Genomic DNA, 115,343 nt, shown 5'->3' on the forward strand with positions numbered 1-115,343 from the left:
TGTTGGCCGACCAAACGTTGGGAAATCAACATTTATGAATCGAATGATCGGTGAAAAAATCGCCATCATGTCATCAAAGGCACAAACAACTCGAAACAAGATTCAAGGAATTTATACAGATGACAACGCACAAATCGTGTTTGTTGATACACCGGGGATTCATAAACCACATAACGAATTAGACGAATACATGGATCAAGCAGCCCTTTCAACTTTTAATGAAGTGGATGCCATTTTATTCATGATTAGTGGCGTTGATAAGAAGGGCCCTGGTGATCAATACATCATGGACCAACTTAAGAACGTTAAGAAACCCGTTTATTTGGTTGTGAACAAAATTGATGCCATTCACCCAGATGATTTATTACCAATGATTGAACAATATCGTCATGAATTAGATTTTAAGGGTGTTTACCCAATTTCAGCATTAGAAGGCAATAACGTGCCAGAAATGTTGAAAGAACTTGAATTAACATTGCCAGAAGGCCCACAATACTATCCTGAAGATCAATTAACAGATCACCCAGAATATTTTGTTGTTGGTGAATTAATCCGTGAAAAAATTCTGGAATTAACCCACGAAGAAGTGCCACATTCAGTAGCCGTTGTGGTTGAACGAATGAAAGACCGTGTCAATGATAAACTTCAAATTGAAGCGAACATCATTGTTGAACGTGATGGTCAAAAACGGATTATCATCGGTCAAAAAGGCTCAATTATCAAAGAAATCGGGATTCGCTCACGTCGCGAAATCGAAGCCCTTTTAGGCGAAAAGGTTAACTTGAAGCTCTGGGTCAAGATTCAAAAGAACTGGCGTGATAATAACCAATATCTCCGTGAATTTGGTTACAATAAAAAGAGATTGTAGGCTTTAAAGATGGCGGAACATCGATTCGAAGACTTTAACGGTCTAGTGATGTATCGAAAGAATTACAAAGAAAAAGATATGTTGGTTAAGATTCTAACGGATCGTTTTGGCAAGAAAATGTTTTACTTGCGGGGGGCCAATAAACCTAAGTTTCGTCTGAGTGCGGCTATTTTGCCATTTACCCAGGCCGAATATGGTGGTGATATTCGCGATGAGGGCTTATCATTTTTGAATAATGTGAAGTCGGCCACGCAATTTAAAACGATCAGTCAGGATTTATTTTTAAATGCTTATGCGACTTATATCCTGAACTTAATTGATGTCGGCTTTCCAGACAGCGAACCATTAGGCATCTGGTATGATAAGGTTGAACAGGCGTTAAATCTGATTGATGAAGGCTTTGATGCCGCGATGATTACCCATATTATCGAAATTCAATTGCTACAGGTATTTGGTGTCCAGCCGCAATTGCAGGGGTGTGCCGTTTGTGGCCGAACCGATTTAGCGTTTGATTATTCTGAGAGTTATGGGGGACTGTTGTGTCAACGTCATTGGCATTTAGATCCCAATCGTTTCCACAGTAGTCAGCGGGCAATCTATTATCTCCGGTTGTTTTCCGTGATTGATCTGTTTAAGATTCAATCGGTGAACGTGAAGGAAGCCACGCAGGTCGAACTCAAAATGATTATTGACCGACTCTATCAAGATACCGTGGGCCTGTCATTGAAGAGTAAGCAATTCATCGACAAGATGTACAGTTTCGATAGTCAATTACCACAATTAAAAAAAGTGTCGTCAGAAATTGACAGCACACCAAAAGACGACTAAAATAGTAATCAACTTAATAGACGTTGAAGAAAAGGGTCTCTTAAAACGGTCAGACAGTGATTCTAGGTGAGTGAGAACTAGAACAAGTTTTAAGTGGATTGGCATTTCGGAGTCATACCAATGAAGCAGCAGCTCGCTTTGAGCTGAAGTAGGGTGGAACCGCGAGAAATCGTCCCTATGTGACTAACTGTCGCATAGGCTTTTTTTATGCGCAAATAACGGAAAAGAGGAATTGAAATGGTTAAAAAGTTGAATGTTCAAGAAATGATTTTAACCTTACAGCGTTTTTGGTCTGAAAAAGGCTGTATGTTGATGCAAGCTTATGATACAGAAAAAGGGGCCGGTACAATGAGCCCTTACACGTTCTTACGGGCAATTGGACCAGAACCATGGAACGCCGCTTACGTGGAACCTTCACGGCGTCCAGCAGATGGCCGGTATGGTGAAAATCCTAACCGTTTATTCCAACATCACCAATTCCAAGTGATTATGAAACCAGCGCCTTTAAACATCCAAGAATTTTATTTAGATAGTTTACGGGCCTTAGGAATCGATCCTTTAGAACATGATATTCGTTTTGTTGAAGATAACTGGGAAAACCCATCAATGGGCTGTGCCGGTGTTGGTTGGGAAGTTTGGTTAGACGGGATGGAAGTCACTCAATTCACATACTTCCAACAAGTTGGTGGTTTGCAATGTGACCCAGTCACAAGCGAAATCACATACGGTGTTGAACGCCTTGCTTCTTACATTCAAGATGTTGATAATGTTTTTGATCTTGAATGGGGTAACGGCGTTTTATATGGTGATATTTTCAAAGAACCAGAATATGAACACTCAAAATACGCCTTTGAAGATAGCAACCAAGAAATGCTTTTGAAATTCTTTGATGAATACGAAACAGAAGCCAAACGTTTAATCGATTTAGGCCTGGTTCATCCAGCTTACGATTACGTCTTGAAATGTAGCCATACCTTTAACTTATTGGATGCACACGGGGCGGTTTCCGTTACTGAACGGGCGGGTTACTTGTCACGCATTCGTCGAATGGCACATTCCATCGCGCAAGCATTCGTTGCTGAACGTGAAAAACGTGGATTCCCACTACTAAAACATGCACAAGAAGCAAAAACGGAGGTCGTAGATCATGACTAAACCATTCTTATTAGAAATTGGCTTGGAAGAAATGCCAGCCCACGTTGTGATGCCAAGTATCCAACAATTAGAAAAACGGGTGCGGGACTTCTTAGAAGAACAACATCTTGAATTTGGCCAATTAAAAACTTATGCCACACCACGGCGGCTTGCCATCTTGATTGAAGACCTAGCTGACAAGCAAGCCGACATTCACGAAGAAGCAAAGGGCCCTGCTAAAAAGATTGCCCTCGATGCTGAAGGTAACTGGAGTAAAGCAGCCCAAGGCTTCGTTCGGGGCCAAGGCTTAACAACCGACGACATTACTTTTAAAGCATTAAAAGGCGTGGAATACGTCTATGTTGAAAAATCAATTATCGGCAAACCCGTTGAAGCCATTTTACCCGAGTTAAAAGCCGTGATTATGGCGATGACCTTCCCAACCCGGATGCACTGGGCTGATTACGATTTCGAATACATTCGCCCAATTCACTGGATTATTGCGCTATTAGATGATGAAGTGATCGACTTTAGTATTCTAAACGTCACAACTGGCCGCACAACGCAAGGTCACCGTTTCTTAGGCCAAGAAGTGACTTTGGCCAAAGCAACTGACTATGAAGCTGCCCTTGAAGCACAATTCGTGATTGCTGATGAAGCTAAACGCCAAAACTTAATTCAAACGCAAATCGAAAAAATGGCCCAAGAAAACGACTGGCAAGTTGATTTAGACGCTAACTTGTTAGAAGAAGTGACGAACTTAGTTGAATGGCCAACCGCTTTTTACGGTCAATTTGATGCCAAATACCTTGAAATTCCAGAAGAAGTGCTCATCACGTCAATGAAGGATAACCAACGTTACTTCTACGCACGGAGCCAAGCTGGTGATTTATTACCAGTCTTTATCGGCGTTCGTAATGGGAATAATGATTTCATGGAAAACGTGATTGCTGGGAACGAAAAAGTCCTTACAGCACGTTTAGAAGATGCTGATTTCTTCTACCATGAAGATCAAAAAGTAACCATTGCTGAAAACGTCGCTAAGTTACAAAACGTTTCATTCCACGATAAAATTGGGAGTCTTGCTGAAAAGATGACCCGTGTTGGTTTAATCGCTCAATTCTTAGGCCAAAAATTCGGTTTATCTGAATCTGAACTAGTTGATTTACAACGTGCTAGCGACATCTATAAATTCGATTTAGTAACCGGCATGGTCGGCGAATTTGCTGAATTACAAGGTGTGATGGGTGAAAAATACGCGCTATTACAAGGCGAAACACCTGCTGTTGCGACTGCTGTTCGTGAACATTACATGCCAATCAGTGCAGAAGGCGCCTTACCTGCAACGAAAGTCGGTGCTGTTTTAGCAATTGCTGATAAGTTCGATAGTATGGCTGATTTCTTCGCTGTTGGGATGATTCCAAGTGGCTCAAATGATCCATACGCATTACGTCGTCAAGCTTACGGGATTGTCCGGATTCTAGAAAACCAAGACTGGCACTTCCCAATGGCTGATTTCCAAGCAGCTATGAGCGACATTGTTAAACAACAAGCTGACTTTGATCTTGATTGGTCAGCCAATGCAGCTGCCATCAGTGATTTCTTAACAGACCGTGTTCGTCAACGCTTTAACGGGATGCGTCCTAAGATTCGTCGGGATATCGTGGATGCTGTCTTGAAAAACCAAGGGCAAGACCCAGTTGTGATGTTTGAAGCCGCTCAAGTGCTCTCAGCACATCAGGATGATGCTGATTTCAAGGCGACAATTGAAGCTATCACACGTGTCTTACGTTTAGCTGAAAAAGTCGACTTTGAAACAACTGATTTAACGGTTGATCCAGCGTTATTTGAAAACGATGCTGAAAAAGCACTTTATACAGCAGTTGAAGATTTACGTGGGGCAACAGCGACAAATACGTTAGCTGAAAATTATGCTGCATTACAAACACTACGACCATTAATTGAAGCTTACTTCGATGCCACAATGGTAATGGCTGAAGATGAGGCTGTTCGTCGTAATCGTTTGACACAACTCATGATTATCGCTCAAATCGCGCTTAGCTTAGGTGATTTAAACGAATTGATTGTTAAATAAGCAATTCTAAAGGGGATAATAAACATGTTACAAATGAAACGGGTTTATGAATCCGCCGCTGATTCTGACGGTTATCGGATCTTGGTTGATCGGATTTGGCCACGGGGGATTTCAAAAGAACGCGCCGCGATTGAGACGTGGGCTAAAGAAATGACACCCACCACTGACTTGCGGAAGTGGTTTGGTCATGAACCAGCTAAGTTTCCCGTTTTTAAAGAAAAGTATCTCGCTGAAATTGCTACTAATCCGGCCTGGCCAGAATTCTGTCACTTAGTGCAGCATCAATTAGCGCTTGGTAATGTGACGCTCGTCTACGCGGCTAAAGATCCGCAATATAACCACGTTGTGATTTTAATGGCACTTTTAAAAAAGACGCTTGACAAGTAATAAAAATGTTTGTTATATTTATTTGCAACTACACCTAAATGGTGATATGATGTATAGTGTATTTTTGTGCTGATAATCCTAAGAGTCGCATTTCATTGTGAGGTGCGGCTTTTACAGTCTTAGTACAAATTGAAGTGAATTGTGAGGTGAGACCAATGGCGGGTAAGATTCCGAACGAAGTCATCGATGAGATTCGGAGCCAGACTAATATTGTTGATGTTGTTGGTCAATACGTTCAACTCAAGAAAGCCGGCAAGAACTTATTTGGTGTTTGTCCTTTTCATGATGAGAAGACACCATCGTTTTCCGTGAGTGAAGAGAAACAGATTTTTCATTGTTTTTCTTGCGGTCGCGGGGGGAACGTCTTCAAGTTCTTGATGGAATTGGAACAAATTAGTTTTCCAGAAGCACTGACGAAGGTCGCAGATTTTGCTGGAGTGACATTGGCGGATAGTTATAAGCCAACTGCTGTTCATCGCGAATCAAGCGAAGTTACGCAGTTTAAGCAACTCTATCAACAAGCCAACGAACTGTTTAAGCATATTTTAACTAGTACGGTGGCTGGGCAACCAGCACTTGATTATTTACACGAACGACAGATGACTGATGCGTTAATTGAGACCTTTAGTATTGGTTATTTACCGGATCAATCAGATCTATTGTTGACGTTTTTCCAGAATAAGGATATTCCTTATCAGGTATTGCGCCAATCTGGATTGTTTATTGAAACACAAACGGGTAAGTTACACGATCGTTTTTCTGGGCGGGTAATGTTCCCAATTCGAAATGCGCAAGGTGAGGTCATCGCCTTTTCCGGGCGGGTCTTAACCAAACAGCCGGATCAACCAAAATATTTAAATAGTCCTGAAACTGTGATTTTTAATAAGCGGAAGGTACTGTTTAACTATGATTTGGCTAAACAAACCATTCATCAATCCAAAAAAGTTTATCTTTTTGAAGGCTTTATGGATGTGATTGCGGCCTATTCGGCGGATGTCGTCAATGGTGTCGCGTCAATGGGGACGAGTTTGACCACCGAGCAGTTGAACCTATTGGCGCAACAAGCGCAGGAATTAGTGGTGTGTTATGATGGGGATCAACCCGGGATTGAAGCGATGAAACGGGCGATTAACCTATTGCAACAGCATACGACACTTGAATTGAGCGTCGTCGTCTTACCGGGCGGCGTCGATCCGGATGAGTATGTCCGCCAATATGGTGGCCCGCAATTTAAGGAAACCTTGCAAAATGGGACGGAAACACCGATTGCGTTTGAATTGCGTTACTTGAAACAAGGGTTAAACCTCGATAACGAGAAGGATCAGCTTGATTATGTTCAACAAGCATTAGAAGTTGTGGCACGTGTTGAGTCGCCTTTAGCAATCGAAGTTTACTTGAAACAGGTCGAAGCCGATAGCGGGATTACACTGGATACATTGAAGCGGCAGTTACAAACGGTGCGGGTTAAACATGCCACGCAAGTCCCCATCAATCAGGTGGGACAACCGGAAGCACCGCCATACTTTGATGATTTTCAGGCGCCACCGCTACCGCCAGAAGAAATGGCTGGGGCTTTTGGCGATCCACGGACGATTGCGCCCAAGCGACAACCTAAACGGTTAACGCGGATTGAGCATGCTGAGCAAGAAATTTTGCACATGCTGATTCATAACGAAGATGTGCGTTTACAACTCGAAAATAATGCCGATTTTAGCTTTGTGCATACCCCGTATCAACTCTTATATGAGTTATGGCGGTCCTTCATCGCAGAAGGGCAACCGGCTGATATAGCGGGTTTCACGAGTTATATTCCAGATGACTTGCAGGAACTAGTCGTTCAGATTGATCTTCTTGATTTACCTGAAGAGGCTAATCAAGAAGCGTTGAACGATTGTTTGGCGGTCATCGGGCAAAATTCGATTCAGGAACGTTTAAAAGAAGCAAAAATCGCCTTAAAAGAGGCAACTAAATTAGGCAATCATAGTGAGGAACTACGGTTAACTAATGAAGTGATACAACTTGTTTCGCAAATGAAATGAGATATTAACTAGGAGGTTTCTGAATGGCTGACAATAAAAAAGCTGATACGAAGAAATTAGACACTGCGGTTAAGGCCTTAATTAAGGAATACAAACCCAAAAAAGAAATCACCAATGATGAATTAGTGGCAAAAATCGTTAAACCATTTGCACTTGAAGCAGATGAAATCAATGAATTAATGCAACAAGTGGAAGATCACGGGATTGGGATCGTCGATGAAGATGGTAACCCAAGCGCTGCCACACTAAAAAAAGAAAAAGTTTCTGCTAAAGAATTAAAAGATATGTCTGCACCAACTGGGATCAAAATCAATGATCCTGTTCGGATGTATCTTAAGGAAATCGGCCGTGTTTCTCTTTTAAATGCGCAACAAGAAGTTGACTTAGCCTTGAGAATCGAACAAGGTGATCAAGAAGCTAAACAACGTCTTGCCGAAGCTAACTTACGTTTGGTGGTCTCAATCGCTAAACGGTATGTCGGCCGGGGCATGCAATTCTTGGATTTAATCCAAGAAGGGAACATGGGCTTGATGAAGGCTGTTGAAAAATTTGATCACCGTAAAGGGTTCAAGTTCTCAACTTACGCTACATGGTGGATTCGTCAAGCGATTACGCGTGCGATTGCCGATCAAGCTCGGACCATTCGGATTCCCGTTCACATGGTTGAAACGATTAACAAGTTAATCCGGATTCAACGTCAATTACTCCAAGATTTAGGGCGCGAACCAACGCCTGAAGAAATTGGGGCTGAAATGGATATGAACACGGATAAGGTTCGTGAAATCTTGAAGATTGCCCAAGAACCAGTTTCCCTTGAAACCCCAATCGGTGAAGAGGACGACTCACACTTAGGCGATTTTATCGAAGATCAAGATGCAACTAGTCCTGAAGAACATGCTTCTTATGAATTGTTGAAAGAACAATTAGAAAGTGTCCTAGACACCTTAACCGACCGGGAAGAAAACGTCTTACGTTTACGTTTTGGTCTTGACGATGGTCGGACACGGACGTTAGAAGAAGTGGGTAAGGTCTTTGGGGTTACGCGTGAACGGATTCGTCAAATCGAAGCCAAAGCATTGCGAAAACTACGCCATCCATCACGTTCAAAACAATTAAAAGACTTCTTAGAATAAATTCAAAAAAAGCGGCTATCTTTTTAGATGGCCGCTTTTTAATTCGGGAGATACTTCAAATAATAAATCTTATGTCAACTAGATGTATTTTTCACCATTAAAGACACCGATAGAGCGTTTGCTAAAGACTGAAAATGCCCCATAATCCAAAGCCAATCATTATGAGTGCCATTAAGCCGCCTGAGTACAGAGCAATCGGCATGAAGTATGAAACATTGCGATTGGCCTCTGTTTTTAAATACTTGAAAGTATTTAAAGTTGCGTAAACCTGATAGAGACCAAGCATTAAAAGGACAACACTTAAGAAGAGAGACATGGGATAACCTCCAAACTATTATTTAAAGCGCTTTCTTTTGCTTAACTAGAGTATAGAACGGATAGAATGATTATGCAACCGTTAACGACAATCAATATTTACAATGAGACGATGGACTGATGCAAGCTTAGTCTGCTTTGACGCTCAAAATTTGGTATACTAACTATAATAATCAAAGTTTCTAGAATGGAGTTTTATTTTTGTCACCAATTAATTTATCGAAACGTTTAGCGGCAGTTGCGCAGTTCGTCCCACAAGATAGTATCGTTGCTGATATCGGGTCAGATCATGCTTATTTACCAATCTGGCTGACGGAGCAAAAACGATTAAAGGGGGCCATCGCGGGTGAAGTGGTTGCTGGCCCTTTTGAATCAACCCAAACACATGTGAGCCAATGGCATTTAGAGGACCAAATTCAAGTCCGGTTAGGTGATGGCGTTGAAGTCCTTAACCCTGAAGAAGACCAAGTCACCTGTATTGTGATTGCGGGGATGGGTGGCTTATTGATTACTGAAATATTAGAACGTGGTTTAGCACATCTAAACGGGCACGAACGATTAGTTTTACAACCTAATATTATGGAACCGACCGTTCGGGAATGGTTAATGAAGCACCACTACGCCATTGTCGAAGAAGCAATCGTTGCCGAAGACGGGCACATTTACGAAGTCATCGTTGGTGAACCAAGTACTGAGGCTGTTGCACTCGATGAAGCTGACTTAGTATTCGGCCCAGTTTTACGACACCGTCAACCGGCGGACTTCCAATTGAAATGGTCAACTTTATTAAATAAGAAACGTCATTTATTGGTGCAACTTCAAGGGGCTCAAGTGACGCCAACTGAAAAAATTAATGCAGTGCAACATGAAATTCAATTAATTGAGGAGGTTCAAACATGGGACAATTAATCGCGAGTGACTTGATTGCGGCGATTGAAGCTTATGCGCCATTAGCGCTTAAAGAGGGTAATGATCCAACTGGCTTTCAAATTGGTCGCCGGGATAAGGTGGTTAAAAAAGTACTCGTCACATTAGATGTTCGGCCAGAAGTGGTGCAAGAAGCAATTGATAACGAGGTTGATTTTATTTTTGCCCACCACCCAGTGATGTTCCGACCAGCACGCAATCTTGATCTAAGTGATCCGCAAAATAAGATGTACGCTGATATACTGACGCATGATATGACGGTCTATGCAGCCCATACTAACCTTGATAAGGCCCAAGGTGGTATGAATGATTGGTTGGCAGCAGCGTTAGCACTTAAAAATGTGCAACCGTTCAATGTCACTGATTATGAGCCATTAATGAAACTAGCTGTTTTCGTCCCTGAAACACATGCGGATGTGGTACGCCAAGCTTTGGGACAAGCCGGGGCTGGTGAGCTTGGTGATTATCAAAACTGCAGTTTTAGTTCGACTGGTACCGGTCGTTTTGAACCACAGACTGGTGCTGATCCATTTATTGGACAAGCGGGCCAGGCAGAGGCGGTTACTGAGGTTAAGATCGAGGTTATTCTACCAGCCGCTAAAAAGAACCGCGTGTTAAAAGCGATGCTTGCGGTGCATCCTTATGAAGAACCAGCGTATGATTTAATCCCATTGGCTAATCAACAACAACCTATCGGCATCGGGCGCATTGGTCAAGTTGACCAACCAATGACAGTCCGGGACTACGCCCAATTTGTTTGCAAAACGTTTGATTTAACCGGTCTCCGCTTAATTTCAAATGAACCTGATAAATTAGTTAAAACAGTCGCAGTTGTTGGTGGTGATGGCGGTAAGTTCTTCCCAGCCGCTTTACAAGCCAAGGCTGATTTGTATATTACTGGTGACGTTTATTATCATACGGGCCATGACATGTTAGCGGCCGGATTATCCGTTATCGATCCTGGTCATCATATTGAAAGCATTGTGAAGACTAAGATGACCGTGTTATTTGAAGAATGGCGCCAAATAAACGATTGGCAGGTTACTTTTATTAAATCTCAGCAAAAAACTGATCCGTTTACATTTATTTTTAATGCGAAGTAGGTTAGAATAGAATTAGTATTAAATAATATCTAGGAGGCTTCACCATGGCTAAATATGAAAAATTAATTCCGCGTTTTCTAGAATATATCACAACAGAAACTCGTTCAGACGAAAATGCGACGACGATTCCATCAACACAAACGCAAGTTGATTTCTTGCACAAATTGATGGATGACTTGAAAGAAATCGGCTTAAGCGACGTTAAGTATAACGAAAAAAATGGCTATGTCACAGCGTTATTACCAAGTAATATTGATAAAAAAGTCCCAACAATGGGCTTCTTATCACACGTTGATACAGCAGATTTCAATGCCAAGGGTGTTAATCCCCAAACAATTGAAAATTATGATGGTGAATCAATTATCAAATTAGACGAAGCTGGTCAATTTGTTTTAGACCCTGAAGAATTCCCTAACATGAAAAACTACAAGGGCCAAACATTAATCACAACAGATGGCTCAACCTTATTAGGTTCAGATGATAAATCTGGGGTTGCTGAAATCATCACAGCGATGGATTACTTCATCCAACATCCTGAAATCAAACATGGCGACATTAAGATTGGTTTAGGACCAGATGAAGAAATCGGCACAGGTGCTGATCATTTCGATGCTGAAGATTTTGCAACAGACTTCGCTTATACAATGGATGGCGGTCCAATTGGACAACTTGAATATGAAACCTTTAATGCAGCTGCAATGAAAGTTGATATTCAAGGTAAAAATGTGCATCCTAGTGAAGCTAAAGACATCATGATCAACGCTTTACAAGTTGCTGTTGATTTCCAAGATGCTTTCCCACGCGATGAAGTGCCTGAAAAAACAGATGGTCGTCAAGGTTTCTATCACTTATTGAGCTTAGACGGTACTGTTGATGAAGCACACATGGCCTACATCATCCGTGATTTTGATCGCGATGGTTTAGAAGCACGTAAAGCATTCGCTGCTAAAGTGGCAGAAGACATGAACGCTAAATACGGCGAAGGTCGCGTTAAAGCAACGATTAAAGATCAATATTACAACATGGCTGAAGTTTTAAAAGATCACATGGATGTTGTTGATTTGGCTAAGGATGCGATGGAAGCAATCGATATCAAACCATTAATCGAACCCGTACGTGGTGGGACAGATGGTTCTAAGATTTCATTCATGGGAATTCCAACACCAAATATCTTTGCCGGTGCTGAAAATATGCACGGTCGCTACGAATTCGTTTCAGTTCAAACGATGGAAAAAGCGGTTGATACAATGATTAAGATGAACGAATTAAACGTTGAAAGAAACTAAAGTTATTAAAAAATAGCCCAACAATTCAATTTGTTGGGCTATTTTTGTGCTTGATTTAAGCTTGATTGGTGGTCAGTAAGCCTTTCAGTTGCTCGATTGGCAGTTGACCAGGCGCGCTAGGGGTTTCGAGATACCCAAAGCTGATTACTGAACCAAATTGGCCACCAAAGATTCGCGAGGCGACACCAAATTCAGACATTGCCATTGTCATCAATGGTTTATCGAATTGGTGTGTAAAACTTTGGGTAGCTGCTAACAAGCGGGTTGTATCTGCTGGTGATTGGGCCGTCGTTGCTAGTTTCAAGAGGTCTGCATCCGGATCGGCTTGCATGGTCAAGAGTTGCGTGCGTAAGGTGTCATTATCCGGTGTTTGGGCGGTGTCATGATGACTTAAAAGCACTTGATAATGCTGTTGATGCGCTAATTCGGCTAATTGATGGCGTTGCTCAGCTGCTAGTGACCACTCTAAATCAATTGCGTGACCAATATGCGCTTTGATCAAGGGGGCATAATAGGTGAGGTAATCTTCAGCTGATGCTAAGCCACCATCATTAGTAGTTCTAACCGTTAAAATTAGGGGTAAATCAAGCGCGGCAATTTTTTCAGCAGCTGTCAATAGTTGGTTAGGATCTTGCCAATAATCAAGGCGCCATTCGAGAATATCGATGGCGTCTTTTTTCTGGTTGATAAGGGTTAATTCGCGCAGGCAGTCATCTAAATGGCGTGGCATAAGCGAAACGGCCGTTTGAGGCTGCCCAGTAGTAAACTCGAGGTGCATTTCAAAAACTCACTTTCTTAAAGAGATTGATCGATGTGGTTGACAAGGTATTGCCCGTCAACTTGTTTAAATTCCCAGATTTCGCTGAAACGCTCGATATAAGTTGCTTCACGGCGTTTTTCATTATCTGCGTCTGATAAGCGGTCATTAGTAAAATAATCGCGCATTTGAGCCGTTACGAGGACTTTACGGACGTTGGGATTGTCCGACAAGATCAATTCCTCTGAAATGATGGTCAGACTTTCCAATTGATTGTGTTCATGTTGACGCTGATAGCGATTTAAAATGCGTTGTTGTTGTCGTTGGAAACGGGGCGTCATTAACGGTGCGACCAAACTGAGATCATTAGTCGTCCAAGCGGCTTCGATTTGGTAAAAGCACTCTTCAAAACGTTCGCGGGTTGCATCGTCAATGGTGACGGTTCGCGCTAGTGCCCGTTCATGACGCCGCGCCAGCCATTCACGTTTCTTGCGGATAATCATCAAGAATGCTGATACGATAAAAAAGATTGCAAAAACGAAGTTATTGAGAAAACTACGGGGCCCGTAGTAACCCCGACGACCATCATAATAGTTCGTCGTTCTGTCGGTGGTCGTGCTTGTACTGCTACCAAACGAACCACTAGCAGTTGAACCACCGCTACCCCCTGAGGCCCCACCAGCTCTTGCATAGGTAGTTGTTGGGGCTAGACAGATGAGACTTACTAATAAGAGATAACCAATAATCACTTTTTTCATATTTGACCTCGCTATTAAATAACATTAGTCACTATTTTAGAGGAATTGATGTGATTAGGCAATTTAAAGATTAATAAAGTTTAAGCTAACGTAAAAAAGAGTTGGGATAAAATCCCAACTCTTTTTTAATCGTCTAGTTTTTTAACGATGAGCAATATCAATTTCTGCAAGCCAAGTTAGCGCAAGTGGGAGCCACTGTGCGACTGGTTCGTTAATGTCTTGCGGTTTACCAGGGCGTTGCGTCACTTTATTGGCCAAAGATAAGCCGTGAACCCCATCGCTAAATAAATGGTACTCAGTTGTAATGTTTAAACGATTTAATTCAGTGACGTACAGCAATGAATTGATGGCTGGTACGAGTTCATCAGTTGCGGTTTGCCATACGAAACAAGGTTTGGCCCACTTGGTTAATGTATCCTGCGCGTGCCAGAGACGTTGATCGGTTGTAATCCGGTCTTTTTCACTTTCTTCTTTGGGAAAGCCAGCGTCTAAGTCAATCACTGGATAACTTAAAATAACAGCGGCATGGTGCCCGCGATAACAATCGAGTTGGTATTGTGCGTTGAGCTCAGGGTTAGTGGCGATACCGTTAAAAGTAGCCACTAGATGCCCACCAGCCGAGAATCCAACGAGTACGATCCGTTCGGGATCGACTTTTTGCACTTCTGATTGATCTGTAATCCACTCGATCGTTTTAGCGAGCTGTTGGAGCGCTGTGGGGTAAACCGTTTGGTTAGGTTCGATGAGTTGATAAGGTAAGACAACCGCGTGACAACTTTCAGCCAATGCCTTTAAGACAATTGGTTCTGTTTCGCGCGCTGAATGGTATCTGAAACCACCACCTGGACAGATGATCACGACCGGTTGATAGCGGGTGTTGTTAAAATCTTGATTAGAATCTAGCCAGTAGGCTGTAACTTGAAAGTCCTGGTGATTCGTTGAGAGTGTTTGATTCATAATTTGCATAGATGACAGCCTTTCCGTCTGAATAAGCGAAGCGCTTTCAGTTGATGCTTTTATTTTACTTTAAATAAATAACACCTGTCAATACGATAGCGTAAATATATTTCAGGCTATGAACAATATTACTGGTATGAATGTTCCTAAAAACGACTTTAAAAAGCCGATTATTTAAAGTATGATAGTTGCTAGAGGAAAAATGCAATGATATCAGGTTATACAGCACTTTATGGCTTGATTGCGCACCCAGCGCAACATAGCTTATCACCCTTTATTCATAATACCGGTTTTCACCAAATTCAAATGGACGCGCGTTATGCCGTTTTCGATAGTCAGGCGACACCAACAGCAATCGTCAGCGCAATTAAAACGCTTGGCATTCGGGGCGTCAACCTATCGATGCCTTATAAGCAATCGCTAGTGCCACTAGTGGACGATTTAACGCCCACGGCTAAATTAGTAGGGGCCATCAATACCATTAAAAACGAAGCTGGTCGCTTAACGGCTACCAATACTGATGGCGATGGTTTTTGGCGGGCGCTGCAAAAAGCACACCCCCAGCGCCGATATCGTTCTGTCGTTATGCTAGGTGCTGGTGGGGCGGCCCTAGCGGTAATTGAGGCAGCAGCACGATATGATGTGCAGCAGATGACCGTCTTTAAACGTACTAATGCGACTTATGATTCAGTTGCCCAACGACTGGCTCAAATCAGCATTGCCCATAGACTACAGATCACCGTTGAACCGTACGATGACCAGTTAGCCTTGGCAAACGCCTTGCAAAATGCTGATTGTTTAATTAATGCAACCAATATTGGCATGACCGCAACGCCGGGTAATCCCTTACCAATTAACTTACTGCAATATTTGCCCGAAGATAGCCTCGTCGCAGATCTAATTTACGCACCGCGAGAGACAGCCTTTTTAAAAGCAGCCAAAAAGGCGCATTTAAAAACGCAAAATGGTCTGGGCATGTTGATCGAACAGGCAGCCTTGAGTTTTGAATTTTGGACAAACCAACCAATGGCGACAACACCAATTTACCAACATCTAACTGGAGGCAATGATGCATCATGATTATTCAATTTAAGACAACAACGAGCGAAACACTGATCCAAGATTTTTGTGAACGACAACGCCAAGCTGGTGTCGTCGTTTATCAATCAGCACAACACGTCGCATTGATTGGACTTAAGAAAGTGACATTAAGCACCGGAGAACAAGCCGCTGTTGCGTCCATGACAACTGCTGAACCAAGTTATGTTTTAAGTAGTCGATTATTCCAACCTGAAAACACAGTGATTCAATTACCACACAGTACGATTGGTGGCGAGCAGTTCACGATGATGGCCGGGCCTTGTTCGGTGGAATCAGCTGACCATATCTTAGCGATGGCTAAAGTGGCCAAGGAAGGTGGCGCAACTTTACTGCGTGGGGGCGCCTATAAGCCACGGACTTCACCTTACTCATTCCAAGGAATGGGCGAAGCCGGGCTTAAAGCACTCCGCCAAGCAGCCGATGCAACGGGGATGGATGTCATTACAGAAGTCATGGACGAAACCCATGTCGCCCTAATTGCGCAGTACACGGACGTCTTTCAAATTGGGGCCCGGAATATGCAAAACTTTTCATTATTAAAAGCCGTTGGGCAGACGAATATTCCGGTCGCTTTAAAACGCGGTTTAGCAGCCACAGTTGATGATCTATTAAATGCTGCCGAGTATATCGCAGCCAACGGTAATCAACAGATTATGCTCTTAGAGCGTGGTATTCGGACTTTTGATAATCAATATACGCGTAACACATTTGATTTAAACGCAGTTCCAGTCCTTCAAAAATTATCCCACTATCCAGTGATCGTTGATCCAAGTCATGCGACGGGGGAATGGGACTTGGTGACACCAATGGCCAGAGCCGGCGTGGCAACTGGTGCCAGTGGGATGATGGTTGAAATTCATGATCATCCTGAAGTCGCCTTTTCCGATGGCCCACAAGCGTTGAAACCCGCGACCTATTTGGAAATGTGTCGCCAGGTCTGGGCAATTGATCAATTGATGCGGACGTGGTAAAAATGCCAACTATTTCGGTTAATTTAACGACGCAAGAATATCAAATTAAAATTGAAACTGGCTTAGCGACTGCAATCGGGCATGAGGTTCAACAAGTGTGGTCTGCACGTAAAATTGCATTGGTCACAGATACGAATGTCGGCCCATTGTATCAAACACAAATTACGGAGCAATTAACGCAAGCCGGTTTTCAGGTCACTGTTCTTACCGTCCCGGCCGGCGAATCCGCTAAGTCTCTCGAACAAGCGATGATTCTTTATCAGGCTTTGGTAACGGCCAACTTTAATCGCAGTGATGGTTTGATTGCCCTTGGTGGCGGAGTGGTTGGTGATTTGACGGGCTTTGTCGCCTCAACTTATATGCGCGGTTTACCATTTATTCAAATCCCCACTTCCTTATTGGCGCAAGTCGATAGTAGCGTCGGTGGCAAAACCGCGCTTGATTTACCGGCGGGAAAAAATTTAGTCGGGACTTTTTATCAACCGGGCCTCGTTTTAATTGATCCGCAAATGCTCGAGACATTACCGCAACGGCAGTTAGTCACTGGTTACGCTGAAGTGGTCAAAGTAGCGGCTTTAGTCGGTGCCGATTTTTGGAACCTCGTTCAACAAATCGCATCGCCGACTGCAATTTTGGATAAAGCACCAGAACTGATTACGCGTAGTATTGCCTATAAAGCACAGATTGTGATGGCGGATGTCCAAGAGAGTGGTCAACGACGGTTGTTGAATTTCGGTCATACAATTGGCCATGCTGTTGAGTCTTTGGCAAACGGTGAGCTAACGCATGGCGAAGCAGTTAGTATCGGGTTAGTTGCGATGAGCCGCCTTTTCGAACAACCGACTCAAATTGCGGCCCAACTACAAACCGTGCTGGAACGGGTTGGCTTACCGGTCACGCACCCGTTATTACAATCACCTGCATTATTTGAGAAAATTGCGCATGACAAGAAGAATCAAGGCGCTCTGATTAACATCGTTTATTTAAAAGCAATCGGACAGCCGACGATTTTACAACTACCATTAACCCAATTTAGTGCCCAATTAAAGATGAAACGGCGCTCGTTTTAGAAAATACTGGTAACCGGCAGGCAGATACTTTACAATTAGACTAGATTGAAACTGATTTACAGGGGTTGATTCACTAGATGCAGTTAATTTTAATTGGGTTTATGGGTTCTGGTAAAACAACCATTGCGCGTAAAGTCGCACATCATTTCAAGAGCGATTGGATTGATTTGGACAAATACATCATGCAGGAACAACAGATGACAATTAATGAAATTTTTGCCGTTAAAGGTCAATCCGCGTTTCGACAGATGGAATTTGAAGCACTTGCAAAATTGATTCAAGAAGATGTCGTCATTGCAACCGGTGGCGGGGTGGTTGATGACGCACAGACGCGCTATCTACTAGAACAAAGTGGCATCCCCATCTTTTACTTAAATGGGAGTTATGAGGCGCATTGGCGCCGCGTTTCGCGCAATGATCGCCGACCATTGGTCAATCAACTTGGCCACGATGGTTTACGCGAATTATATCACGAACGACGTCCTAAATATTATCGTTTGGCAGACTATACAATCTTCTTCCAACATAAAACACCAAACATGATGTTGACGGAAATTGAAGGTCAATTGCCGCGGATTCAAAAAAAACTGGCTAAGCGACATACTTAGCCAGTTTTTTGATGGGAAAAAGCATATCATTCGCTTTTTGAGAACGTTTACAGGTATGATGTAAGGAGAAAGAGGAGGGATACCCATGACTTTTAAATTACCAGCATTACCGTATGAGTATGTTGCTTTAGAACCATATATCGACTCCGAAACAATGCATCTGCATCATGATAAGCATCATAAGACTTATGTGACGAAGTTAAACGCGGCCTTGGCAAAACACCCCGATTTAGCTAGTAAATCGCTCCATGACTTATTAACACATATTGATGATCTTCCTGAGTCACTACAGACACCGGTCCGCAATAACGCAGGGGGCCACGCTAACCATAGCTTTTTCTGGCGGATTCTCACTGAAAATGCCCCACTGATGCCAACGGGTGAATTATTAGAAAAAATCGAAGCCCGGTTTGGTAAATTTAAAGACTTTCAAGCGGAATTCAATAAGGCCGCACTAGGCGTTTTTGGTTCTGGTTGGGCATGGTTAGTCGTTGATCATGATGGTGAACTGCAGATCATGACCACTCCTAACCAAGATTCACCAATTATGAGTGGTAATCGCCCATTGATCGGCCTCGATGTTTGGGAACATGCTTATTATTTGAAATATCAGAATAATCGCATTGACTATATCGAGAACTTTTGGAAAATAATTAATTGGCCGCTTGTGGCGGAATTAATCTAAGCAGTGGCCAATAGATGACAACAACCGGAGTGGTTTCGTGCGTTTCCGCTGGGCGGTTGTCATTTTTTTATAGATAATCAAAAAGAGCTGGGACAAAATTTTGTCCCAGCTCTTTTTTGAATATCCGATAACACACTTTTTTTATTTTAGAGATTACTATCCGTTGTAAAGTTCAATGGTGAGAGGTTCGCACTGTCCGTAATGAGCTTAGCGGTGAGGCGTTCCATTTCGTATTGGGCAAGTTGGGCGGCTTTAGCAGAACCTTTGGTCATCAACATCGTCCGTTGGTGTGCATCGGTTTCAGCTGCAACAAGCTTGTCAGTAGCAACGATATTTTGCACCATCAAACTGTTGATGTGTTTTTGGGTTTGTTCTAAGTCTTTAGCAAACTTAGCGTAGTGCGCATCGACTAGAATACCAGCTAATTTATAGGTCCAATAAATTGAGTCTTTCGAGTAATCTTTTGTCCCTTTTTGGTAGTTGACTGGGACATCATCAGCACCGGCGTAAAATGGCACGTAGACGCTCTGTGCAGTCACCCCCATCGCTAACCAGTGGATACCGCTGACATCAACAGGGCGGTTAGGGCGCATTTGAAGAATATGTGATTCTTGTGTCTTCGCTAAACTAATTGGGCGGAAAGCATGTTTTTCTTGTGGTGTGCCGTGACCAATTGGATCGTAGACGGTCCCTTCATAGTGCGAGCCTAGAATTTGCGCGACATCTTCAACTTGAATGGGGGCATCAGGTTGGCGTAAGAAGGGCAGGTTAAAGTCTTGTGGTTGTTGTTCAACAGACGGTGTTAACAATTTTTGGCCGTACCAAACCCGTGGTGTGTTGTAAACGAGGTCACTTTGATCTTGTGTCCCAAAGATGTTGCGGAAATTAAACGGTGTACCAGCTTGCCAGAGGTGGTTATCACGAGCAAAGTCTTGAAGTCCCTCAGAAGTCATGAAGGCCTCTGGTTGGTCAAAATCAACTTCTTGAATGGCGAGTTGGTTGGCCACGACAGCGTAACTATCATCAGGAATTCGTTGCGCGACCCAGTGATGACCACTACCGATTTCTAGGTACCACACTTCATCAACGTCTGAGAAAAGGATACCGTTACTTTCGGTGGTGCCGTATTCACTGACAATCGCACCTAATCGTGCCACCCCTTCGCGGGCCGTTTTCACGTATGGTAAAACCACAGTGATCATGGCTTCTTCAGCAATGCCGTTATCGATGTAGGGATCGAAGCCGAGCACGCGACTATTGCTATAGGCACTTTCGGTCCCACTCATAGCTACGCCATATTCATTGATACCATCTTCTTCGAATAAGCCGTATTCATCAGTCCATTCGGGGGTTGCGGTATATTTAGCGGCTTCTAGTGGTAGATCAAGCGTAAAGCCGGTGTCTTTTGAAACAAAGTGAGGAGCTTTCGTTAATTGTTGGTGGGGATGAATCACCATGTGTTTAGGCCAAGCAGCTTGGCTATCTTCGTTCCGGGCGATTAAGGTCGAGCCATCTGCGCTCGCTTTTTTACCAACCAGAACACTGGTACAGGCGGTTAATTGACGATAAAGGGGTTCACTCATAATAATGCCTCCAAATAAATTCGATATTAATGCTCATTATACAATCTTTTAGGGGAAAACACAGCAATTACCGTTGCCCAATTGCGCTAAAACAGGCATAATAATAGTATTCGAAAAAAGGAGGCTATTATTATGCCATTAGTACACATCGATCTGATTGCTGGTCGTAGTCAAGCACAATTAAAACAACTTTGTGCTGACGTGACCGAAGCAATCTCAAAAAACACAGGGGCCCCTGCAGAACACGTGCATGTTGTCTTAAATGAAATGCAACCAGACCGTTACTCAGTAGGCGGCGTTTTAAAAAGCGACGAAAAATAAAGTGCGACGTCAGATGGTCATACGCTGAGGATTAGTCTAATACCGTGAATGAGCGGCGTAGCCGATCGTTTGCGGTATGTAACTAACCGGAAGCGTATATCTGACGGAGCACGTTTAGAGTGCGTTTAAAGCGATTTGACTCTGAGCATTAGCACAGTGTTGCGAATGATCGACAAAGTCGATTGTTTGCAATACGAAACTAAGCACAAGAGTCAGCTTTAAAAAGCACGTTTCAGCCATCAAAAAAGCGATTCGACTAAACTGTCGAATCGCTTTTTGTTAGCCCATTTTAAAATATTGGCGTAAATAATTCGCCACACCATCTTGTGCGTTGGTTAGTGGGGTAATATCATCTGCGATTGCTTTGACTGGTGCGATCGCATTTTGCATCGCCACCCCAGTGCCGGCATAGGCCAACATGTCTAAGTCATTACTTTCATCACCAAAGGCGATAATGTCGGCTTGATCAATTTGGTAATGATTTGCTAAGCGTTCAAGACCCGTTGTCTTTTGGATGCCGTGGTGCACAATTTCTAAGACGCTGGCGGGGCCACCCCATGTATTAACGGAAACTTGGGGGAATTGGCGTAAAATTTCAGCCCGTAAAGCAGCTTGGTCCTCGCGTTCGACAAAGACCGTTACAGCTGCTGGATCTTGTTGCAGTGATTCCCGCGTTAGGATTTCATCTGATTTGAGCGTTGCTGGGAAAAATGAAAAAGTATTGCTGTAAGCTTGATCAGCTAAAAACATTGTTTTTCCTTCAGCAGCAATCATCTGAATTTTAAAACGTTCTTTTAATTGGAAGAGGCTAAAAACGACGTCCTTATTAATGGTATATTGATATTCGTCGGACCAATTTTGCCCAGGAATATGCATGAGGGCGCCGTTAAAATTGACCATCGGTGAAGTGAGTCCTAATTGATGATAGAAAGGTTCACTCAAGCGATTAGGCCGACCAGTCACAATGCTGACAATGTGGCCAGCTGATTGTAGTTGGGTGAGTGTTTCTTGTGTTTTAAGTGAAATTTTAGCTTCTGGATTTAAAGTCGTGCCATCCAGGTCTAGAGCGATTAATTTTTGGTGCATCATAGGGCCTCCTCTAAAGGGTACTTAAGCTATCATTCTAGGGATAAACGATTCAATTGTCAATCAACCTGTATTGTATCTAAAGCGGTTAAACAGTATAATAAAGCTATTGAAATAGCGTAGGAGGCAGTCAGATGGCAGATGAAGAAATGAACACGCAACAAGACGATTCAGCAATCGAAGATTTAAAAGAACGGATTTTAGCGGCGCTAGAAACCGTCATTGATCCTGAATTGGGGATTGATATTGTTAATCTAGGCCTTGTCTACGGTCTTAACCTAGATGAAAAGGGCCTATGTACAATCGATATGACGTTGACAACGATGGGCTGTCCTTTAACAGACGTCTTAACGGATTCAATTCATCAAGCACTTGCAAAGGTCCCAGAGGTCAAAGATGTGAAGGTTAATCTCGTTTGGTATCCGGCTTGGGACACCAGTAAGATGTCACGGTATGCACGAATTGCCTTAGGGATTCGTTAATCCGATTCGTATGAGCCGCCTCCTTTAACTTGAATGAGGCGGTTTTTTATGTTATTTAGTCTAAGAAATGAGTGGAATAATGACCCAAGAAACCTACCTAGCACAGTTAAAGCAAAGTGCCATCTTTTTTAAAAAGATACCGCAACTGACGGCACAGTTTCAAGCGATTGAAGCAAGTTTAGTACGCTTACAGCAAAAACAGTTACCACAACACAATCTCCCAGTGCTCGGGATTGACGAATCACTCTATCTAACGTTATTATTGGCAGCAGAGCAGGGCCAGTTCAAGGCGGTCTCTTCACAGCAATTACAAGCACAAATTCAAAAGACGGACCATTTACTTCGGAATTATCGCCAATATTTGCAAAATCAATTCGGTATGTGGGCTTATATTAGTCAGGATTTAACGGATAGTCTGGTGCAACAGTTTCCTAATTGGCGTTTTTTGGAAATCATGGCCGGTAACGGCTATCTGAGCGCCGGTTTAAAGGCGGCAGGTGCTCGGCAGGTTATTTGTACGGATAGTTTGGCCTGGACGAGCGAAAACCAAACAGGACGCCAATTATTGACGCAAGTAGCTCCCCTCGATGCACAAGCAGCGATTGAACAATATGGTAATCAAGTGGATGCCGTGTTAATGTCGTGGTCGCCCAATGGTGTGCCGATTGATTTGGCTGTCTTAAATCAACTGCGACAATTAGAAAAGGGACCCGTGCTTTTGTGTTTGGGTGAGCGCTATGGTGCCACGAATAGTACTGAGTTCTGGGATGCCGCTCATTTTCATAATGATCAACGCTTATCGCGAGTTAATCGCTATTTACGGCCATTTGATTTAATGCGTGATCGGTTTTATTGGATTCAATAACGTATCAAGGAGGAATCAGCGTTTGCGTTTAAAAAAATTAGTGCTTGATGTGCTATTTGTCGGGGTAGTCGTCTTAGGACTACTTGTCATTAGTCAGCGAGCCAAATCGATGTACAGTGAACGACTTAATCATAATAGTTTATCGCAAAAGGCGGTTATCTTTAAGACGAAAAGTCACCAATCGATTCAATCAACGATCCAAGCGATTGATCAGACAAAACTCAATAATTTTCAAGTGCAATTCAATGTTAATAATCATTTATCGTATGTTTATGCCAAGGGTAAACAAGCTAATGTGCCGCTTAAAGACGGCCGCTTCTTCTCAAATTATGATTTCAAATCACGAATTCCGGTAGTGGTCGTTGGCCAATCACGGGTCAACGAACTCTATCAACCAGCTAGTCAAGCGTATTATCAAACTAAGAATCGTTACTTGTCAGTAATTGGCGTTGTGGGTACCAATCAGACCACTTCGCTCGACCAACACGTCTTTATTTCGGCTTCACCAGAGTTCGTCTTGAACAACCGCGCCTTAAACCAGGTAACCGTGTTAGTCGATGATCAACAAATCGGGGCGCATCTTAAAGAATATCAAAAAATCTTTAAGACCAAATCAATTTCCAATTTAACGCCTAAGAACACGCCGATTATTGGGGTCAACTGGTTACGAGAAAATGGAACGGCGGCAATCATCTTGGTCTTATTAATCATGGTTGCTGGGGTGCTTAGTCATTTATTTGCACAATTAGTCAATGGCTATCACGCTCAAAAGAATTTAACCGCTAGTCTTTACCGTAAATATAGCGGAGGGCAAACGCAAATTTTCGCGGTGCATCTTTTAAGTATGACACTGATTGGTTTTATTATCGGCAGTTGGTTCTTCTACTTAACCCACTTGGGCCTTATCTTCAGTGGGTTAGTGGTAGTGGACTTGATTTTAATTGCTTATTTTTACTTTAGAATGACCCGCCTTAAATCAGCGCACTAAAAAAGCAAGTTAGTTGTGAGACAACTGACTTGCTTTTTTGTATTTAGAATGATAAATGCCGTTCGTTTAAATAATGTCGTAAATTAGGGCTTAAAATCATTGGAACTGATTGGAGTGCTGTTAAGTTTGCTGCACCCAACATCGCCATAATCGCTTGAATTTGAGCTTGCCAAGCTAATAATTGTTCGGCAGTTTCAGTAGGCCCCGTTTTGAGTAGCATGTGTAAAATCTGACCTGAAATCCCAACGGCCGAAGCGCCAAGCCGTAATGCTTTGACGATATCTAGTGGGTTACGAATCCCACCAGAGGCTAAAATCGTTAATTCATTTTGGAAGGCCTGTGATTCAAAAAGTGATTCAACCGTTGATTGACCCCAATCACTGAGATAATCATAAGCTTTGTCTCGGCGGCGTTCATTTTCGATTGTGACAAAGTTAGTGCCACCTTTTCCGGAAACATCGATATTGGTGACCCCAACACTTTGCAATTTAGCAATCGTTTCGGCACTCATTCCAAAGCCGACTTCCTTAATAATTACGGGGACATCTAAGTTGGCGACGATTTCGCCAATCTGGTCGAGCCAATAGAATTCACGATCGCCTTCTGGCATTACCACTTCTTGCGCGGTATTAACGTGGATCTCGAGGGCATTGGCTTGGGTCATGGCCACCGCTTTTTGCGCCACTGCTAAATCATTACCAGCACCGATATTAGCGAGGATGAAACCGGCTGGATTAAACTCACGGATGACACTAAATGTATCAACAAGTGTCGGGTCTTTAATGGCTACGGATTGTGATCCGGTCGCCATTGGTAACCCTGTAATCTGTGCCACTTGCGCTAATTGGGCATTTAGTTTTTTAGTTTGTTGGCTTCCGCCAGTCATCCCGTTAATGTAAAAGGGGCTTTGCCAAGTGGTCCCAGCAAATTGGGTACTGATATCAACGTCGGCAATGGCTATTTCAGGTAAACTTTGATGGATAAAACGAAGCCCGTCAAAATCATTTTGACGATCTTCTTGATGAAATTTTTCTGCTAAAAAGACATGTTCATCTTTACGATGCGATTGGATGGATTGTTTTGGTCTCACCATGTTGGTCAACTCCTAATCTACAAGGTGAACGGCAAGGTTTAACCGTTCGATTTGATTATCACGCCATTTTTCAAAGAGTGACGTTGTATCAATTGCCCGATCAATAATCACAATTCCACAATCACCGCCACCAGCACCAGATGTTTTAGCAGCACCGCCAGCTTCTTCAGCAAGGGCGCCCATTTTCTGGAGCACGGGGGTTTCAATTGCGACGTGACTAAAATCAGCCAATTCTTGTAATAGTGCGCGATTGTGGCGCAATTCAGTTTGGATTTGTTGTAAGTTGTTAGCTCGGAATCCAGCAACCATTTCTTCTAAGCAGGCTTTGCTAGCCTTTAAAAAGTTTTGGTAGTCGGCTTGGCGTTCCGTTTTTGCCAGGGCGATTTTATCAACCAAATGAGACGTTGAAGCAGGAGAGCCAGTCCAACCAATCAAGAGGGATAATTCAGCAGGCGGTGTCAATAACTCGATTGATAATGATGGCCAAGGAATCGCCAATAATTCGTTAAGCGTCATCGTTGGTCTAGTCTCTGCCAACCATTGCTTGTCAAAAGAGCGATAGGCAATCCAACCACCGTAAACGCTAGCTGCAATATCCCCTAAAGAACCGTTGCCTTGTACATCAAGATGGGCAATCGCCGCGAGTTTATAGAGTTGGTCGTTAGTTAATTCGAGTTCGTAAAAAGCACAGAGGGCTTTGACTGTCGCCACTGTGACGGCTGCCGAACTACCAAGACCGTATTTTTTACCATCAGCTGAGTCTAAATCGCTGTTAACCCGTAGATGATAGATGCTTAATTTTTTACCCGCTTGGCGGGCATATTGTTCCGTTAATTTAATGGCGGATAAAATATAATGAAAGGGATTATCACGGTTATCAAAAACCATTTCATCACCTTGTCGTTGCCAATATAAAGAATTTTCTTGGTATTGTTTTGAAACAATACTGCCGTATTCTTGACTCTCTTCAATTGAAACTGTTACAAATTGATTCAAAGCCACAATAATAGCCGGAAAACCAGTTTCTACTACTGCGTATTCGCCAGCAATATACAGCTTTCCGGGTGCTTTAGCCGTTATCAAACCATCAGAACCTTTCACATTTAACTTATTCATTATGCTCACAGATAGGTCACGCCCGGTCCTGGTTTAGCAACCAATAATTGTTCAGTTGTAAAGTAGGGCGCAAGAGCTGCCAAAATCTGTGGTGTTTCGCGACTCGTACAAATCACTTTCACGTTTGGACCTGCATCCATAGTATAATAGCAAGAAACCCCTTGTTGGCGCAAGCGCGCAACGACTTCTATTGCTTGAAGGGTTTCTGGTTCGAAATAGGTGAAAGGTGGGACGGCACTAAGGGTCGTTGCGTGCATCTGCATCGCACTCTTTTCCGCCAGTTGTCCTACTAAATTTATATCTTTCTTAACGATTGCATCTTTCATCTTAGGTAAATCCGCTTGGGCCGTTTCGACCCAACTGGGATAATAAGGTGAGGTTGCCACAACACTTGCCATGCCGGCCCGACTGGCAACCCGTTTTTGACGATCGTTTAAAACAATCGCAATCATTTGAATGTCCCAATCGATTTCTTCTTGGACAGGAATCGCGTATGAATCTTGATCGTTCGTACCCCGTTGCCATTCGACAAACCCGCCATAAATTGAACGCGTCGCAGAGCCTGAGCCCCGACGTGCAAGTCTTGATAAGTCACGGCGATTTAAATCCAAACCAGCCGCACGACTACCGGCTGCCGCTAAAGCCGCATAGCCAGAAGCTGAAGAGGCTAATCCAGCGGCATTTGGCACGTGATTAACGGTTTCAACATTGGCAAAAGTTGATCGGCCTGCTTGTTGGCGAATCAAGTCTAGAAATTGACTCATTTTAGCTTGGGTTTGTTCGTCGGCCTCTTGGCCATTAAAAATAATCTGATCACGCGTTAAGGTTTCTGAAAACGTGACAGTCGTATCGGTATAAAAATGATCTAACGTCAATGATAAACTGCTATTTTGCGGAATAATCAAGTTGGCGTCTTTTTTTCCCCAATATTTAATGAGCGCAATATTAGTGTGCGCTCTTGCTGTAGCTGATTGTCCCATAGTGATAACTCCCAATTGTTGTTTAATTAGTGTGTAGTGCATGTAATGGTTGAATCCAAGTCTTAATCGCACCAGCTTGGCGTAATTGTTGTGCAAGCCGTTTGGCATCTGTTTGTGTTTTAGCGAGGGCAATAATGCAACCACCACGTCCGCCACCGGTCAATTTAGTCCCCAAGCTACCGGCTTGGTTGGCGGTTTCGATTAAAGCATCAATGCGTGAATTGCTGACCCCTAAAGCGCGTAAATCATTTTGCGCTAAGCTGAGATTGCGGCCCAGTGCCACTAACTGATTTTGAGCGATATTGGTTGCGACAGCTTGACTCAATTCCCCAATGTGGGTAATGAGCGGCTGAGTACGTTCAGGATTGGACATCATTTGATTTTGAACGCTTTTAACGGCCGGGCCGGTTTGCCCCTTTTGTCCACTGTCAGCGATTACCAAGTACCCTTGGAGGTCAATCGGTAATGGCTGTAGTGGTTGGCCTTTAACAAACCAAAGGGGGGTCGTTGCACCCGTCGTGGCTGCATCAATGCCACTTGGATTACCATGAATCATATTTTCTGAAAGAGCTGCTAGTTTAAGTAAGTCGCGTTGGTTTAATTCTTGATGATAAAAAGTAAAGAGGGCGCGAATAATCGCAATGGCGGTGGCTGCAGAAGAGCCCATTCCCCGTTCAGCTGGTAATTCACTTTCAATTGTCAGTTCAAAAGCGGTTTGCTGGTCGTCTAATTGTTGCCAGAGCTGTTCGATTAATCGACGAATACCTTGCATCTGACCAATCGCTTGACTTAAAGGGCCACTGTAATAAGGGCTGTTAATCAAGGGTTCGCTCAGTGTTGGTTGTGCCGTGACATGAACCGTTGTCTGGACTGCAAAAATAGGAAGCGCAATCGCGGGTTGCCCGTACACGACAGCGTGCTCTCCAATCAAAATAATCTTAGCGTGACTGTTTCCCACACTCGTTTGCATCGTATCACCCTTAATCATCAATTTCTGAACTTAATCATACTGTTACTACTATACTGCAATTTAAAAGTGACTGCCACAAACAGTCCGCAAATAGTGAAAACTATTTAAAACACTAGTAGCTAGTGATGATTGACCTCGAAGCTATCATTTTACCAGAACGATGCTTGAAATAGCCATCTTAATTGTGAACTTTAAAGTTTTTTATAGGTTGCTGTCATAATAAGTCACAGCATAAAACCAGGTGATTTTATGGTAAAATTAGCCCAAAGGAGTGGTAATAATGAGCTTAAAATTTATTCTAGGAACCGCAAGTTATGATCACCACCAAGCACTCGTCACTAACCTGAAGGCTACTTTTCAAGAAAAGCCACAAGAACGCTTTTTTTATTTAGTACCAAACCACATTAAATTCGAATCAGAAGTCTCGATTTTAGAAGCACTCAAGTCAGATGAAAATGATTACGTCGCAGCTTCTCAAATTCAAGTTTTTTCATTGACGCGATTAGCTTGGTATTTTATGAAAAACACGCCGTATTACCAAATTCCACGTATCTCGACGGCCGGCTTAAATATGTTAGTTTTTCGGCTACTGCAAGAACATCAAGACCAACTGCAATTATTCCGTGGTGAAGTCAGACATACCGGCTTTGTGGCCCAATTAACGAAACAATTACTTGAACTTAAGATTGGTTGTATCACCCCAGAAGATTTAACCGTGATGGCGGAAAAGCTCGGTGGCCAACAAGTTGAACTTGCTAAAAAATTACATGATTTAACCATTATTGCGACCGCTTTTGAAGCGGCCATGCAAAAACGGTTTATTGAAAATACCGCGTTAATTGATGCCTTGACCATCTTTTTGCAGCAACAATCACTAACAGATTGTCATTTTTATGTGGAAGGCTTTGCACAATTTACAGCACAAGAACAGGCATTATTAACCACCTTGATGCAACAAGCAGAAGTGCAAATTGCGCTTATCTTAGATCGGGCTTACCCTAATCAGCAACCTGATGGTCTAAATTTCTTCTTTCAAGCTGGGCGGACCTACTATAATTTATATCAACAAGCACGCTTGAATGCTGTACCAGTCATGGTGGATCAAATGGCGGCCAAGCAGCGATTATCGCCAGCTTTAGCAGCGCTTGATCAATTTTGGATTAATTCTGAAAGCTCCGGTAATCGAAAACTAAGCCCCGTGCCGGTTACTGAGCATTTGCACGTTGTGGCTGCTGAAAATCGCTATGCAGAGTTGCGCTATGTGGCTCGTGAAATCCGGCGCTTAGTCCAAACTGGCCGTTATCGCTACCAGGATTTCTTAATTTTGACGCGTCACTTAGCACCATATCAAACGATGATAGCCCCGATTTTAACGGAATATGAGATTCCGTACTTCTGTGATTTACCACAAACAATGGCAGCCCATCCCTTAGTATCACTATTGGAGAAATTATTGGATGTTAACCTGCATTTTTACCGGTACGAAGACGTCATGGCCTTATTAAAAACCGAATTGTTAATTCCTAAAGGGATGTCGATCACCGATTTTAGGGCTGATTTAGATCTCTGTGAAAATTTAATTCTAAAAAATGGCTATGAAGGTAAAGATTGGTTAAGTGATTTAGATTGGCAATTTTATCGTTTCGGTTCTTATCAAGAAGGCACGCGCACGACTCAAGATGAAGCCTTAACGGAACGCATTAATGGTATTCGGCGCTATGTACAGACAATTTTGCCCCCGTTTTATCGTGCACTGAAAGCAGCCAAAACGGGGCGCCAAGTGGCCCAAGTACTCTATCAATTTTTGATTGACCAAGGCGTTGATCGCCAACTATTAAATTGGCGGGACCAAGCATTGGCTGCCAATCATGTGGCGCAAGCCGGGCAACCGGAGCAGACGTGGTCGACCTTTATACAAATGCTTGATGACTATGTCACCTTGTTAGGAGACGTTTCGTTTGAAGAAGAAGATACCGACCGGTTAAATGAATTTAAGCAACTTCTTTCGGCCGGTTTTGCGGCAGCTCAATATGCACAGATTCCCTCAACACTTGACCAAGTGGTTCTCTCAGAATCCGGAATGGTCCAGACCAAGCAACGTCAGATCACCTTTATGATTGGGTCGACTGATCAAGTTATGCCTGATCAAATTGAGAATACGGCATTACTAACTGATCAGGATCGTCAGCGATTGTTGGATAATGAAGGGCAAGCCACGCCGTTATTAAACGAATCTAGTGTCGGTAAAATGAACGCTGAACCTTACTTGAACTACCTCGCTTTTTTAAGTAGTCAAACCGCGGTTTATTTTACGTATCCATTAGGCAATGGTGAGGGAACAACTTTCAAAATGTCACCTTATGTTGAACGCATTAGAAATTATTTTAATTTGACCGTTCAAAAGGTCACGGCTGAACCAGCATTACAAACCACAGAAATCCCCCGAGGATCATGGCGTAGCTTGTTAAGTGATCTCATTCAAGTCAGTCGACAAGCGCAAGAAAATCAAGCATTGATTCCGAAACAGTGGTTAACGACCTATCGACTCTTGCAACAAGCACCGCAAAGTCAGTTCTTAACAACGCAATTATTCCAAAGTCTCAATTATCGTAATGAGCCAGAGCGCTTGACACCGGAAATTGTCACTGGTTTATACGGCAATGAAATCCACACATCGATTTCAAAACTAGAAGAGTTCTATCAAAATCAGTACGCTTACTTCTTGAAATACGGTTTGAAATTACAAGAACGGCCTGTTTTTGAATTAACACCGGCTAATACCGGGAACTTTTACCACGAAGTGATGGATCGCTTTATTAAGCTGATTCAAGGCCAACAAATTGCCCTGCCAGAATTGGATGATCAGCAAATTGATAAGCTTGTCAGTGAAGTCTTGGCTAAAACCTATGAGCAACCCGAGTTTAAGATTCTCAATAAAACGGCGCGGATGGGCTATATTCGTCAGCAATTAACGCAAACTGTTAAACGCGTCAGCCTAGCGCTTCGTAATCAGAGTCTTTCAACTAACTTACGGCCGTTAGCGACCGAAGTCTTATTTGGCCAAGTCGGTGCCGAAAAAGGGCTCCAAGGGTTAAACTTCATGTTAGACAATCATCGTGAAGTAAAGGTCCGAGGAAAGATTGACCGGATTGATCAATTGACGATTAATAACCAACCTTACTTAGGGATTGTTGATTATAAATCTAGTCAACATAGTTTTAATTTCCGGGATGCTTATTACGGGTTGGCCCTGCAGATGTTGACCTATCTTGAAACAGTTTTGCAAGATCAACAGGCTATTTTGCCGGCCAATAGTGCGGTAAAACCGGCCGGCGCTTTTTACTTACATTTGAAGAATCCAACATTGACCCTCAAGCAACTAACTAAGAAAAAAATGGGGCAATTACAAAAGGGCGAGTTCGATCAAATGTTATTAGATCAATTTAAATACAATGGGCTCATTGTCAATGATGAGGAATTACTCGAAAATCTCGATACGACGCTTGTTAACGGGCAATCACCGTTATTTGCCTTCAGTAAGTTAAAGAGCGGTAAATTTAGTTCTAAACAACTGGTGACGCTAGATCAACTCGATTTATTGATGGCGCACAACGAAGAATTAATCAAAGAAGCGGGCCGAGCGATTTTTGCTGGGGAAACAGCATTAAATCCGATTATGCGTCCAGATCGAACGAATGCCTTAACCTTGTCGCCTTTTAAGTCGATTTTCCAATTTGATGCGATGTTACCGGAAAATAACTATCGCCAACTAGAAGCACTAGACGAAAAAGCAGTTCTTGAACGCTTAATGAGTAAAAAAGGAGATGGCAATCTTGAGTAACCCGCAATTTACACCTTCACAGCAAGCGGCTGTCAATCATGACGGCCACGATATTTTAGTATCCGCATCAGCTGGTTCAGGGAAGACATCCGTCTTGGTTGCCCGGGTCATCCAGAAAATCTTAAAAGGCACCGATGTCGACACCTTGCTTGTTGTGACTTTTACGGAAGCCGCTGCTACTGAAATGCGCCAACGGATTCAAGCCGCACTACGCGATGCTAGCGAGAAAGCGACCGAGCCAGCTGTTAAACAACGTTTACGGCAACAACTGAGTCTCGTGCCAACCGCACAAATCAGTACGCTGCATGCTTTTTGTTTAAAAGTCATTAAACAATTTTATTACGTGATTGACCGTGATCCTGTTTTTCGCTTATTAAGTGATACCGCAGAACGCCTTCTATTAGCGGATCAAGTATGGCAACGGGTGAGAGAAGCATTCTACAGCCACGAGTATGTTGAAAAGGGCACCCAAGACACCTTATTTTACGAATTGGCCCAAAATTTCTCGAACGATCGTAACGATGACGGTCTAACCGACATTGTTTTTGAGTTGCTCGATTTTGCAAATGCCAATCCGAACCCGGTTAAATGGTTAAACGAACTACCCAAAAGCTATGCTGTTGATGAGACTGGTTTGACTGCCAGTCGCTATTTCCAAGAAAAAATATTACCGATATTACAGCAAACACTCACCGAATGCTTAGAAGCTTTACAAGAAGCTGAACAGCTCAGTCAAACTAGCGAAAATCTGATGGTTTATGCGCCTCAAATTACCACTACGCAAGCAGCCTTAACACAAATCAAAGCAGATGCCAAAACGTTAAATTGGCAAGCATGGCGCCAACAACTAACGGATGCCCAGCTGGGGCCTGCTAAACGCACTAAGAAATTGGAGCCTGATGAACAAATTAATAAAGACCGGCTGAAAGCCGATTTAGATGATGTCAAAAAGAAAATCCAAACGTTATTAGACACTTATTTTGTGTTTGATGAAGCAACCACCACTAATATTCAGCGCCAAGCTGGCCAGTTGGTTCAAAAATTGGTGCGCGTCACGTTAACTTTCAGAGAAGCCTTTCAAGCCGAAAAAGAACGACGCCATTTATTGGACTTTAGTGATTTAGAACAACTCTGTCTGACAATTTTATCGGCAGAAGATTCACCAGCAAGGGCCTTTTATCAACAAAAATTTAGCGAAGTATTAGTCGATGAATACCAAGATACGAATCCGCTTCAAGAAACGATTATCCAAAAAGTCACTTCTGATCATCCGCGCAATCTCTTCATGGTCGGAGATGTTAAGCAGTCAATTTATGCTTTCCGATTGGCCGATCCGAGCTTATTTAAGAATAAGTATAACGAATTTGGTGTCACGGAAACTGAACGTGATAGTGAACGGATCATTTTAGCTGAAAATTTCCGTTCACGCCGTAATATCGATGACTTTACCAATCTGATTTTTAAACAATTGATGGACGAAAATCTTGGTGAGTTAGACTACGACGACAATGCCGCCTTGCAATATGGTGCTCGCTACTATCCTGATCAGCAGCCAACCGCACCAACCGAACTCTTGCTTTATGAGACTAAGCCAGAAACCGCAGTCGCCAAACCGCAATTGGATAAGAGTGAGGGGCAAATTGTTGCAGTGGCTAAACGGATTCAAGCCATGATAACTAATGGAGAAACGATTTGGGATAAGAAACTCGAAAAAATGCGGCCGATTGAATATCGGGATATCGTTTTACTAGCCCCCACTCGTGGTAATAATTTGTTTATCTTAGATTATTTTAAACGGTTCGGGTTACCAGTTGTAATTAAAGATGCGCAAAATTATTTCCAAACAACCGAAGTCCAAATTATGTTATCCCTGCTCCAGGTGATTGATAATCCCAACCAAGATATTCCACTGGTCAGTGTTTTACGCTCGCCAATTGTCGGGTTAACCGAAAATGAATTGGCATTAATTCGAATTAATGATAAGACGGATGATTATTATCAAGCAGTCTTTAACTTCATTAATCAGTATAACGAACAAAAAGTCGGTCACTTAGGCCAACAAGTCATGCAGAAGTTGACGCACTTTATGCAATTATTGACGTCATTTAGAACCATTGCGCGTCAACAACCGATTGTTGACTTAATTTGGACGATCTACCAAGAGACCGGCTTTTTAGATTATGTCGGGGGGATGCCAGCTGGGCGCCAACGCCAAGCTAACTTACACGCGCTTTATGAACGCGCCACAGCATATGAAGAAAATGGATTTAAAGGGCTTTTCCAATTCATTCAATTTATTGAACGCCTCCAAAAACAAGATAAAGATTTAGCACAACCAACAAGCTTAGAAAATCAAGACGCCATTTCGGTCATGACTATTCACGGGAGTAAGGGACTTGAATTTCCCGTCGTTTTTTTAATTGATACGAGTCGCCGCTTTAATCAACAGGATTTACAACGCTCATACGTTTTGGATAATCATGGTGGTTTAGGGGTCGTTTATTTAGATGACCAAAAGCGGTTGAAAGTGCCAACGTTACCAGAATTGGCCATTACCGCCCAAAAGCGAAAAAAATTACGAGCAGAAGAAATGCGAAAACTGTACGTTGCTTTGACACGCGCAGAACAACGGTTAATCATCGTCGGACACTGTGATAATCAGGCCCAACTGATGAAGCAGTGGCAAAAGGGACAAAACAGTACCCATCAAATATTAGATGATAATGTCCGGAATGATGCCACTAGTTTATTGGATTGGATTGGTCTCAGTTTAATTCGCCACCCACAAGCTAAAGACTGGACTGATGATTATGAGCCACTACTGGCTTTAGGTGGTGATCAAACTGAGTTTAAGTTAATCATGACTAATGAAACCTTACTTGGTGAAATACCAGGTAGCCTGCATAATGATCAAGACTGGGGACAACAACAGCAACAGGCGCTTCAAGCGATTGATTTAAACAATGAAACAGCAACTGCAATTGCTGAACAATTAACCTTTAAGTATCCCGCCAATGTTGCCACCCAAACGACGGCTTATCAATCGGTATCGGAAGTCAAACGTCTTTTTGAAGATCCTGATAATATGGGCTTAGGGCAATTAGATTTAGCTGCTGATCAGCCGCGTCAAGCTAATCGTTACGTGACGGATAGTTTAGCACAACCGCAATTTTTACAAACTGTGCAACAACCAACGGCGGCAGAAGTGGGGACGGCAACACATCTGGTCTTGCAAGAAATTGATTTAACGCAACCAGTCACACTAGCGAGTTTGCAAGCCCTTGTCGATCGGCTTGTTTTACAGCATAGTTTAACGGCCAATGTTGCGGCTAAAATTAATCTCAATCATCTATTGACCTTCTTTGAAAGCGACTTAGGTCAGCAATTATTAGCGCATCCTGAAGCGGTTAAGCGAGAAGTACCATTTTCGTTGTTATTACCGGCAGAAACGATTTTTGAAGGGATTCGTCCCATAGATGACGATCATGTCTTAATTCATGGGATTATGGATGGTTACTTATTGATTGACGACGATTGTTATTTATTTGATTACAAAACCGACTTTATTGACCCGAGTGATCAAGAAGCGGCGATTGAACGCGTTAAGACCCGCTATGCTGGCCAGATTAACCTCTATAGCGCTGCTTTAAATCAGATTGTCCAAAAGCCAGTGACGCATAAATATCTCTATTTATTGTCAATTGGGAAGCTGGTTGAGATTAACTAGACTGGTTTATCAGCGCCATTCATAGTATGATTAACATTAATTATGAGTAAAGTATTGGTGACAGCATGAACCGAGAGACTATTTATGCCGTTGTTGATTTGGAGACAACGGGAACGAACATTAAAGATGGGGACCGCATCATTCAATTTGGTTGTGCCCTTGTTCAAAACGGCAAAATTATTCAAACCATTTCACAAGATGTGAATCCACTACGCGATGTACCAACTAAAATTCAACATTTGACGCACATTACGGCTGATCAGTTAGAGTTAGCCCCAATCTTTGAAGATTTAGCGCCCACATTAGTTGAAATTTTATCTGGCACTGTTTTTGTGGCCCATAATATTAATTTTGATTTACCATTTTTAAATGGCGAATTAAAGCGCGTTGGCCTACAACCATTAGACTTAGCTGGGATTGATACAGTTGAATTGGCCCAAATTATCTTACCCGAAGCGCCTAGTTATCGATTACAAGATTTAACGCAACTCTTAGAGATTGAACATGATAATCCCCACCAAGCGGACAGTGATGCACTTGTAACGGCTAAACTCTTCTTGAAGTTGAGCGCCCGCTTGCAGGCTTTGCCATCTGTGACCCTCAATCGTCTAAGTGAACTCGGTGAGGGCTTATTACGGCAAACCGGTGATTTCTTTACCGATACAGCCCAACAGATGCGTGAAAAATCGCAGCCACTGCCTAACGAATTGTTAATTCAAGAGGAGATTGCACTTCGTAAACCAGCACCGGTTGATTTCGAAATTTATCCAGGTTCGAGCTATGCGGCCCAGTATCCCGTAACTGAAGCTGACAAGAAACGGCTTTTAAAGCCCCATTTGAAATGGCGTAAAGCACAGGCAACGATGATGGATTTAATCCATGCTAATTTCGAGTCTGAAACGCCGGAGCCATTATTGATTGAAGCAGCCACTGGGTTAGGAAAAACAATTGGTTATCTATTACCTTATAGTTATCGAATGTCGCGGGACCATAAATTAGTAGTTGCGACCTCAACGACGCTATTGCAAGAGCAAATCCTAACTCAGGCTAAACCACTATTAGAACGCTTGGTCGGTCGGCAAATCAATGCGGCGGTAGTCAAAAGTGCGAGTCATTACATTGATTTACATCGCTTTGAATTATCATTGCGGTTACCCCATAAAAATCGGATGATTCGGTTATTGCAGATGAAAATTTTAGTTTGGCTAACGCAAACAACAACTGGTGATTTAGATGAACTTAATTTGACGAGTTATCGAACCCCATTTTTTGTCAGCATTCAACATCGAGGCCTAGCTAGTTTGAATCCCCAAGCACCGTTTTATCACGAAGACTTCCTGAGACGATTGACACATCGGCAGCAGCAAGCCGAATTATTGGTGACCAATCATGCTTATTTGGCAAGTCACGCGGATGAACAACAAATTTGGGGACCGAAACCTTACTTGGTTTTAGATGAAGCTCAAAACATGGTGTTTAATGTGCAGACCATTTCACAAGAGACATGGTCGTTGTCCAGTTGGCAATTTTGGGCCCAAAAAGGACTGCAGTATACGACAAGTGCGCAAACCAATAATTTAGTCCGACTATTTCCGGCGGAAACACCACAAAATCGTTCATTGAAGTTATTGCATAAAACATTGGGTAAGCTAACCCGGACTTTAACACATTTAGAAACTTATCTAACGGAACAGTTTAAACCGGATGAACCGACAGACGGGCAAACCTTTAGTGAACGGTATTTGAATCCAGACGAAGTCATTCAATTCGTTAATGCTAGCCAGCGTGAGTTTGGCCAGTTAAATCGGGAATTGTTGACGATCCAAGATCATTTTTTGGCGTTACGCTATGCTCTTGAAGAGCAATTGGCACGTTATACCGAATCTGATTTAGTAATTTGGCAATCTTTTGAAAATGAACTCAATCTCCTATTAGCAGATGTTGATCATTATCAACGCTTTGAACAACTATTCATTGCGACGAAACCGCAGGAACGCCATGCGTTGGCGATCCAGATTACACGTCCTAGTCAACCAAGCCAGTTACCACAATTTAAATTGCACTGGCAATTAGTATCCGCGGGGCCCCAAATGCAACAAGTGTTAAGCCATTTTGAACCTGTTACATTAACCGGCGCCACGTTAGCGGTTAATGGTCATTTCGACTATTTAAAGCGTGAATTTGGTTTCACTGAAGAACAAGCCTTACAAACTAAGAAGTTAAGAAGTCCGTTCCGCTTTAAACAACAAGCCCGTTTTTATATTGCAGAAGACGGTCCGGTTCAAAAAGAATTAACTCCTAGCGAATACCATCAACAAGTAGCAATGCAAGTGATGACTTTAATTGCCGATAATCCGCATCAAACCCTTATTTTGTTTAATGCTAACCAAACATTGGAGCAGGTTTATTACGCGTTAGGTCGCGCTGGGTTATCTCTCGATCGTGAAGTATTGGCCCAAGGGATTACCGGCAGTGCCGAAAAAATTACTAAGCGGTTCATGTTGGGACATGATTCGGTCTTACTGGCAACTAGTAGCTTTGTCTCGGGGGTTGATTTCCCAGAGGCCGCCCTGGAAATGGTTATTTTAGTCCAATTACCGTTTGATGCACCTAATGCATTGCAGACACGTGTCCGTTATGCACAGTTATCAGCCCAAGGGATTAATCCTTTTAAGGCAGAAGCATTGCCTAAAGCAACGATTCGCTTGCGGCAATCATTTGGCCGCTTGATTCGAACGCCCAATGATCGAGGCTTGTTTATTTGTTTAGATCCACGCTTGTTGACAACGCAATATGGGCAACAGATGCGCCGCGCTTTACCAGCAAGTTTGCCGCAAAAAGCGGCCCCTGTGCAGACAATTCGAGAGCTTAGTGATTTATTTTGGTTAAATTCTGACTAAGTTCTATGATTTAACCGTAGCAAAACTTGTTTTTTGCTATAATAAAGCTATTCAATGTAGCAAGGAGAGAATGCGCCGTGCGTAAATATAAAAGATGGATATGGGTATTTTTATTAGTAGTCTTGATGGGCGCAATGTTTTTTGTCTACCACCAAGCGCGCTCACCGGAGGTCACCGCAGAAGCGAAGGCAACCAAGATTGCTAAGAAATACGCTAAACTAGAAAATCCAGATGGCTTCTACACGTACCATCGCAATGGCACGTACTATACAGTCAGTGGCCAAGATAAAAATCAAAACGGCATTTATGTGTTAATTAACGAAAAAGGCAACCATGTGACCATATATCGTCAATCAAAAGGGATGACTAAAAATGAAGCCCTTAAAAAGACTTGGGCCACTAAGAACCCCCAAAAGGTCCTCAATATTAACTTTGGTTTTTATAAGGGTAAACCTGTTTGGGAAGTTGTTTACCGCAGCGACAATGGCCGTCTTTGTTATTTAACACTTGATTTCAAAACAGGTAATACCACCCAATTAATTGAAAATATCTAGGACTTTTGCTAATTGGGGCTGTTGTCGTCAGTGTTTTGTTATATAATGATAATTATCAGTTATTTTGAACTGTTTAAGTTAAATTAAGTCAGCATAAGGAGACAGAGTATATGGTTAAAAAAATCAGTATTATTGACGCTAAAGACCATGTCGATGAAGAAGTCAAAATCGGCGTTTGGTTAACCGATAAGCGTTCAAGCGGTAAGATTTCATTCTTACAATTGCGCGATGGCACAGCCTTCTTCCAAGGGGTAGTTGTCAAGAGCCAAGTGAGTGAAGAAGTCTTCCAATTGGCTAAAGAGGTTAAACAAGAATCAAGTATGTGGATTACAGGTGTGATTCATGAAGATACCCGTTCACATTTTGGTTATGAAATTGAAGTCTCAGACATTGAATTAATTGGTGACAGTAGTGAATACCCAATTACACCTAAGGAACATGGGATCGAATTCTTATTAGATCATCGTCACTTATGGTTACGTTCAAAACGCCCATTTGCGATCATGAAGATTAGAAATGAAATCATCCGCGCTTCTTATGAATTCTTCAACCAAGAAGGCTTCATCAAGATGGATCCACCAATCTTGACGGGTAGCGCCCCTGAAGGTACCACCGAATTATTCCACATCGAATACTTCGACAACGATGCTTATTTGACCCAAAGTGGTCAATTATACGCAGAAGCTGGTGCAATGGCCTTTGGTAAAGTCTTTACCTTCGGACCTGTTTTCCGTGCTGAAAAATCAAAAACACGTCGTCATTTGACTGAATTCTGGATGATTGAACCAGAAATGGCCTTCATGGAACAAGATGAAAGTCTTGAAGTCCAAGAAAAATACGTGGCTTACCTTGTTCAAAACGTTATCGATCACTGTGCCTATGAATTAAAATTATTGGACCGTGATATTGACCAATTGAAGAAGTACACACAAACACCATACCCACGTATTTCATACGATAAGGCTGTTGAAATGTTACAAGCAGCTGACTTCGATATTAAATGGGGCGATGATTTCGGTGCACCAGATGAAACTTACTTATCTGATCAATTCGAACAACCAGTCTTCATTTTAAACTACCCTAAAGCCATCAAACCTTTCTACATGAAGCCACATCCAACACGTGATGATGTCTACTTATGTGCTGATTTACTAGCACCAGAAGGTTACGGTGAAATTATCGGTGGTAGTGAACGTGAAACTGACTTCGATAAATTAGAAGCTGAAATCAAAGCAATGGGCTTAGATATTGAAGAATATCAATGGTACCTAGATTTACGTCGTTACGGCTCAGTGCCACATTCTGGTTTCGGTTTAGGACTTGAACGCGCCATCACATGGATTTGTGGTATCGATCATTTACGTGAAGCTATTCCATTCCCACGAATGATTAACAGAATTAAACCATAAATTAAATTTTGAAAGCATGTCGTCAATTATTGACTGACATGCTTTTTTATTGTCACCAAACCCGTTACAATAGAAGTAATCATTTTTCAAAAAGAAGGCTAGTATATGAACGAATTAACGGCATTTATAGAGGGCGGCCAGCTTAGCGTGTCGCGCTTACTATTACAACACTACCAAACGCTCAGAATGTCTTCTGACGAACTGGTTGTTTATTTACAACTGAGTGATTTTGCCAGCCAAGGGGATACTTTTCCAGACTTAGCGGTGATTGGTGAACGGATGGGATTGGCACCAACGCAAATTTATGAGTTAATCCATCAATTACTTAAAAAGAAAATTATCACGTTGAACTCAACGGTTAATGAACAAGGCCAGCCAGTTGATCATTATGATCTAACACCAGCATTGTCCAAGCTCAGTGTCCTAGCTGTCCAACAAAATCAGGCAGCATTAAATTCGCAAGAAACAAATCAACGCCTGTCCGTCTTTAACCAAATTGAGCAAACCTTTGGGCGCCCATTGTCGCCACTTGAATCTGAAATTATCTCAAATTGGTTGGATTTAGATCATTATTCAGCTGAACTAATTCAGCTCGCAGTCCGCGAAGCAGTCTTAAACCAAGTTTATTCACTTAAATATGTCGATAAAATTCTATTGAATTGGCAAAAACAAAATATTCAGACTAAGGAAGATTTACAAGCGTATCAAAAGGCGCATCCACGACGTTAATTTAACAAGGGAGGTAGTTGAACATGTTATCAAAAGCAAAAACCAGATGGGCCATGACACAACTGTACGACCTGATTCCCGATGCCAAAGGGGCCTTAATTGCGGACAGTCCGTTTCAATTATTAATTGCGGTGATGTTAAGTGCGCAAGCGACCGATGTCTCAGTCAATAAAGTAACACCCCAACTATTTGAACATTTCCCAACCCCAGCCAGTTTTGCGGCCGCAGATCTAACCGCAATCGAAGCCGATATTCGTTCAATTGGGTTATATCACAATAAAGCGAAACATATCCGCACTTGTTGTCAGCAGTTAATCACGGATTTTGGTGGCGAAGTCCCACAAACCCACGCAGAACTCGAGCAATTAGCCGGTGTTGGTCGGAAGACCGCTAATGTTGTTTTAGGCGATGCATTTAATGTGCCATCGTTTGCTGTCGATACGCATGTTAGTCGAATTGCCAAGCGCTTAACGATTAGTGCTGAAAACGCCTCTGTACGCCAAATTGAAACTGACTTTCAAACCAAGCTCCCCCAAAAAGAGTGGGTGCAAGCGCACCACACATTAATTTTATTTGGTCGGCAAGTCTGTACAGCACGGAACCCCAAGTGTAATCAGTGTCCGTTATTAAGTATCTGTCCGGCAGGGCAACGAATACTTCAAGAACGTGGTTAACGGCGTTAGTAATTTTAAGAAAAAAATAGCCTGATTGTCCGAACTCTTAAGAGAGCGACAATCAGGCTATTTGATTAGTGCGAGGTTGTTATTGATGGTTGGCTCGTCGACTGACTTGTTGTCGGTGCACTTGACGAACTAGCGGGGGCTTCAGAAGAAGAACTTACTGTTGAAGATGGTTCACTTGGTGTCGATGACACACTTGAACTAGATTCAACAGAGCTACTACTTACTGATTCACTGCTTTCAGAAGAGGGAACACTTTGACTTGAGCTTTGTACCGAAATCGATGGTGTTGGTGTTTCGATGACACTATGGGTTGATGAATATGAGGAGCTCGTTGAAGCATCTGAAATTGCGGCGGTCGTACCTTTAACAAAGAGTTCTTTAACACCAGCAATCGTTTTAGCTTGAACTGAGCTAGGCATCGTCCAATCCGTATTCGAAACATTTTGTGAGAGGTAAACCATCATTGCGCGGTAAATGTAAGCCGCAATGTTTCGTTCTTCCATGGTTAACCCATTTTCGAGCGGCTTATCGTAACCTGTCCAAACGGTAATGGAGTAATGTTTCGTGTAGCCGGCAAACCAACTATCTTTCGCGAGGTCTGAACTGAGTCCTGATTTAGCTAATTCTTCGCTTGAATAATCAGTTGTCCCAGTCTTACCAGCTTGGTGTAATCCAGGAATCTGTGCTAATGTCCCTGAGCCATTCTTGATAACGTCTTTCATCATATCAGTCATCATGTAGGCCGTTGAGTCTTTCATTGCGTCCGAGCCTTCAGAATTATAATTATGGGTAACACCGTCCGCAGTTTCAACTTTATTGATGTAAGTTGGTTTGTAGTATGTCCCACCATTGGCAAAAGCACTGTAGGCAGCTGATTCTTCTAAGGTTGAAACATTGCCACCAATCCCGTAGGCAAGCCCGGTATCTTCAGGAATCGTAATGCCTAAGCCCTTAACAAACTTACGTGCACGGTTCATGCCAACATCTTCTAATAAGCGAATTGCGGGGACGTTTCGAGAATTAGCTAATGCATTACGCGCCGTAATTGTGCCCAGGTAACGATTATCAAAATCATGAAGTTGAATGTTAGTGCCTGGATAAATATAAGGTGTATCTTGTAATTTTTGCGCGGTTGAATAGTTTAGATATTCAATCGCTGGTGCAAAGTCCATCATCGGTTTCATAGAAGACCCATTACTACGACCGGAAGAAACCGCTCGGTTATAACCTAATTGGACATCACCAGTTTTACGACCACCAATCATGGCGACAATCTTACCATTGTTAGGATTAGTAATCGTGACAGCTGTTTGCATTTTATCATCTGGAAATTGGACGGTGGTATCGTCATTGACAGTCTCGTATAACTTCTTTTGCGCGTCCATATCCATATTTGTATAAACCTTCAAGCCGTCTTTGTAAGGATCATAACCTTTTTTCTTGAGATCTGTAATCACTTCTTTAACATAGGCATCAGTTGCTTTAGCGTTCGTTGATTCATTGGTTTCAGATTTTTGTGCGACTAAACCAGTGTTAATCGGAACAGCCTTAGCTTCAGTTGCTTCTGCTTCGGAAATCTTATTGTTTCGTTGCAAGGCATCGAGTACTAAATCACGACGCGTCTTGGCCTGATCTGGATGTGCATAGGGGTCATAATTAGCAGGGGACTGTGGCATACCAGCAATCAATGCTAATTGGGGGAGGCTCAATTGTTTTAATGTCTTATCGTAATAGTATTTAGCGGCAGTTTGCATACCATAAACGCCATTATTCAAGTAAACCTTATTCATATAGTATTCCAAAATCTGGTCTTTAGAATACTGCCGTTCAACTTGAACCGCCAACCAAGCTTCTTGTGCTTTTCGTTTGAGCGTTTGATCACTATTTTTCGTTGAAAAGACCGATAATTTAATTAATTGTTGTGTTAAGGTACTCCCACCTTGTAGCCCTAGCGAAGAGTGCCCCGTAATATTAGAAAAGGCCGCCGATGCAATTCGGACGGGATCAATCCCAAACTTTTCCTTATAAAAGCGCCGATCTTCGATTGAAACAACAGCATCTTTTAACGTTTGTGGGATTTGATCGCTGCTAGCATAAGTCTGGTTAGCAGCCCCTAATCGTTTGAAGGCTTTGTTGTTAGTGTCATAAAGGACACTTGCATTGCCGTTTTGCAATTTATCCTGTGTAATCTCCGGGGCATCTTTGGCATAATATGCAAATAAGCCAATCCCCGCGATAATTAGTGCTAAGAGGGCTAATAAGCCCCATTTGATAATACGGCCCAATAGCGACTTAGTACGCTTTTGGGTTGGTTTTTGGTGCCTTGTGACACGCGTGTTACCTGTTTGATTGGCAGACATGTTAATTTAAACTCCTTTGTGGTGGCGTGCGATTAATTGATCGACGGCCTCTAAATAGGGAATACTTGGGTTTAATTGGTATTGAATTTCAAACCCATCGGCAATAATCGCCGCTAGTGGAATTGATTTTCGACCACCTGTTGCTTGATTGTCCCATTGTGTAATCAATAAACTTGCCGGATACACAAATAAACGTTGCAAGGGGACGAACTTCATAATCACAAAACAAACCCCACCTTGTTGTAAGCAAGCTCTGAAATGATCAATTTGATGTTGGTGAAAGTTTTGGAATGGAAATGACGTTTTATTCTTAGTTTCCTTCGCTTCAAAATCCACATAGTGTCCCTGATAGATACCGTTATAATCGGTGGTTGAAGCTTGCTTAAAATAGGCTTCTTTAATAACGGCTTGACTACGCGCTGGGTAATCAACCTTAACAATTTGAATAGGGGTGGGTTTCTTATAGATCACTGCAGCATCACGCAATCGATAGTACTGATTGCTATCGTTGATTTCTTCTTCTAATGACATACCACGTTTACCATATAAAGTGGTGGGACTAGTATGTCGCCCTTGCTTTTTAGGCTGTTTTGTTTCATGATTTGAATAGGGCTGTCCGTTTGGATAATGAAAGGCCATCAAGAATCACACTCCTGTGAAACTATTATAGCAATATTCATTCAAATTTAAAATCATTAGGTGGAGGACTGACAATTGAAACGACTATGGTTAACTGGCTATCGAAGCTATGAACTCGGTGTTTTTGGCGAATCTGATGAGAAACTTAAAGTTATTAAATATTCTTTAAAAAAACAACTTAATAATTACCTCGATGATGGCTTAGAATGGCTTATTACCGGGGGTCAGATGGGTATCGAACAGTGGGGAATTCAAGTTGCACAAGAACTTAAAATAGATTATCCTGAGTTGAAGGTTGCGATGATGCTACCGTTTAGTGATTTTGGTCAACAGTGGAACGAACAAAATCAGGGCACGTTGATGACGTTAAAAGCCCAGGTCGACTTTTGCGAACCCGTCATTAAAGCCCCGTATTCTGGGCCCCAACAGTTGCGCCAATATCAACAGTTTATGCTGACCCATACGGATGGGGCATTATTGTACTATGATCGTGAGGCACCTGGTAAACCAGAATACGATGCTAAAGCAATTGAGACCTATCAAGAACAACATGAGTATCCCAATAATCAGGTCGATTTTTTTGAACTGCAAGATTTAGCAAACGAGTTGGCGGAGTTAGAGAATCAAGCTTTTTAAGGCTTTTAATTCTTTAATAACTTTAATAACTTTGCTATAATGGGATTTATGGTATATTTATTATAAATGAGGTGTCAAAATGGATAATCAATTAGAAATCGAATTAAACCCAACTGAAATTTTGAAAAAAGAATTCAAGTCAAAAATGCGCGGCTATGATCCTGAAGAAGTCGACGGTTATTTAGATTTAGTGATTAAAGATTACCAAACTTATCAAGAAAATATCGATCGTTTAACGGCCGATAATACCCGCTTATTTAACAAGGTTGAAGAACTTAATCGTCAACTGAGCGCTTCTGACAGTGTTAAAGAAGTCAAGCCACAACAGGCTTCAGCAGCAACTAACTATGATATTTTGAAACGTTTATCAAATCTTGAACGTCACGTATTTGGGGCTAAGTTAAGCGACCAAAATGGTGCCGCTCAAACAAGAGTTCAAAATCATTCACAATTTGATTAGACAAATCGCTTAAGATGTACTATAATAATATACATTGATTAACATTTGTAAATCTTGAGTAATCGCGGTCTACATCAGTAGGCTGAGGAAGGTCCATGCCCGCACAGGCTGAGATGCTTGTAGTGTTCGTGCCTGGCCCAATAAGCCAGGGTACCTTAACGGTAACGGCGGAAAAAGCGCTAAAACTTCGGTCATGCGTTAATATCCTTAAATAGTGCCACAGTGACGGAGCGTTTGGGGAAACCCAAACGATGGAACGAGGTAAACCCCGCGAGCGAGTAACCCAAACTTTGGTAGGGGCGTCTCATTTATGGAAATGAACTAAAAATGAGAGTTCGTAAGAACAGATAGATGATTACTGAAGGAACTTTCTTCCTGGGGAAGTTCTGGAACAAAACATGGCCTATAGAGGTTTACAAACAGGTGGCTTGGGCTTTTGCCCAAGCTCTTTTTATTTAAAAAATAATTTCCTAAGGGGATCTTTAAAAAATGACTTACCAACTATACGCTACAATGGCAAGTGGTATCGAATCCATTACGGCTAAAGAACTACAGAATTTAGGCTACGAAACGCGTTCAGATAACGGTCGGGTTTATTTCGAAGGGGATTTGGCAGATATCGCCAAGACCAACCTTTGGTTACGCAGTGCCGATCGGGTGAAGATTGCCATCGGTCAATTCGAAGCAAAGACGTTCGATGACCTTTTTGAACAAGTGAAAGCTTTGCCATGGGACCAATATTTACCACTGGATGCTGCTTTCCCAGTAGCTGGTCGTTCTGTGCGTTCAACACTCCATAGTGAACCAGATGTCCAAGCCATCACTAAAAAAGCGATTGTTGATAAGTTAAGTACTGTTTATCACCGTCGGACGCGTTTGGCTGAAACGGGTTCTGTCTATCCGCTAGAAGTCAGCATCTTAAAAGACATGGTGACAATTAGCTTAGATACAACTGGTCCTAGTTTATTCAAACGTGGTTACCGTCTTGAAAAAGGGGAAGCGCCATTGAAGGAAAACTTCGCGGCTTCATTAATTCTCCTCAGTCGTTGGCAACCAGATATGCCGTTTGTTGATCCAACGACCGGTTCAGGAACCATTGCGATTGAAGCGGCCTTAATTGGTCATAATATCGCGCCTGGTATGCACCGTAAGTTTGCCTTTGAAGACTTTGACTGGATTGACACTACTGTTTTAGCTGATGCGAAGGCTGATGCTAAAGCACAAGAAAAACCAGATCAAGAACTTGAAATCTTCGGCTATGATATTGACCAAAATATGGTCGATATTGCTAAGTTGAATGCTAACGAAGCCGGCGTCTTACATGATATCCAGTTCAAACAACTGGCTGTTAAAGATTTTAAAACCGATTTAACAAATGGTGTCATTATCGCTAATCCACCATACGGTAAACGTTTGAGTGATCAAACCCAAGCGCGAGTATTGTATAAAGAAATGGGCGATACTTATCGTTCGTTGAAGACTTGGAGTAAATACATTTTAACCAGTGATTTACAATTCCAAGAATCTTACGGTCAACGTGCAACAAAACGGCGTAAACTTTATAATGGTCGGATTCAGACCGATTTATTCCAATATTGGGGTCGTCCAGTCTGGCCACGTGCTGAAAAAGCCGAAAAATAAGAAATTTAAAGCATTTTCCCATTATCTTAGGGTAAATGCTTTTTTATTTGTCCAAAATCCATTATAATTAAGATTACTTCAATAATAAGGTGAGGGATCGACTTGACAGTCATATTAGCAGCAGAACCAATTCCTGAACAACACGTAGAAGATTTACAGCAACAAGGGTTAACCATTATCAATTTGGCTGACGTACAACCCGAACAATTCGCAACCATTGATATCATGTTTGGGTGGAATAAAATGGTCGGGCCTAAAATCTTGGCTACTCCTAACCACCGCTTGAAATGGATTCAAGCCGCTAGTTCTGGTGTTGACTATTTACCATTAGCAACATTGAGCGAACAAGGCATTATCGTTTCAAACGCCAAGGGTATGCACGCTGTTCCAATTGCACAAACCGTGATGAGTTATATTTTATATTTTACTCGCGGTATTCGCCAAAGCTTGCGTTCTCAAGCTAATAAAGAATGGCGTCACCATGAAATTGGCCGCGCAACTGAAACGCTTGAACACCGAACGGTCATGATTTTTGGCACTGGCCAAATTGGGCATCAAATTGCTGTTTACGCTAAGGCGTTGGGGTTGAGAACCATTGGAATTAATCGGCATGGTGAAAAGCGCGATGCGTTTGACGAAATTTTAACGGATCAAGATTATCAAACGAAATTGGCTGATGCAGATTTCGTCGTGAACGTAATGCCGTTAACGCCGGCAACCAAAAATTTCTTTGATGTAACGTTCTTCAACACAATGGGTGAAGGACATTACTTCTTCAACCTAGGACGGGGCGCTTCAATTGATGAGACAGCGCTCATGGCACAGTTGAACAACGGCCATCTAGCGGGGGCCGCAATTGACGTTGCGCAAACTGAGCCGTTACCAGCAACGTCACCACTTTGGACCACAACCAACTTAGTGATCACGCCACATATCTCAGGTTACATTCCAGATATTCATGAACGACTCTTTAGAATCTTCGAACAGAATTTACCGGTCTTCTTAACGGACGGGCAACTCGTTGTTAACCAAGTTGATTTATCAGCAGGTTACTAAAAAATAAGGCTTAACACTGATCAGGTGTTAAGTCTTATTTTTTTGATTTAAATTCTTAGGGTTAAAAATTAGGGTTGCACTTAGACCATAAATTTATCACACAATAATAACTCATTTTTGACAAGTAAAACGCCTTTTTTGAAATCCGTAATTTAAGACGTTTTAACGACCACTTATCCGTTAATCAATCTGAAATGCGCTTAAAATGCGCCTCTCGCGATTGATGTGTTCTAAACGTGATTAGACCGGTCTTGGGACCACTTCTAGTATTCAGTGGTATGAGCGCACGCTTTTGGTAGAAAGAATGCGGTCGGAATCCCTTTAAATCAACGATAGTTAGGGGTGCAAAATACGACCGCATGGTTTATAATGATATAAGTAAAAAGAATGCGGTCAAAAGGACGGAATTTTAATGCGAAAATCACGAACTAAAAAAGGCAAAAAATTAAACGTACAGCCTTTAAGGACCAAAGACGAGATTGAGGACATGAAAGTGATCTTACGACACTCCCAAATGGGTAGTCGGAATTATTTACTTTTTTTATTAGGCATCAATACCGGTTTACGTTGTTCTGATATTGTCCAATTAAAAGTGAAAGACGTGATCGAAGACAACCCGGTCATCGTCGAACAAAAAACAGGTAAGTGGCGCCAAATTAGTTTAACCAGTTTGCGACCTTACATTAGTTTATATATTCAAAATAATGAACTGACTGGTAACGACTGGTTATTCAAAAGTCGCGTCGGTGATAGTCACATTACAGTCAATGGTGTTTATCGTATGTTGACCGAGGCCGGCAAAAAACTCGGCCGGAACGATATCGGTACACATACAATGCGCAAAACTTATGGGTATTGGTTCTATAAACAATTTGGCGATGTGCGGTCATTGATGATTGATTTTGGCCATTCAACACAAGAAACAACTTTACACTATATCGGGATTACGCAAGATGAAGTTTTAAGCAAGAAACAACAATTAGCAATCGGCCTTTAAAAAAGGCTTGCCTTAAAGTGGGCTTCAAGGTGTATAGTAGAGGTATCAATTATATAAGCTGTAATTGTATTTAGAAATTTCGCTATATAATAGGAAGAAACACGTTCAAAAAAATTTGGGAGATGTTTTTATGAAAGCAGCAACTTTTATTGAACCAGGAAAAATGGTGATTACCGCGGTACCAAAACCAACCATCGAAAAGGAGACAGATGCCGTTATTCGGATTATCCGGGCTTGCGTTTGTGGTTCTGATTTATGGTGGTATCGTGGCCTTTCAAAACGCGAATCGGGATCACTAGTTGGACATGAAGCAATTGGGGTTGTGGAATCCGTTGGTGAAGCAGTTACCGATATTAAAGCCGGGGATTTTGTGATTGTGCCATTTACCCATGGTTGCGGACATTGTGCTGCTTGTTTAGCTGGCTTCGACGGAGACTGTACGACTAAAGACTCTAATCCTAGTGGATATCAAGCTGAGTACCTTCGTTACCATAATGCTAATTGGGGCTTGGTTAAAATTCCTGGCCAACCAGCTGATTATTCAGACGAGATGTTAAACAATCTTTTAACCCTTTCAGACGTCATGGCAACCGGCTATCACGCTGCTGTTTCTGCTGAAGTTAAACCTGGTGACACAGTGGTCGTCATGGGAGATGGTGCGGTTGGCTTATGCGGTGTGATCGGTGCTAAATTATTAGGGGCAAAACGGATTATCGCCATGAGTCGGCATGAAGACCGGCAAAAATTAGCACTAGCATTCGGTGCAACCGATATTGTTGCTGAACGTGGTGACGAAGCCGTTGCAAAAGTGATGGCACTAACTGACAACGCTGGGGCTAACGCCGTCTTAGAATGCGTTGGGACGGAACAATCCGTTGCAACTGCTGTAGCCGTGGCTGGTGCGGGTGCTGTTATTGGGCGCGTTGGGATTCCACAAAAGGCAGAAATGAATACCAATGTCTTATTCCGGAAGAACATCGGCCTCCGTGGTGGGATTGCGGCCGTCACAACCCATGATAAGACACGGTTACTCGACGCTGTTTTAAAGGGTGAAATCAATCCTGGTAAGGTCTTTACACAACGCTTTACCTTAGATGATATTCAAGCCGCTTATGAAGCAATGGATCAACGCCAAGCCATCAAATCGTTATTAGTGATTAGCGATTAGTTATTTGAAAGGAATGGTCTCATGATTTTTCGGTTAATTAGTTTAATTTTTGTCATTTTATTACTACTTAGCTTCTGGATAAAAATGCCATTTTTCAATGATTACCGGCCAATTATGATTCTCGTATATGGTCTTACTTACTATTTCGTTAATCGACATCAACGACTAACACGCTAATATAGCTCAAAAAAGCCGTTCGGGTATTATTATCCGAACGGCTTTTTTATGTGTTTTTAAATGAGTTTAAGTAAATAACCACCTAAGCAACCAAAGATAAGACTTAATAAACTACCGATTAAATAGTATTCTGCAAAGTGATGTTCATTGGCTTCAATGGCGCGAAACCGCGTCAGGGCTTTGATTGCGACGACAACTGCGATACTCGCAACGTTATTGGTATAGCATAGTAACAGGATCGCCAAACGTTCTAGACGACCGATATGCCGACCTAATTGTGCCCGGTCTGGTAGTCGTTCCACATTTAAATCTAAACTTTTTAAAAATAGGCTGATGAAATAATCAGCAAAATATAATGTCGCAATTATCACACTTGCGGCTAACAACCACCGACTAATCGTGGTTGATTGCCAATTTGTCCCCCAAAATTGACTAACAATGACAATCACAACTAAATGCAAAACCTGATCCAAAACGTAACTGATTAGAGGGACTTGATTGGGCTTTAAGCGTAAAGCACGTTTCAAAATGGGCTGGCAATTCTGCTTAGTGACGTCGATTAGCCAATGCGTTAGCACGACGATGATTAAGCTAATCCCGAACATTTTAAGCGAAGGCCAGTTTGCGACACGCAGTAGCGTGCCGATTAACCAGATACCAACCACCATTGGCACTTGCGTCAACGCATGTCCCAATAATGGGTACCATTTAACGGCCAATTTCGTTGAGCGCTTGTAACTGGCCATTCGATCGGATTGGATTAAAAAATCCGTCCAGAAATGGGCCAATAGCAAAATCGCAAATAATGTCATAGATTCACCTCCGCTAAGCTCATTAATTGCGCTCGAACCGATGTTAATGTCTGTTCAATGAGGGGATAATCCATCTGATTGAGTAGTCGACTGATCTTACTAGAGGCGACGGCCCGCTCTTTTTGTTGCGTATAATCCACTTGGTAAGTCAGATTACCGTATGCTTCCCATAAAATTTGAGCTAGCTGATAGCGCTTCAAGTTCGGTTGCGCATAAAGTAGGGCAAACGCCTCTTTTCGCAGTTTCGTATTTAATAGCCGTTCATAAATTAGATACAGAAGGGCACTGACCCCATTGGCGGTTTCTGCAGCCTGGTCAGTAACTAATTGCCATTTAAAAAGAGAGGTCGAAAACGGATAGCCGAGGGGTAAAGTTGCCCCTTTCATTAAGCGTTTCGCCTGGTCAACGGCCGTCAAGGCATTAACAATTGCCGAACCATTTACACGGTTAACGTCTTGATAATCTGTCTTTTCGACTGTGACTAAATTTCCTAAGCCAACGCCAAAATAAAATTCCGGCAGGTCTGTTGACCCAAAAAGCGGTTGCCAGAATTGTCTAAACGCCACACTTCGTAAATAGGCATTACAAAATACAAATAGATCTGCCAATTGCGATTGGTCTGCGGCTTGAAAACCACCTAATAGCCCATCACCATCTTTTACCATAAAAGGGGTGAGTAAATCCGGAAAACGGTCATTCAGTTTTTCCTGCAGATGCTGTAATAAGATTAAAATCTGAGTCTGATCGGTAAAATTTGTCCGACTACCAACTAAATCGATAAAACAATAAGCAGCTTGCATCATGAACCTCCCTAAAAACATTTGATTATAAGTACATAATAGCTAAATATATCCTTAAAATCAAATGTTTAATGTGGTGACTTGCGTTTTTCGAGGTTAGTGTTATAGTTAACTACATGAGTAACTAACCAATCAACTAACGGAAGTAGGTGATCCTTTGTTTTTTGAATTTAATAACGAAACGCCTATCTATCGACAGATTGCCGATCAAATTGAAGCAGGCATTTTTACAGGCGTTTTTCCACCAGAAAGTCAGGTACCTTCAACAACCGAGATTTCACGACAATTTAATATTAATCCGGCCACTGTTTTAAAGGGCATGAATCAGCTTGTCGAAAAAGGGTTAATTGAAAAGAAAAGAGGGCGCGGTATGTTTGTCACGACAACAGCACAAAAACAAATTAATCAACAGCGACAAGATGAATTTTTTGATCACTACGTCGCAGCGTTTATTACCGAAGCACAACAACTAAAATTATCGAAGGACGACTTAATTGCACTGATTGAAAGGGGCTATCAAAATGACTGAATTAACAACGGAACATCTGATCAAACAATTCGGTAACCACATTGTATTAGACGATATCAATTTAACTTTAAAACCAAACACGATCTACGGCTTACTGGGTCGAAACGGTGCTGGCAAGAGTACCCTATTGAGTATTCTAGCGAATCAAATTTCTGCTTCAAGTGGCACAATCAATTGGGATAAAACACCTTTAACCGGGCGAGATCATCCTGTACAAGCCATTTACCTTATGTCTGAACAAAATTTATTCAATAAGGAAAATCGGCTTAAAAAGATTATGAAAGATACCGCCCTATTACAAGGAGACTTCGATCAAACACTAGCTGATAAAATGTTAGCTGATTTTGAACTCAATCCCAAACAGAAACTCAATCAACTTTCAACCGGGTATCGGACAATTTTCAAAACAATTGTTGCGTTATGTGTGCCCGCGGATTACGTTTTTCTAGATGAACCAATCCTCGGATTAGATGCTAATCACCGCGTTTTATTATATCGCTATATTTTGGAAGCTTATGAAAATCGACCACGGACATTTGTCTTATCAACTCATATTATCGAAGAGATTGCTAATCTAATCGAACACGTGTTAATCCTCGACCAATCTCGGATCATTATTGATGATGATTTAGAAACAGTCCTCGACCACAGCTACCAAATTAGTGGCCCTAAAGAAGATGTCTTGGCCTATTGCCAGGAATTGCCAATTTTAGCGAGCGAACAAATTGGGACACTCTACACCAACTATCTCTACACTGAGTTACCCGCAGACCGGGTGATTCCCGATCGAGTATCAATCAAACATATCGATTTGCAAACAATCTTCATCAAATTAACTGAAAAGGGGCGTGAACAGCATGTTTAAAGCAATGTTACGCTATCGATTAACGGCTATTTGGAAAACGTTGCTAATTGCGTTAGCGATTGGCGCTGTTGTAACAACTGCCAGTGAATTAATTTTAAGCACACAAGCATTTAGTATCGGATTACTAGGCGCTAGTTTAGCAATGACCGGTTTAATCGTCACTCAACTTTGCCTCATCATCCTTTCATTTACAATGACCCGTCCCTATTTTGAGTTTGGGATTCTAAATGGGATTTCCAGAAAAACGAATTATGCAACGCATCTGGTAAGTCTATTAGGTAGTCAACTTGTGACCTTTATGCTTTTTTATCCCGCAACAGCTGCCATTTTCCAATCACATATCAAAGACGATACGAATCTATTTGATCCGTATCTCATGTTCATCCTGATTATTGGTACTTGGATTTTGATTGCTAGTGGCATTGAAATTAGCAGTTTTATCACTTTATTCGAACGTAAGATTTGGTGGATTGTGATTACCTTATGGGTAGTACTGGATATTCTTTTTGAACATTATGTTCATCCCGTTATTAATTCAATCTTACCAACTTGGATTAAGCTCACAGCGCTCAACCTCAATAACGCCAACATTATGACAGCTGCTAAAGTGGTAGTGATGAGTCCGTATTTCTGGCTAACGATCTTCACCAGTTTTGTTTTCCCATTGTTAGTCGCGTGGGTCTGTCAATACTTCATGCAAACCAAAAAAATCGCACTTAAATGGCGTCGTTCAGCTTAATTAAAAAAGTCGGTCAATGATTATTGACCGACTTTTTTGCTGGACGAATAAAGAAGCATCCGGCCATTGACGAATGCTTCTCAGCGTCTATTGCGCTAATAATTCTACTAATTCGGTTTTAGGAATGCCTGTAAAGTAAGGTGTTGTGTCAATTGGTTCGAGGGTGCTTGCTAAGTGTTCACGGTCATAAATCGTGCCGACTAATTTTTCTGCTAAATCATTAGCATCACCTGAACCGAAGAAATCGCCGTAGAATTTAACGTTGGCAATCTTCCCATTTTCGATCAATAAGCGGGCATCAATCGTCCCAAAATCAAAGTGTTTCCGCTTTTGAATTGTTGATTTAGGTGACTTGCCATAAACCCAGTCCCAGTTACTATAGAGATCATTGAAAATCTTGTCGATGGCTTGTTCATCTACCGCCGTTAATTGATATTCACGATCGGCAATTTCTGGTAAGCTTTTGGCATTAAACAGGTTCAAGAGTAAGACATCTCTAAATTCTTCGGTCGACATATTTTGATATTCAGGGTTCACATGGTCTTTTAAGTTGGTTACCCGCTGGCGAATGGACTTGATGCCTTTAGAAGCAATCTTATCAGCAGGGACGTTTAACGCTTGTGTGAGGACATCTAAATCGACGTCCCATGAAAGCGTACCGTGCGAGAACGTTTTGCCGTTTTTGGTATACATCGCATTCCCAGAGAATTTCTTACCAGCGACTAACATATCATTACGGCCAGAGACTTCAGCTGATGTGGCGCCCATTTCGTGAAGTGCATCGACGATTGGTTGCGTAAAGGATTTGAAATCCCCAAATTGTTCTGAATCAGCATCGACAACAAAGCTAAAGCAAAGATTGCCGAGATCTTGATAAATACCACCACCGCCAGATAAGCGACGGGTCACCGTAATGTGATGATCTTCAACGTATTTTTGATTAATTTCTTCATACGTATTTTGATTCCGACCCACAATAATACATGGTTTTTCAATATAGAAGAGCAATAATGGTTCATCAAAGTTCTTTTGGTTCATTAAATATTGTTCGGTGGCCAGATTACGGCGGATATCATTTGACTTCATAACAACGTAATACATCAGCATAAAACCCCTTTCATTTTCACTACTTTTTCATTATACTACAGATTTAAAAAAAGGGACTAACAAAAAGAAAGTTACTAAAAAACCCGGATAAATGACCATTATCCGGGTTTTCTTAATCATCTACATATTCTAATAGGTCGCCTGGCTGACAATCAAGCACTTGGCAAAGACGCTCTAGTGTGGAAAAACGAATCGCTTTTGCCTTTTCCGTCTTTAAATTTGAAAGGTTGGCAATCGTGATTTCAACTTTTTGTGAAAGTTCAGTGACACTCATCTTTCGTTGGGCCAGAATGACGTCTAAATTAACCCGAATTGGCATTTTAAATCCTCCTTAGACTGTGAGGTCGTTTTCCGTCTGAAGCGCGATAGCACTCTTAAATAGATCTTCAACGATCTGCATCAAAATGGTCAAAGCAAACGGAATGAAGATGAGGGCAATCCCGAGTAACAACAAGCCCGGCGCATCTTCTAGTTGCGTAATCCGATAGAAAAAGGGCAGTGATAATAAACTAGCAAAACTTGCGATTAAGACCGCCTTTCTAATTGATGATACGTAGCGCAATGTTTGTGGCGCAAACACTTGGTGTTGTTCAATCGTATTGAGAATGCGATGCAGCGCATATAAGGCAACCAACACGCAAATCGTCACGCTATAAGCAGCCAGGGCCAACGTGATAATTTCAAAAGGATAGTCTAATTTAGACGCCGTCACAATCTGGACGGTCACTAAAAAACTAAAAAGGAAGAAGACTGCGCCGATTCCTAAAAGTGCTAAACGTAAAAGCCATTTTTTCAACATATCAAACACCTCATTGACTAAATTAATAGCTTGATTATACCATTTTAATATCGATAAACAATTAATTTTTATCGTTTTTCGATAAATTTTAAAATTTGTAACTGTTTAAAAAAGCGTTAACTGTTATAATCAAAGGGATAAACTAATCTATGAAGGATTGACTCACATGAAAATGAGATACTTATTGTTGCCAATCATATTAGCGATTGCATTACTAGGGCTAACGGCTTGCCAGCAATCTCCCCAAAAAACAACAAGTTCGCAGCACAATTCACAAGCAGAAAGTATTAGCCGACAAAACCAACAGACCTACACCAAAAAAACGGTCCAGACCTATTGGTTGTATTATCGACACAAGACGTTCTTCGTGATTGCGCATCAACCGAATGAACAACTGAATACGAAAGATAAGCTCAAAACGTTTTTGAGTCAAACCACTACGCAAACACTAGCACATTCTGCTTATCAGAAGCTAGACGAAGACGGCTTCATTTTCATTGCTGATAATCACTTTAAACCACATAAGCATTTTGGTTATGGGGCAGTCACAGTGGGAATCCCACGCGACTACACATTGTATGACATCGTTGCCACGGCCAATTTAAACGACCCGTCCTATAATCGCTACAAAATTTATCAAATTCAATGAACGATTCATTATACTGACTTGCGAGACGCCAATAGTTTAATACTAACGTTTGATAATAATATTTAATTTATAGGAGGCAAGCTCATGAAAAACATCAAATCAAATCTGATTTTTCTCGTCATTTTCGTTGGGAGCGGTATCTTGGCACTAATTGAAAGTTTATATTTTAACTTAAATATGATACTGTTATTCTCACTCCTAATAGGAGTCGCTTTGAGTTTTGCAACTTATTCGATTTTAACCCATCATACAAATAGATAGAAATAGCACGCTATACTAACTTACTGGTATAACGTGCTATTTTAGTACGAAAATTTTATTGGCGGTGTTGATAAGCCAGCAGCGTCAATGGCATAAATAATGCGATAATCAGCGCACCACTGATGAGGACCATTGTTGCTGTATTGTTCCAACTGCCAGTATTTAAGATTGTCCGAATCGCGGTAATTGTTGTGCTGACCGGATTAACTCTGACGATTGGTTGTAAAAAGTGGGGCAGCGTTTTGATGGGAATAAAGGCGTTCGATAAGAATGTCAATATGAGGATAATCATCATCGATAAACTACTAATCAGTTCGGCATTTTTGACTATTAAACCCACTAAGGCAAAAATCCAAGAAGTTGACCAGCCGATAAAGACCGCCAGTAGTAATGCTCCGGCCAGTGCCCCCAGATTGACGGTGGGGCGCCAACCCATTATTACCGCGGTGAGAATTGCCATTCCGCCAGAAAGCACTAATCGCAAAATATCACCTACTAATTGGCCAGCTAGGGGTGCTATTGGAGAAATCGGTAATGTTTTAAAGCGGTCGAAGATGCCATTATTAATATCTTCCCGTAATTGTTGGCCAGACCCAGAAGCCGCATTTAAGATGCTTTGAACTAAAATACCAGAAACCAGCATCGGTAAGTAGGCGCGGACACTACCGGCGATAACCCCGCCGAATAGATAGCCAAACAATAGGGTAAAGATAATTGGTTGAATGAGCACATCACTGACGTTATCGGGATTGTGGCGCGTTTTTAATAAGTTACGGTGGGTTAAAGTGAGAATATCACGTAAAGTATGACGCTTTATTATATTTGTATTCATTATCGGAGCTCCTTAGTTTTTACCAACCGTCATTTTTAGGAAAACATCATCTAACGAAGGTGTTTCAAGTTTTAAATGACTAATTGTAATTTTAGCAATTTGTAATTGATTTAATATTGCGGTCACCGCTGGCAGAGCGTCGCCACCAAGTGGACTGATTAATGTTTGTTCACTAACGCTAATTGGCTGCTTTAAAACGTCCTGGACAATCGCGCGTGCTTGGGGTAATTGTGCTAACTCCGTGACGGCTAAAGCCAGTTGTAAGCCACCTAATTTTTGCTTTAATTCATTAGGTGTACCACTGGCGATAAGTTGACCGTGATCAATGAGCGCAATGTGATCGGCAAATTGGTCGGCTTCCTCTAAATATTGGGTGGTTAAAAAGACAGTTGATCCTTGGGCCACCAATGATTGAATGGCTTGCCACATTTGAATTCTTGTTCTAGGATCTAAACCGGTAGTCGGTTCATCCAAAAATAAAATCTTCGGATGCCCCACTAAACTGACTGCCAAGTCTAAACGGCGTCGCATGCCCCCGGAAAAAGTGGCCAAGGCTTGATTAGCTGATTGCGTTAAATCAAAAGCCATCAGTAACTCGTCAGCACGAATCCGACTGGCGCGGCTGCTAAGCCCATTTAGCCGTCCAAATAAACGGAGATTCTCATGTGCACTTAAATCTTGATCAATCGCTGCCGTTTGGTTCGTCACACTAAATTGTTGGCGTGCTTGGCGACTTTGGCTTAGCGTATTAAAACCATTCACCGTGATCTGCCCCTCATCAGGACGTAACAAAGTCGTCATCATTTTTAACAGAGTTGTTTTACCAGCGCCATTCGGGCCTAAGAGGCCAAATATTTCGCCTTTTTTTACAGTGAAAGAAACGTTTTGAACGACTTTCTTTTGACCGAACCTTTTTTGAATGTTGCTGACTTCAATGACATTTTCTTCACGCATATTAGCGCCTCCTCATATTTAATCAGGTGACCTGATTAAATAATATAGTAAGGCCCCCTTACTAAAATGTCAAGGATTGCTATTTTCAAATTTTAGAATGGTGTATACTGGATGAAAGACGAAGGGGAAGATGACACATGACAAATAGCGTCAAAGCAGAAATAGTCGCTGGTAAATTAGCCGAATATGAACAACTCAGTAAAATCTATGATGATATCGTCAAACAGGCACGGCCCCATCTGATTGTTGAAGGGCAGGGGAAAATCTTATTGGCGCTAGCTGATGAAGATCACTTATCCCAACGAGAACTCGCCACACGTTTAGGCATGTCACCACAATCTACCAGTGAATTTGTGGCGAAACTCGTTAAACGTGAATTAGTCACTTTGACCAAGTTACCGAGTGATCGGCGGATTAATTTAGTAAATCTGACCGCTGCTGGTCGCCAGGAAATCGAATCCGCTAGTCAAGAAGTGCCACCGTTTGTGAACGCACTTTCTGAAGCGGAACTAGATCAACTCGTACCGTTACTGACAAAAATCACAACAGCGATGTATGCTGATATCGACGCGTCTAATCCCACATTAGGCGTTAAATTCCATAAGTTACTGGCTAGTCGCTACTTAAACCAATTCAAAAAATAAATTACAATCAAAAAAGCGAGACTCACTAATTGCTTAGTGAAGCTCGCTTTTTTAGTTGGATTTATTATTAATCAAAATCATAATCGCTGTCGTTCATGGCTTCAACGTTCCCCAAGCGGTAACCATTCCCAACTTGTGAGAAGAAATCATGGTTCGCTGTTGATGTTGACATTCCGTTTAAGACAACTGGGTTCACATCTTCAGCAGTATCTGGGAAGAGGGCGCCTTGTCCTAAGTTCATTAGGGCCTTATTGGCGTTATAACGGAGATAAGTTAAGACTTCTTCCGTCCAGCCAGTGCCATCGTAAACTTCGTGGGTATACTTTTCTTCATTGGCATAGAGATCATAGAGTAAATCGTACATCCAGTTTTGTAGTTCTTCTTGTTCAGCTTTTGTTAATTCGTTAAAGCCGAGTTGGAATTTATAACCGATGTAAGTGCCATGAACAGATTCATCACGGATGATCAACTTAATGATTTCAGCAACGTTGGCCAATTTGTTGTTCCCTAAGTAATAAAGAGGGGTGTAGAAACCAGAATAGAAGAGGAATGTTTCTAAGAAAACACTGGCAATCTTTTGTTGGAGCGGTGAGCCATTTTGATAGATACTGTTAATTTTATTGGCTTTATATTGTAGGTATTCGTTAGTATTCGTCCAGTCAAAAATTTCATCAATTTCATTAGGCGTATTTAGCGTTGAAAAGATTGATGAATAACTCTTGGCATGCACTGATTCCATAAATTGGATGTTATTCAAAACAGCTTCTTCATGCGGTGTTCTGATATTGGCTTTTAAGCTCGCCATACCGTCTTGTGATTGCAGCGTATCAAGTAGCGTTAAGCCCCCGAAAACGTGACCCACAATCCATTTTTCATTGTCTGGTAAACTCCGCCAGTCATCTAAATCATTTGAAAGGGGAATTCGTGTATCTAACCAAAATTGTTCGGTTAGTTTTTCCCAAGTCGCTTTATCGATTTGATCTTCAACTTGATTCCAATTAATTGCATGATAATTTTCTGTCATCGTCTATGAACTCCTTTAAGGTATGTAGACCAGCTGAAGAACAGCTGGGGGAACGTGCTTTTAATTGGCAGCTTCCTGTACCTAGCCACATCAGTTAAATCACCGACTTTGGCGGTAATCCGCCTGACTGAACTAGTGCTCGGAAGCTAACCACCAATTAACGCACTCTTATTTTGAAACGTGCTTTTTCCGACATATTCTTCCGGTTAGCTACGCCCTGTGAATAATCGCCTTTGGCGCTCATTCACAGGCCTATGCTAATCCTCAGAATATCCCCGTCGGAAACGCACTCTAGATAACACAGCTTTCACATGCATTTGCGCCGACTTCGTTTTCGTCGTCCGTGTATGTGCGGATATAGTAGATTGATTTAATACCTTTGTGGTGTGCGTAGTTTCTGAGGATGTTAAGATCTCGAGTCGTCATCTTATCGGTACGACCATCTTTCCAGTCATATAAGCCAGCTGGAATCGTTGAACGCATGAAGAGCGTCATACTCATCCCTTGATCAACGTGTTTTTGTGCGGCCGCATAGATGTCGATCACTTTACGCATGTCAATGTCGTAAGCTGATTCATAATAAGGCATTGTTTCATTTGATAGGCCTGGTGCTGGATAGTAAATTGTCCCAATTTTCTTTTCTTGGCGATCTTCAACGCGATTGACGATTGGTTGGAGACTAGCTGAAGTATCGTTGATATATGAAATTGAGCCATTAGGCGCAACCGCGAGTCTATTTTGATGATATAACCCGTCTTGCATAACGGCTTCTTTCAAGGCGGCCCAGTCTGCTTGGGTTGGGATGAAGACACCGTCGAATAGTCCTTTGACTTTAGCCGTCTTAGGGGCCCATTCAGTATTCAAGTATTGATCAAAGTAACTACCGTCAGCATACTTACTGTTTTCAAAGTTGTCAAAAGTAATCCCACGTTCTTTCGCAATCTTATTTGAAGCAACTAATGTCCAGTAGTTCAATAACATAAAGTAATTGCTAGTAAAGTCGATTGATTCTTCTGAACCGTACATCATTTGGTTCTTAGCGAAGTAGGTATGCAAGCCCATGCCGCCTAAGCCGATTGTGTGGGCTAATTGGTTACCATGTGCCACCGAAGGGACCACATCGATATCAGAATGATCGGTCACATAAGTTAATGAACGAACCATCGTTTCAATTGAATGCCCGAAATCAGGAGCGGCCATCATGTTCGGGATATTAGTTGAACCTAAGTTACAGCTAATATCAGTTCCTAACACGTCATATTCTTGGCGATTGTTAATTTGAGAAGGCGTTTGTACTTGTAAGACTTCAGAACAAAGGTTACTCATGATAATTTTACCGTCAATTGGGTTGGCTTTATTAGCCGTATCGATATTCACGATATAAGGGTAGCCTGATTCTTGTTGGAGCTTACTAATTTCATTTTCTAAATCACGGGCTTTGATTTTCGTTTTCTTAATCGCATCGTTAGCCACTAAGTTGTCATATTCAGCCGTAATATCGATATATGAGAAAGGTTGGCCGTACTCACGTTCAACACTATATGGACTAAAGAGATACATATCAGCGTCTTCTTTGACTAATTCATAGTACTTATCTGGCACTGTTAAGCCGAGTGAGAGGGTCTTTAACCGATATTTTTCATCCGCATTCTCTTTTTTAGCGCCCAAGAAAGCCACAACGTCTGGATGGAAAACGTTCAGATAAACGACACCAGCGCCTTGACGTTGCCCTAATTGGTTAGAATAAGAGAATGAATCCTCTAATAATTTCATAACAGGTAAAACGCCACTTGCCGCACCGTCGATACCTTTAATTGGATCACCAGCACCACGCAAGTTAGACAAGCTAATCCCGACGCCACCGCCAATTCGTGATAATTGGAGGGCCGAGTTGATGGTCCGGCCAATGGCATTCATATCGTCGGTTGTTTGCAATAAGAAACATGATACTAATTCACCACGGCGTGAACGACCGGCATTTAAGAAGGTCGGCGTCGCTGGTTGGTAACGTTGGTGGATCATTTCATCAGCAACACTCATTGCGAGCTCTTCGTCACCATCCGCAAAATAAAGTGCGTTGGTGAAGACCCGGTCTTTAAAGTCTTCTAAGTAAAAGCCGTTATCATTTGTTTTAAGGGCGTATTGCGCATAAAACTTATAAGCCGCCATAAAAGATTTAAAATGAAAGTCTTGATCGATTAAATATTGATTCAAGCGTTCCATAAAGTCGATTGAGTAGGCCTTTAGAAAATCCGCTTCGTAATAGTTTTCAGCCACCATGTAATCCAAGCGATCTTGTAGTGATTTAAAAGTCACCATGTTGGGTTGCACATTTTGTTCTAAAAAGGCTTCTAGTGCTTCTTGATCCTTTTGAAGGGGGATTTGACCGTTAACCGGAATGTTAATTTGGTTATTCAATTCATAATAAGTTACGTTTTCAGTTTTAATCTCTTTTAAAGACATTAGCGCACCACTTTCTTAAAAAAATTAATAAAATGCCCGATTTTGGGTGTAAAAAAAGTGAAGACCAACTCTTCACGGAGTTGGTCCCACTCGTAGATGCCTATTTTAAGGACAGCACTTAAACTTAAAAGGCCAATTTTTGTAATTCGGCTGGTCTAAAACCGGAGAAACTTTCAACACCGTCAGCTTCAAGCACCGGAACAGCTTGGAACCCTTTTTCTTTTAAGTAATCAATATATTGGGGTTCATCGTTAATATTATGTTCGCTAAAAGTGATGTTATGTGTTTCTAAAAAATGCTTTGTCATACGGCATTGGGGGCAGCCGTTCTTCGTATATAGTGTAATGTTAGCCATTGTGATTAACTCCTTGTAGAACTTAATTAGTAATTTCAGTATACCGTTTAAAAAAGAATCATGCAATGTTTAAATACCAGATATGGTAGTTAAAAGTAAAACAGCCACTATAATTAGTGGCTGTTTGCGAATAATTCTAAATTCGACTTGTGTAGTGTTCCTGTTTTAAAGTTACCATTATCCAGGATAATGTCAATCCCCAATTCGATTGCAAACAATTTGAAACCGACACCGTTTCAGTTGTAGCAACGTTCTCAAAAAATATTAAAATTTCTGAGCCACCCCTGAAAAATTGGAGGACATTTTTTTAACGAACGATTTATAAAATGGGTGATAAGAGGCGCGAAAATTTTTGTTTAAAATGTAGCCAAGTCGATTGTTGAGCAATCATCTCATCTGTTAATAATACCGCGTTTTTAATATCTTCTAAATAAATTTGCTCAAGCTGGCGCGCTAATTTAGGATCATAGATAAAGGCATTGGCTTCAAAATTCAATTTGAAACTCCGGATATCCATGTTGGCAGAACCAATGGTGCTGATATGACTATCCATGACAACTGTTTTAGCATGTAAGAAACCGTCTTGATAAGCGTAAATCTTAACACCAGCTTCATGTAATAATTGACTATAGTATTGTGTGGCCCGGTAGATGAAAGGATGATCTGGCATATTGGGCGTCATAATCCGGACATCAACACCAGACATCGCTGCCGTGGTGAGCGCATCGATAATACTATCATCGGGTACCAAATAAGGGGTTTGAATCCATAATTTTTTCTTAGCCGAACTAATCATCTTTAAATAACCCAACTTAATTTGTTCGTCTAATTTATCAGGCCCACTCGAAACAATTTGCATTGCTGCCGTCCCACGGTTAGCTTCGGCGGCGATTGGAAAATGACTCTCAGAATAGGTTAAGCGAATCGCTTCTTCAACACTGGCATTCCAATCCATTAAAAAGCGTACTTGGAGCGCCAAAACGGCATTCCCGGTAATGCGCATGTGCGTATCACGCCAATTGCCAAACTTAGCGCTCCGGCCTAGATATTGATCACCAACATTAAAGCCACCAATATAGCCAATTGTGCCATCTAAAACGACGATTTTACGGTGATCTCTAAAATTCAAACGGAAATCAGTAATTGAATGCTTCGAACTAAAGAAGGTCCGAGCATGGCCACCGGCTTCTTCAAGCGGCCGCCACCATTTTTGCGTTGCGCCTTGTGAGCCCCAAGCATCGTATAAGACGTTTACTGCGACACCTTCTTGCGCCTTTTGAACTAATAGTGCTTGTAATTCATTACCGATTTGATCGTTGTAAATCGTGTAGTACTCGATATGAATACTCTTAGTTGCTTTTTTAATATCGGCAAATAAGGCAGCAAACTTCTCAGTCCCGTCAGTATATAATGTGACGTGATTATCCTTTAAAACGGGCGCGTTATTGATGTTTAAGAAAAGATTGACCATTTCAGTCGCTTCACTGGACAACACCTTCTTAGGTAATAACTCGTTACGTCGGTTTTCTTGACGTTGAATATCAACTAAGGCTAAAACCCCATCGTTGATTTGTGACTGACTTTGGAAAATCTTTTTCCGGGATAACCCCCGCCCTGTAAAAAGGTACAAAATAAAACCGACGACAGGCAGTAAGATTAAAACTAATAGCCACGCCCAAGTCGCCGCAATATCGCGCGGTTGACGTAAGACGGTAATGACCGCAAAAAGACCGTTAATTAAAATAATCGCGGAAATAATCTCCGTTAGTAATACCATATGCAACCAATCCTTCCAGAAACTAATTAAGTGTGTTTATAAACAGTCTACTAAAACCCATTCCGAAACACCATGTTTTTAATGACTATTTTTTTAAGCCTTGTTGTGCGAGGTGGTGCGCGCCTTTATTTTGCCGATCAGGTAGCCATTGATGCAAGACCAGGGCATAGTCCTGTTCCAAAGCAATAATCTGATCGACATATTGCTGATAATGCTTCGCATATTGTTTTTCGAGACTTTGACAAACAATTTTACTATCAACATTGATTTGAAGCAGCGATTCGGCTAAACCGAGTGTGGTAATCTTTTCTAAACCCAATTGAACCGCCATAAATTCAGCAACGTGATTATCAACCGGCGGTAAGGAAACACTAAATTGATATTGCTGTTTAGCGGTTACAATCAAAATTCCCGCGGCACTAGGACCGGGATTGCCAAGTGTGGCCGCATCCGTATAAAGTTTAATCATTCGTAAAGTTTCCACCTTTCCACTGACAGAGCCCCCTAGTTAATGGTAATATGGACTGCATAAGGAGTGTTTCTATTGCAAACTAACAAACGCCTATTTTATCAGCCAAACTACGCTTATTGCGTCACGATTTGGTCTTGGATTGGTTTTATTTATACGCTAGCTTTAATTCTGCAACTTGAACTCATTAATCTTAATTGGCAATCAATTACGGTGGGGGTCATCGCGGTTATTTTAACCATTATTAATCTATTTGGTCACCGTCTCGACATCTCTGCACAGACAATAACGCTTAAACGACCATTATTTAAATATAACCGAACAATTCAATTGGCACAAACGACAGCCGTAATTGTTCAAAAACACGGCTTATTAATTAAAACCACTGAGCTTGACTATCAACCAGAGCAATTATTACTATCACCAAAGGTCAAAAAACGACTAATTACCACATTACAAGCAAACAACTGGCCGGTTCAAAATGGACAGTAAAAAATAGAGGACTCGTGCAAAACGCAAAATCGTTTTGGCACGGGTCCTCTTTTTAAATGTCGTTAAGCTTCAATTTTTTGGACGTTGGCCGCTTGTAAACCGCGGGCGCCTTCTTTGACCTCAAATAAGACCTGATCATCTTTGTCTAATGTCTTATAGCCGTCAATTTGGATTGCGGTAAAGTGGACGAAAATTTCCTCATCATCTCGGTAATTGATGAAGCCATAACCTTTAGCATTGCTAAACCATTTCACGATTCCTCGTTCCATCACAATCCCTCCTCTAAAGAGTGGTGTGTCAACACACCATTGTCATTGTGCCAATTAAGTTGTAGGCCTTAACGGGTCACAATTACATCTTACCACTTTAGTTGAGACGTGTCGAAGATAAAATTTATCAGATTACTATCTGCCAATTCCGTACAAAATCAGCTATACTAGGTACTATCATAAACAAAAGGAGCTGGTCGTTATGTCAGATATTCAAATCGCACAAGCAAATGAAGCTACAGAAATGAAGCCCATTACAGCAATTGCCGAACAAATCGGGTTACAGGCCACCGATATTGAACAATATGGGCCTTACAAAGCAAAACTTAACTTTCAAGCTATCAATCGGTTAAAAGAAAAAGAAGATGGCAAACTCGTTTTAGTCACTTCGATTAATCCAACCCCAGCCGGCGAAGGGAAGTCGACCGTTACTGTTGGGTTAGGGGACGCCTTACGCCAACTTGATCAATCAGCAGTGATTGCCTTACGTGAACCTTCATTAGGCCCTGTCATGGGGATGAAGGGGGGCGCAACTGGTGGCGGTTATGCCCAAGTCGTACCAATGGCTGATATTAATCTGCATTTTACCGGTGACATGCACGCCTTAACGGCCGCTGTAAATACCCTAGCAGCCTTAATTGATAACCATCTACAACAAGGAAATGTTTTAAACATTGATCCTAGACGGATTATCTGGAAACGCGCACTTGATATTAACGATCGCGCTTTACGCCAAGTCGTGATTGGCTTAGGTGGGCCAGTACAAGGGATGCCAAGACAAGATGGCTTTGATATTACCGTTGCCAGTGAATTAATGGCGATTCTTTGTTTAGCAACCGACATTACCGACCTTAAAAACCGGATTAGTAAAATCGTGATTGGCTACAACTATGATCGCGAACCTGTAACTGTTGGCGACTTAGAAGTCACTGGGGCCATCGCCATGTTATTAAAAGATGCGCTCAAACCGAATATGGTTCAAACCTTAGAACATACCCCAGCACTCGTGCATGGTGGTCCATTTGCTAATATTGCCCACGGCTGTAACAGTATCTTAGCGACTCAAACAGCCTTGAAATTAGGCGATATTGCCATTACTGAAGCTGGTTTTGGCGCTGATTTAGGCGCTGAAAAATTCCTTGATATCAAGGTACCGCAATTAGGAAAAACACCAGATACCATCGTGATTGTCGCAACTATCCGTGCTTTGAAGTACAACGGTGGGATGGCCTTAGCTGATTTAACCACTGAAAACTTAACCGCTTTAAAAGCGGGTTTCAGTAATTTAGCCAAACATATTACTAATATGCAACGCTACGGTGTCCCCGTTGTGGTATCAGTTAACGAATTTACAAGCGATACGGCTGCCGAAGTCCAATTACTACAAGATCTTTGCCAAGCCATGGACGTCACTGCGGTCCCAACCAGTGTTTGGGCTAATGGTGGTCAAGGCGGGGTTGAACTCGCCAAAGCGGTCTTAGAAGCCTTACAACAACCTAAGGCCTTCAAACCACTATATGACCCACAAGCTGACATCAAGTCTAAGTTAACAACCGTTGTGACCGAAATTTACGGTGGCCGCGACGTTGTGTTCGAAGGCAAAGCGATCAATCAATTAAAACAAATTGAAAAAAATGGGTGGGCGCACTTACCCGTCTGCATCGCCAAAACGCAATATTCATTATCAGATGATCCTAAAGCACTTGGTGCACCCAGCAACTTCACTATCCACGTCCGCGAATTGATTCCAAAGCTCGGGGCCGGTTTTATCGTCGCAATGACTGGTGCTGTCTTAACGATGCCCGGACTCCCTAAGAAACCAGCCGCCCTCAACATGGATGTCACTGCAGATGGGCAAATTAGTGGCTTATTCTAACAAGCCGGTATCTAAATTATATAATCCTGCATCCCACCACGAAAACTGATTGACAAGCGCGCTCTTTTTAAGGACAATGTTAATCAGTATGAATAGGAGGCAACCATGCTACTTTATATTATTTTAGGCCTGTTAATCTTGGTAGGTGATCAACTCTTAAAAGGGTGGATTGTCGCCAATGTTAGCTATGGCGCATTGCATACTGTGATTCCCAACATTCTCGGCCTTACTTACGTCCAAAATGACGGCGCTGCTTGGAGTATGTTGGCTGGTCAGCAATGGTTCTTCTATATTGTAACCATCATCGCAGTAGGTGTTATCAGCTATTTATTTTATACTTCTGAACGCTCTGAAAAACTGTATCGCATTGGTTTAACGTTAATGTTAGCCGGTGCATTAGGGAATTTCATCGATCGTTTACATTTAAAATACGTGGTTGATATGTTCCAGTTAGAATTTATTAATTTCCCCATCTTTAATGTTGCAGATACCGCCCTCACTTGTGGTGTCATCTGCGTCTTTATTGCCATCTTGTTGAAAGAGAAAGTGACTCATGACTGAAAAAAAAGAATTTACAATTACAACCGAAACCGGCCGGATTGATAAGGTATTAAGCCAATTACTACCTGATTATTCGCGTTCCCAAATCCAACAATGGTTAAAAAAGGACCTCGTTGAAATCAATGGCCAAACTTCTAAAGGTAACCATAAAGTGGTTGCTGACGAAAAGATTAGCGTCACCATTCCGGATCCTGTCTCACTCGATTTAGTACCCGAAGATATTCCCTTAGACATTGTCTATGAAGATGACCAAGTCTTGGTGGTCAATAAACCACAAGGGATGGTTGTTCATCCTTCACCAGGCCATCCTAATGGGACTTTAGTGAATGCTTTATTAGCCCATACACCACTTTCTGAAATCAATGGTGTTTTCCGCCCCGGGATTGTGCACCGAATTGATAAGGATACTTCCGGCTTATTAATGGTCGCTAAGACTAACGAAGCCCACGAATCATTATCAGAACAATTAAAAGCGAAGTCTAATCTCCGTGAATACCTCGCATTAGTGCATGGTAATATCGAAGAAGATGAAGGCACAATCGACGCGCCAATTGGCCGTTCAAAACTAGACCGGATGAAACAAGCAATTGTCCCAGACGGTCGGCCAGCGGTCACTCATTTTGAAGTTGTCGAACGCTTTACGGATTACACTTTAATTCGGTGTCGCTTAGAAACGGGCCGGACACATCAAATTCGTGTCCATCTGGCTTATATTAACCGCCCAGTAGCCGGTGATCCAACTTATGGGCCTCGGAAGACATTGCCTGGTAAAGGGCAATTCTTACATGCGGCCGTTTTAGGCTTTAAGCACCCAACAACCGGTGAAAACATGCGTTTTGAAGCGCCATTACCAGCTATTTTTGAAAAAACGTTGCAGGAATTACGCGAAAACAATTGACAAACCGCGAGTTATCAACTATGATTATCACAACTTAATAGAAACCTTTAATTTCAGTCCCGTGAGGCTGAGAAGGCACGGTGAATTAATCCATTAGACTAGGACTCTAGGACTAGACTCAAACTGTAACCTCTCAACCAATATCGGTTGAGAGGTTTTTTGTTGGAAGGAGTGTCATGAACATGGTGAAAGAAGTTGTAGATAGCACAACCATGAAACGTGTTTTTACACGGATTACTTACGAGATTATCGAACAAAACAAGGGGATTTCAGACCTTGTCTTTGTCGGCATTAAAACCCGGGGTGTTTTTATCGCTGAACGCATCGCTAAACGTTTAGAACAACTCGAAGGCGTAACAGTACCAGTGGGGACGCTTGATATTACACTTTATCGTGACGATCAACATGATTTAAACAGTCATAACGAACCCCAACTAAATGGCAATGACATCCCTGTCGATATTACGGACAAACACGTCATCCTTATCGATGATGTCTTATATACTGGCCGGACAATTCGGGCCGCACTTGATGCCTTAATGGATCTTGGCCGCCCTAAAAAAATCTCACTTGCGGTTTTAGTGGATCGCGGTCACCGCGAACTACCAATTCGGCCGGATTTCGTTGGTAAAAACATTCCAACCGCCCTTAACGAACAAATTAAAGTCGCCATGCAAGAAATTGATGATCACGATGGCATTACTATTGAAAAATTGAATTAAAGCTAGAACCGTTTAATTGTCTCCAGAGAGAGCAAAAGGGTTTGCCCGCATAATTGGCGAAGACTGACTAGCATCAGTCCACCCACTATGCGTCCAAAGGACATACCCGCAGAGTAGGGATGTCCTTTTTTTATCGCCATTATCACTTAATGATTAATTATCGGAGGTCTTCATATGACAAAATCAACTTACCGCAATCCCGATGCGGTGTTAGACGTAAACGAGCGTCCAACAACCGGGAAATGGATCGGCTTATCGATCCAACACATGTTCGCCATGTTTGGGTCAACCGTCTTAGTCCCCATCTTAGTCGGCTTAAACCCTGGGATCGCACTCTTTAGTTCCGGCGTTGGTACCCTGATGTACTTATTAATCACTAAAGGAAAGATTCCAGCTTACATGGGCTCAAGCTTCTCATTCATCGTCCCAATGCTGGCTTTAATGAAAACAACTGGTTATCCTGGGATTGCGCAAGGGACGATGGCCGTCGGTGCAGTTTACCTCATCGTTTCTGTCTTGGTGAGTCTGATTGGTTCCGGCTGGATCGACAAAGCCTTGCCACCAATTGTTGTCGGCCCAATCGTCATGGTTATCGGCCTTTCATTAGCGGGGACGGCCGCTAAACAAGCGACCATCAATGCCGCTGGTAACTACGATTTGAAGTTTTTCGCGGTCGCTATCTTAACTTTACTAATTACAATCGCCTTTAACATGTATCTCAAAGGCTTCATGAGTTTGATTCCGGTCTTACTCGGGATTGTCTCAGGTTACATCATCGCCGTTTTATTCGGCATCGTCGATTTCCAACCAGTCTTAAACGCCCCTTGGTTCAAGGTGCCGGATTTCCAAGTGCCATTTGTCACCTATAAACCCGGTCTTTACTGGGGTGCAATTCTCAGTATGGCACCGATTGCCTTTGTCACAATGACGGAACACATGGGCCACATCATGGTCTTAAATAAATTAACAAAACGTAACTTCTTCAAAAATCCTGGTCTCCACCGGACTTTAGCAGGGGACGGGACAGCTTCAATCATCGCCGCTTTTGTTGGAGGTCCTCCGGTCACCAGTTATGGTGAAAACATCGGTGTCTTAGCCATTACTAAAGTCCACAGTGTCTGGGTATTAGGTGGCGCTGCATTCTTTGCCATCATCTTCGGTTTCATCGGTAAACTGAGCGCACTCATCCAAAGCATCCCAGCCCCCGTTATCGGCGGGATCAGCTTCTTACTCTTCGGCGTTATCGCTTCAAGTGGACTGCGGGTCTTGATCGACAACCAAGTCGACTTCGATAAAAAACGGAACTTAATGATTGGCTCCTCAATCTTAGTAATTGGGATTGGGAATGCCTACTTACAACTTGGTCAATATCAATTCTCAGGCTTAGCGATTGCGACAGTCTTAGGCATCGCAATGAACCTTGTTTTACCACAAAAATCAAAGAGTGAAATCGAATTGGAGGCACAACAAAATGACTAAGCAAGCGGCGATCGTATCGGTTGAACAACTAACGAATGCATCTGTTTTAGATTTAATTGAACGGGCGGAAGCCTTTAAACAAGGCGCGACTTGCGAATTAACGCGTCCCGTATACGCGATGAACCTCTTCTTTGAAAATAGCACCCGGACCAAAACGAGTTTTGAAATGGCTGAACGCAAGCTCGGGTTATCCGTAATGTCTTTTGAAGCCGAAACGAGCTCAGTCTCAAAAGGGGAGACACTCAGCGATACACTCAAGACGGTCCAAGCAATCGGCGTCGATTTTGTCGCTGTGCGCCATCCGCAAAACAACTACTACGATGATTTGCTGGCTGATCCAGCCTTCCACTTAGCCTTGGCTAACGGCGGAGACGGCAGCGGTCAACATCCATCCCAATGTCTACTCGATATGATGACCATTCATGAAGAGTTCGGACACTTCGCCGGTTTAAAAATTGTCATCTGTGGCGATTTACGCCACTCACGAGTTGCTAAATCCAATATGCAACTTTTAAAACGACTGGGTGCCCAACTGTATTTCGCCGGTCCTGAAGAATGGTTTACCGCTGAATTCAACGATTACGGTCAACACGTCGCCCTCGATAGCATCTTAGATCAAGTCGATGTGGTTATGTTACTCAGAATCCAATACGAACGCTTTGATTCCGCTGAAACAATGACTGATGAAGCTTTCCACGTTAAATACGGCCTGACAGCACAGCGGGCCGTCCAATTAAAAGCAAGTGCCATCTGGTTACACCCAGCACCGGTTAACCGAGACGTTGAAATCGCCGATGAATTAGTTGAAGCACCCCAATCACGAATTTTTAAGCAGATGCATAACGGGGTCTTCATGCGCATGGCCATGATTGAACATTTATTAAAGCAAAAAAATCTCATTAAAGATTAGGGGTCTGCAGTATGTATCGACTTATCCAAAATGGTCAACTATTAATTGACGATCAACTCGTCAAAAGAGACATCGCGATTGATGAAAAAGGACGGATCACTGCGATTGAAGCGCATATCACACCGAGCGACGAGCCAGCCGAAACCATTTTTGACGCGCAAGGTGCACTTGTAAGTGCCGGGTTAATTGATGGACATGTCCATTTCAGAGATCCAGGTTTCACCGATAAAGAAACCCTCCAAACAGGTAGTCGGGCTGCGGCTCACGGGGGTTATACGAGTGTCATTGCAATGCCGAACCTCAACCCAGTACCTGATAAGCTAGCTGATTTCAAAACGTTAGTTGCCCGGAACCAAACGGAAACCACCGTCCATACGTATCAATTCGCGCCAATCACCGGCGATTTAGTCAATAACAATCTGGTTGATATGCCGGCTTTCAAAGCAGCCGGTGCCGCCGGTTTTACCAATGATGGTCACGGTGTGCAAGACGCCCAAACAATGTACCTCGCCATGCAACAAGCAGCCGCAATTAAGGCGCCAATTGTCGCACACGTTGAAGATATCTCGCTAGTCAACGGGGGTGTTATTCACGACGGTAACGCAGCCAAACGTTTAAACGTTCCTGGTATTCCAAGTGTGAGTGAATCCGCTCAAGTGGCGCGCGATATCGAACTCGCTCGTGCAACCGGCGTTCACTATCATATCTGCCACATTTCAACTAAGGAAACCGTGGCACTTGTCCGCCGCGCTAAAGCAGATGGTGTCAATATCACCTGCGAAGTCACCCCACATCATCTTTTACTCGACGATCGTTCAATCATCAGTGACGATGCCCTGTTAAAAATGAATCCGCCCCTCAGAACGTTAGCAGACCGTCAAAGCCTCTGGGCAGGTCTGATGGATGGCACAATCGACGTGATTGCGACCGATCACGCACCACATACCGCGGCTGAGAAAAGTCAGTCGTTATTACAAGCACCATTTGGTATAGTAGGGAGTGAAACAGCCTTCAGTTTACTCTATACACACCTAGTCGTTAATGGCCCCTTTAGCTTAGCGCAATTATTAGCTAAAATGACGACCGTTCCGGCGCAGGTTTTCAATCTACCCGCAGCCGGTCAACTACGCGTTGGCGACCAAGCCGATATCGCTGTTTTTAACCTGACACAACCCACTACTATTCAAGCAACCGACTTCCAATCTAAGGGCCACAACACACCATTCATCGGTGAAACGGTACTTGGCGGTACAGAATTAACCCTAGTTGCCGGTCAAGTTGCTTATCAAAGGAGTAAATAGCTTATGAAACGTTATCTCATTTTAGAAGACGGCACCGTCTTTAGCGGTTTTGGCTTTGGTGCACCTACCATCTCAACTGGTGAAATTGTCTTTAACACCGGTATGAGTGGTTATCAAGAAACCATTACAGATCAATCCTACAACGGCCAAATTATTGCTTTTACATACCCATTAATCGGCAATTATGGCGTTAACCGCGATGATTTTGAATCAATTAAACCCACCTGTAAAGGGGTGGTCGTTCATGAAGTCCCACGCTTAGCTAATAACTGGCGGATGAACATGAGCCTTGACGACTTTTTAAAACAAAAGAAAATACCCGGTATTTGGGGCATTGATACGCGGGCTTTAACGCGCCGCTTACGGGATAAAGGCACGATGAAAGCCAGCATCGTGGATGCCGCCGACGATCATGCTTTTGATCAATTAAAAGCTTTGGTATTACCTAAAAATCAAGTCCAGCAAGTATCAACGGCTAAACCATATCCTAGTCCTGCGACTGGTCGCAATATCGTGGTGATTGACTTCGGCTTGAAGCATAGTATTTTACGCGAATTATCAAAACGTAACTGTAATTTAACCGTCCTACCTTATAATGCGACTGCTGAAGAAATTCTCAGTCTCGATCCAGACGGCGTCATGTTAACCAACGGCCCTGGGGATCCAGAAGACGTCCCCGAAGCAATCGAAATGATTCGGGGCATTCAAGGCAAATTACCAATCTTTGGGATTTGTCTGGGCCACCAGTTATTCGCACTCGCTAACGGGGCTAAAACCTACAAAATGAAATTTGGTCACCGCGGTTTCAACCATCCCGTTCGTGAAATTGCCACTAACCGGATCGATTTCACATCACAAAATCACGGTTTCGCCGTTGATGCGGACTCAATCGACCCCCAACAACTATTAGTGACCCATATTGAAATTAATGACCACACTGTCGAAGGACTCCGTCATCGTCAGTACCCAGCATTTTCCGTTCAATTCCATCCAGATGCAGCACCTGGTCCACACGATGCTGTCCACCTATTTGATGAATTCATTGACATGATTGATGATTTTAATCGCCGCCAAAAATAGAAAAAGGGGATTTAGTGATGCCAAAAAGAACCGATATTCGTAAAATTTTAGTCATTGGCTCCGGTCCAATCGTGATTGGTCAAGCTGCCGAATTTGATTACTCAGGAACCCAAGCCTGTCTTGCACTTAAAGAAGAAGGGTACCAAGTGGTGCTCATCAACTCAAACCCTGCGACGATTATGACTGATAAAACAGTTGCTGACACGGTTTATATCGAACCAATCACGCTTGATTTTGTCACGCAAATTTTAAGAAAAGAACTGCCCGATGCAATCTTACCAACCCTTGGGGGTCAAACCGGCTTAAACATGGCCTTAGAACTCGCTAATTGTGGGATTCTTGCTGAACTCGATATCGAATTACTTGGGACAAAATTAAGTGCCATCGATCAAGCAGAAGATCGGGAATTATTCAAGAACTTGATGAACCAACTCAATGAACCCATCCCGGAATCAGCGATTGCGCACTCATTAGCTGATGCACAAGAATTTGTAAAACAAAATGGCTTCCCCGTCATTATTCGCCCGGCCTTCACACTTGGTGGGACAGGCGGTGGGATTGCCGAAAACGCGGGCCAACTTAAAATAATCGTCAAAAACGGGATTGCATTATCCCCAGTTGGTCAAGTCCTTGTTGAACAAAGCATTGCGGGTTACAAAGAAATCGAATTTGAAGTGATGCGTGATCGCAACGACAACGCCTTAGTCGTCTGCAACATGGAAAACTTCGACCCCGTCGGTATCCATACTGGTGATTCAATTGTCTTTGCCCCAGTTCAAACATTAAGTGACCGCGAAGTGCAAATGCTTCGGGACGCTTCATTAAAAATTATCCGGGCTTTGAAGATTGAAGGGGGCTGTAACGTTCAATTAGCCCTTGATCCTAACAGCGAGCGCTACTTCATTATCGAAGTTAATCCTCGGGTGAGTCGCTCATCAGCTTTAGCCTCAAAAGCAACCGGTTATCCGATTGCTAAGATGGCCGCTAAAATTGCGGTTGGTTTAACACTCGACGAAATCTATAACCCAATTACCGGGACCACTTACGCGCAATTCGAACCGATGTTAGATTACGTCGTTGCCAAGATTCCCCGTTGGCCTTTTGATAAGTTCAATAAGGGTGACCGTCAATTAGGTACCCAGATGAAAGCGACTGGCGAAGTCATGGCGATTGGCCGGAACATCGAAGAATCACTCCTAAAAGCCGTTCGCTCACTTGAAATCGGCACAGCCCACCTTGAATTAGCAGGTTTAACCAGCGTCAGCGACAACGATTTGGTCCAACGGATTATTCATCCGCAAGATGACCGCCTTTTCTACCTCGCAGAAGCATTACGACGAGGCTATCTCATTCAGGAATTAGCTGAATTAACGAAAATTGATTTATTCTTCTTAGATAAGATCAGCCACATCGTTGAACTAGAAGAACAACTCCGTAGTCAAAAAGGCGACGTCGAATTACTCGAAATCGTTAAGAAAAACGGCTTTTCAGACGAAAAGATTGCTAAGACTTGGCAAATCACGCCAATCCAAGTGCGCCAAATGCGCCAAGAAAGTGGCATTCAACCCGTCTATAAGATGGTTGACACTTGTGCCGCCGAGTTTGAATCACAAACCCCTTATTACTACGCGACCTACGAACAAGAGAATGAAAGTTTAGTGTCCGTTAAACCATCAATCTTAGTCATCGGTTCTGGCCCCATTCGGATCGGTCAAGGGGTCGAGTTCGATTACGCAACCGTCCACTGTGTACAGGCCATTCAAAAGGCTGGTTACGAAGCAATCATCATGAATAGTAATCCAGAGACGGTTTCTACCGATTTTTCAATCTCCGACAAGCTTTACTTTGAACCATTAACACTCGAAGATGTTTTAAACGTCGTCGAACTAGAAAAACCAGAAGGCGTTATCGTTCAATTCGGGGGTCAAACAGCGATTAACTTAGCTGCACCACTTGAAGAAAACGGCGTTAAGATCTTAGGGACGAGCGTTGCCAACTTAGACCGCGCTGAAGACCGTGATTTATTCGACCAATTAATTCAAGAATTGAATATTCCTCAACCTGTTGGTAAAACAGCAACCAACGCCCCTGATGCATTAACGATTGCAAGTGAGATTGGTTATCCCGTCTTAATTCGGCCTAGTTTCGTCTTAGGCGGCCGGGCAATGGAAATTGTGCATACGCCAGAAGACTTAACTCACTATATGCAAGAAGCCGTTAAGGTCTCAGACGAACATCCAGTCTTAATCGATCGTTACTTAATGGGTAAAGAATGTGAAGTCGATGCTATCTGTGACGGTCAAGAGGTCTTAATTCCAGGCATCATGGAACATATCGAACGGGCCGGCGTCCATTCAGGCGATTCAATGGCCGTTTATCCACCACAAAACCTCACAGAAGATCAAAAAGCAGCAATTATCGACTACACCACTAAACTCTGTCTTGCACTCGATTGTCATGGTTTGTTGAATATCCAATTCATCATTCAAAATGACGAAGTTTACGTCATCGAAGTCAACCCGCGTGCTAGCCGGACAGTGCCATTCTTAAGTAAAGTTACTCAAATCCCAATGGCACAACTTGCAACCCAATTAATCTTAGGTAGCACCTTAGCTGAATTGAAGAGCCCAACTGGTTTATTACCCGCCGGGCCACTCATCCACGTGAAAGCACCAGTTTTCTCATTTTCAAAACTAACCCGCGTTGATAGTCTCTTAGGACCTGAAATGAAATCAACCGGGGAAGTGATGGGCACAGATGTCACGATGCAAAAAGCACTTTATAAAGCCTTCGAAGCTAGTGGCATGCATTTGCCCAGTCACGGTAACGTCTTAATGACAGTCACGAACCAAGATAAAGCCCAAGCACTTGCTTTAACAAAACGCTTTAGAGAAGTCGGTTACCAAATCATTGCAACACCCGGAACGACACAACAATTTAAAGCAGCGGGCATTCCAGTCCAACAAGTCGACAAGATCAACGCCACTTCAGGCGACTTACTCGACAAGATTAAGGCCGGCCATATCCAACTGGTCATCAATACAACCGGTTTAAACGAAGCACCCCAAGTGGCTAAAGACAGTATTGTCATTCGCCAAACCGCTATTGAACACGGCATTCCATTATTAACATCGCTCGATACAACGGATGCCATTTTGACAGTCCTAGAATCCCAATCACTCCTCACAAAACCACTATAAAGGAAGTGCGTTCAAACTGATTATATTCTGAGCATTAGCCTAATACTGTGAATGAGCGACAGAGTCGATTATTTACGGTATGTTGCTAAGCACAGAAGTTAGTTTCAAAAAGCACGTTACAAAGAAGTGCGTTCATACTGATTGTATTCTGAACATTATTAAAGCGCCAAGGGCCGCCTTGGTCTTGGCGCTTTTATTACATAAAAATTCAAAGGAGTCACGCTTATGTTGCCACTAGAATGGCTATTAACGATTCAAGATCAAACTGAAATTGCGCCTGGTATTTTCGAACTCCGCTTATCAGGTGACTTAGCCCAAGAAAAGGTACAACCCGGACAATTCGTCGATGTCAAAATTCCTAGCGATGCGCTCTTATTGAGGCGCCCATTTGGGATCGCCAATGTCGATGCCGCACATAACACCATTACCTTACTCTATCGGACGGTTGGCGAAGGCACTCAAATCCTCAGTGAGTGTTCACAAGGGACTGAATTATCCGTCTTAGGCCCATTAGGCGGTCATGGTTATCCAATCGACCAACTTAAGCCGCATCAGAAAGCTTTAATCATCGGTGGCGGAACCGGCATTCCACCATTACACGAATTATCCCGGCAATTAGTCGCTAAAGGCGTTCAAGTTCAACACGTTTTTGGCTTTGCCAATCAAGAGGCCATCTTTTATCAAGCCGAGTTTGAAAAATTAGGACCAACCGCCTATGCAACTAATGATGGCTCTTACGGTTACAAAGGCCATGTCGGCTTATTACTCGACGCACAATTTGCAGATGCCGCCACCACCTATGACGCAATCTATGCCTGTGGGCCTAAAGGGTTGTTAATGGCTGTCGATAATCGCTTTAGCGCACATCCAAACGCTTATATCTCATTAGAAGAGCGGATGGCCTGCGGAATCGGTGCTTGTTACGCCTGTGTTACGAAACTAAAAGTCGACCCAACCATCCAGCTAAAAATCTGTGATGACGGACCAGTCTTTAAAACAAACGAGGTGTTACTCTAATGACTAGCGATTTACGCGTTTCTTTACCCGGCTTAGAACTGAAGAACCCCATTATGCCAGCATCGGGTTGTTTTGGCTTTGGCCAAGAGTACGGCCGTTATTACGATCTTAATTTACTCGGCGCAATTATTATTAAAGCCGCGACAAAAGAACCCCGCTTAGGGAATGCTACGCCACGAGTGGCCGAAACACCTAGTGGGATGTTAAACGCAATCGGCTTACAAAACCCAGGGATTGAAGCTATCATGGCTGAAAAGTTGCCTTGGTTAGCAGAATGTTACCCAGACCTGCCAATTATCGCCAACGTTGCGGACAATACCGAAGCAGACTATGTCGCTGTCTGTGAACGAATTAGCCAAGCACCGAACGTTCACGCGATTGAATTAAACATCTCTTGCCCCAATGTCGCACACGGCGGCTTAGAATTCGGAACTTCACCAGAGGCCGCCGCGACTTTAACGAAAGCCTGTGTGGCGGTTAGCCAGGTCCCAGTCTACGTCAAACTCTCACCTAATGTCACTGACATTCGTCCAATAGCTAAGGCAGTCGAAGCAGCGGGGGCAGCCGGCTTCTCACTAATCAATACCTTAGTTGGGATGCGCATTGATCCAAAAACCCGGCAACCAATTCTGGCTAATCAAACCGGTGGGCTGTCAGGCCCAGCCATCAAACCAGTCGCAATCCGCCTAGTTCATCAAGTGCGTTCGATTTCCAACCTGCCGATTATTGGGATGGGCGGGGTCGCAACAGCCGGGGATGCACTCGAATTGATGGCAGCCGGTGCTAACGCGGTTGCTGTTGGTACCGCTAATTTCAGTGAGCCATTTGCTTGTCCCAATATCATCAAGGCGCTCCCCGATGAACTTGCTAAGTACGATTTACATGACTTTAAAACATTCGCCGTTAACCAGGAGGTTCTATAATTAATGACAAATCCCGTAATTATCGCGCTAGACTTTCCCAATTGGCAAAAAACAGACCAATTTCTCCAACAATTCCCCAAAGATGAAACGCTATTCGTAAAAATCGGCATGGAACTTTTCTATCAAGAAGGGCCGCAACTCATTAAAACGCTCAAAGCACGTGGCTATCGGATTTTCCTCGATTTAAAGCTCTATGACATTCCTAATACGGTTCAAAGCGCAATGACCGTCATCGGCCAATTAGGCGTCGATTACACGACCATTCACGCCGCGGGTGGACAAACAATGCTACAAGCCGGCGCTGCGGGATTAAAAGCGGGTGCTAAACAAGCCAACGTCAAACCCGCTAAGTTATTAGCCATCACGCAATTAACGTCAACCAATGAGGCTCAAATGCAACAGGAACAACTCGTTTCTGTCAGCCTGCCTGAGTCAGTAGCACATTACGCACAACTCGCGCAACAATCCGCCTGTGACGGGGTGATCTGTTCTGCACAAGAGATTACCACTATTAAAAGTAAGACGGCTACAGATTTTCTCTGCGTCACACCGGGTATTCGTCCCGCAACGAGCCAAAATAACGACCAAAAACGGGCGGTTACACCACTTGAGGCCGCTCAGATGCATAGTAACGGCATCGTTGTTGGGCGCCCAATTACGCAAGCCAGTAATCCTTATCAAGCTTACCAAGCTATTAAATCAGAATGGGAGTCTTTCAAATGACAACAATTGCCGAACAAGTCGCACAAGCCTTAATCGATATCAAAGCGGTAAGCCTCAGCCCAAATCAACCCTTTACCTGGGCCAGTGGCCTCAAAAGCCCCATTTACTGTGACAACCGCCTTACAATTGGTTATCCTCAGGTCCGCAAGCTAATTGCCAGTCAATTAGCTGCTGCTATCAAAGCCCAATTCCCAGAAGTGGCAGTCATCGGTGGCACCGCAACCGCTGGGATACCACATGCTGCCTGGATTGCAGCTGAACTCGATCTACCCATGGTTTATATTCGCTCTAAACCAAAGGATCATGGTCAAGGTCGTCAAATTGAAGGCCCATTTACGGCTGGGCAAAAAATGGTCTTGATTGATGACCTAATTTCAACTGGCGGTAGCGTACTACAAGCTGCTCAAGCTGCTCAAAAAGAAGGCGCTGAAATTTTAGGTGTCTTCGGGATTTTCTCATACGAATTGGCCGCTGGTCGCAAGAACTTCGAACAAGCCGGCTTTCCATTGATGACCCTTTCTAACTTTTCAGCACTATTAGCGGTTGAACAAGCGGCTGATAATCTGACACCAGAACAAGCGTCATCTTTAAATGAATGGCGCCAAGACCCACAAGCATGGTCAGACGCACATTAAAAAAAGAGTATGACACCAGTCGGCTATGCTTTGCGGATTAACACAGAATAGCCAATAAAAAAGCGTTCCGTCAAAATTTAATTTGGCGGAACGCTTTTTTATTAGGCTTGCACTGGTTTATTACGTAACTTTTGAACGAGTGCTTCGTCCGGTGTCGTATAGAGGGTTTGTTGTCCTTCGTAAATGACAAAACCTGGTCTGGCACCGTTGGGTTTTTTAATTTTCTTAACTTGAATGTAATCAACTGGCACAGCGGCTGACAAACGGGCCTTCGAGAAGTAGGCCGCTAAGTTGCCGGCTTCTTGAATCGTTTGTTCAGACGGTGTCGGACTATCAATAATCACATGGGAACCCGGAATATTCTTAACATGCAACCAGATATCGGTTTTATGCGCTTTTTTCAAGGTTAACTGATCATTTTGGTAGTTATTCTTCCCAACAAAGATTCGCGTGCCATCGGTCGCATAGAAGACTTCTGGTTCACTAATCTTATAGCGTTTTTGTTTCTTAGCGCCTGTTTTCTTAAGCTTAAGATAGCCTTCAGCCTGTAATTCGGCCTTAATATCTTCCAAATCCTTAGGTTCGGCAATCTCAATTTGGGCCATAATTGTGTAGAAATACTGTAACTCAGCTTCGGTCTTAGCCATTTGGTCATTGACGTAGGCAATTGAGTTTCTTAGTTTTTGATATTTCGAGAAGTACTTCTGCGCATTTTTGGAAGGACTAATCTGATTGGATAACGTGATTTTAATGGGCTCATTGTTATCGTAAAAATTAGGGAGCGTCACTTCGGTCATACCCCGTTCAACTTGTCGTAAGTAGGTGGTTAAAATTTCACCTTTGATTCGATAATCATCGGCACTATCGGCTGCTTTGAGTGTTTTTTGTAGTTTTTTTAGTTTCTTTTCATCCTTTTGAATCTCATTGCGAATGAAATGGATGAGGGCCCCACCTTGTTGTTGCACACGGTCGCGCTGAGCCTTATGCAGATAGTATTGGTCTAACAGTTCACTCAGCGTTTCAAAATGGCTCTGAGTCCCTATGAGGCTCTGATAAGGGAAGGCGGTAAACCATGATTTCTTTTCACCAATTGTTAACGTCGGTTGTGCTTGGTCAAATTGCTTGAAGAAATCAGTCACGACTGCTAAATAGTTATCGTGATCTACTAAACGGGTTTGCAATTCAAGGGCACTTTCGCGGCTCATGCCTTGGAATTGTTGTTGTAGCCAGTGAATCTGTTCATCGGCGTCCTCATTATAATAACTTAACCAATCAAGCGTGTCTAAATCAGTCGTAAAGGCGTTCAAGCCAGTAGGTGCTGGGGGGTTAACGTAATCAGCCCCGGGCATTAAAAAGCGGAACCGATTTTGTGAAACCCCAACATGCCGAATTAAATCGAGGATCTTTTGAGTTTCAAGGTTAATCAAGATGACATTACTATGCCGACCCATTAATTCGACAATCAAACATAATTTTTGCATGTCGCCTAATTCATTGCGGGATTTAAAAGTTAATCGTAAGATGCGGTCACTTTCAACTTGTTCAATCTGTTCTAAAATGGCACCGTCTAAATATTTCCGAAGCGTCATCGCAAAATTCGGCGGTGTAGCAGGGTTTGCATAGGGCACCCGGGTTACTTGCACTCGTGCGTAAGACGGGTGAGCAGATAACAAAAGAGGGTATGTTTTACGATTTGCCCGGATCGTTAAGATTACCTCATTGGCATAAGGCTGTTGGATTTTAGTAATTTTACCGTCGGCAAGCGTCGTATTGAGCTCGTTGACAACGGCGTGAGTCATTAAACCGTCAAAGGTCATTATTGGTCACACTTTCTGTAATAGAATTATCTTACTTATTGTAACTGTTTTGGCACAGAACCTCAAAGAAATTAACGTATCCGATTGCTAACCATCAACACACGAAATTTACACGCTGAGGTAAACCGTTATCATCGCCGTTATACCGATGAACTAAAAGAAGAGGGCCTATACAACTTTTTGAAAAAAGCGATTAATAGGGGAATTAGCCCGTCATTTATGATATAGTTATTACCGAATAATAAAAAAGTAGGTGTCAACATGAAAATTGCTGTAGTCACTGATAGTACTGCTTATCTCACAGAACAGCAAGTGAAAGACCATCATCTCTACGTTGTTCCAATCCCAGTAATTCTCGATGGACAAGTGTACGATGAAGGCGTCGACATTACATCTGAAGAGTTCTATCAAAAATTAAAAACAGCCGAAACATTTCCAAGCACCTCACAGCCTCCACTAGGCGAGATGTTAAAATTATACGAGGATCTAGGTAACGAAGGTTACGATGCCGTCATCAGTATCCACCTTGCCAGCACGATCTCCGGATTTGTGACAACTTTGAAAAATGCAGCCAGCACCATCGATAACATCCAAGTCGTGCCTTACGATTCTGGGATTACCGTGATGTTGATGGGCTATTTAGCAATGGAAGCAGCCCGAATGGCCCGCGACCCAGAAGTCACTGTTGAACAAATTATTGCTCGACTCGATGATTTAAAAAGCACAATGGATGAGTGCTTTATCGTCAACGACTTACAAAACTTAGTCCGTGGTGGCCGTCTATCAAATGCCTCTGCCTTTATCGGTAGTATGTTAAAAATCAAGCCATTATTAACATTTGATGATGAAACTAACAAGATTACCGCTTTTGAAAAGGTGCGTTCATTGAAGAAGGCTTACGCCCGCGCTGAACAAATCTTTGAAGAAACACAAGAACGTGTTGATTACCCATTACGCGCATTGATTATCCATGCCAATGATGAGGCAGCAGCCCTATCCTGGCGTGACAAGCTCCGCGAAAAACACCCTGATTTACCGATTGATATCAGCTATTTTGGCCCCGTTATCGGTGCCCACTTAGGTGAAAAAGCAATTGCCTTAGCTTGGATTAAGGATTTCACGAAAGAATAATATTAAATAATGCTTTAAAAAAATGGTTTACAGCAATTAAGTTTGCTGTAAACCATTTTTTAGTTATATAATCATGTAAGCGGTTAGCTGATTTCGACTAATTTTGTGCCGATCAGTTTATAAATCACGGATTTAACGGCTACTTTTTGCACAATGGCCAATGATGACTCGCTGAGGTCGAATTCGTTGACGCTAGCAGGGGCATTGATATTGGCCATTTCATCGTTAAAAAGCGCCACAAACTGGTCATAAGCTTCACCGGCACTGGCGTTATCTAAGGCTTGTTGAATCCCTTTTTTACAAACATCCAACGGAAAAACAAGCTTCATAATGCTGACAATAATCAATTCCGCTAGATGATCGCGGTTATAGCGTTTCTTGACTGGCCGCTCAATAATAGCCATCTTAACGTAGCTATTAATCATTGTTTTCGTAATCTTAACGTGCAAGAGTGGCTCTAGTTGCTTATTGACTTCATTAATCACTTGGTCCATATATAACTCTAGATCCGGAAAATCTTCCCATTGTGGCAAGCGCAGGGCTTGAAAATCACTAAGCCACTGCTTAAATTCTTGAGATTGCATTTCAATACTCCTTAACGACCGACTTGTTTGTGCTTTTATTATGCCATAGCATTAATCATTTGTCACGTATGTAGAATGTAATTCTATTTTTAGTTGACTTATATTCTATATCAATCTATAATACTCGACAAATAGAGAAAAAAGAGGCGATCATTTACAAATGATGACTAATAAACGACAACAAATTATCTACGAAGTTTGGAATGCCATTACACACGGTGTGGGCTTTTTCGGGAGCCTAGCATTGGTAAGCCTCCTGATTATCAAGAGTGTTCAAAAATCGCTATCCCCAGTAGCAATCGCTAGTTTAATCGTTTATGGTGCCACCTTACTAGCGCTGTATCTCGCATCAACGTTATTCCATTGTTTAGCCTTTACTAAGGCCAAGCGGGTTTTCCAAATATTTGATCATAGTAATATTTTCTTGTTAATCGCCGGCACCTATACACCATACTGTTTGATTTTTATCGGGCATACGGCGGGCATTAGTCTATTGATTGCGATTTGGACGCTTGCAATTGCGGGGATTTTAACGCATATTTTTAGCCACGGTCGCTACCAACGGCTAGAAACCAGCATTTACGTTATTATGGGCTGGTTATGCTTATTGGCGGGCAAAACGTTATATACTAACTTATCACCTTCAGGCTTTTGGTTACTCGTCAGCGGTGGGGTCGTCTTCACGGTTGGCGCCTTGATTTACAGTTTTCCTAAAATTCCTGGTTTACATCTGATTTGGCACTTTTTCGTAATGCTCGGAACGACATTAATGTTCTTTTCAATTTATCTGAACATCTAAATTATTGACTCAAAGGAGTACAACTCATATGACAATTAAAATAGTGACCGACTCATCGATTCAACTAACTACAGCAGAACAAGAACGGTATGATATCCATATTGTGCCACTAACTATTCAACAGGGGGCTGAATCTTTCGTTGACGGTCAAACGATTACCCGTGCCGAATTTTTGAGCCGTTTGCAAAATGCAACGACTGAGTTTCCAACAACGAGCCAACCAACAGTTGGTAGCTTTGTTGAACTATACGATCAATTGGGGGCTGATGGCAGTACGATTTTGTCAATCCACTGTACAGGGTTACTCAGTGGGACTATCGAAGGCGCACACACAGCGGCCCAACAATCAACAAGTGACGTCCACGTCATCGATAGTAAAGAAATTGACCGTGGCTTGGCTTATCAAGTCGTCGCAGCCGCTCAAGATGTTGAAGCGGGGAAGACACTTACTGAAATCATTGCCCATCTTGATGAGATCCGTAGCAAGACAGAAACCTATGTTTTCTTAGATTCACTAGATGCACTCCAACGCGGCGGGCGTATCAGCCGGATGGCAGGGCTCTTAACAAAACTGATTAAACTCAAGGTGATCGTCCGCTTAACAGATACGGAATTAGAAGTGATTGCTAAGGGACGCGGGCTAAAAGCCTTCACCAAAGAAATCAATAATATTCGCGAACACTTGGCCACTCAAGATGTTGCTGAAATTGGTATTTCACATGTCGGCATCACTGACGAATTATCCGCTAAAATCCAAGCAACACTAGCAGAAACCCAACCCCATGTCCCTTATACAGTCGCTTTAACCAGCCCCGTTATTATGAGTCACGTTGGTCTGGGGGCCTTCGGGATTTTTTACCTTACGAAATAGCATCACCAAAGAACGTCTTCATGAGACGTTCTTTTTTTGTCTTTGAAATTGCGCAAAATCTAGTTGTGTTATTCAGAGTCATCATCTATACTAGAATGAACGTTCTAATAAAAGGAGATCATCAGATGCGCACGAAAGAATTTGAAACAACAGCCGTCTTAGACAAAGCAATGCTCGTTTTTTGGCGCCAGGGATATGAACAAACGTCGATGCAAAACCTAGTCGACGAAATGGGCATCCATCGCCGCAGTATTTATGATACGTTTGGGGATAAGCACCAGCTATTTATCGCAGTCCTAGCGCGTTACCACAATCAAATCACCGCGACATTTAAGCAAATCATCAATGAGCATCGCGACCTTAGTAGTCGTTTAACAGCCATTTTTGAGGCGTTCATTAAACACCCAACGCAACAACCAGACGGCTGTTTAATCGTTAATACAGCAACCACGTTACCAACGTTAGAAGGCGACATCCAACAGCTCGTTAAACGCTATTTGCAACAGGAACAAGCAATGCTGCAGCAATTACTGCTTGCAGGACAAGCTGAGTTGCAGACCCCCATTAAGTACGAGCTACTAGCCGCAACACTTCAAAATGCATTAGTTGGTATCCGTATCATGGCTAAAGTAAATCCTGATTCAGAGGCGCTAATCGCAATAGCACACCAAACACTTCAAATACTCCCATGGAAAGAGGCACTTTAAAATGAAAGCAGCTCAAATTACAAAATATAGTAAAGATCTTAATGTGACAGTGAAGGAAATTACCACCCCCAAACCCCAAGCGAACGAAGTACTCATCAAAGTTAGCTATGCCGCAGTCAATCCGTTAGATTTAATGAATATTCACGGCAGCGTTAAGTTGATTCAAGACTATTCGATGCCACTAACCCTTGGCAATGAAGTTGTTGGTGAAATTACCGCTATCGGCACTAACGTAACACCTTTTAAACCGGGTGACCTGGTTTACACCCGGCTACCACTTGCTAAAATTGGTGGTTTTGCAGAATATGTTGTCGTTGATGCCAAGGCTATCTGGTATACACCTTCCAATTTGTCAGCTAAAGAGGCCGTGGCTGTCCCCTTGACTGGTTTAACTGCTTATCAAGGCCTCACAGAAGAATTGGCTGTTGAAGCAGGGAAGACGCTTTTCATTCCTGGTGGTTCTGGTAGTTTTGGCCAATTAGCCGTGCCAGTCGCTAAATCTTTAGGCTTAACAGTCATTGTCTCGGGAAATGCGGCAGCACGTGAGCATATTTTAAAATTAGGCGCTGATCAATACCTTGATTACCGGACAACCGATTATTGGAAAGTATTAAACGATGTCGATTACGTTATCGATACTCGTGGCGCTCAAGATATCGAACGTGAACTTGCAATTATGAAACCCGGTGGTCGCTTATTAAGTTTGGTGGCAGGCCCTAACAAACACTTTGCCATCGCGCATCAATTACCTGCTTGGAAACGGCTCTTGTTTAGTTTAGTGGGTAAGAAATGGGATAAACTCGCTGCTAAAGCCCAAGTTGACTACCGCTTCATCTTTGTGCGTTCAGACGGTCAACAACTAAAAAAAGTTACTGAATTAGTTGAAAAACATCACATTACACCAGCTATCGATCCACAAGATTTTGATCTTGATCACGTTCAAGATGCACTGGAATTGGTTGCTAATGGTAAGTTAGCCGGTAAAGTTGTGATTCGACTAACTGACTAAAATTAATCTAAAAAGCCCAACGATTGGTATTTAACCAGTAGCTGGGCTTTTAAAATGGCCTGCAATAAATTTTAAGTTACTGTTTGGTGGCATTTTCGGCTGGTTCAAATAACCAGGAGCGCAATTATATTTGAGTGAGTTTGCAACATAGAAATAACCGATTGCGGTGTTTAAAGACGGTGTGGGGGACCTATTAAATAAAAAAACATATTCTAGTTTACATAATATATATTATAGGAAGTATATATTTATTTTAAAAGAGTGGCTGATTTTAACTTATTAAGTTGTATTTAAGTCTTTAATTTAGCAAATCCTTTTAGCAACGTTTTAAAATACTTTCCCTAAAGTAGCAATCGTTAAAAAAACTCAACTACGATTAACAAATCTCAATGCTAAAATATTGATGTGACCGCAGATTAAAACCATTTTCTAATCATTAATGATCAATAACCACATGAAATTCATTAAATAACTCAAGATTGATTTATACAGCTGTAAAATCCGTAATTTTAAGGCTCAAATTGCTAATCATTAACCATAATCCGAGTTCAATAAAACGCTAATTTGATGCTCAAATCGGCCTAAAAATGCTATAAACGCTGTTATATCAACATTTTAAAAAGACAAAAGGCTGTTAACCATGCATTTTTAACGTTTTAAATGGCTGCTACAGGTGGCCTGAAATTTGATTTTTCGGGTTAGTGGTCAAAATTCGCCAAACAAGTGTTGTTAAAATTATGGTTTTAACAACACTTGTGGTATTCTCGCCGCTTTTTTGTTAAACTAACTATAATTCTTTATTAAGGTGGTTTCAATCATGGACCAACAACGTTATCTCGAACTATGTGAACAACGCTTAGCAGATTTTCCCGATTACGTCCGTAAATTCTATATTAATCGGCAAGCCAACGCATACTCCTCTGCAACGCTCTACCAATACCTCCAAGAATACGTCCGCTTCTTCTCCTGGTTAATTGACGAACAAATCGTGGCTGTTCAAACGACCAAGGAGATCCCCCTCATTGCGCTTGATAAGATGAAGTTAGAAGATATCGAACTCTACAAGATTTTTTTAATGAATAAACGGAAAGCAAATAATCATAAACTCTCCTTCCAGGCAGTTAATCGCTCTATCAATGCTTTGAATGCGCTCTGGTACTTCCTGACAATTGAAGCTGAACAAGCTGATGGCGAGCCTTATTTTTACCGGAACGTCATGAAAAAAGTTAAACTCCTGAAATCTTCCGAGACAATGGCCACTCGGTCCCGCCATATCGGTCAAAAGTTGCTCACCGGCGATAAAAAACACGACTTCATTACCTTTATGCAAGTCGACTATCCCAGTGCGCTCTCTAATCGCCAACTCGCTTCTTATAAGCAAAATTGTGAACGTGATATTGCGATTTGCGTATTGGCACTCACTACCGGCATTCGTCTTTCCGAACTCGCCCAAGCTAACGTTTCTGATTTAAACCTTGAACAACTAACAATTACGGTTATTCGCAAAGGCGGTCAACAAGATACCGTGCCGATCGCACCTTGGGGTTTACCTTATCTGCAAGATTACGTTCAAATCCGGCAACAGCGCTATTTAGCCGCTAACGAACGGGCCTTATTTGTCACAAAGTATCGCGGCCAAGCCAAACGAATCAGTAACTATGCCATTGAAAAACTGGTAGCTAAGTACTCTGAAGCTTTTGGCGTTCGACTAACGCCGCATAAATTCCGTCATACACTCGCAACCGATCTGATGTCAGCGACCCACAGCGAAACGATCGTAGCGACCCAATTGGGCCAAACCACCACGCAGGCCACCCATTTGTATACGCACGTGGTTGATGACGAACAGCGCTCGGCAATGGATAAGCTCGAATGAAGCTTGATTGCTTGACATCTTTGTTGTATCCGGTATACTGAAAACGTTCTTAAAATTTAAATATTAACCATCGCAAAGGGGAGCCATTGGCTGAGAGTGATTAGATGATCAGACCCTTCGAACCTGTTTGTTAAGACAAGCGTAGGAATTGTGATGGAGTTGAGACTTTAACTCCTTTTTTGTGTTGGTTAACCAAGAAAAGGGGTTATTTTTATGCAACATCAACGGTTATTGATTCAAATTGAAGGGGCCATTATCGCGGCATTTGCGATGGCTCTGGAATATATTCCGCATACTGTAGGGCCATCAGCGATTGAGGTTTCCTTTGGGATTATCCCCATTATTATCTATAGTCTCCGTCGCGGCGCCGCGGCTGGGATGGTTTCGGGTTTAATCTGGGGCCTTTTAGACCTCGTCTTACGCGGACTTGGTAACGGGAGTGTTCTCAACGTTTGGCAAGGATTACTAGAATTTACGATTGCCTTCATGGTCGTTGGCCTAGCTGGCGTTTTACAAAAACCAGTTCAAGCAAGTATCCAACAAAATACCAAAGTAAAAACGATTGCGCTCCTTTGGTCCGCAGCTTTCATTGGTACTTTCGCCAAATACTTCTGCCACTTCTTAGCTGGGGCCATCTACTGGGGCTCATACGCACCTAAAGGAATGAATGCTTGGCTCTATTCGTTAACCGTAAATGGCGGCAGTTTCGTTGCCGGCTTCATCTTAAATGGTATCGTCTTTGGGATTTTATTGGCGATGATTCCGAAATTATATCTCCCAAAAGATATGTTTTTAAAAGTCCAATCTGAAAAATAATTAACAATACAAAAAAGAGGCCCTCAGCGGCCTCTTTTTTTAATGGTCATTTCTAGCACGTAATGCGTATAAAATCGAAACTGTGTCGACAACTTCTTGGAATAAGGCCCCAATTAAAGCTGGCACGACACCGGTACTAGCAATCAACATCAATCCGATACAGATGAAGATCCCAATCAAAACGGACTGGCGCGCCACCCGCATTGTATCCCGTGCAATCGTGATGGCGCCACTAACCCGACTCAAATCATCCTTTAAAATGACGACATCTGCGGATTCGCTCGCTGCTGTGGCACCGTGAGCACCCATCGCAATTCCGACATCGGCACTCGCTAAGGATGGTGCGTCGTTAACACCATCGCCAACCATGATTATCGGCCGCTGCTCCGGCGTGACATTATTGATGAGTCGAATCTTATCGGCAGGCAAACATCCAGCGTGAACTTCATCAATGCCGACTTGAGCCGCAATCTCTTTAGCGGTTGTCGCCTGATCCCCTGTGAGCATCATTAAGCGCTGTAAACCGAGCTGATGGAGCGTTGACATCGTTTGAGGCGCTTCCTGGCGAAGATGGTCGATAAATGTGATATAGCCCGCATAACGCCCGTCAATGCCAATGTAGACAGTTGTCTGTGTCTGGGATTGTTTAGCTTGGTCAGGCGCCACAAATTCAAATTTACCGACTTGAACCGTCTGTCCAGATGCTAATTGGGCAGTCACACCAGCACCTGTCATTTCTTTTAAACTAATAATTTCTAATAATTGCGCTGTTGGGACGACTTGTAGTAAGGAACGAGCCAGAATATGGGCCGAAGCCTGTTCAGCACTGGCTGCTAAACGACATAACTCCGATGGTTCAATATCAATCACTGGTACAACTTGATCCACGGTTAATTGGCCATTCGTAATCGTGCCGGTTTTATCAAAAGCAGCTGATTTGGCCAACGCCAATTTTTCAATTGTCGTCCCCGTTTTGACGATAATCCCATTCCGGCTGGCACGACTCATACCTGAGATAAGTGCAATCGGTGCCGCGAGAATCAACGGGCATGGCGACGCGACCACCAAGACCTCGGCAAAGCGCACAGGGTCTTTTGAGAGCCACCATGCCACCCCTGCAATCAAATACGCCACTAATGTAAATGGTACGGCATAACGATCCGCTAAACGAACAAAATGGGCAGGTTGTGCTGCTGAGCTTTCAACCAGTTTAACAATTGCTTGATACTGACTGTTAATAGCTAATTGATCGACCACCATCGTGATTGATGTCTCACCATTTACTGACCCTGACATAATTGGCTCATTGATTGTTCTTTCAACTGGGCGTGATTCACCAGTTAGAGACGATTCATCAAACAGCGATGACCCCTCAATGATATGACCGTCAACCGGAACCAGTTCCCCTGGCTTCACAACAACTTGATCATTGACTTGGAGTTCGTCGACAGCAACATCGACAAGTCCGTCACCACGCATTAAATGCGCGACTTGTGGCGAGTTGTCCAATAACGATTTTAATTCCCGCCCTGCTTTATGCGCGGCGTAATCTTCCAGGGAATCGCCGCCTGTTAACATTACGAGGACCATCAAGGCAGCCCAATATTCACCAACAGCGAGTGTTGCAATGATTGCCGTAATGGCTAGTAAATCAACACCATATCGACCTGATTTTAAAGTGCGAATCATCTCAATCAGCATCGATAATGCGACTAACCCCCCAGCTAGACTAACTAATACTTGGGCCCACAGTGGTTGTTGACATAAAAAGGCTAATATTAATGCGGTAATCCCAACCACAATTGTGAGCACTAATTTCAACGTATGTTTCATCATTATCGGCCTCCTTGTGAATTCTATTACATTATAACATGTTCATTGTCAGATTAGAATTATTATCATCTGTAAAAAAGACACAAAAAAACCCATCATATTATTGATGGGTCTCATTTACAGAAAGTTGTGCCATAATAGCTGTCCGAATGGATGTCATTGCTGCTATTAATGTTGTCATCCGCTTAATTGCAGGCGATGTCTTTTTTTGGTTAGCCAACGCTTTTTCGGTTTTATGGATGATTGACTCAATCGGTGCCTGTGCTCTGACCAATGCTTCAGCAGTTATATCTGTGCGCCCATTCAATAAATCACGACCAACTTCCAATGCGTGAATTCTATTTTTTAATAAAGTAAATTGGGCGGACCCTTCTCCAAATTTTAGCTGACTCTTTTGACAATTTCGAATTGTCGCTTCAATCACTTGAATTGCCTTTGTTACTTCCTCAGTCATCTGTTGCTCCTAACAAAAAAATAAAGCCCCGCAGGACTTTATCTTCTTAATTGCTATTAAAATGCTGCTGTTAATTGTGGGACAACTTGTTTCTTACGTGACACAACACCGGCTAATTGGGCACGATGGTTGTTTAAGGTCACATCAAAAGCCTTTTCGAAGGCTTCAGCTGGTTCGCCGATAACAAGCGCTTCTGAGTTACTGTTTAAGATGTCAGTAATCAAAAGTACGAATAAGTCGTAACCGTTAGCTTTGTTGTCTGCTTCGATAGCAGCTTCAAAAGCAGCTTGGCGTTTGAAGACCGCTTCGATATCAACTGTGTTAACTTGATCGATACGAACTTTTTTACCAGCCATATCGAATGTTTTAGCATCAGCTTCAATTAATTCAGCTTCGCTCTTATCATCTAAGTTAGTACCAGCTTTTAACATTTCAAGACCATATGATTCAAAATCAACATCTGCAATTTCTGCTAATGTCTTGATAGCAATCCGATCTTTTTCAGTTGTTGTTGGTGATTTCATCAACAATGTATCTGAAATGATGGCACTCATCATTAAACCAGCTAGTTGTGCAGGGATTTCAATCTTATTTTCGTTGAACATTGATAAAAGAATCGTGCTGGTACAGCCAACTGGTTCCGCACGGTAGAATAATGGGCTCACTGTTTCAAAATTAGCAATCCGATGATGATCGACAACATCAGTCACTGTTAAATCTTTGATATCAGCAACACTTTGTTGGGCTTCGTTGTGGTCAACTAGCATAACACTTTGTACTTCACTACCAGCTTCTTTAATCACACGTGGTGTGCTTGCAGCAAAGTGGCGCAATGCAAAGCTTGTTTCTTCATTTGGTTCGCCTAAAGCAACAGCTTCAACGTCCTTACCAAGTTGTTGTTGAAGATAAGCAAACGCCATTGCCGCAACAATTGCGTCTGTATCTGGGTTTTGGTGACCAAAAACTAATTCTTTACTCATATTTATACAGACCCTTCTTTTCAAAATTACATTATCGATTATACCAGAAATATTAAACGATTTTACGGTTTTGTTCTTTAATTCGCGTTAAATAGTCTTTTTCTTCTAGGTAAAGATTGAATTCACGGAAGAAACTGTCAATCCGAGGAATATCTTCCTTTTCTTTACGGAATACGAAGGCTAGTTCAAATTGAATCGCTGGATCAAATTGTACCGCGTTCGATTCAATGCCAACATTATGGGCATCGTAAAAACTCTTTGGCAATGCGGTACTTAACCCAGTTGCTTCTGCGAAACGTAAGATTTCAAATGGTGATGTAAATTGTGCGGCACTGATTGGTCGATCGACCATCTGATTCTTATAAGCTTCACTAATAAATTGGTTGAGATAGTATTCATCAGGATAAGTAACCCATTTTTCAGTTAAGGTATCTTCAAAATGAATCTTCTTACGTTTTTTCAATAACGGATTACTGCTCAAGAAAACAAGGCTTTCATCCGCAATCTTCTTAGAACGGTAAGGCTTCCAATTTTTGATACTGTCATCTGGCAAGTACATAATAGCCAAATCAATTTTATTATTTTCGAGGCGATCCCAAATCTCCTTACGTGTCAATAAGTGAACACTAACTTCGATGTTAGGAAATTGTTGATAATATTTGATTAAGAAACTTTGAATAACACTAAGTTCCATTGAGGCCAAAATTCCGATATTAATTTTACCGCGGCTAGCGCTAGTCGCACTTTGGATTTCATCCGTTGCCGTATTTAATAAATCATAGATTTGATGGGTCGCATCTAACATTGTCCGGCCAGCATCAGAAATGTGTAATTTCTTACCCACGGAATAAAAAAGTGGTGCCCCAACTGTGCGTTCTAATTTCTTAATTTGTTGGGTTAGTGCAGGTTGTGTAATCCCTAATAGCTGAGCGGCCTGCGTATAGTTCATTGTTTCCGCTAATTGCAAAAAATAAGTTAACGTTTTAGAAGAAAATATGTTTTCTTGTCTCGTCTTCATGCTCAATCCTCATTTCTTTGGGTTATCCCTTATCATTATAATAATAAAAAAATAAAAAAAGAGCAACCTTTTTCGTCGCCCTTTCTTATTATTCACTTAAAAATTTCTTATGCTACCGCTTTATACCATTTATTTTGAATAATCAGCGGTATGCAACAGCCGTTCAGCATTGACAACGCGATCATGAGTTGGGGGTTCGATACCTTCAAGTGGGTACTTAATCCCCATTTTCTCATATTTAACAATTCCCATTGTATGATAAGGCAATACCTCAACCCGGTCAACATTATTCAAGGTCTTAATATAATCACCAAGACGTTCTAAGTAACAGTCATAATCAGTCCGTTCTGGAATGAGGACGTGCCGAATCCACATATGATGGCCGTGATTAGACATATATTCAATCATTTCTAAAATATGTTCATTTGAAAAACCAGTTAACTTCTTATGGCCTTCTGGATCAATATGTTTGATATCAACCATCGATAAATCCGTATACTTCATCAATTCTTTAAACTTACTAAAGAATGGTTCTTTGTATGTGAAAGGTTGACCGCACGTATCAAGACATGTATTAATCCCTTGTGCTTTGCATTTTTTAAATAGATCAATTAAGAAATCAATTTGAATCAGTGATTCACCACCACTACAGGTAATACCGCCTTCTTTACCCCAAAACGCTTTGTAAGGTAATGCTTTTGCAATTAATTCATCAGCAGTATATGGCTCACCACTACCAATATTCCAAGTATCGGGATTATGACAGAATTCACACCGCATGCGACACCCCTGTAAAAAGGCCACAAAACGAATGCCAGGACCATCTACAGATCCAAAAGACTCAATTGAATGGACATAGCCAATTGGGGCTTCTGTTGTTTCCGGTACGACTGTTTCTGCTGGTTCCGTTGATAAACGGGTTGTAAAGTTAATTGCCATTTCTTCCACCTCTTATAAAAGACACTCTTCCTAGCAAAACTGCTAAGTCTAAATTAGCAGCTTTACAAGAAAGCGGATAGGGTTAGCTATCCGCTGCCTCGTTTATTTTATAAATGACTACATTTCATCGAAGAATGTTCTTGAAATAACATCATCTTGTTGTTCCTTGGTTAAATCTGCGAAGTAGACACAGTAACCAGAAACACGAACCGTTAATGTTGGGTATTCTTCAGGATGTTGTTGGGCATCCATTAATGTTTGTTTGTTGAAGACGTTGATATTCAAATGCATACCATGATTGATCATATAACCGTCGACCATGTTGACTAAGGCATCTTTACGTGCGTTATCGTCATGACCTAAAGTATTAGGTGTCACACCAAATGTATTTGAAATCCCATCAGTTGCATAACGATAAGGAATCTTAGCTGTTGAAAGTAATGATGCTAAAGCACCGTTCTTTTCAGCACCGTATGCTGGGTTAGCACCAGGTGAGAATGGTTCGCCGGCTTGACGGCCGTTAGGGGTTGTCCCTGTATTCTTACCATAAACAACGTTTGATGTGATTGTTAAAACAGATGTTGATAATTTTGAACCACGATATAAATGGTGTGTATTCATCTTGTTGTAGAAAGTCTTAACTAACCATTTAGCAATATCATCAGCACGGTCATCATTGTTACCGTAACGTGGGTAATCAGGATTTTGAGCTTCAAAATCGACTGCCATACCGTCTTCATCACGAATAACTTTAACTTGACCATATTTAATAGCTGAAATTGAATCAACCGCATGTGATAAACCAGAAATACCAGTCGCAAATGTCCGGTCTAAACGACTATTCTTCAATGCTAATTGTGCTGATTCATAGTAATACTTGTCATGCATGTAGTGGATTGTGTTTAAAGCATTAACGTAAACGTCTGCTAACCAATCTAACATCTTATCGTATTTACCCATGAATTCTTTGTAATCGATGATTTCGCTTGTAATTGGTTGATAAGCTGGACCAACTTGGGCTTTACCTAATTCATCAATCCCACCGTTAATTGCGTAAAGGATTGTCTTAGCCAAGTTAGCACGAGCACCGAAGTATTGTACGCCATCTGCAATTGGTTGTGCAGAAACACAACAAGCAATCCCATAATAATCGCTACCCCATTCGTTGCGCATCAAGTCGTCATTTTCGTATTGAATGGTTGAACTCTTAATTGATACTTCAGTTGCATAGCGTTTAAAGCCGTCTGGTAAGCGATCTGACCAGAGCAATGTGATATTAGGTTCTGGTGCAGCCCCCATGTTTTCCAAGGTCTTCAAGACACGGAAGGCTGTCTTAGTAACATGATGGCGGCCATCCATGCCAATCCCACACATTGATAAGGTTGCCCAGATTGGATCACCTGAGAATAATGAGTTGTAATCTTCTGTCCGAATGAAGCGCACCATCCGTAATTTCATGACAAAATGATCAACCATTTCTTGTGCTTCAGCTTCTGTAATTAAGCCACGATCTAAATCACGTTGGATAAAGATATCCATCGTTGTATCAATTCGGCCAACTGACATTGCAGCTCCGTTTTGTGTCTTGATCGCTGCTAAGTAGCCAAAGTAAATCCATTGAATAGCTTCTTGCGCATTTTTAGCAGGTTTTGAAATATCAAAACCATAGCTAGCAGCCATTTTCTTCATGTCTTGTAAAGCACGATATTGTTCATTGATTTCTTCACGAAGGCGAATAACATCATCTGTCATTTCACCGTCACCAATGCCGTTAAAGTCGCGGACTTTTTCTTCGGCTAAACGGTCAATCCCATAGACAGCAATCCGTGGTAAATCAGGGATAATCCGGCCACGTGCATAAGCATCAGGAAGTCCTGTGATAATCTTGTAGTGACGTGCTTTACGCATGTCTGGTGTATAAGCATCGAAAACCCCTTGGTTATGAGTCTTACGATATTCGTTAAAGATTTTGTGTTGTTCTGGATCTGTCTTAAAACCATAAGCTTCTAAGGCATCTTCGGCCATCCGAATCCCACCAAAAGGCATGAATGCTCGTTTGAGTGGTGCGTCAGTTTGTAACCCAACGATTTTTTCAAGATCCTTATTTAAATAACCAGGACCATGTGATGTAACAGTTGCAGGATTGTCGTTATCAGCATCTAAAACACCGCCTGCTTCACGTTCTTTTTTCTTAAGTGCCATTAATTGGTCGTTTAAAGTTGTTGTCGCTTCAGTAGGACCAGCTAAGAAACTTTCATCACCATCATAGGCTGTAAAGTTTTGTTGGATGAAATCGCGAATATCGATTTCATCTTGCCAATCACCCTTATTAAAACCGTCCCAATAATCGGCTAAGTTGATTTTTTCAGTTTTTACCATGTGGATTGCCTCCATTTATTTAAAATTCAATCATACAGTTTTTACACATTTAGTATAACACGTCACAAGCTTTTTGCAAACCCTTTCTTTTCGAAAATATCCACGAGTCCTTATATACCATAAAACATTGGTGTGTAAGCGTTCGTAGCTTATTTGAGAACTAGTTATCCGTCTAATTTAGATTGTGCAAAACCTTTTAAGTGTTATGGTACAGATTCGATTTTTCAGCTTCTTTTATATAACAGAAAAGGATGCTAATCAGCCTGATTAGCATCCTTTTGATTAATCTTTATGATTTGAAATTGGTTCGCTGGATTGCGCTAAAACAAATACCGGTTGACCAACTTCTTCAACATCCATGACAAAGCTCCCGTTTGAATATCGGTCACCTGTTGCATGTGCTTGTGGGTCAATTGTTAATAATGCCTGCTCAGTTTTCACTAATAATGCGATCTTAGGTGCAACACGAATCATAGCGGCCACCCGATGCGGATCGCGTTTTAATTCACGCAAGATTAAGACCCCACGCCGTGCACGGCTTGTTAAGCCGACTTCGCTTAAGAACATGCGCTTAAAGGCCCCACGTTGCGTGATAATTGCGACAGCAGCGTGCTTTTCAGCGGGGTCAAAGAGCGTAAAGTTAGCGACATGATCGCCATCTTTAAGATCCATCAGTTTCACACCACCGGCTTTGGCACCAGAGACTGATACTTCGCTTAAAGCAAAGCTTAAGCCATAACCGTTATAACTAGCACTAAAAACAGCCTGTTGTTGGGCATCTGCTTCCGAGACCCAATAAACATTCGTCACGTTCGCCCCAGCATGTAGCTTAATAAAGTCTTGGGCTTTTGAACGATAGGTCCGACTTGGCAACAAGTCTTGGAAAGCCGTTTGCTTAATGTAACCATCGGTCGTTCCGATAACAAAATAGCCACTTTGTTCGTTTGGCGTAAAGCTAAAGGCCGCAATAATCGCTTCATCGGCCGCTAAGCCAATCGATTGCGAAATATGTTCGCCCATTTCTTTCCACTTCAAATCGGCAATTTCATGCACTGGTCGTTGAATCAAATGCCCATAGTTGGTAAATAACATCAATTGATCGAGTGTCTGCATAGGTTGTTGTAAGATGGCAAAATCGCCTTCTTTCAGACCACCATCAGCCCCTTCTGAGGCTTGATAAGAACGGAGACTACTCCGTTTAAGGTAGCCGTCATGACTAACTGCAACCATAACGGTTTCATCAATCACTGTCACGCTCGTATCAATCTCAAGGGTTTCAATTTCGGCTTCAATTTCTGTCTTCCGATCGTTCCGGTAAGCTTTAACCACCGATTTTAATTCAGCCTTAATGACCCGTGCAAGTTCTTTAGGATTACCCAAGATTGCTTGATAACCTGCAACCGCTGTTTTTAATTCAGCCGCTTCGGCTTCTAAGGCCGTCACATCGGTATTCGTTAAACGATACAATTGTAAGGAAACAATTGCTTCGGCTTGTGCTTCGGTAAAATCGTATTGTGCCACTAAGTTTGTCTTAGCGTCTTTTTTATTCTTACTTGCGCGAATCGTACTGATTACTTGGTCAAGAATCGATAGGGCTTTAACAAGACCTGCAACAATATGCAACCGATCCTGTGCTTTTTGTAAGCTGTATTGTGTCCGCCGCGTAACGACTTCTTCTTGATGCTTTAAGTAGGCATGTAAAATCTCAAGTAAGCCAACCTGTTTAGGTTGCATATCAGAGATGGCGACCATATTGAAATTATACGTAATTTGTAAATCGGTATTTTTAAAGAGATAATTCAAAATCCCTTGACTATCCGCTTGTTTCTTTAATTCGATGACCACTGATAAACCCATCCGATCACTTTCATCACGGACTTCAGAAATACCATCAACCTTCTTCAAGACTCGTAATTCATCAATCTTTTTGACCATTTGGGCCTTATTGACTTCGTATGGAATCTCGCTGATAACGATTTGTTCCCGATTACCACGGAGTTGTTGAATGCTGGTTTTAGCCCGCACAACAACGCGACCACGGCCTGTTTCGTAAGCTTTCTTAATCCCGTCCAGGCCTTGTAGAATCCCACCAGTCGGGAAATCAGGGCCTTTAACAAAGGTCATCATCTTTTCTAGTGTTGCGTCTGGATGATCGATTAAATAAACTAACCCATCTGTGACTTCACCTAAGTTATGGGGTGGAATCTCAGTTGCATACCCAGCGGAAATACCAGTCGCCCCGTTGACCAAGAGGTTCGGGAAGCGGGCTGGTAAAACAGTTGGTTCTTCAGCCGTATCATCAAAGTTTAAGACAAAATCAACTGTCTTTTTATCGATATCTTTTAACATCTCACTGGCAATTTTGCTGAGTCGCGCTTCTGTATAACGCATAGCAGCTGGTGGATCGCCATCCATCGACCCATTATTCCCGTGCATTTCAATTAATGGTTCCCGTAATTTCCAGTCTTGGCTTAGGCGGACCATTGCTTCATAAATCGAGCTATCACCATGCGGATGAAAATTACCCATGACGTTCCCAACAGACTTCGCTGATTTACGGAATCCTTTGTCATAAGTATTACCATCAATTGCCATTGCGTACAAAATTCGCCGTTGAACAGGTTTTAATCCATCCCGAATATCCGGTAATGCCCGTTCTTGAATGATGTATTTGGAATACCGGCCAAAGCGGTCGCCCATGACTTCTTCAAGGGTTAACTCTTGAATTTTTTGTGCTTCATCAGCCAAATTAATCACTCACTTTTCTAATCGTCTAATTATTCTACTGCGTTATCCTCGGTGACTGGCGTTGTTGCTTGCCCCGTCGTCTCTAAAATGCTACCTTCTTCAGCGAGCGTGAACTTCACATTTTCTTCGATCCACTTCCGTCGCGGTTCAACTTTATCACCCATCAAGGTTGTGACCCGGCGTTCTGCTAAAGCAGCATCGTCAATCCGAACACGAATTAAGGTCCGACTTGTTGGATCCATGGTTGTGTCCCAAAGTTGATCGGCATTCATTTCACCTAACCCTTTGAAGCGTTGTTGGCTATAACCTTTACCCATTTCCTTCGCGACAACTTTTAATTCATCGTCCGTCCAAGCATAAGCAATCTTCGTTTTAGCGCCGGCACCTTTTTGAAGCTTGTACAAAGGTGGTAAGGCGATATACACTTTACCGGCTTCGATTAATGGTCGCATGTAACGGTAGAAGAAGGTTAAGAGTAAGATTTGAATATGAGCCCCATCGGTATCCGCATCGGTCATGATAATAATCTTATCGTAATTGCTATCTTCAATTTTGAATTCAGCGCCAACACCGGCCCCGATTGTGTAGATCATTGTGTTAATTTCTTCATTTTTTAGAATTTCTTGTAATTTTGCCTTTTGGGTATTCAATACCTTCCCACGTAATGGCAAGATTGCTTGGAACTTCCGATCACGGCCCTGTTTAGCTGAACCGCCAGCGGAATCGCCTTCGACCAAGTACAATTCGTTTTTAGCCGCGTTCTTAGATTGCGCGGGTGTCAACTTACCAGAGAGTAAACCGTCTGATTTTTTCTTTTTCTTACCGTTTCGGCTTTGTTCACGCGCTTTACGGGCTGCCTCACGGGCTTCACGGGCCTTGAGTGACTTTCTAACCAAGGCTTGGGCAAATTCCCCATTCTCTAGTAAAAAGAAGCTCATTTGCTCGTAAACGAGGTTGTCGACCGCGGTTCTAGCCTGTGGTGAGCCTAACTTACCTTTGGTCTGACCTTCAAATTGTAGTAACTCTTCTGGGATCCGTACAGATAAGACGGCACTGAGTCCTTCACGAACATCTGAGCCTTCCATGTTCTTATCCCGTTCTTTTAATAAGTTAACCTTGCGCGCATAATCGTTAAATGCTTTGGTTAATCCGGCTTTCATCCCGGCTTCATGCGTACCACCATCACCAGTCCGCACGTTATTAACAAATGACATGATGTTTTCGGAATAGCCGTCGTTATATTGACCAGCGAATTCAACTTCGATGTCTTCTTTAGTGCCTTCAAAATAGAGTTTATTCCCAATCGTGTCTTTATCCTCATTTAGATAATCAACGAATGATTGAATCCCCTCTGGATAATGAAAGACATCTTCCTTAGCAGGATCAGCACGTAAGTCCGTTAACGTAATCTTAACGTCCTTTAACAAAAAGGCTGATTCCCGTAACCGTTCTGCTAACGTATTGTAATTATACGTTGTGACTTGGAAAATTGATGCATCCGGTTTAAAGGTAATTAGTGTCCCGTTAGGTTCGTTGGCTTTACCAACCTTTTTTAAAGTGCCCACTGGATGGCCGCCGTTTTCAAAGCGTTCTTCATAAGCCACGCCGTCTCGAACCACCCGAACGGTTAACCATTCAGATAACGCATTAACAACACTGGCCCCAACACCATGGAGCCCCCCAGACGTTTTATAACTATTCTGAGTGAACTTACCACCGGCATGGAGGACCGTTAAGATGACTTCAATCGTTGGAATCCCTGATTGATGCATCCCCGTTGGCATCCCCCGCCCATGATCACGAACACTAATACTATTGTCCGCACCGATTGTGACGTTAATTTCGGCACCAAAACCGGCGAGTGCTTCATCGACTGCATTGTCGACAATTTCGTATACTAAATGATGTAACCCACGCCCATCGGTTGAGCCAATATACATGCCAGGCCGTTTTCGAACTGCTTCCAAGCCCTCTAAGACTTGAATCGAATTATCATTATAATCTTGTTTTTGATTTGGCATTCAACAATGACTCCTTTGTCTAAAAATGAACAGATAAGTTATATTATCAACAAATTTGAACGATTTTACAATCCCTAAATTTAAAATAACCACTTATCCAAATGTATGTTCGCATTCATCTATTCTAACATACAATATTCCTTTTCCCTTGTCAAAATGCTAGAATAGATTAATCAAATGTTGTGAATAGGAGTTCTGACAATGAAATTAAGTCTTATTTTTATCTTGGCCTACCTGATTGGCTCGTTTCCCTCAGGCGTCATTATCGGCCGGGTCTTTTGTCATAAAGATCCCCGGGATGCTGGCAGTCATAATATTGGAACAACCAATTCTTACCGGGTATTAGGCCCAATCGCTGGGACGGCTGTTTTGTTCCTCGATATTTTAAAGGGTACTTTAGCAGCCAGTCTACCAATGATTTTTCACATCCCTAATCATTCATTGGTCTTAGTCGTTGGTTTAGCTGCAGTTGTTGGCCATGCCTACTCTATCTTTTTACGCTTTACAGGTGGCAAAGCCGTTGCAACCAGCGCTGGGATCTTACTGGCCTACAACCCGCTTTTCTTCGTGATTGCTAGTACGATTTTTATTAGTGTCATTTTAATCACGAGTATGGTCAGCATGGCCAGTATCATCGGCCCCTTGCTAATTGCTATCTTGTCATTTTACACACACGACTGGTTACTCGGTACGATTGCGACGTTAGTTCTAATCTTTTTAACCTACCGCCATCGCGAGAACATCAGTCGCATTAAAAATGGTACGGAAAACCTAGTCCCATTCGGGTTATATTACCGTTATAAACAAAAAAAACGCCAATAAAGGCGTTTTTTTGTGCAATCATTTAAAGATCGATTAATTGTTCGCGGTCATTATAAAATGAATGATAGGCTAAATAACAGGCAATAACTGACCCGAGACTCGTCGCCGACAATAGCATGAAGGTGACTAATATTTGATACATAATGGCTTTAACCGGATCAACACCGGCAAAGATTAACCCCGACATCATCCCTGGGAGACTGACCAGGCCGACCGTCTTGGCTGAATCGATTGTCGGTGACATCCCCGTTTTAATACTTTCTCTCACAATTGCAATTGAGGCTTGTTTCAAGCTAGCGCCGAGTGCCAAGCGTTCCAATACGGCTTGGCGTTGATCCTTAAACTGTGTCAACATACTCCGATAGCTCAGGCCAATGGCGACCATCGAATTGGAAGCAATCATCCCCGTAATCGGGATAATCTGCGATGGCACGAATTTAATCGCACCAGATAAGACTAATAACCCGAGTGTAACACCGGTACTCGTTAAAATCGCAATTAATGAAATGCCAAACGCGTGCTGTAACGTACTAGCACGTTTACGAGCGTTAGCCGCCGCGTTAAAGATAATGATCAACATCATCGCTAGCGTTATCCAAACATGGTTAATTTGAAAAATAAATTTCAATAAATAACCCACGATAATTAATTGGACAATCGCTCGCCCGACACTGATCAACATATCTTTTTCGAGACCAATTTTTTCGTGAAAACTGATGATTAACGCGACAAAAACTAACGAAACAGCAAAGGTTAATGATAACCCATTAACGGCTAGATTCATCTGCATGTACCAAACGACCAGCTACAATTTGAAGCTGACGCCCTTTCCGTTGTTGTTCTTGTGTATCATGGGTAATCGACAAGACCGTAATCCCATCTTCTTGATTCAATTGTGTGATTAGCCCATTAACCAAGGATTTAGTCTGCTCATCTAGGCCGGTCGTAATTTCATCCAGTAGCAGGATTTCCGGTTTAAACATCAGGTTACGAATTAAAGCAATTCGTTGCTTTTCGCCCCCCGAGAGCGTTGTAATCTTTTTAGTCAAGGGCATCTCCGCTAACCCAACTCGGGCTAATTGCGTCTGAACTAGCGTCTCATCCACTGGTAATTCGCGAATTTCAAACGGAAATACTAGATTATCACCAACTGTCGTCCCAAATAACGTTGGTTGTTGGAAGCAATAAGACACGCGTTGCCGATATTGCGTCGGTTTATAGTCGCTAATGGCCTGTCCTGCCAACAAAATCTCCCCACTCGTTGGTGTCAATAAATCGGCTAATAGCCGTAACAACGTACTCTTACCACTCCCTGATGGTCCCACAATCGTATTATAAGACCCTTGTTCAATTGTGATATTAATATCGCTCAATATTGCTTGGCCATCAACGCTATAATTAAGGCCCTTTGTCTCTAGCTGAAGCATGATACCCTCCCTTAAATCTGTCATTACTTCTAGTATACGCGAATTTTTAATTTTTAGGGTAAACGATGATTGATAAGTAGCACGAGTAACGCTTATACTAGCAATAGGGACTCTTAGTTGATATCGCCAATTAAGCTGACCACAAACTTAAGAAAAGAGATGGTTACAATGTTAAACAGCTTTCCCCAAGTCATGACAATCGCCGGTTCCGACTCTGATGGTAGCGCTGGCGCCCAAGCTGATTTAAACACTTTCTTCGCCCGCGGTGTTTATGGCATGAGCGTTTTGACCGCCTGTGTCGCTGGTAATTCATTTGGAATCCACGCGAGCCAAGCGCTGACCCCTGAATTTATCAACGCCGAATTTGAAGCAATTGCCGCCGATTTTAAGGTCCGGGCTTGCAAGACCGGGATGCTCACCGATAGTGAGACGATTATGACCGTTGCCAAGCAACTCAAGCAACACGATTTTGGCCCCTTGGTTTTAGACCCGGTCATTATCACAAAACACGGCGCACTATTACTTGCTGATGAAGCCTACCAGACGCTAAAAACCGAATTGATTCCAATGGCGACCGTTTTAACCCCTAATTTCTATGAAGCCCAAAAACTAACCGGCATTTCTTTGAATGAACCGGCTGATTTCCAAGCAGCTGCTGAAAAGCTACTGGCGCTAGGCGCTAAGAATGTAATAATCAAAGGCCACCACGCTGCTGGTCAATCAAGCGTTACTGATTATGTGCGACTAGCCGATGGTCAAGAATTCTGGTTATCAGAACCCTATATCGAAACGACCCATATTAATGGGACAGGTGATTCACTCTCTGCATGTATCTGCGCTGAAATTGCTAAGGGGCACTCGATCGAAGAAGCCATTAAAACGGCTAAAAAATTCGTACACGCCGCCATTGCTAATCCTATCGACGTCGGCCACAAATACGGTCCCATCAATCATCACGCGCAATAAAGTTTAGCATTTTCCCTTATTAGCCGCTGCATAACGACTGATAAGGTTGTCCTAAAGCTTAATCGGCAACACGATTATTAATCGTAGCTACTTTTCTTAAATCAGTGCGTACAGGCCACTTAAGGCGATAAGAATAGCAAAAGACCCGTCAAACGTTACTTAAAACGTCGGCCGGGTCTTTTTTTAGTGTTCTGCTTCTTCAATATCGGCGTTAATTGCCTTCAAATCGAAATCGCTATTTAAAAAGTCAGGATCTTGACTTGGGAAATGTTGCTCAAAAGTCTCAAACGGTTGTACCGTTAATTGAGCGTCTTCAATCACATAATCTAAGACGTGGCCCCCAAAATCATGCGCCGTGTTTAAAAAGTGCACGTGATAACCGGCAACTGCGGCCCCTTGATAGAGCGCTGGTGCGTAGTAACCAACTAGCGTGCCAGTCACTCCATCTTGCTCAAACTCGGGCTGCACGCGCGTTGCGTCCGTCAAATTGGGATAGGGTTGTTCTTGGGCCTCAACGGCACGCGTATGCATTTTCTTAAAGCGACCAGTCACCTTAACGGCAAAAAAGAGATTCTTCAGCGGCTGTTGCGCTAAGATCTGATCTTCAAGTTCCGCCTTAGTCACTGTCCCTAACGCTTGGCTTGACAGTTCAGGGGCTTGAAAATGAACTGTCGCAAAAGGCACCATGTCAGTGGAGGCAAGTTGATTAACTTGGCCCTCACCGGTTACTTGGTAGGCTTGACCATCCAAGATGATCATTTCGCCTGCTAAACCATGTGCCGTGCCAATGCCAAAATCACCATGGGTTAATAAATCGGCGACCGACAAAGTCCCGGTAAATAAACCGGGGACCAATAGGGCCAAGGTGCCGTGTTGATAGACGCGTTGATAATCAAATGTCATTTTATGCTTCCTCCTTCACACCAATCAAAAAAATTAAACAAGTTGATCTGGTAATAAAGCTTGACCAAGTAGCTTATTATCACTGTAATCGACTGGAATATCGACAATGACTGGGCCTTCAGTGGCAAAAGCTTGGTCTAGGACTTGGCCTAGATCGGCTGCTTTTTCAACACGTAAGCCAGTAGCGCCGAAACTTTCAGCATATTTGACGAAATCGACTGGGCCAAATTGAACGGCTGCTGATTCGCCATATTTCATTTCTTCCTGGAATTTAACCATGTCATAGTAACCATCATTCCAAATGATATGCACAATGTTTAAATTCAAACGAACGGCTGTTTCTAAATCTTGGCTTGAGAATAAGAAGCCACCATCACCAGAAACAGAGACAATTTGGGTATTAGGACGGACTAAAGCGGCACTAATGGCCCATGGTAAAGCGACCCCTAATGTTTGCATCCCGTTACTAAAGAGTAAATGACGCGGTTCGTAACTTCTAAAGTGACGCGCCATCCAGATATAATGACTCCCAACATCAACCGTGACTGTCATTTCATCAGTCACGCGTTCTTGCAACTCAGACACAATGTTCAATGGGTGGTTGAGCGTCTTGTCGGCTGACATTTCAGGTGCTGTATCGCGTTGGTGTAATTCTGCGTGGAGTTCCTTGAGGTAGTCGCGAACGTCATCAGCTAATTGATAGCCCTTCATGTATGGCAACAAGAAATCGAGCGTTTGTGCGATATCACCGACTAATTCCTTTTCAGGTTGGAAATTATGATCGATTTCAGCACGCATATCATCGATGACCATGATGTGCGCATCACTTTCAGCATTCCAGTTACGTGGTTCGTATTCAATTGGGTCATAGCCAATTGCAATCACCAAATCGCTGCGTTTTAAGATCCGATCGCCTGGTTGATTACGGAATAAGCCCACCCGGCCGTAAAAATCAGTTTCCAATTCACGTGAGACCACCCCCGCGGCTTGGAAAGTTTCAACGACTGGAATGTGGGTTTCGGCAATTAAATTTCGAATAGCGGCGGTTACTTCTGGTGAAGATGCTCGCATCCCAACTAATAATACGGGAAGTTTCGCTTCTTTAATCCGTTGGGCTAACAAGGTTGTTTCAACCGGACTAGCAGGCCCTAATTTAGGTGCAATTAGAGGCTTAATTACTTTAGATTGAACCTTAGCATCCGTCACATCTTGAGGGACACTGACAAAGCTAGCCCCTTGTTTAGCTGATTCCGCTTCTTGATAGGCATTGGCAATCACTTCTGATAAATTTTCAGGTTCTTGCACTTCTGCACTAAACTTAGTAATTGGTGCAAAGAGCGCTGCATTCCGCATACTCTGATGGGTTAACCGGAGTAAATCAGCTCGTTTCACTTGTCCAGCGATTGCTAAGACCGGATCACCTTCAGCAGTGGCAGTGACCACCCCGGTTGCTAGGTTACTAGCGCCAGGACCAGATGTGGCCATCACAACGCCGGGTTTACCAGTAATTCGGCCGATACCAGCGGCCATAAATGCCGCATTTTGTTCATGGCGTGCTAAAATCAATTGGGGTGTTTTAGGATTGACGGGGTGTTCTAGTCGTTCAAATACTCGGTCAATTTTGGCGCCTGGAATACCAAAAACATATTCTACTTCATGATTTACTAAGCTATCGATAATTGCATCTGCACCATAGTACTCTTTTTTGTCAGTCATGATTTCCCTCACTTATTGTTTAATAATTCTTATCTTAGCATGCAATCTATTTAAAAACTAGCACGTTTGCTTCGTGTAATACCGAGCAAAAAAGCGCTTCTCTACGAGAAACGCTTTATATTAACTATTTAACTGTAATTTCGTAACTGGCATTAAATACTTCGCCGGGTGCTAATTGATTGACACCAAATTTTTCTGAAAGTTCACCAGAAGCGTCAACATCATCTGCAATCCCCCACCAAGGTTCAAGACAAACTAATTCGCCTTCCGTTGGGTAAGGTGACCAAACACCGATAAATGGGGCGCCTGATACTTTCAAACTAATCGCATGATCCGTTTTTTCAGAACGAATGCTAAATTTATTTTCTTTACCCTTTAATTCGTAAATTAAGGCATCATCTTTGAAGAGTGAGTGATTAATATCAGTCGCCACATCCGTTGGTGCTAATGTGCGTTCATTTAGATTGATGAATGCCCCTTGCAATGGAATCTTGACGCGTGATTTTTGTGGTCGGTAGTCTAAAAAGTAGTCTTCAAATTGGGTATCGTCCGTTAATGGGACTTTAAAGCCGGGGTGGCCCCCAACAGAAAAGTACATTGGGCCAGATTGTGCTGTATTTTTAACATCATAGCCCACTTTTAAGTGCATGTCGTTTACTTGGTAAGAAACGCGTAGTTCAAATTCAAATGGATAAATTTTTAAACTTTCTTCATCTGATTTCAATAAGAATGTCACCGCCGTATCAGTTTGGCTTTCTACTTCAAATTGACGATCACGGGCAAAGCCGTGTTGGCCCATTGGGTAAGTTTTACCTTGATACGTATATTGATCATCCTTAGAACGCCCAACAAACGGGAATAAAACGGGTGCGTGGCGCCCCCAAACTTTGGGATCTGCTTGCCAGAGATATTCTAAGCCTGAAACAGCCCCTTTAACACTCTGTAATTCCGCACCTTGTGGACTAAGTGTCACTGTTAAAAATTCATTTGCAATTTGGATCATTTTTAAAACCACCTTTAGAAATTTATAGAATAAAGCGGGTTAAATCTTTATCGGCTACAATCTTACCAATTTTATCATTAACATATTGTTCAGTGATGGTGATATCACCCATCTGCATATCTGGTCCTTCAAAGAGAATATCTTCCAACAATTTCTCCAAGATGGTTGCCAAGCGTCGCGCACCAATGTTTTCGGTGTCGTGGTTTACTTGGAAGGCAATTGCAGCAATTCGGCCAATGGCTTCCATGGTGAAGGTGACGTGGACCCCATCTGCACCGATTAAAGCCATATATTGCTTAACAAGCGCGTTGTTAGGTTCCGTTAAGATCCGGACAAAGTCGGCTTCAGTTAAGTCTTCTAATTCCACTCGAATTGGAAAACGACCTTGTAACTCAGCGATTAAATCACTTGGTTTAGATTCCGCAAAAGCCCCAGAACCAATGAAGAGGATATGGTCTGTTTTAAGTACCCCGTATTTGGTATTAACTTGTGAGCCTTCAACGATTGGTAAAATATCGCGTTGTACCCCTTCACGTGAGACTTCGCCAGATTGTTTCTTACCACCGGCAGCAATCTTATCGATTTCATCGATAAAGATAATCCCGGTATTTTCGGCTCTTTGAAGGGCATCATGATAAATATCGGCATGATTAACCAACTTGTCTGATTCTTCTTGAATGAAGATTTCACGCGCTTCTTTAACGGTAACGGTTCTGACCATCTTCTTTTTAGGCATGATTGAGCCTAATGTATCGTTCAAGTCAATTCCCATTTGACCCATCATATCGTTCATTGGTGCGGCCTTTTTAGGTTCGTCAACTTGAATTTCAATTTCGCGATCATCCAAAAGCCCCTTATCAAGTTGCTCCTTAACAGATAACCGTTGATCGCGTACTTCGTCGGTGACTTCTTCAGTTTCAGCTTGGTTTAAACCAGCTGGTGTTTCACCATTTTGAAGGGCCGTGAACATCGACATTAAGTCGTTCATGCTATTATTATTTTTACGTTGTTCCTTCTTGATACCAGGGACTAATAATTTTACTAAGCGTTTGTCTGCTTGACGAGCCGCTTTACCACGCACATTCTTGAATTGTTCTGATTCTTCCATGTGAACAGCAACATCCGCTAAGTCTCGGACCATTGATTCAACATCACGACCAACATAGCCGACTTCTGTAAATTTAGTGGCTTCAACCTTGATTAAAGGCGCATCAACGACTTTCGCTAACCGGCGAGCGATTTCTGTCTTACCGACCCCGGTTGGTCCGATCATCAATAAGTTTTTAGGTGTTATTTCTTGTTGCATCTTAGTGCTTAATTGCATCCGACGATAACGATTATACAAGGCTACCGCTACGGCTTTTTTAGCTTTATCTTGGCCAATTACAAACTTGTCTAATTCAGCGACAATTGATTTAGGTGTTTTATTCATCAAATCCATTGGGGCCACCTCCTAAAATGATTCCACAATCACGTTGTGGTTCGTATAAACGTCGATGCCACCAGCAATATTCACGCCAGTTTCAACGATTTTTTCGGCTGTTAATTCAGGCTTACCTTCTAAAATCAAGGCCGTTGCAGCCGCTTGGGCGAAATTACCACCTGAACCAACCGCAATCACTTGATCCCCTGATTCAGCAAGTGTATCCGGGGTAATGACTTCACCGTTACCTGAGATCAAAAGAATATCTGTTTCGTTAATGGCAATCAACATTGCTTCTAATTTTTGAAGTGTTGGATCTTTACGCCAATCCTGTGCCAAAGCAACAGCCGCGTGTTGTAAATCGCCTGAGTATTTTTCTAATTTTTGTTCAAACCATTCTTGTAACGTAAATGCATCTGCAACGCCACCGGCAAAACCAATTGCGACTTTATTGCCGTAAATCCGGCGAATTTTCTTCGCTGAATCTTTTGTGACGAATTTTTCGCCCATCGTTACTTGTCCGTCGCCAGCAATCGCTGTTCGACCATTATGTTTTACTGCACAAATTGTTGTCATTTGATTTGCTCCTTTAAATAGCGTTAATCACATTTTAGCAGTCTTTATGACTGTGTGCTAATCTTATCGCTCTTTTTTGCTAAAAAAATCGTTCTTTAGTCCTAGTTTTTAAGCCCGTGGGAAGAACTGCCGGTAATCCTTTTGTAAATGGGCCGTTGTCACGTGGGTGTAGATCTGAGTCGTCGATAAGCTACTGTGGCCTAATAACTCCTGAACCGTTCGTAAATCTGCCCCATGGTCTAGCAAGTGGGTTGCAAAAGTATGGCGAATCATGTGGGGATGAATGCCACTGGTTAAACTGGTCTTTTTAACCACTTGATCCAATGCGTATTCAATCCCCCGACTGGTAATTGGATTCCCTAAATGGTTGACAAAAACCACATCGTGTTCTTGTTGGCGTTTAGCCATCAATTGTACCCGGCCATTGTTTAAATAATCCTGCAAAGCCTTAGTCGCATGATTGCCAAAAGGGACGTAACGATCCTTATTTCCTTTACCATGCACTAAAATAACCCGTAAACCAAAGTCAATCTGGCCAATCGTTAGCTGGGCACACTCGCTAACCCGCATCCCTGTTGCATATAATAACTCAAGAATGGCCCGATTACGTTGGGTTAGCGGTTCTTGTCCGACAATCGCGGCAAATAACGCATCCATCTCTTTTTCATAGAAAAAGCGGGGTAACTTGTGGCGTTGTTTTTTGAGTTGAACCGTTTCAAACGGATCAGTCTGTAAAAATTCGTTGCGTACCAAGTAGCGATAAAACGACCGCAGACTTGAAATCCGCCGGGCAATTGTCTCGCCACTATATTGTTTTTGGTCCATTTCATTCAAATAAGTTTGTACTTCAAGGGTGCCGACCTGCTTAAAGGAAGTCAGACCACCATTAGCCGTCAAAAAATTAACAAACGCTTTAATATCGGCTTGATAGGCCTTTTGCGTTTCTGGTGAATAGTGTCGATCAACGATTAAGTATTGTAAAAATAAATTAATCCAATCTTGTTCAAGCGCCAAAAAAATCCCTCCAAGCTTGGTTAATAATACTTTACCACAAGCTTAGCGGGATTTAAAAGGTGTTTACCTAGAGTGTTTCTTTAAACGTGTCAATACTTGCTAACGCACGGTCGGCAAGGGCTTGATTCCGTTCTTTTTTATCACGAATCCGTTGTTTTAAAGGTTCGAAAATCCCGAAGTTCGCATTCATTGGTTGGAAATGTTTGGCACTGGTATGCGTAATGTAATGTGCCATTGAACCCATTGCCGTGGTTGTTGGGAAAGCAACGGGTTCTGTTGCTAGTGCTAAACGGGCAGCGTTAATCCCAGCGACTAAGCCAGAAGCCGCACTTTCAACGTACCCTTCAACCCCTGTCATTTGACCGGCGAAGAATAAATCAGCACGTTGTTTTGATTGGTAAGTGGGTAATAACACGTCGGGTGACTTCATGAAAGTATTCCGATGCATGACACCGTAACGGACAAATTCAGCGTTTTCTAAACCCGGAATCATCCGGAAAACACGTTTTTGTTCGCCCCACTTTAAATGAGTTTGGAAACCAACGATATTATAAAGACTGGCAGCAGCATTATCCTGACGTAATTGAACAACCGCGTAAGGTTGTTCACCGGTCTTAGGATTTTCAAGCCCAACTGGTTTTAAAGGACCGAATAACATGGTTTTGATACCGCGTTTTGCCATGACTTCAATTGGCATGCAACCGTCGAAGAATTTTTCATCTTCAAAGTCGTGCATTTCAGCAACTTCTGCTGAAATCAAAGCCTTATAAAAGGCTTCAAATTCGGCCTCAGTCATTGGGCAATTCAAGTAAGCTGCTTCACCCTTGTCATACCGTGACTTAAGATAAACTTTATCAAAATCG

At 42.4% G+C, this 115,343-nt stretch carries 104 protein-coding genes, 1 other RNA gene and 1 riboswitch (2 of these 106 running past the window's edge); of the genes, 61 read left to right on the forward strand and 44 right to left on the reverse strand.

The features are described 5' to 3' along the window. From C0213_05180 to C0213_05210, 7 genes are all read left to right on the forward strand, one after another. Nucleotides 1-868, forward strand: the 3' portion of a protein-coding gene (locus tag C0213_05180) for a GTPase Era (GenBank protein ID AUX11825.1). The gene continues 35 nt to the left of window position 1, outside the view; only the last 868 of its 903 coding nucleotides appear in the window; its start codon lies beyond the left edge, outside the window; its stop codon occupies nucleotides 866-868. A 9-nt stretch (nucleotides 869-877) separates the two neighbouring features. Further along, entirely contained in the window at nucleotides 878-1,696 is an 819-nt protein-coding gene (gene recO / locus C0213_05185; GenBank protein AUX11826.1) for a DNA repair protein RecO, read from the forward strand. A 237-nt stretch (nucleotides 1,697-1,933) separates the two neighbouring features. Further along, nucleotides 1,934-2,851, forward strand: coding sequence for a glycine--tRNA ligase subunit alpha (gene glyQ / locus C0213_05190; GenBank protein AUX11827.1), 918 nt, complete (start codon nucleotides 1,934-1,936; stop codon nucleotides 2,849-2,851). Continuing rightward, entirely contained in the window at nucleotides 2,844-4,925 is a 2,082-nt protein-coding gene (locus C0213_05195) for a glycine--tRNA ligase subunit beta (protein ID AUX11828.1), read from the forward strand. Before glyQ ends, C0213_05195 begins: the two co-directional genes overlap by 8 nt. A gap of 24 nt (nucleotides 4,926-4,949) precedes the next feature. After that, entirely contained in the window at nucleotides 4,950-5,312 is a 363-nt protein-coding gene (locus C0213_05200) for a DUF488 domain-containing protein (GenBank protein AUX11829.1), read from the forward strand. A 155-nt stretch (nucleotides 5,313-5,467) separates the two neighbouring features. Beyond that, entirely contained in the window at nucleotides 5,468-7,351 is a 1,884-nt protein-coding gene (locus C0213_05205) for a DNA primase (GenBank protein ID AUX11830.1), read from the forward strand. Between the two features lie 23 nt (nucleotides 7,352-7,374). Then, nucleotides 7,375-8,484, forward strand: a complete 1,110-nt coding sequence (locus tag C0213_05210) for an RNA polymerase sigma factor RpoD (GenBank protein AUX11831.1) — start codon at nucleotides 7,375-7,377, stop codon at nucleotides 8,482-8,484. A 121-nt stretch (nucleotides 8,485-8,605) separates the two neighbouring features. Here C0213_05210 and C0213_05215 read toward each other — a convergent pair whose 3' ends face one another. Beyond that, the gene (locus C0213_05215; GenBank protein ID AUX11832.1) at nucleotides 8,606-8,800 is read right to left on the reverse strand and encodes a hypothetical protein; all 195 of its coding nucleotides are present in this window, start codon (nucleotides 8,798-8,800) and stop codon (nucleotides 8,606-8,608) included. A 200-nt stretch (nucleotides 8,801-9,000) separates the two neighbouring features. Here C0213_05215 and C0213_05220 point away from each other — a divergent pair, with 200 nt between their 5' ends. The 3 genes from C0213_05220 to pepT are packed head-to-tail and all read left to right on the forward strand — an operon-like array spanning nucleotide 9,001 to nucleotide 12,115. Further along, on the forward strand, nucleotides 9,001-9,708 hold the full coding sequence (locus C0213_05220; protein AUX11833.1) for a tRNA (adenine-N(1))-methyltransferase: 708 nt from the start codon (nucleotides 9,001-9,003) through the stop codon (nucleotides 9,706-9,708). Then, nucleotides 9,696-10,829, forward strand: coding sequence for a Nif3-like dinuclear metal center hexameric protein (locus C0213_05225; GenBank protein ID AUX11834.1), 1,134 nt, complete (start codon nucleotides 9,696-9,698; stop codon nucleotides 10,827-10,829). Before C0213_05220 ends, C0213_05225 begins: the two co-directional genes overlap by 13 nt. Before the next feature lie 44 nt (nucleotides 10,830-10,873). Next, nucleotides 10,874-12,115 (forward strand): peptidase T, encoded by a 1,242-nt coding sequence (gene pepT, locus C0213_05230; GenBank protein AUX11835.1) that lies wholly within the window; start codon nucleotides 10,874-10,876, stop codon nucleotides 12,113-12,115. Nucleotides 12,116-12,170: 55 nt separating this feature from the next. On the opposite strand, the gene aroD is transcribed toward pepT, so the two are convergent. The 3 genes from aroD to C0213_05245 all read right to left on the reverse strand — a co-directional run bounded on the left by aroD (nucleotide 12,171) and on the right by C0213_05245 (nucleotide 14,596). Further along, the gene (gene aroD, locus C0213_05235) at nucleotides 12,171-12,893 is read right to left on the reverse strand and encodes a type I 3-dehydroquinate dehydratase (GenBank protein ID AUX11836.1); all 723 of its coding nucleotides are present in this window, start codon (nucleotides 12,891-12,893) and stop codon (nucleotides 12,171-12,173) included. A gap of 17 nt (nucleotides 12,894-12,910) precedes the next feature. Further along, nucleotides 12,911-13,630, reverse strand: a complete 720-nt coding sequence (locus C0213_05240) for a hypothetical protein (protein AUX11837.1) — start codon at nucleotides 13,628-13,630, stop codon at nucleotides 12,911-12,913. Nucleotides 13,631-13,771: 141 nt separating this feature from the next. Further along, nucleotides 13,772-14,596: an alpha/beta hydrolase gene (locus C0213_05245; protein ID AUX11838.1), complete on the reverse strand. Its 825-nt coding sequence runs from the start codon at nucleotides 14,594-14,596 to the stop codon at nucleotides 13,772-13,774. Between the two features lie 198 nt (nucleotides 14,597-14,794). On the opposite strand from C0213_05245, the gene aroE reads away from it, so the two are divergent. The 5 genes from aroE to C0213_05270 all read left to right on the forward strand — a co-directional run bounded on the left by aroE (nucleotide 14,795) and on the right by C0213_05270 (nucleotide 19,022). Then, complete coding sequence (gene aroE / locus C0213_05250) at nucleotides 14,795-15,667, forward strand: shikimate dehydrogenase (protein AUX11839.1); 873 nt, start codon at nucleotides 14,795-14,797, stop codon at nucleotides 15,665-15,667. Next, complete coding sequence (gene aroF / locus C0213_05255) at nucleotides 15,664-16,659, forward strand: 3-deoxy-7-phosphoheptulonate synthase (protein ID AUX11840.1); 996 nt, start codon at nucleotides 15,664-15,666, stop codon at nucleotides 16,657-16,659. Before aroE ends, aroF begins: the two co-directional genes overlap by 4 nt. A 2-nt stretch (nucleotides 16,660-16,661) precedes the next feature. After that, nucleotides 16,662-17,729 (forward strand): 3-dehydroquinate synthase, encoded by a 1,068-nt coding sequence (gene aroB, locus C0213_05260; GenBank protein ID AUX11841.1) that lies wholly within the window; start codon nucleotides 16,662-16,664, stop codon nucleotides 17,727-17,729. A gap of 77 nt (nucleotides 17,730-17,806) precedes the next feature. Next, entirely contained in the window at nucleotides 17,807-18,337 is a 531-nt protein-coding gene (locus C0213_05265; protein ID AUX11842.1) for a shikimate kinase, read from the forward strand. An 85-nt stretch (nucleotides 18,338-18,422) separates the two neighbouring features. After that, the gene (locus tag C0213_05270) at nucleotides 18,423-19,022 is read left to right on the forward strand and encodes a superoxide dismutase (protein AUX11843.1); all 600 of its coding nucleotides are present in this window, start codon (nucleotides 18,423-18,425) and stop codon (nucleotides 19,020-19,022) included. A 146-nt stretch (nucleotides 19,023-19,168) separates the two neighbouring features. Here C0213_05270 and C0213_05275 read toward each other — a convergent pair whose 3' ends face one another. Beyond that, nucleotides 19,169-20,605, reverse strand: a complete 1,437-nt coding sequence (locus C0213_05275) for a dipeptidase (protein AUX11844.1) — start codon at nucleotides 20,603-20,605, stop codon at nucleotides 19,169-19,171. A 132-nt stretch (nucleotides 20,606-20,737) separates the two neighbouring features. Between C0213_05275 and C0213_05280 the strand changes: the two genes are divergently transcribed. Further along, nucleotides 20,738-20,926: a tautomerase gene (locus C0213_05280; GenBank protein AUX11845.1), complete on the forward strand. Its 189-nt coding sequence runs from the start codon at nucleotides 20,738-20,740 to the stop codon at nucleotides 20,924-20,926. A 279-nt stretch (nucleotides 20,927-21,205) separates the two neighbouring features. Here the strand turns inward: C0213_05280 and C0213_05285 are convergent, their stop codons facing one another. Further along, a complete protein-coding gene (locus tag C0213_05285) occupies nucleotides 21,206-22,012 on the reverse strand; it encodes an HAD family hydrolase (protein AUX11846.1) in 807 nt (268 codons plus the stop codon). 134 nt (nucleotides 22,013-22,146) lie between these two features. Between C0213_05285 and C0213_05290 the strand changes: the two genes are divergently transcribed. From C0213_05290 to C0213_05300, 3 genes are all read left to right on the forward strand, one after another. Further along, nucleotides 22,147-22,494: an aromatic ring hydroxylase gene (locus tag C0213_05290; protein ID AUX11847.1), complete on the forward strand. Its 348-nt coding sequence runs from the start codon at nucleotides 22,147-22,149 to the stop codon at nucleotides 22,492-22,494. A gap of 79 nt (nucleotides 22,495-22,573) precedes the next feature. Beyond that, a complete protein-coding gene (locus C0213_05295) occupies nucleotides 22,574-23,359 on the forward strand; it encodes an SAM-dependent methyltransferase (protein AUX11848.1) in 786 nt (261 codons plus the stop codon). 22 nt (nucleotides 23,360-23,381) lie between these two features. Further along, nucleotides 23,382-24,347 carry a hypothetical protein gene (locus C0213_05300; protein AUX11849.1) on the forward strand — a complete coding sequence of 322 codons (966 nt, stop codon included), beginning with the start codon at nucleotides 23,382-23,384 and terminating at the stop codon, nucleotides 24,345-24,347. 43 nt (nucleotides 24,348-24,390) lie between these two features. On the opposite strand, the gene C0213_05305 is transcribed toward C0213_05300, so the two are convergent. The 4 genes from C0213_05305 to mvk are packed head-to-tail and all read right to left on the reverse strand — an operon-like array spanning nucleotide 24,391 to nucleotide 28,506. Continuing rightward, nucleotides 24,391-25,440 carry a type 2 isopentenyl-diphosphate Delta-isomerase gene (locus C0213_05305; GenBank protein AUX11850.1) on the reverse strand — a complete coding sequence of 350 codons (1,050 nt, stop codon included), beginning with the start codon at nucleotides 25,438-25,440 and terminating at the stop codon, nucleotides 24,391-24,393. A 12-nt stretch (nucleotides 25,441-25,452) separates the two neighbouring features. Beyond that, on the reverse strand, nucleotides 25,453-26,556 hold the full coding sequence (locus tag C0213_05310) for a phosphomevalonate kinase (GenBank protein AUX11851.1): 1,104 nt from the start codon (nucleotides 26,554-26,556) through the stop codon (nucleotides 25,453-25,455). A 5-nt stretch (nucleotides 26,557-26,561) separates the two neighbouring features. Further along, the gene (mvaD, locus tag C0213_05315) at nucleotides 26,562-27,536 is read right to left on the reverse strand and encodes a diphosphomevalonate decarboxylase (protein AUX11852.1); all 975 of its coding nucleotides are present in this window, start codon (nucleotides 27,534-27,536) and stop codon (nucleotides 26,562-26,564) included. Nucleotides 27,537-27,558: 22 nt separating this feature from the next. After that, a complete protein-coding gene (gene mvk, locus C0213_05320) occupies nucleotides 27,559-28,506 on the reverse strand; it encodes a mevalonate kinase (GenBank protein ID AUX11853.1) in 948 nt (315 codons plus the stop codon). Nucleotides 28,507-28,786: 280 nt separating this feature from the next. Between mvk and C0213_05325 the strand changes: the two genes are divergently transcribed. The 7 genes from C0213_05325 (at nucleotide 28,787) to nth (ending at nucleotide 42,340) form a co-directional block, all read left to right on the forward strand. Next, the gene (locus tag C0213_05325) at nucleotides 28,787-32,347 is read left to right on the forward strand and encodes an ATP-dependent helicase (protein AUX11854.1); all 3,561 of its coding nucleotides are present in this window, start codon (nucleotides 28,787-28,789) and stop codon (nucleotides 32,345-32,347) included. Further along, a complete protein-coding gene (addA, locus tag C0213_05330) occupies nucleotides 32,331-36,074 on the forward strand; it encodes a helicase-exonuclease AddAB subunit AddA (GenBank protein AUX11855.1) in 3,744 nt (1,247 codons plus the stop codon). The genes C0213_05325 and addA overlap by 17 nt, the downstream gene beginning before the upstream one ends. 65 nt (nucleotides 36,075-36,139) lie before the next feature. Beyond that, nucleotides 36,140-38,974 carry an ATP-dependent helicase gene (locus C0213_05335; GenBank protein ID AUX11856.1) on the forward strand — a complete coding sequence of 945 codons (2,835 nt, stop codon included), beginning with the start codon at nucleotides 36,140-36,142 and terminating at the stop codon, nucleotides 38,972-38,974. 77 nt (nucleotides 38,975-39,051) lie between these two features. Further along, nucleotides 39,052-39,528, forward strand: coding sequence for a peptidase (locus tag C0213_05340; GenBank protein AUX11857.1), 477 nt, complete (start codon nucleotides 39,052-39,054; stop codon nucleotides 39,526-39,528). 110 nt (nucleotides 39,529-39,638) lie between these two features. Continuing rightward, nucleotides 39,639-40,937 carry an asparagine--tRNA ligase gene (locus tag C0213_05345; GenBank protein AUX11858.1) on the forward strand — a complete coding sequence of 433 codons (1,299 nt, stop codon included), beginning with the start codon at nucleotides 39,639-39,641 and terminating at the stop codon, nucleotides 40,935-40,937. A gap of 105 nt (nucleotides 40,938-41,042) precedes the next feature. Continuing rightward, nucleotides 41,043-41,666, forward strand: coding sequence for a DnaD domain protein (locus C0213_05350; GenBank protein AUX11859.1), 624 nt, complete (start codon nucleotides 41,043-41,045; stop codon nucleotides 41,664-41,666). Nucleotides 41,667-41,689: 23 nt separating this feature from the next. Continuing rightward, nucleotides 41,690-42,340, forward strand: coding sequence for an endonuclease III (gene nth, locus C0213_05355; GenBank protein ID AUX11860.1), 651 nt, complete (start codon nucleotides 41,690-41,692; stop codon nucleotides 42,338-42,340). A 74-nt stretch (nucleotides 42,341-42,414) separates the two neighbouring features. Here the strand turns inward: nth and C0213_05360 are convergent, their stop codons facing one another. Further along, complete coding sequence (locus C0213_05360) at nucleotides 42,415-44,709, reverse strand: penicillin-binding protein (protein AUX11861.1); 2,295 nt, start codon at nucleotides 44,707-44,709, stop codon at nucleotides 42,415-42,417. A 6-nt stretch (nucleotides 44,710-44,715) separates the two neighbouring features. Continuing rightward, a complete protein-coding gene (gene recU / locus C0213_05365) occupies nucleotides 44,716-45,348 on the reverse strand; it encodes a Holliday junction resolvase RecU (GenBank protein ID AUX11862.1) in 633 nt (210 codons plus the stop codon). A 75-nt stretch (nucleotides 45,349-45,423) separates the two neighbouring features. Here recU and C0213_05370 point away from each other — a divergent pair, with 75 nt between their 5' ends. The 7 genes from C0213_05370 (at nucleotide 45,424) to C0213_05400 (ending at nucleotide 51,306) form a co-directional block, all read left to right on the forward strand. After that, a complete protein-coding gene (locus tag C0213_05370) occupies nucleotides 45,424-45,984 on the forward strand; it encodes a hypothetical protein (GenBank protein ID AUX11863.1) in 561 nt (186 codons plus the stop codon). Between the two features lie 79 nt (nucleotides 45,985-46,063). Further along, nucleotides 46,064-46,444, forward strand: a complete 381-nt coding sequence (locus tag C0213_05375; GenBank protein ID AUX11864.1) for a cell division regulator GpsB — start codon at nucleotides 46,064-46,066, stop codon at nucleotides 46,442-46,444. A 50-nt stretch (nucleotides 46,445-46,494) separates the two neighbouring features. Further along, an RNA gene (rnpB, locus tag C0213_05380) (RNase P RNA component class B) lies at nucleotides 46,495-46,855 on the forward strand. Between the two features lie 78 nt (nucleotides 46,856-46,933). Then, entirely contained in the window at nucleotides 46,934-48,085 is a 1,152-nt protein-coding gene (locus tag C0213_05385; GenBank protein ID AUX11865.1) for an RNA methyltransferase, read from the forward strand. Between the two features lie 96 nt (nucleotides 48,086-48,181). Continuing rightward, the gene (locus tag C0213_05390; protein AUX11866.1) at nucleotides 48,182-49,141 is read left to right on the forward strand and encodes a 3-phosphoglycerate dehydrogenase; all 960 of its coding nucleotides are present in this window, start codon (nucleotides 48,182-48,184) and stop codon (nucleotides 49,139-49,141) included. A 412-nt stretch (nucleotides 49,142-49,553) separates the two neighbouring features. Then, complete coding sequence (locus C0213_05395; protein AUX11867.1) at nucleotides 49,554-50,138, forward strand: recombinase; 585 nt, start codon at nucleotides 49,554-49,556, stop codon at nucleotides 50,136-50,138. A gap of 130 nt (nucleotides 50,139-50,268) precedes the next feature. After that, nucleotides 50,269-51,306: a Zn-dependent alcohol dehydrogenase gene (locus tag C0213_05400; GenBank protein AUX11868.1), complete on the forward strand. Its 1,038-nt coding sequence runs from the start codon at nucleotides 50,269-50,271 to the stop codon at nucleotides 51,304-51,306. A gap of 233 nt (nucleotides 51,307-51,539) precedes the next feature. Here the strand turns inward: C0213_05400 and C0213_05405 are convergent, their stop codons facing one another. Continuing rightward, nucleotides 51,540-52,295 carry a DUF3307 domain-containing protein gene (locus C0213_05405; protein AUX11869.1) on the reverse strand — a complete coding sequence of 252 codons (756 nt, stop codon included), beginning with the start codon at nucleotides 52,293-52,295 and terminating at the stop codon, nucleotides 51,540-51,542. Next, complete coding sequence (locus C0213_05410; protein AUX11870.1) at nucleotides 52,292-53,095, reverse strand: hypothetical protein; 804 nt, start codon at nucleotides 53,093-53,095, stop codon at nucleotides 52,292-52,294. Before C0213_05410 ends, C0213_05405 begins: the two co-directional genes overlap by 4 nt. A 157-nt stretch (nucleotides 53,096-53,252) precedes the next feature. Here C0213_05410 and C0213_05415 point away from each other — a divergent pair, with 157 nt between their 5' ends. From C0213_05415 to C0213_05425, 3 genes are read left to right on the forward strand one after another with little or no spacing between them, the layout of a single operon-like run. Beyond that, nucleotides 53,253-53,624, forward strand: coding sequence for a GntR family transcriptional regulator (locus C0213_05415; GenBank protein AUX11871.1), 372 nt, complete (start codon nucleotides 53,253-53,255; stop codon nucleotides 53,622-53,624). After that, the gene (locus C0213_05420) at nucleotides 53,617-54,489 is read left to right on the forward strand and encodes an ABC transporter ATP-binding protein (GenBank protein AUX11872.1); all 873 of its coding nucleotides are present in this window, start codon (nucleotides 53,617-53,619) and stop codon (nucleotides 54,487-54,489) included. The genes C0213_05415 and C0213_05420 overlap by 8 nt, the downstream gene beginning before the upstream one ends. Continuing rightward, entirely contained in the window at nucleotides 54,482-55,228 is a 747-nt protein-coding gene (locus tag C0213_05425; GenBank protein AUX11873.1) for a hypothetical protein, read from the forward strand. The genes C0213_05420 and C0213_05425 overlap by 8 nt, the downstream gene beginning before the upstream one ends. 87 nt (nucleotides 55,229-55,315) lie before the next feature. Here the strand turns inward: C0213_05425 and C0213_05430 are convergent, their stop codons facing one another. From C0213_05430 to C0213_05440, 3 genes are all read right to left on the reverse strand, one after another. Then, nucleotides 55,316-56,329: a lipoate--protein ligase gene (locus C0213_05430; protein ID AUX11874.1), complete on the reverse strand. Its 1,014-nt coding sequence runs from the start codon at nucleotides 56,327-56,329 to the stop codon at nucleotides 55,316-55,318. 118 nt (nucleotides 56,330-56,447) lie between these two features. Beyond that, nucleotides 56,448-56,654 carry a transcriptional regulator gene (locus C0213_05435; protein ID AUX11875.1) on the reverse strand — a complete coding sequence of 69 codons (207 nt, stop codon included), beginning with the start codon at nucleotides 56,652-56,654 and terminating at the stop codon, nucleotides 56,448-56,450. A gap of 12 nt (nucleotides 56,655-56,666) precedes the next feature. Next, complete coding sequence (locus C0213_05440; GenBank protein ID AUX11876.1) at nucleotides 56,667-57,134, reverse strand: DUF2975 domain-containing protein; 468 nt, start codon at nucleotides 57,132-57,134, stop codon at nucleotides 56,667-56,669. A 166-nt stretch (nucleotides 57,135-57,300) separates the two neighbouring features. On the opposite strand from C0213_05440, the gene C0213_05445 reads away from it, so the two are divergent. Next, nucleotides 57,301-57,783 (forward strand): hypothetical protein, encoded by a 483-nt coding sequence (locus C0213_05445; protein ID AUX11877.1) that lies wholly within the window; start codon nucleotides 57,301-57,303, stop codon nucleotides 57,781-57,783. Nucleotides 57,784-58,099: 316 nt separating this feature from the next. Here the strand turns inward: C0213_05445 and C0213_05450 are convergent, their stop codons facing one another. Together C0213_05450 and C0213_05455 are read right to left on the reverse strand one after the other, a co-directional pair. Next, nucleotides 58,100-58,876 (reverse strand): GntR family transcriptional regulator, encoded by a 777-nt coding sequence (locus C0213_05450; GenBank protein ID AUX11878.1) that lies wholly within the window; start codon nucleotides 58,874-58,876, stop codon nucleotides 58,100-58,102. Nucleotides 58,877-58,888: 12 nt separating this feature from the next. Further along, the gene (locus C0213_05455; protein ID AUX11879.1) at nucleotides 58,889-59,830 is read right to left on the reverse strand and encodes an ABC transporter ATP-binding protein; all 942 of its coding nucleotides are present in this window, start codon (nucleotides 59,828-59,830) and stop codon (nucleotides 58,889-58,891) included. Nucleotides 59,831-59,967: 137 nt separating this feature from the next. On the opposite strand from C0213_05455, the gene C0213_05460 reads away from it, so the two are divergent. Further along, nucleotides 59,968-60,474, forward strand: coding sequence for a MarR family transcriptional regulator (locus C0213_05460; GenBank protein ID AUX11880.1), 507 nt, complete (start codon nucleotides 59,968-59,970; stop codon nucleotides 60,472-60,474). 67 nt (nucleotides 60,475-60,541) lie between these two features. Here the strand turns inward: C0213_05460 and C0213_05465 are convergent, their stop codons facing one another. The 5 genes from C0213_05465 to C0213_05485 all read right to left on the reverse strand — a co-directional run bounded on the left by C0213_05465 (nucleotide 60,542) and on the right by C0213_05485 (nucleotide 66,562). Beyond that, nucleotides 60,542-61,498, reverse strand: coding sequence for a ribonucleotide-diphosphate reductase subunit beta (locus C0213_05465; protein ID AUX11881.1), 957 nt, complete (start codon nucleotides 61,496-61,498; stop codon nucleotides 60,542-60,544). 291 nt (nucleotides 61,499-61,789) lie between these two features. Continuing rightward, entirely contained in the window at nucleotides 61,790-63,961 is a 2,172-nt protein-coding gene (locus tag C0213_05470; GenBank protein AUX11882.1) for a ribonucleotide-diphosphate reductase subunit alpha, read from the reverse strand. A gap of 124 nt (nucleotides 63,962-64,085) precedes the next feature. Beyond that, nucleotides 64,086-64,316, reverse strand: a complete 231-nt coding sequence (locus tag C0213_05475) for a glutaredoxin-like protein NrdH (protein AUX11883.1) — start codon at nucleotides 64,314-64,316, stop codon at nucleotides 64,086-64,088. A 319-nt stretch (nucleotides 64,317-64,635) separates the two neighbouring features. Beyond that, on the reverse strand, nucleotides 64,636-66,093 hold the full coding sequence (gene cls, locus C0213_05480) for a cardiolipin synthase (protein ID AUX11884.1): 1,458 nt from the start codon (nucleotides 66,091-66,093) through the stop codon (nucleotides 64,636-64,638). An 85-nt stretch (nucleotides 66,094-66,178) separates the two neighbouring features. After that, the gene (locus C0213_05485; protein AUX11885.1) at nucleotides 66,179-66,562 is read right to left on the reverse strand and encodes a ribonuclease HI; all 384 of its coding nucleotides are present in this window, start codon (nucleotides 66,560-66,562) and stop codon (nucleotides 66,179-66,181) included. A gap of 75 nt (nucleotides 66,563-66,637) precedes the next feature. Between C0213_05485 and C0213_05490 the strand changes: the two genes are divergently transcribed. Further along, nucleotides 66,638-67,054, forward strand: coding sequence for a hypothetical protein (locus C0213_05490; GenBank protein AUX11886.1), 417 nt, complete (start codon nucleotides 66,638-66,640; stop codon nucleotides 67,052-67,054). A 62-nt stretch (nucleotides 67,055-67,116) separates the two neighbouring features. Here the strand turns inward: C0213_05490 and C0213_05495 are convergent, their stop codons facing one another. Beyond that, nucleotides 67,117-67,323 (reverse strand): cold shock domain-containing protein, encoded by a 207-nt coding sequence (locus C0213_05495; protein AUX11887.1) that lies wholly within the window; start codon nucleotides 67,321-67,323, stop codon nucleotides 67,117-67,119. A 202-nt stretch (nucleotides 67,324-67,525) separates the two neighbouring features. Between C0213_05495 and C0213_05500 the strand changes: the two genes are divergently transcribed. The 13 genes from C0213_05500 (at nucleotide 67,526) to C0213_05560 (ending at nucleotide 82,648) form a co-directional block, all read left to right on the forward strand. Then, a complete protein-coding gene (locus C0213_05500) occupies nucleotides 67,526-69,199 on the forward strand; it encodes a formate--tetrahydrofolate ligase (GenBank protein ID AUX11888.1) in 1,674 nt (557 codons plus the stop codon). A gap of 105 nt (nucleotides 69,200-69,304) precedes the next feature. Then, entirely contained in the window at nucleotides 69,305-69,760 is a 456-nt protein-coding gene (locus C0213_05505; GenBank protein ID AUX11889.1) for a signal peptidase II, read from the forward strand. Continuing rightward, the gene (locus C0213_05510) at nucleotides 69,753-70,658 is read left to right on the forward strand and encodes an RluA family pseudouridine synthase (GenBank protein AUX11890.1); all 906 of its coding nucleotides are present in this window, start codon (nucleotides 69,753-69,755) and stop codon (nucleotides 70,656-70,658) included. The genes C0213_05505 and C0213_05510 overlap by 8 nt, the downstream gene beginning before the upstream one ends. 182 nt (nucleotides 70,659-70,840) lie before the next feature. Continuing rightward, nucleotides 70,841-71,380 (forward strand): bifunctional pyr operon transcriptional regulator/uracil phosphoribosyltransferase, encoded by a 540-nt coding sequence (locus C0213_05515; protein AUX11891.1) that lies wholly within the window; start codon nucleotides 70,841-70,843, stop codon nucleotides 71,378-71,380. A 174-nt stretch (nucleotides 71,381-71,554) separates the two neighbouring features. Beyond that, nucleotides 71,555-72,859 carry a uracil permease gene (locus C0213_05520; GenBank protein ID AUX11892.1) on the forward strand — a complete coding sequence of 435 codons (1,305 nt, stop codon included), beginning with the start codon at nucleotides 71,555-71,557 and terminating at the stop codon, nucleotides 72,857-72,859. Further along, nucleotides 72,852-73,769 (forward strand): aspartate carbamoyltransferase, encoded by a 918-nt coding sequence (locus C0213_05525; protein AUX11893.1) that lies wholly within the window; start codon nucleotides 72,852-72,854, stop codon nucleotides 73,767-73,769. Before C0213_05520 ends, C0213_05525 begins: the two co-directional genes overlap by 8 nt. An 11-nt stretch (nucleotides 73,770-73,780) precedes the next feature. Then, a complete protein-coding gene (locus tag C0213_05530; protein AUX11894.1) occupies nucleotides 73,781-75,070 on the forward strand; it encodes a dihydroorotase in 1,290 nt (429 codons plus the stop codon). A 3-nt stretch (nucleotides 75,071-75,073) separates the two neighbouring features. Continuing rightward, on the forward strand, nucleotides 75,074-76,150 hold the full coding sequence (locus C0213_05535) for a carbamoyl phosphate synthase small subunit (protein ID AUX11895.1): 1,077 nt from the start codon (nucleotides 75,074-75,076) through the stop codon (nucleotides 76,148-76,150). A 17-nt stretch (nucleotides 76,151-76,167) separates the two neighbouring features. Next, the gene (locus tag C0213_05540) at nucleotides 76,168-79,350 is read left to right on the forward strand and encodes a carbamoyl-phosphate synthase large subunit (GenBank protein AUX11896.1); all 3,183 of its coding nucleotides are present in this window, start codon (nucleotides 76,168-76,170) and stop codon (nucleotides 79,348-79,350) included. Between the two features lie 225 nt (nucleotides 79,351-79,575). After that, the gene (locus C0213_05545) at nucleotides 79,576-80,367 is read left to right on the forward strand and encodes a dihydroorotate dehydrogenase electron transfer subunit (GenBank protein AUX11897.1); all 792 of its coding nucleotides are present in this window, start codon (nucleotides 79,576-79,578) and stop codon (nucleotides 80,365-80,367) included. Beyond that, nucleotides 80,367-81,290, forward strand: a complete 924-nt coding sequence (locus C0213_05550; protein AUX11898.1) for a dihydroorotate dehydrogenase — start codon at nucleotides 80,367-80,369, stop codon at nucleotides 81,288-81,290. Before C0213_05545 ends, C0213_05550 begins: the two co-directional genes overlap by 1 nt. A 3-nt stretch (nucleotides 81,291-81,293) precedes the next feature. Continuing rightward, the gene (locus tag C0213_05555) at nucleotides 81,294-82,013 is read left to right on the forward strand and encodes an orotidine-5'-phosphate decarboxylase (GenBank protein AUX11899.1); all 720 of its coding nucleotides are present in this window, start codon (nucleotides 81,294-81,296) and stop codon (nucleotides 82,011-82,013) included. After that, complete coding sequence (locus C0213_05560) at nucleotides 82,010-82,648, forward strand: orotate phosphoribosyltransferase (GenBank protein ID AUX11900.1); 639 nt, start codon at nucleotides 82,010-82,012, stop codon at nucleotides 82,646-82,648. Before C0213_05555 ends, C0213_05560 begins: the two co-directional genes overlap by 4 nt. A gap of 101 nt (nucleotides 82,649-82,749) precedes the next feature. Here C0213_05560 and C0213_05565 read toward each other — a convergent pair whose 3' ends face one another. Continuing rightward, a complete protein-coding gene (locus C0213_05565) occupies nucleotides 82,750-84,465 on the reverse strand; it encodes a hypothetical protein (GenBank protein ID AUX11901.1) in 1,716 nt (571 codons plus the stop codon). Between the two features lie 261 nt (nucleotides 84,466-84,726). Here C0213_05565 and C0213_05570 point away from each other — a divergent pair, with 261 nt between their 5' ends. Next, nucleotides 84,727-85,596 (forward strand): DegV family protein, encoded by an 870-nt coding sequence (locus tag C0213_05570; protein ID AUX11902.1) that lies wholly within the window; start codon nucleotides 84,727-84,729, stop codon nucleotides 85,594-85,596. Between the two features lie 83 nt (nucleotides 85,597-85,679). Here the strand turns inward: C0213_05570 and C0213_05575 are convergent, their stop codons facing one another. After that, nucleotides 85,680-86,180: a hypothetical protein gene (locus C0213_05575; GenBank protein ID AUX11903.1), complete on the reverse strand. Its 501-nt coding sequence runs from the start codon at nucleotides 86,178-86,180 to the stop codon at nucleotides 85,680-85,682. A 160-nt stretch (nucleotides 86,181-86,340) separates the two neighbouring features. Here C0213_05575 and C0213_05580 point away from each other — a divergent pair, with 160 nt between their 5' ends. The 6 genes from C0213_05580 (at nucleotide 86,341) to thiT (ending at nucleotide 92,258) form a co-directional block, all read left to right on the forward strand. Then, nucleotides 86,341-86,979, forward strand: coding sequence for a hemolysin III (locus C0213_05580; protein ID AUX11904.1), 639 nt, complete (start codon nucleotides 86,341-86,343; stop codon nucleotides 86,977-86,979). A 28-nt stretch (nucleotides 86,980-87,007) separates the two neighbouring features. Continuing rightward, a complete protein-coding gene (locus C0213_05585; protein ID AUX11905.1) occupies nucleotides 87,008-87,850 on the forward strand; it encodes a DegV family protein in 843 nt (280 codons plus the stop codon). Between the two features lie 125 nt (nucleotides 87,851-87,975). After that, entirely contained in the window at nucleotides 87,976-88,557 is a 582-nt protein-coding gene (locus C0213_05590; protein ID AUX11906.1) for a TetR/AcrR family transcriptional regulator, read from the forward strand. A gap of 1 nt (nucleotide 88,558) precedes the next feature. Then, on the forward strand, nucleotides 88,559-89,566 hold the full coding sequence (locus C0213_05595) for an oxidoreductase (protein AUX11907.1): 1,008 nt from the start codon (nucleotides 88,559-88,561) through the stop codon (nucleotides 89,564-89,566). Nucleotides 89,567-90,383: 817 nt separating this feature from the next. After that, complete coding sequence (locus C0213_05600; GenBank protein ID AUX11908.1) at nucleotides 90,384-91,442, forward strand: tyrosine recombinase XerS; 1,059 nt, start codon at nucleotides 90,384-90,386, stop codon at nucleotides 91,440-91,442. Between the two features lie 66 nt (nucleotides 91,443-91,508). Continuing rightward, nucleotides 91,509-91,607: riboswitch (TPP riboswitch) on the forward strand. Between the two features lie 48 nt (nucleotides 91,608-91,655). Continuing rightward, nucleotides 91,656-92,258, forward strand: a complete 603-nt coding sequence (gene thiT / locus C0213_05605) for an energy-coupled thiamine transporter ThiT (protein ID AUX11909.1) — start codon at nucleotides 91,656-91,658, stop codon at nucleotides 92,256-92,258. A gap of 39 nt (nucleotides 92,259-92,297) precedes the next feature. On the opposite strand, the gene cadA is transcribed toward thiT, so the two are convergent. From cadA to parE, 8 genes are all read right to left on the reverse strand, one after another. Beyond that, complete coding sequence (gene cadA / locus C0213_05610) at nucleotides 92,298-94,091, reverse strand: cadmium-translocating P-type ATPase (protein ID AUX12815.1); 1,794 nt, start codon at nucleotides 94,089-94,091, stop codon at nucleotides 92,298-92,300. 100 nt (nucleotides 94,092-94,191) lie between these two features. Then, entirely contained in the window at nucleotides 94,192-94,545 is a 354-nt protein-coding gene (locus C0213_05615; GenBank protein ID AUX11910.1) for a hypothetical protein, read from the reverse strand. A 56-nt stretch (nucleotides 94,546-94,601) separates the two neighbouring features. Next, nucleotides 94,602-95,525 carry a manganese-dependent inorganic pyrophosphatase gene (locus C0213_05620; protein AUX11911.1) on the reverse strand — a complete coding sequence of 308 codons (924 nt, stop codon included), beginning with the start codon at nucleotides 95,523-95,525 and terminating at the stop codon, nucleotides 94,602-94,604. 52 nt (nucleotides 95,526-95,577) lie between these two features. Beyond that, entirely contained in the window at nucleotides 95,578-96,543 is a 966-nt protein-coding gene (locus tag C0213_05625) for a LysR family transcriptional regulator (protein AUX11912.1), read from the reverse strand. A 129-nt stretch (nucleotides 96,544-96,672) separates the two neighbouring features. Beyond that, nucleotides 96,673-97,482, reverse strand: a complete 810-nt coding sequence (pflA, locus tag C0213_05630; GenBank protein ID AUX11913.1) for a pyruvate formate lyase-activating protein — start codon at nucleotides 97,480-97,482, stop codon at nucleotides 96,673-96,675. 117 nt (nucleotides 97,483-97,599) lie between these two features. Beyond that, on the reverse strand, nucleotides 97,600-99,861 hold the full coding sequence (gene pflB / locus C0213_05635; protein ID AUX11914.1) for a formate C-acetyltransferase: 2,262 nt from the start codon (nucleotides 99,859-99,861) through the stop codon (nucleotides 97,600-97,602). Between the two features lie 282 nt (nucleotides 99,862-100,143). Continuing rightward, on the reverse strand, nucleotides 100,144-102,609 hold the full coding sequence (parC, locus tag C0213_05640) for a DNA topoisomerase IV subunit A (protein ID AUX11915.1): 2,466 nt from the start codon (nucleotides 102,607-102,609) through the stop codon (nucleotides 100,144-100,146). A 29-nt stretch (nucleotides 102,610-102,638) separates the two neighbouring features. Beyond that, entirely contained in the window at nucleotides 102,639-104,630 is a 1,992-nt protein-coding gene (parE, locus tag C0213_05645) for a DNA topoisomerase IV subunit B (GenBank protein ID AUX11916.1), read from the reverse strand. 201 nt (nucleotides 104,631-104,831) lie between these two features. Between parE and C0213_05650 the strand changes: the two genes are divergently transcribed. Continuing rightward, complete coding sequence (locus C0213_05650) at nucleotides 104,832-105,452, forward strand: acyl-phosphate glycerol 3-phosphate acyltransferase (protein ID AUX11917.1); 621 nt, start codon at nucleotides 104,832-104,834, stop codon at nucleotides 105,450-105,452. Between the two features lie 22 nt (nucleotides 105,453-105,474). On the opposite strand, the gene C0213_05655 is transcribed toward C0213_05650, so the two are convergent. Then, on the reverse strand, nucleotides 105,475-106,236 hold the full coding sequence (locus tag C0213_05655) for an iron export ABC transporter permease subunit FetB (protein AUX12816.1): 762 nt from the start codon (nucleotides 106,234-106,236) through the stop codon (nucleotides 105,475-105,477). Beyond that, entirely contained in the window at nucleotides 106,220-106,879 is a 660-nt protein-coding gene (locus C0213_05660; GenBank protein ID AUX11918.1) for a spermidine/putrescine ABC transporter ATP-binding protein, read from the reverse strand. Before C0213_05660 ends, C0213_05655 begins: the two co-directional genes overlap by 17 nt. Nucleotides 106,880-107,047: 168 nt before the next feature. On the opposite strand from C0213_05660, the gene thiD reads away from it, so the two are divergent. Next, nucleotides 107,048-107,845: a bifunctional hydroxymethylpyrimidine kinase/phosphomethylpyrimidine kinase gene (gene thiD, locus C0213_05665; GenBank protein AUX11919.1), complete on the forward strand. Its 798-nt coding sequence runs from the start codon at nucleotides 107,048-107,050 to the stop codon at nucleotides 107,843-107,845. A 183-nt stretch (nucleotides 107,846-108,028) separates the two neighbouring features. Here the strand turns inward: thiD and budA are convergent, their stop codons facing one another. From budA to trmFO, 7 genes are all read right to left on the reverse strand, one after another. Then, nucleotides 108,029-108,748, reverse strand: coding sequence for an acetolactate decarboxylase (budA, locus tag C0213_05670; GenBank protein ID AUX11920.1), 720 nt, complete (start codon nucleotides 108,746-108,748; stop codon nucleotides 108,029-108,031). A gap of 33 nt (nucleotides 108,749-108,781) precedes the next feature. Further along, nucleotides 108,782-110,464, reverse strand: coding sequence for an acetolactate synthase AlsS (locus C0213_05675; GenBank protein AUX11921.1), 1,683 nt, complete (start codon nucleotides 110,462-110,464; stop codon nucleotides 108,782-108,784). A gap of 124 nt (nucleotides 110,465-110,588) precedes the next feature. Beyond that, nucleotides 110,589-111,467 (reverse strand): aldose epimerase, encoded by an 879-nt coding sequence (locus tag C0213_05680; GenBank protein ID AUX11922.1) that lies wholly within the window; start codon nucleotides 111,465-111,467, stop codon nucleotides 110,589-110,591. A gap of 22 nt (nucleotides 111,468-111,489) precedes the next feature. Further along, nucleotides 111,490-112,899, reverse strand: a complete 1,410-nt coding sequence (locus C0213_05685; protein AUX12817.1) for an ATP-dependent protease ATPase subunit HslU — start codon at nucleotides 112,897-112,899, stop codon at nucleotides 111,490-111,492. A gap of 21 nt (nucleotides 112,900-112,920) precedes the next feature. Next, on the reverse strand, nucleotides 112,921-113,466 hold the full coding sequence (locus tag C0213_05690; protein AUX11923.1) for an HslU--HslV peptidase proteolytic subunit: 546 nt from the start codon (nucleotides 113,464-113,466) through the stop codon (nucleotides 112,921-112,923). Between the two features lie 108 nt (nucleotides 113,467-113,574). Continuing rightward, complete coding sequence (xerC, locus tag C0213_05695; protein ID AUX11924.1) at nucleotides 113,575-114,480, reverse strand: tyrosine recombinase XerC; 906 nt, start codon at nucleotides 114,478-114,480, stop codon at nucleotides 113,575-113,577. Between the two features lie 67 nt (nucleotides 114,481-114,547). Next, nucleotides 114,548-115,343, reverse strand: partial view of a methylenetetrahydrofolate--tRNA-(uracil(54)-C(5))-methyltransferase (FADH(2)-oxidizing) TrmFO gene (gene trmFO / locus C0213_05700; protein ID AUX11925.1) — the 3' portion only. 515 nt of this gene lie beyond the right edge of the window; the window shows 796 of its 1,311 coding nt (coding positions 516-1,311); its start codon lies beyond the right edge, outside the window — the gene reads right to left on this strand; its stop codon occupies nucleotides 114,548-114,550.

This window comes from Latilactobacillus sakei (genome assembly GCA_002953655.1).
In the GTDB taxonomy this organism is placed as follows: domain Bacteria; phylum Bacillota; class Bacilli; order Lactobacillales; family Lactobacillaceae; genus Latilactobacillus; species Latilactobacillus sakei_A.

Coding starts and splice junctions, on each gene's coding strand:
- recO (AUX11826.1), top strand. CDS start 878: ATGGCGGAACATCGATTCGAAGACTTTAACGGTCTAGTGATGTATCGA.
- glyQ (AUX11827.1), top strand. CDS start 1,934: ATGGTTAAAAAGTTGAATGTTCAAGAAATGATTTTAACCTTACAGCGT.
- C0213_05195 (AUX11828.1), top strand. CDS start 2,844: ATGACTAAACCATTCTTATTAGAAATTGGCTTGGAAGAAATGCCAGCC.
- C0213_05200 (AUX11829.1), top strand. CDS start 4,950: ATGTTACAAATGAAACGGGTTTATGAATCCGCCGCTGATTCTGACGGT.
- C0213_05205 (AUX11830.1), top strand. CDS start 5,468: ATGGCGGGTAAGATTCCGAACGAAGTCATCGATGAGATTCGGAGCCAG.
- C0213_05210 (AUX11831.1), top strand. CDS start 7,375: ATGGCTGACAATAAAAAAGCTGATACGAAGAAATTAGACACTGCGGTT.
- C0213_05215 (AUX11832.1), bottom strand. CDS start 8,800: ATGTCTCTCTTCTTAAGTGTTGTCCTTTTAATGCTTGGTCTCTATCAG.
- C0213_05225 (AUX11834.1), top strand. CDS start 9,696: ATGGGACAATTAATCGCGAGTGACTTGATTGCGGCGATTGAAGCTTAT.
- pepT (AUX11835.1), top strand. CDS start 10,874: ATGGCTAAATATGAAAAATTAATTCCGCGTTTTCTAGAATATATCACA.
- aroD (AUX11836.1), bottom strand. CDS start 12,893: ATGCACCTCGAGTTTACTACTGGGCAGCCTCAAACGGCCGTTTCGCTT.
- C0213_05240 (AUX11837.1), bottom strand. CDS start 13,630: ATGAAAAAAGTGATTATTGGTTATCTCTTATTAGTAAGTCTCATCTGT.
- C0213_05245 (AUX11838.1), bottom strand. CDS start 14,596: ATGCAAATTATGAATCAAACACTCTCAACGAATCACCAGGACTTTCAA.
- aroE (AUX11839.1), top strand. CDS start 14,795: ATGATATCAGGTTATACAGCACTTTATGGCTTGATTGCGCACCCAGCG.
- aroF (AUX11840.1), top strand. CDS start 15,664: ATGATTATTCAATTTAAGACAACAACGAGCGAAACACTGATCCAAGAT.
- aroB (AUX11841.1), top strand. CDS start 16,662: ATGCCAACTATTTCGGTTAATTTAACGACGCAAGAATATCAAATTAAA.
- C0213_05265 (AUX11842.1), top strand. CDS start 17,807: ATGCAGTTAATTTTAATTGGGTTTATGGGTTCTGGTAAAACAACCATT.
- C0213_05270 (AUX11843.1), top strand. CDS start 18,423: ATGACTTTTAAATTACCAGCATTACCGTATGAGTATGTTGCTTTAGAA.
- C0213_05275 (AUX11844.1), bottom strand. CDS start 20,605: ATGAGTGAACCCCTTTATCGTCAATTAACCGCCTGTACCAGTGTTCTG.
- C0213_05280 (AUX11845.1), top strand. CDS start 20,738: ATGCCATTAGTACACATCGATCTGATTGCTGGTCGTAGTCAAGCACAA.
- C0213_05285 (AUX11846.1), bottom strand. CDS start 22,012: ATGCACCAAAAATTAATCGCTCTAGACCTGGATGGCACGACTTTAAAT.
- C0213_05290 (AUX11847.1), top strand. CDS start 22,147: ATGGCAGATGAAGAAATGAACACGCAACAAGACGATTCAGCAATCGAA.
- C0213_05295 (AUX11848.1), top strand. CDS start 22,574: ATGACCCAAGAAACCTACCTAGCACAGTTAAAGCAAAGTGCCATCTTT.
- C0213_05305 (AUX11850.1), bottom strand. CDS start 25,440: ATGGTGAGACCAAAACAATCCATCCAATCGCATCGTAAAGATGAACAT.
- C0213_05310 (AUX11851.1), bottom strand. CDS start 26,556: ATGAATAAGTTAAATGTGAAAGGTTCTGATGGTTTGATAACGGCTAAA.
- mvaD (AUX11852.1), bottom strand. CDS start 27,536: ATGGGACAATCAGCTACAGCAAGAGCGCACACTAATATTGCGCTCATT.
- mvk (AUX11853.1), bottom strand. CDS start 28,506: ATGCAAACGAGTGTGGGAAACAGTCACGCTAAGATTATTTTGATTGGA.
- C0213_05325 (AUX11854.1), top strand. CDS start 28,787: ATGAGCTTAAAATTTATTCTAGGAACCGCAAGTTATGATCACCACCAA.
- addA (AUX11855.1), top strand. CDS start 32,331: ATGGCAATCTTGAGTAACCCGCAATTTACACCTTCACAGCAAGCGGCT.
- C0213_05335 (AUX11856.1), top strand. CDS start 36,140: ATGAACCGAGAGACTATTTATGCCGTTGTTGATTTGGAGACAACGGGA.
- C0213_05345 (AUX11858.1), top strand. CDS start 39,639: ATGGTTAAAAAAATCAGTATTATTGACGCTAAAGACCATGTCGATGAA.
- C0213_05350 (AUX11859.1), top strand. CDS start 41,043: ATGAACGAATTAACGGCATTTATAGAGGGCGGCCAGCTTAGCGTGTCG.
- nth (AUX11860.1), top strand. CDS start 41,690: ATGTTATCAAAAGCAAAAACCAGATGGGCCATGACACAACTGTACGAC.
- C0213_05360 (AUX11861.1), bottom strand. CDS start 44,709: ATGTCTGCCAATCAAACAGGTAACACGCGTGTCACAAGGCACCAAAAA.
- recU (AUX11862.1), bottom strand. CDS start 45,348: ATGGCCTTTCATTATCCAAACGGACAGCCCTATTCAAATCATGAAACA.
- C0213_05375 (AUX11864.1), top strand. CDS start 46,064: ATGGATAATCAATTAGAAATCGAATTAAACCCAACTGAAATTTTGAAA.
- C0213_05385 (AUX11865.1), top strand. CDS start 46,934: ATGACTTACCAACTATACGCTACAATGGCAAGTGGTATCGAATCCATT.
- C0213_05395 (AUX11867.1), top strand. CDS start 49,554: ATGCGAAAATCACGAACTAAAAAAGGCAAAAAATTAAACGTACAGCCT.
- C0213_05400 (AUX11868.1), top strand. CDS start 50,269: ATGAAAGCAGCAACTTTTATTGAACCAGGAAAAATGGTGATTACCGCG.
- C0213_05405 (AUX11869.1), bottom strand. CDS start 52,295: ATGACATTATTTGCGATTTTGCTATTGGCCCATTTCTGGACGGATTTT.
- C0213_05410 (AUX11870.1), bottom strand. CDS start 53,095: ATGCAAGCTGCTTATTGTTTTATCGATTTAGTTGGTAGTCGGACAAAT.
- C0213_05420 (AUX11872.1), top strand. CDS start 53,617: ATGACTGAATTAACAACGGAACATCTGATCAAACAATTCGGTAACCAC.
- C0213_05425 (AUX11873.1), top strand. CDS start 54,482: ATGTTTAAAGCAATGTTACGCTATCGATTAACGGCTATTTGGAAAACG.
- C0213_05430 (AUX11874.1), bottom strand. CDS start 56,329: ATGTATTACGTTGTTATGAAGTCAAATGATATCCGCCGTAATCTGGCC.
- C0213_05435 (AUX11875.1), bottom strand. CDS start 56,654: ATGCCAATTCGGGTTAATTTAGACGTCATTCTGGCCCAACGAAAGATG.
- C0213_05440 (AUX11876.1), bottom strand. CDS start 57,134: ATGTTGAAAAAATGGCTTTTACGTTTAGCACTTTTAGGAATCGGCGCA.
- C0213_05445 (AUX11877.1), top strand. CDS start 57,301: ATGAAAATGAGATACTTATTGTTGCCAATCATATTAGCGATTGCATTA.
- C0213_05450 (AUX11878.1), bottom strand. CDS start 58,876: ATGAATACAAATATAATAAAGCGTCATACTTTACGTGATATTCTCACT.
- C0213_05455 (AUX11879.1), bottom strand. CDS start 59,830: ATGCGTGAAGAAAATGTCATTGAAGTCAGCAACATTCAAAAAAGGTTC.
- C0213_05460 (AUX11880.1), top strand. CDS start 59,968: ATGACAAATAGCGTCAAAGCAGAAATAGTCGCTGGTAAATTAGCCGAA.
- C0213_05465 (AUX11881.1), bottom strand. CDS start 61,498: ATGACAGAAAATTATCATGCAATTAATTGGAATCAAGTTGAAGATCAA.
- C0213_05470 (AUX11882.1), bottom strand. CDS start 63,961: ATGTCTTTAAAAGAGATTAAAACTGAAAACGTAACTTATTATGAATTG.
- C0213_05475 (AUX11883.1), bottom strand. CDS start 64,316: ATGGCTAACATTACACTATATACGAAGAACGGCTGCCCCCAATGCCGT.
- cls (AUX11884.1), bottom strand. CDS start 66,093: ATGGTATTACTAACGGAGATTATTTCCGCGATTATTTTAATTAACGGT.
- C0213_05485 (AUX11885.1), bottom strand. CDS start 66,562: ATGATTAAACTTTATACGGATGCGGCCACACTTGGCAATCCCGGTCCT.
- C0213_05495 (AUX11887.1), bottom strand. CDS start 67,323: ATGGAACGAGGAATCGTGAAATGGTTTAGCAATGCTAAAGGTTATGGC.
- C0213_05500 (AUX11888.1), top strand. CDS start 67,526: ATGTCAGATATTCAAATCGCACAAGCAAATGAAGCTACAGAAATGAAG.
- C0213_05505 (AUX11889.1), top strand. CDS start 69,305: ATGCTACTTTATATTATTTTAGGCCTGTTAATCTTGGTAGGTGATCAA.
- C0213_05510 (AUX11890.1), top strand. CDS start 69,753: ATGACTGAAAAAAAAGAATTTACAATTACAACCGAAACCGGCCGGATT.
- C0213_05515 (AUX11891.1), top strand. CDS start 70,841: ATGGTGAAAGAAGTTGTAGATAGCACAACCATGAAACGTGTTTTTACA.
- C0213_05520 (AUX11892.1), top strand. CDS start 71,555: ATGACAAAATCAACTTACCGCAATCCCGATGCGGTGTTAGACGTAAAC.
- C0213_05525 (AUX11893.1), top strand. CDS start 72,852: ATGACTAAGCAAGCGGCGATCGTATCGGTTGAACAACTAACGAATGCA.
- C0213_05530 (AUX11894.1), top strand. CDS start 73,781: ATGTATCGACTTATCCAAAATGGTCAACTATTAATTGACGATCAACTC.
- C0213_05535 (AUX11895.1), top strand. CDS start 75,074: ATGAAACGTTATCTCATTTTAGAAGACGGCACCGTCTTTAGCGGTTTT.
- C0213_05540 (AUX11896.1), top strand. CDS start 76,168: ATGCCAAAAAGAACCGATATTCGTAAAATTTTAGTCATTGGCTCCGGT.
- C0213_05545 (AUX11897.1), top strand. CDS start 79,576: ATGTTGCCACTAGAATGGCTATTAACGATTCAAGATCAAACTGAAATT.
- C0213_05550 (AUX11898.1), top strand. CDS start 80,367: ATGACTAGCGATTTACGCGTTTCTTTACCCGGCTTAGAACTGAAGAAC.
- C0213_05555 (AUX11899.1), top strand. CDS start 81,294: ATGACAAATCCCGTAATTATCGCGCTAGACTTTCCCAATTGGCAAAAA.
- C0213_05560 (AUX11900.1), top strand. CDS start 82,010: ATGACAACAATTGCCGAACAAGTCGCACAAGCCTTAATCGATATCAAA.
- C0213_05565 (AUX11901.1), bottom strand. CDS start 84,465: ATGACCTTTGACGGTTTAATGACTCACGCCGTTGTCAACGAGCTCAAT.
- C0213_05570 (AUX11902.1), top strand. CDS start 84,727: ATGAAAATTGCTGTAGTCACTGATAGTACTGCTTATCTCACAGAACAG.
- C0213_05575 (AUX11903.1), bottom strand. CDS start 86,180: ATGCAATCTCAAGAATTTAAGCAGTGGCTTAGTGATTTTCAAGCCCTG.
- C0213_05580 (AUX11904.1), top strand. CDS start 86,341: ATGATGACTAATAAACGACAACAAATTATCTACGAAGTTTGGAATGCC.
- C0213_05585 (AUX11905.1), top strand. CDS start 87,008: ATGACAATTAAAATAGTGACCGACTCATCGATTCAACTAACTACAGCA.
- C0213_05590 (AUX11906.1), top strand. CDS start 87,976: ATGCGCACGAAAGAATTTGAAACAACAGCCGTCTTAGACAAAGCAATG.
- C0213_05595 (AUX11907.1), top strand. CDS start 88,559: ATGAAAGCAGCTCAAATTACAAAATATAGTAAAGATCTTAATGTGACA.
- C0213_05600 (AUX11908.1), top strand. CDS start 90,384: ATGGACCAACAACGTTATCTCGAACTATGTGAACAACGCTTAGCAGAT.
- thiT (AUX11909.1), top strand. CDS start 91,656: ATGCAACATCAACGGTTATTGATTCAAATTGAAGGGGCCATTATCGCG.
- cadA (AUX12815.1), bottom strand. CDS start 94,091: ATGAAACATACGTTGAAATTAGTGCTCACAATTGTGGTTGGGATTACC.
- C0213_05615 (AUX11910.1), bottom strand. CDS start 94,545: ATGACTGAGGAAGTAACAAAGGCAATTCAAGTGATTGAAGCGACAATT.
- C0213_05620 (AUX11911.1), bottom strand. CDS start 95,525: ATGAGTAAAGAATTAGTTTTTGGTCACCAAAACCCAGATACAGACGCA.
- C0213_05625 (AUX11912.1), bottom strand. CDS start 96,543: ATGAAGACGAGACAAGAAAACATATTTTCTTCTAAAACGTTAACTTAT.
- pflA (AUX11913.1), bottom strand. CDS start 97,482: ATGGCAATTAACTTTACAACCCGTTTATCAACGGAACCAGCAGAAACA.
- pflB (AUX11914.1), bottom strand. CDS start 99,861: ATGGTAAAAACTGAAAAAATCAACTTAGCCGATTATTGGGACGGTTTT.
- parE (AUX11916.1), bottom strand. CDS start 104,630: ATGCCAAATCAAAAACAAGATTATAATGATAATTCGATTCAAGTCTTA.
- C0213_05650 (AUX11917.1), top strand. CDS start 104,832: ATGAAATTAAGTCTTATTTTTATCTTGGCCTACCTGATTGGCTCGTTT.
- C0213_05655 (AUX12816.1), bottom strand. CDS start 106,236: ATGAATCTAGCCGTTAATGGGTTATCATTAACCTTTGCTGTTTCGTTA.
- C0213_05660 (AUX11918.1), bottom strand. CDS start 106,879: ATGCTTCAGCTAGAGACAAAGGGCCTTAATTATAGCGTTGATGGCCAA.
- thiD (AUX11919.1), top strand. CDS start 107,048: ATGTTAAACAGCTTTCCCCAAGTCATGACAATCGCCGGTTCCGACTCT.
- budA (AUX11920.1), bottom strand. CDS start 108,748: ATGACATTTGATTATCAACGCGTCTATCAACACGGCACCTTGGCCCTA.
- C0213_05675 (AUX11921.1), bottom strand. CDS start 110,464: ATGACTGACAAAAAAGAGTACTATGGTGCAGATGCAATTATCGATAGC.
- C0213_05680 (AUX11922.1), bottom strand. CDS start 111,467: ATGATCCAAATTGCAAATGAATTTTTAACAGTGACACTTAGTCCACAA.
- C0213_05685 (AUX12817.1), bottom strand. CDS start 112,899: ATGAATAAAACACCTAAATCAATTGTCGCTGAATTAGACAAGTTTGTA.
- C0213_05690 (AUX11923.1), bottom strand. CDS start 113,466: ATGACAACAATTTGTGCAGTAAAACATAATGGTCGAACAGCGATTGCT.